The sequence below is a fragment of the Gleimia hominis genome (genome assembly GCF_032085515.1).
In the GTDB taxonomy this organism is placed as follows: domain Bacteria; phylum Actinomycetota; class Actinomycetes; order Actinomycetales; family Actinomycetaceae; genus Gleimia; species Gleimia hominis.
Genome location: NZ_JASXSX010000001.1, coordinates 368,623 through 483,965 on the forward strand (window position 1 = coordinate 368,623; position 115,343 = coordinate 483,965).

Genomic DNA, 115,343 nt, shown 5'->3' on the forward strand with positions numbered 1-115,343 from the left:
ATCAGGATCATTTGATGATGGCGCAGCAGTACCATTTTGGGGTTCGTATCACGTCTATGTTGACGCTGTGGTTAGCGGCGTGCGTGGGGGCGGCAGCAGCCCCGGTTTTTCAGGCGTTGGGGCCTAACAATTCGGTTGAGATCCTGTCGGGTTTCGTGGATGTGTTGATTGCTTTGCTGCCGGGTTTGGCGGGGGCCGCGGTGATTTTGTTTTCGCAACGCGTGTTTTATTCGCTTGAGGACGGGCGCCCGGTGTTCTTCACGGTGCTGGTGCCTACGCTGTGTGGGATTGCGTTGGCGTGGACGTTGAAGGCGTTTATCCACCCGACTTTCTGGCTGCTCGGGGCTTCGGTTGCGGATTCGCTGTCGCGGATTGCGCAGGGGGTGATTGCCGCGTTCTACGTGAAACGCAAGCTGCCGGACGCGGATCCGCTGCGGGTTATTAACGACGCGCTGCGCTACGGGTTTTTTGCTATTTCCGCCGCTTTGGTGGGGGCCGCGTTTTTGCACGTGGTGGGCCCGTTTGCGACGGGTTCGGCCCTGGTGTGTCTGCTGGGTGCCCTGTGGCGGGGCGTGCTTACCGGCGTGATTGTGACGGGTGTTTTCTTCGGTTTCTTGATTGCATTCGATAGGGCGAATTCGCAGCGGGCGCTGGAGGTGCTGTCGCGCCGGATTCCGCCACTGCGCCGGTTCGTGTAGTGATTTGCACCGCGTGTGTGTGGTTAAACGGTGCGTATGCGCCGGTGGGATACGCGTTGCGTTAAGCTGAGTGTGAATATTTGGTTGGTTTTTACCGTGTTTTTTGAGGGGGTTGCGCATGTCTGATGCTGAGCGTGAAGATCAGTCTACGCCGAAGCCGGACACCCCGGATGAGTCCACCGGTTCGTTCACCCAAGCTGTTACCGGGGCGCTGAAGCGGATTAACCAGTCGATGTCTACCCAAGCGTTGCAGAAGAAGTTGCGAGAGCGGTTGGGTAAGCAGGCGCGGCGTAATCTTGGGGAGCGCGCGTCTTTACCAGATTTTGAGGACCTGTTGGTTGACCCGCAGGTCGATCAGCATGAGCCTCGGCATTCGCGTGGTGACGTGCTAGATCAGGTGCGGGCGTCGGATAAGACCCCCACGTCGGATAAGACCCCCACGTCGGCAGAAGAACCGAAAGGTGCGCCCGCCCCTCAGGTGTCTAAAACGGCGGAACCGGGTGAAAGTGCAGCGGAACCGGAAGACACAACGAAGGCGTTTGTGGATGAGGTGGTTAACGCTCAGCCATTCGATGGTGAAGGGACATTGTCGCAGTTGCCGAAGTGGCGGGCCCTACCCGTGTCGGAGGAGTCTGAAACTGAACCTGAGGCACCGGTGGATGCGGACGCTGACTACGCAGAAGAAACGCAGCTGCGGACCACGGGGATTCCCCAGGTGACGCCCACAAGTGGAGCCAATGAGGAAGGTGAGGGGGAGTCGGCTGGCTCTATCGATGGGGAACCTGGCGCTGATACTGCGGATGCAGCGGAAAAAGAGGGGCAACCGTGGTTGCAGACCTTGAAGCGGGGTCGCGGGCGCGTCCTGTCTTTACCGTCTGGGACGCGGGCGTTGTCGCATTCTTTGCATAGCGTGCGCACCTCGTTCGATGAGTTCAACGAGGGGGCGAGCGTGGACCCGACGCGGCCAACGATTATCCTGTTTGCCTCCCTCACCGTGGTGGCTGCGCTGATTGCCACACTGACGTTGTTCAACACTTCTCTACCGAGTGTTCTTACAAAATCAGATTCACCTAAACCCGCGGCGGCAGCACCGCAGAAAGAGACGCAAGAACCTCAGGAGAAGAAGGAGCCTCAAGCGAATAAACCGCAAACTAGTGCGCCGCAAGTGGAGTCTATAGAAGTGGTTTCGTTCCAAAATGACGGTGGGGACCACCCGGAGCAGGCCGCACAAATGTTTGACGGGAACCCAGATACGGGGTGGCAAAGCCGGTACTTTATGAACCCGGACCTGCCCCCGGAGAATACTATCCGCCTGATCGTGCACCTGAAAGCAGATGCGGACGTGAAGGAAGTTTCGTTTGACGGGCCGATTGAAGGCGGGCAAGTGGACCTGCGGGTAGGCGATGGGTCCAAGCCGTTCGAAACGAAAGTGTTGACGTCCGCAGCGATGAAGGGGACGACCACCTTGAAGCCTTCTGAGGTGACGAAAGGGAAAGTGGTGACACTCGACTTCGTGTCCCTGCCCGTGGATGACGAGTCGCATTACCGCGTGAAAATAAACGAACTGCGCGTCAAATAGTCTGCGGAATGCTTTCTCGGAGTGCATGCCCTTCTAGGCGCACATCTGCGGTTTCGAAGTTCGGGCGGTTCACAGGGCGCCCGTTCCAGCTTGAGGGCGCGGATTTCGGGGGCGCGGCCCTGTGTTTCGCTGGGAGCACATCCGACTTGGGGCGCGGGAATAAAGTGGGTGCCTGTAGAGTTGTGTTAGTTGTTGGATGAGTACTGTAACGATAAGTGCTGTAACTCTTTGTGATTGACCAGTGGAGTTTTATGACTGAACAGAACGTACACGATTTGATCATCGTAGGTTCAGGCCCAGCCGGGTACACGGCCGCGGTCTACGCAGCGCGCGCAGGCTTAGCGCCGTTGGTGTTGGCGGGCGCGGTTACCGCCGGGGGTGCGCTGATGAACACCACGGATGTGGAGAACTTCCCCGGTTTCCCAGAGGGCATCTTGGGGCCGGAACTGATGGAGAACATGCGCGGCCAAGCGGAACGTTTTGGCGCGGACATCCGCATGGAAGATGCCACCGCCCTGCGCCTAGAGGGTGAGGTTAAAGAGGTGGAGACGGACGAGGATACGTACCGGGCTCGCGCCGTGATTATCGCCACCGGTTCCGCCTACCGCGAGCTTGGTTTGGAGGGTGAGAAAACGTTTGCGGGCCGCGGCGTCAGCTACTGCGCGACGTGCGATGGCTTCTTCTTCCGCGACAAACCGATTGTCGTGGTTGGCGGTGGGGATTCCGCAATGGAGGAAGCGACGTTCTTGTCCCGTTTTGGTTCATCAGTGCTGGTGGTGCACCGCCGCGACGAGTTGCGTGCCTCGAAGGTTATGGCAGATCGGGCGATGGCGGACCCGAAGATTGAGTTCGCGTGGAATTCCGTGGTTGTGGACATGAAGGGGACGCAGACCCTGGAGTCCGTAACCTTGGAGGACACGGTCACGGGTGAGCGCCGTGACGTTCCCGCTTCGGGCCTGTTTGTGGCGATTGGCCACGAGCCTCGCACGGACTTGGTGAAGGGGCAGTTACCGCTGGATGGCGGTTACATTAAGGTGGATGAACCATCTACCCGCACCCCGATTCCTGGCGTGTTTGCGTGTGGTGACGTTGTGGATTCCACGTATCGGCAGGCAGTTACTGCTGCGGGCACGGGTTGCCGGGCAGCGTTGGATGCGCAACACTATTTGGGTTAAGGAGTTTTTATGTCTGAGGTTCTTGATGTAACAGATGCGCAGTTCCAGGCGGAGGTTGTGGATTCCACTACCCCGGTTCTGGTTGATTTTTGGGCGCCGTGGTGTGGCCCGTGCCGGCAGATGGCACCGATTATCGATGAGGTAGCTGCGGATCTGGACGGTAAGTTGAAGGTCATGAAGTTGAACGTGGATGACAATCCGAATACCGCGATGAAGTTCGGGATTGTTTCTATCCCCACCATGATCCTGTTCAAAGATGGGGAGGCTGTGAAAACGATCGTTGGGGGTCGGCCGAAAGCACAGTTGAAATCCGAGATTGAGCCGCTACTGGGATAACAGCGGGCCCCCGAGCTGGGATAGCAGTTTATTCCGGGGCGGGGCAACAGGTTGAACCCGTTTTGAGGTACCAGCTTGTCCTGAGGTACCAGCTTGAGCCCTGCCTGGTGTAATCCACTGTTGGGGTAGCTTCCAGCCGGGTTAGGTTTCGGTTTTTGAAAGCGCGCATGCGTGGGTTTTGTCCACGGATGCGCGTTTTCTTTTCTCTTCTGTGTAACGGGTGGCACAATGGGGAGGGTTAGTGTGTTTACTTCTATGAATTGAGGACAACGTGACTGATCGCGATGCGCGGAGTGTGAATGAGGGTACGAGGCTTGACCCCTGGTTCGATGCTTACGCCGCCCGAGCGCACGGGTTGCGTTCGTCTGAGATCCGCGCGTTGTTCGCGGTCGTGTCGCGCCCCGAGGTTGTGTCTTTGGCGGGTGGCATGCCGAATATTAAGGATTTGCCGTTAGACCGTTTGGCGCAGTCGGCGGCGGAGTTGATTCGCCGTGATGGGACGCAGGCGATGCAGTACGGTTCTGGGCAGGGGTGGGAACCGTTGCGTGAACGCATTACGGAAGTGATGACGTACGACGGGATTACCGCGAATCCCGATGACGTGGTGGTGACTACGGGGTCGCAGCAGGCGTTAGATTTGGTCTCGGAACTGTTCCTTGAGCGCGGTGACGTGGTGTTGGCGGAAGCCCCGTCTTACGTGGGGGCGTTGGGCACGTTCCGGGCGTATGAGGGCGATATTGTCCACATTGAGATGGATGATGACGGTTTAGTCCCGGATGCGTTGGAGCAGACGATTAAGCAAGTGCGTGCCTCAGGGCGGAAAATTAAGTTCTTGTATACGATCCCGAATTTCCACAACCCGGCGGGAGTGACGATGTCGCAGGAGCGGCGCGCGCAGGTGGTGGAGATTTGCCGGCGGGAACGCGTGTTGATTGTGGAGGATAATCCGTATGGCCTGCTGGGGTTTGGGGCGGATCCACTGCCGGCATTGCAGTCTTTGAATCCTGAGGGCGTGGTGTATTTGGGTTCGTTTTCGAAGATGTTCGCCCCGGGTTTCCGCATTGGCTGGGCGTTGGCGCCGCATGCGGTGCGCGATAAGTTGGTGTTGGCGTCGGAGTCTGCGATTCTTTCTCCGTCGATGGTTGGGCAGATGGCGATTGAGGATTATTTGTCTAACTACGATTGGTATTCGCAGGTGAAGGTGTACCGCGGGATGTATGAGGAGCGGTGCCAGGCGATGATGAAGGCGTTGGAGGATTATTTGCCGTCGTGTTCGTGGACTAAGCCGGATGGTGGTTTTTACACGTGGGTGACGCTGCCCGATGGGTTGGATGCGAAGGCGATGTTGCCGCGTGCGGTGACTGGTCTGGTTGCGTACGTGTCGGGAACGGCGTTTTATGCGGATGGTCGGGGTGGTGACCATATGCGGCTTTCGTTTTGTTATCCGACTCCGCAGGAGATTCGTGAAGGGGTGCGCCGTCTGTCGCGGGTGATTTCGGCGGAGCAGGAGTTGGTTGAGATGTTTGGGACTAATGTGCGGGCACGCGTGTCGGATGATTCGGTGAGTGCGCCCGCACCGGATCAGCGTTGATGGTTTTACTGTTTAGGAGACGGGTGTGACGTTGCGGATTCTGATTGTTGCTGGTGGTTTAACACATGAGCGGGACGTGTCTTTGCGGTCTGGACGGCGGGTGGCGACGCTGCTGCGCCGGGAGGGTCACGCGGTTAAGGTGTGTGATTTAAACGCGCAGCTGTTTACCACGTTGTCGGAGTTTGACCCGGATCTGGTGTGGCCGCTGATTCACGGTTCGGTGGGTGAGGATGGGTCTTTGCAGGACTTGTTGTACTTGCTTGGGTACCCGTATGTGGGTTCCACTCCGGATGCGTGTGTGTTGGCGTCATCGAAGCCGTCGGCGAAGGCGTTGGTGTCGCAGTATGGGGTGTTGACGCCAGCTTCGGTTAGTTTGTCGCAGTCTTTGTTCCGCCAGGTGGGTGCGGAGGGGATTATCCGAGCGATTGATGATTCGTTCCGCTTCCCTGTGATGGTGAAGCCCGCAGATGGGGGTTCAGCACTGGGGATTTCGCTGGCCACTTCCGAAGACCAGTTGCGGGCCGCGTTGGTGGATGCGTTTTCGTATGGGGATGCGGTTATGGTGGAGGATTTTGTTGAGGGCCGTGAGGTCGCGGTTTCTGTGTTGGATGTGACGGATACTGCGCGCGCACTTCCCCCGGTGGAGATTGTTGCTGATGATGGACGTTATGATTACGACGCGCGTTACAACCCGGGGCGGTCACGGTTTTTTGTGCCCGCACGTTTGAGTGACGATGAAGCCGATTCGGTTAAGGACGTGGCTGTGCGGGTGCATGAGGCGCTCGGGATGCGCCACCTGTCGCGCATTGATTTGATTGTTGACCATGAGGGTGCGCCGTGGTTCATTGACGCGAACGTGGTGCCCGGAATGACGGATACGTCGCTTTTCCCTCAAGCTGCGCAGGCAGACAGTTCGTTCACGCAGATCCTGAACCAGTTGGCTTACACGGCGGTGGATGATACCGACGGTGCGGAAGAGGAAACTGACCCAGCCGCCCTGGAGAATCCGCAAGAATAGTTTTTCGCAGCAGTGGATTCGCGAACCTAGTTTTGGACGCGTGGTTTAGAAGGCGCGCACGGCAAAGTAATCGGGGGTGCACGCGCTTTCCTCACGTATTCTTTGACAACTCAGCTTGGTTTTAAAACTGCGGGTTTAGTTAGGGTGTAGTGGATTCTAGATACTGATTAGGGTGATCTAAACCCGGATCTATCCTCGATTCAACCTGGTTTAAACGTTTCGGTTCCTGACCCAGTGTGGAAATGTGAGCTGTGCCGCAAGAAAAACATTTCGGCGCTGAATCGTCCTCACTGCGAAGATGCGAAGATGCGTCGACGAGGAAAGGAATTTTTCATGGCTGTAAACCTGAAGAACCGTAACCTACTGTCGTTGGTACACCACACACCGCAAGAGATCATGTACTTGCTCGACCTGGCGCGGGACCTCAAACGCGCTAAGTACGCGGGTGTGGAACAGCAGCTGCTGAAGGGCATGAACATCGCCCTAATCTTCGAGAAGACTTCGACACGTACGCGTTGCTCCTTCGAGGTTGCTGCACACGACCAGGGTGCGCAGGTCACCTACCTGGATCCGACGGGTTCACAGATTGGCCACAAGGAATCCATGAAAGACACGGCTCGCGTACTGGGCCGCATGTACGACGGCATCGAGTACCGCGGATTCAAGCAGGAACTGGTTCAGGAACTCGCTGACTACGCGGGCGTACCGGTATGGAACGGTCTGACCGACGAGTTCCACCCCACGCAGATGCTCGCTGACGTCATGACGATGCGTGAGCACACCGACAAGCCGATCAACAAGATCTCGTTCGCATTCGTGGGCGATGGCCGCAACAACGTGTCGAACTCCCTGCTCCTCATTGGTGCAAAACTGGGGATGGACGTGCGGATCGTAGCGCCTAAGTCTTTGCAGCCCACCAAGGAACTGCAGGACATGTGCGGTAAGTTCGCAGAAGAGTCGGGCGCACGCATCACGGTAACCGAAGATGTGGAAGCCGGTGTTAAAGACGTGGACTTCCTGTACACCGACATTTGGGTATCCATGGGTGAGCCAATCGAGTCCTGGGGTGAGCGGATCGACATGCTCATGCCGTACCAGGTGAACAAAGAGATGCTGAAGAAGGTTGGGAACCCGAACGTGAAGTTCCTGCACTGCCTGCCTTCGTTCCACAACTCTGAAACCAAGGTTGGCGAGAAGATTGCGGAGCAGTACCCGGATCTGGCCAACGGCATTGAGGTAACGGAGGATGTGTTCGAGTCCAGCGCTAACATTGCGTTCGACGAGGCCGAGAACCGTATGCACACCATCAAAGCTGTAATGGTGGCGTCACTGCGGTAAGCATTCGAACCTGAAGGCTAAAACCGTTGCCGGCGCACTTAAACCGGTTGGGTTTTTGGCCTGCTAGGTAGCGTCTTTTAGACGCACAAGGAGGCTTGCCGCACACGATCCGGCAAGTCCCCTTCACACAAATTTTACAAATCTGATTCCACTTTGCGCGTTGCCCCGAGTGGTGGTGCACGCGGTGGGTAACGCCAGGGGTTCGGCGCTTAAGCTACGGGCTCTATGCCGACTTTTAGAAAGATATTGAGGTCTTTTAATGGGTAAAACAATTGTTATTGCTTTGGGGGGAAATGCTCTCGGGAAAACACCTGAGGAGCAACTGGAGCTAATCAAGCAGACCGCCACGTCTATTGTGGACATTGTTCAAGAGGGCGCGCACGTTATCGTCACTCACGGTAATGGTCCTCAGGTGGGCATGATTAAGGTGGCTACGGATGAGGCCGCTAAAGCGGGGGCTGGCACCCCGGTTATTCCGTTTGCGGAGTGCGGCGCAATGTCCCAGGGCTACATTGGATACCATTTGCAGCAGGCAATCGACGCGGAGATTACGCGTCGTAACCTTCCTGGCCAGGCCGTGTCTTTGGTGACGGAAACTGAGGTTGATGAGAACGACCCGGCGTTCGAAGCTCCGTCGAAACCAGTTGGCGCTTTCTTCACTGAGGACGAAGCGAAGAAGCTGATGGAAGAAACGGGAAACACCTACGTGGAGGATTCAGGCCGTGGGTGGCGCTGGGTAGTTGCTTCTCCGCTGCCGAAGGCGATCGTGCAGATGCCGACCATTAAGACTCTGGCAGAGACCGATACTGTGGTGGTTGCCTCCGGTGGTGGTGGCATTCCAGTTGTCGCTGAGGGCGATGGTTTCCGCGGTGTACCAGCGGTTATCGATAAGGACCGTTCCGCCGCTCTGCTGGCTTCGGAGCTGGGTGCGGACACCCTGCTGATTTTGACGGCTGTGGACAGCGTGTACGTGAACTTCAACCAGCCTGACCAGCGTGAGCTACGCAAGGAAAGTGTTGAGGCTATGGAGGGCTTCATGGCTGACGGCCAGTTCGCTAAAGGTTCCATGCTGCCAAAGGTAGAGGCTTGTGTTCAGTTCGCTAAGAACAACCCGGGGGCAGAAGCGATCATCACGTCTTTGGCGAAAGCTAAGGATGGTTTGAACCACCGCGCCGGCACGTCGATCGTCGGCTAGAAAGTTAGGTAACTGCGATGAGTGAACACAGTGCGACTGTCGGTGAGAACACTACAGTCGAAGATAAGCAAACTAAGCGCCGGGGTAAGAAGCATCATTGGCGTTTTAATGTTCCCACCGCGTTTACGATCCTGTTCATCTTGACGGTCGCAGCTGCGATCGCCACGTGGGTTGTGCCTGCCGGTGCGTACGCAAAACTAAGTTATAACACTGACACTTCTCAACTACAGGTGTTGGAACCTAAGGGTGATACTAAAGATCTTCCAGCGACGCAAGAAACTTTGGATGACCTGGGTGTAAAGATCGATATTAAACAGTTCACCTCGGGTGCGCTGGATAAACCGATCTCGGTTCCGAACTCGTATGAGCGGTTAGAATCTAACCCAGCTGGTATCACTGATATTCCGAACGCGATGGTGCGCGGCACAATTGAAGCGGTGGACATCATGGTGTTCATCTTTGTGCTGGGCGGACTCATCGGGGTGGTGAGAGCCACGGGAGCGTTCGAATCCGGCCTGATAGCGTTGACGCGTAAAACTAAGGGACACGAGTTCCTCTTGGTATTCTTCGTTTCGCTATTCATGGTCGTGGGTGGTTCCCTATGTGGTTTGGAAGAAGAGGCGGTTGCGTTCTACCCGATCTTGGTGCCCATATTCTTAGCGATGGGGTACGACTCGATCGTGTGCGTGGGCGCCATCTTCCTCGCCGGTTCGATGGGCACCACGTTCTCTACCATTAACCCGTTCTCAGTAGTTATCGCTTCGTCTGCTGCTGGCATTCCATTTACGGAAGGGATTATCTGGAGGGCAGCTGGCTGCGTCGTTGGTGGCGCGGTGGTAATCGCTTACCTTTGGCGGTACTGCAACCGGGTTAAGAAAGATCCGACTTCGAGCCTTACCTATGAGGATCACGAGAAGTTCCAGAAGCAGTGGTCGATGGGTGGCAGTGAAGCGAAGAACTTCAACTGGCAGAAGAAACTCAGCTTGTGCCTGTTCGTGGCTGCGTTCCCGATTATGGTTTGGGGCGTTATGGCTAAGGGATGGTGGTTCCCCACCATGGCCGCTTCGTTCCTAACGATCGCTGTGATCGTGATGTTCCTGTCCGTGTTTGGTGAAGACAAGCTAAGTGAGAAGCAGCTGAACGACGCGTTCATTGAAGGCGCTTCTTCACTGGTTGGGGTGTCGCTGATTATTGGTCTGGCCCGCGGTATCAACCTGTTGATGAACGAGGGTTTGATTTCTGACACGCTGCTGCACGGAGCAACCCAGTTGGTCTCTGGGATGAGTGGTCCGCTGTTCGCGATCATGATGCTGGTGATCTTCTTCCTGCTCGGCTTCGTGGTTCCGTCTTCATCTGGTTTGGCGGTGTTGTCCATGCCGATTATGGCGCCGTTGGCGGACGCGGTTGGGATCCCAAGGTGGATCATCGTGTGTGCTTACCAGTGGGGCCAGTACGCAATGCTGTTCTTGGCACCAACCGGTTTGGTGATGGCAACACTACAGATGTTAGATATGAAATATCAGCACTGGTTGAAGTTCGTTTGGCCAATGGTGGTATTTGTCTTTGGATTCGGTGGAGTCTGTTTGGTAGCTCAGGTTATGATCTACTCGTAACTCAACTAAACCTATATTGATTGCGGACGCATCTTGGTAATATACCAGTGCGTCCGCATTCATATAGCCGAAAGTTGAGAGATGTCATTTCCATTGTTTTACTACACTCTTGTAGTACTACTAACCTCGGGTTTGACATCAGCTATTTGCGTTTCAATATTCTTGCTTTCGCGGCGCAAAACATACCTATTCTCGGCCCTTTGTTTTTTCACTTACTTCTTTGACGTGGCATTGGTGCTGCGTTCTTCGTTCGTGATGGGTCATAAGCCCCGCACTATCTATTCGATTACAAGCCCGGTGGAATCTATGATTCTTGCGGCTATATTAACGGGCTGTATGTGGCTTGTTTGTTTGGCTTTTATTGAACTGGATTTGCGTTGGGCGGTGGTGCCCGTAGTTTCCGTGCTGGTTCTTTCGACCGCTGCTTTACTGTTAATTGAGGAGCAGAAGTACGCGGAGTTTTGTTTCTTCACTGTGCGTGGGTTAGCGCTAATTGCCCTATTGGTCTTTTTAGCGGTGAGGTACTTCCGAGAATCTGGGAGGGTGCAGCGCTTTAGGCTTAAACGCCACCGATTGTTGTACGTGTTAACAGCGTTGTTAGCGGTGGGTACGATTGTGTGGAATGTAGTGTTCATTTTAATTCTCCCCGGGCACAGTGGGGTGGCTAATGAGCGCCCATTTTTACCTGAGCGCAATTTTGTGGAGAATCTTTTGTACCTCACGTGGATGGTGTTCATTTTGGGTAGTGGCGCGCGGATTCTGCACGCTCACTTTGAGGAACCACCGGAGAAGTCGGTGGGGCCCGACGAAGTGTTCTTGCTGTCGGCCGTGAGAGTTTTTGGGGCCTCAAGCAATTTGACGGAACGCGAGGTGGAAGTGTTCACCCATATCCTCGCGGGCCGCACTAACCGGGAAATCGCAAACGAACTGTTTTTGTCTGAATCCACGGTTAAAGTGCACGTGCATAACATTTTGAAGAAGACTACTACGGCGGATCGTAAAGAGCTTACGCAAGCGTTTTGGCATACCGTTTAACCTCGCTTAACCTCGCTTAACCTCGCTAAGTAACTTCACTACGCCGCGAGCGTTGGTTTACTTGATTTGCGCGAAGCCACCCAGCGTAGTGCCACGCCGGCGATTAACCATACGATTACGATGCACCACGAGACTGGGTCCAGTACTGCGGGGGAACCGGGGATTACTTGTAGACCAACTAGAATTAGGCCTGCTAGCACAGCGGTTCCGATTCCAATCTTGCCTCCGGGTACTTTGTAGGGTCGGGGTAGGTCGGGTTCTGTGAACCGCATTTTGAGGCAGGCGGCGGCCGCTACGGTGCAGGCCACTACGAAGGCGAGGGCGTCCACTTTGGTGAGTGGGATCAGCAGGTTCCCACCTAGGAACGGTCCGACAACAGTGGCTACCGCCAGGATAATGTTGGGCACCACCGGGGTGCCGGTTTTAGGATGGATTTTTGCGAACGAGCGCGGTAAGTGTCCCTTTCGTCCCATCGCCAGCAGGATCCGCGCTGTCGCCCCGTAGAACGCGTTCATGGGGCCGATCGGGCCAATCGTGCCAATCACCAGCATGGGGATGTATAGGTACATGGAGATTTTCAGGATTGATGACAGGGCTGGGACGGGGTCGGCAACGGATTCTTGCCAGGGGAATATGGTTCCGAACGCGTAGATGCAGATCACGTAGAACAGGCCGGATGCGAGTAAGACTAGCCCGATGATTCGGCCGAATTTTTTCCAGTTCAAGTTTGGGCCCGCTTCTTCTGCACTTTGAGGGATCGTGTCGAAACCGGTGTAGAAGAATGGGGTGATTACGAGGACGGCCAGGAACGCGGTTAGGAACGTGCCGGCGGTGGTGGTTACACCCGCAACTGACCCGGAGTTTTGTGCGGACACGCGCGCAAATGTGGGCAGTAAGTTGGATGGGGATCCGATGAACAGTGAGGTAACCATGGCGAGCAGCATGCCAGCCAATAGGGCTTTGGCGAGGAAACTGCCGAGTTTCGCGGCGGCGCTGGCTCCGCGGAAGTTCAGGTAGATCACTAGCAGGCATACGGCTTCGGCAACCAAAGTGGGGATCAGGTAGATGGGTGAACCCGCGATTTCGTAGAGTTTGATGCTGGTGATCCACTCTAAGCCCGGTAGGTCCGCCCACATGCTCGACAGGAGCGCGCTGATTGCGATGGCTTCCCACGGGCACAAGATGGCGTTCCCCAGGGCGAGGAACCAGCCGGTCATGTGCCCTGCGGTTTTACCGAAGGTCCGTTCGGCGTATTCCACGATCCCACCGGAGATGGGGATGGCGGCGGTGAGTTCCCCAAAGACCGCGCCGATGGGTAGTAAGAACAGGGCGCCGGCGGCGAATGCCAGCATCGCGGAGATGGGGCCGCCACCCATAATCATCCAGTCCCCAACGAGCAGTACCCAGCCGGTACCAACGATCGCGCCAAACCCCATGGTGAAGTAATTCCACAGGCTGAGCGACTTCTTCATCCCTGTAGTTTGTGTCCCACTCATGATTCCCTCACTGTTGTTAAGTTGTTAGCCAACCCGCGTTGGCGGCAATTTAGCTAACCCGCCTCTCCTGCGAGTTGTTAGCCAACCCGCGTTTCTTGCGGGCCAACCTGCGTTTTTGCAAGCCAGCCCGCGTTGGCGGCGCGGTGCACTACCCGTAGATGAACTCACCTTCTTTCATGATCACGTCCATGTTCTCGCGCTTCAGGTCCCGAATATTCGTAGCTGGATCCCCGTTGATTACCAGCAGGTCTGCTGCTTTCCCACTTTCGAGGGAGCCGGTTACCTCATCAACTCCCAGCATTTTCGCGCCATTTGAAGATGCACAGCGGATTGCGTAAACGGGGGAGAACTTCGCTTTCTCCACGAATGCGTACACTTCACCAATCAGCGTCGTCCCGTACGGGGTGAGTGAGGAACAGAACGAGTCCGAACCAGTCACCAAGGTAATTCCTTTTGCGTCCGCTTTCCGCAAGTTGTCGTATACGCGCGCCAGTTCGCGCTCCTCCCGGGTGTCCCCCGGGTACTTGTCTTGTTCTGGGTTGTACTCCGGAGGATATGTCTTGAACCACTGTTCCAAGAACTGAATGGTTGGGCAGAAGTAGATTCCTTTTTCCGCCATAATGTCGAGGCATTCTTCGTTGAGGGTCTGCCCGTGGATAATCAGGTGTACCCCCGCTTTCGCGCTCGCGAGCGCCCCTTCGTATCCTTCTGCGTGCGACCACACGGGAATATGCACCATGCGGCATTCGTCAACTACCGCGTTGATTTCTTCTTGCGTGTAGTGCTGCAGCAGTTTGTCGTCGTGCCGCCAGATTCCCCCGCCGGTCGCCCAGATTTTAATCGCGTCCACGTTTTCGCGTAGTCGGTTTCTTACTGCGTGCCTGAGGTTCCAGGGTCCGTCTACGCGTTCGGCCCAGGGGTGGGATTCGTTGTTGTACGCGAGGGGGAGTTTGTGTGAGTCTCCGTGGCCGGAGGTTCTACAGAATCCCAGGCCCGTGCACACCATGCGTGGCCCGCGGATTATGCCGGCGTTGATGGTGTTGCGGATAGCTACGCCAGACCGGGAGATTTCCCCCACCGTGGTCAAACCACTTTCTACGGCATCGCGCGCTTGCTGCACGGCGATAACTGTTTTTTCGGTTGGGTCGTCCAGCACCCACTGGGTGTCGTCGTCACTTTCGTTACCTGTGAAGTGCACGTGGGAGTCAATCAGCCCGGGCATTATTGTTTTCCCACTGATGTTTCTTTCCACGTATCCTTGGGGTACTTTTTTGTAGGGGCCAGCGTATTCGATTTTCTGGCCTTTAATCAGTACGAGGCTGTCCTCCGTTGGATCTGCCCCGGTACCGTCAATGAGTTTTCCATGTGTGAACGCTACGTTCGTTTCAGCTTCCCGTTTCATGAAATTTACCTCGCTATGTTACCCAAGTGAACAGGTTTTGTTTCCAGGCACTTTCAGTATATAATCTGCATCACATTTTCTTTGTGCTAAAAGTCCTGTATGTTTATGCAGATCAAACCGAACTATTTCCCTATTTCAGTGAATATTGGAATGTCTACTTGAGGTTATTCGGCTTCAAATTCTCGTCTCATAGATTAGTTCTTTAATTAACTGGAAACCTATGGCAACGTTTGCGAGGCGCATTTCGCTGTTATACCGACAGTTATATAGCCGACCCTTATCTGAGCGACCGCTATATGAGCAACCGTTCTATTACCGCGGGTGTTGCTAGACTAAAATACTCACCAGGAGGCGTAATGACTGACACTGAACCGAGCGATAAAGGGCTTTTTGAACGCATAGCGTTGCTAGACCATCCCACGCCTGCGGATCAGCAGATCGCAGACTTTTTTGCCTCCGATTACCCAAACTTGGCATTCCGAGATTTAGCATCCATGTGTAAAGGCGCTGGGGTTTCCACGGCGAGTATCACCCGGTTTGTTCGAAAACTTGGTTACGAGAACTTCCGGGATTTCTCTAATGCACTGCGCACTGAGGTTGCCACGAGTTTCGACCGGCCTTTACAGCGCTCCTCCACGGCACAAATACCTCAGGAACCTGGATTTGAACTAGAACAACAATTCTCACTAGCTCTAGAAGACATTCAGCAAACACTAGCGTTGTATTCACGTGAGGATTTCATTGCCATAAGTAAACTTTTAGCTGACCAATCCCGACCGGTATATTTGGCGTCTTTCGCAACCGGGCGGACTCTCATCAGCTACTTCGCGTTAATGCTTAAATACCAGCGTCCCGATGTGCACCTAATTAGTGCGCCAGATATGACAGCGCATGACCTGGTTGATATTACGGACAATTCGTTGCTGCTAGCGACTTCGTTTGACCGGCATCCAAAACTCACCTACCGGATTCTACAGTTCACAAAGAAACGTGGTGGCACAACTATTTTGCTGAGTAATCGTCCCACCACGCCTTTGCGTCGCTACGCGGATCACTTTCTGCTGATTAATAGTTCGGCAAGTGCGCGATTCAAAAGTAGAGCCACCTTGCTGCTCACCCTCGAGTCCCTCCTATACGCGGTTGAAACACTGAACGGTGATACTTCCACCGAAAGAACACAGCTTCTAGAGTCCGTTAACGACGAGTTAGATCTTTTCATTCACCCAACTGATTTTGAAACCGCTTAGCTGCATCGCGTGAGATTTCACTTGACAGCCCCAAATATCCCCTCGGGTCCTCTAGTGCCTCAAAATCAACATCTTCTACTTCATTCGCGTACTTGCTGGCAAGCATAAACTCTTTCAGCGGCGTGCGGTTAACCCGGTATTCCTTAGCGAAATCCTGTAGTAAATCGTGCGCTGCTTCTTGGCCAATATGTTTCGCCAGCACCATCATGATTCCCTCCGTCATGAGCAGCGGCGATTCAAGCAACGTGTTGTTAACCAGCTGGGTTTCGTTAAAAGCTAGTTGATCTAGTAACCGCAAAAGTTTCGCGGCCGCGTGCTCCACAGCAATAAAAATCTGTGGTAGCGCGTCGCGTTCAACCTCCAAACTCCGGTGATCTCGTTCGAACGATGCCGGTGGTTGAGTCAAAACTGTGGCCGCCAACCCCGCTGCCAACCGCGCGCCCACAGAAATCTTCATTGTTGTGAACGGGTTCAGTTTTTGAGGCATCGTGGATGAGCCCGATGCATGAGCATCCATTTGCTCCCGCGCTTCCGCCAAGTCAGTGCGTTGCATGTCGAACAGGTCTTCGGCTATCTTCGCCAGGCTCTGCCCATAGATCGCTAAGGTACAGCAAAGCTCCGTGATTGCGTCACGCGAAGCATGCCACGGCACGGGTTCAAACGACAACCCAAGCTCTGCCGCGATTGACTGGGCCACAGACATTCCTTCTTTCCCCATGGACGCGTATGTGCCCGCAGCACCGGAGAATTGAATTAATGTTGCCCGCTCGTAACCATCCCGTAGGCGTTGCTTTGAACGTTCTATTTCTGCTAGCCAGCGTGCAAAACGGGTTCCGAGGGTGGTGGGTAAGGCATGTTGACCGTTTGTTCGTGCCACCATTAAAGTGTCAGCGTGTTCCTCCGCTAGCGTCGCCATTTTTTGCTTCAGTTCATCGAGCTGGTGGAACAACCAGTTGTAGCTTTGCTTGATCTGTAGTGCTCGCCCGGTGTCGAGAATATCTTGGCTGGTTGCACCGAAATGTACCCATCCGCGAACTTTGTTTGGCACTTGTGATCTGATTGCGTCTAACGCTGCTATGAGGGGGTTACCGACTTTGCCGGCACGCGCTTTTTCTACCAGGGCGTCGCTTATTTTCGCGTGCTCACTGATTAGTTGGGCAGCGTTTTTTGGGATCATCCCGTTGTCACCCTGAACTTTCGCGAGCGCCACTTCCACGTCCACGATTGCTTTTAGTACCGCTACTTCGTCCCAGATTTGGGCAAATTCTGAGGTTACATAGCCTTTTTTGCTTAAGGATGAGTTGAGTGCACCGAATCCCATTTTGACCTTTCTGTTTTGGGTTTGAGGGGAACAAGCGATTTTAGATGAGTGTCGTTGAATTTTAGATGAGTGTCATTGAGAGGACGGTCATCATTATGCTGCCGACTATCATCGGCACTGCGGTTCGTTTAACGATTTCAAGTGGTGACACCCCAAGACCACCTGCGACGGCGATTACCACTCCGGAAACCGGGGACATGGATCTGAATAGTCCGGAAGCGAACTGCATTGGGGTCACTAGTTGTGTGGCCGACGAGTTTAGCCCTGTGGCGATTTGTGGGGCGAGTTTAGCGAATGCGGAAAATGCACCCACTCCAGATCCGGTTAGGAAGGTTACTAGCCCAACGGTTAACGCGAAGATGACGATCATGAGTGTTATTCCATATCCCGTTTTTTCTGCGGAGCTGATGAGCAGGTCTATTAGGCCAGTTGTTTTGAGGCCTTCTGCGAAGAATTGTGCGGCAATAATTAGGGACACCACAGATCCAAACATTTTTCCCATGCCTTGGAAGAACTCCGTGGATCCGTTGACTATCTCTTTTCTGCCGCGGCCTCGGATTACTTCGATTACGCTTGCAAAGGCCCATACCAACACGAATGCGGACACCGTTGATAGTTCTATCGAGTCGTTGATAATCGGGCTGAAGATAACCAGGAGAATGATGGGTAGCACCACGAGTATTGAGTACCACTTCGGTGCTTGTAAACCCTCATCTTTTTCATCCATTTTATCTACTGTGGTGGCCTTTGAACGCTTATCGAAGTATTTTTGTGTGAATACGTGAGTAATGGCGATTGTGATAATTGTGGGTACCGCTACGATCAGCTGGTTTTGGACGAAGTAGACTGCTGGGGACATTTTGACGATGTCGGCTGCAAGAACAGTGGTGCCGGTTGCTGGCCCCATTGGTAAGGCACTGGATGTGGCGATCACGGCACCCGCCGCAGCAGGGTTAACGCCCGCGTTTTTCAGGATTGGTAGTAGCACTACGAGTAGTAAGATCGCCAGGCCAGCTGCCGATGGAATGACCATTATTAGTAGTTGCCCCAGAAAGTACGCGAGAATTAGGAGTAGGTACGGGCTTCGGATTCGCGACACTACACCCGAGGCGACTTCTACTAGTGCGCGGGCCGCACCGATTTTGTTCATGTATGCGGAGAAACCACCGGCTGCCATAATTATGAGTCCGACACCGGTCAGTTGGCTGCCGGCAATTTTTTCGAACAGACCCAGTATGTCGAACCAGCGCGATCCGGAGGTGGTGTCTTTTTCAAGTAGGGAAACAGATGGGTTTACTATTAGCGATACAGCTAGCAGAACAAACCCGGTGCCTAAAAGGACTATCACCGGTTTATATCCTTTTACCATGAGGAATCCTGCCAGGATTGTAAGAATGATCGCTAATACGGCAAGAAATGCTGACATTCTTTTCCTGTTCCTGCGTCTTGGTGTGCTAGCTACGTCACCAACACTTCGGCTACCAAACCGCACTGAGTGTAATTACACTAACACTGTAGCCTTATCGCTGCAATTGCACTAACAGTCGTTCTGAGGCACGTTTTCATTTGGTGTGTCCATTTAGCTATGTTAAGTTCTGCCTGTTTTCCCAGTCTTCCCAGTTTTGTCTGTTTTGCCCAGTTTTGTCTGTTTTGTCTGTTTTGTTTGTCTTCCCAGTTTTGCCAGTTTTGCCCCAGTGAGTCGTGAACGAACGTTTCAATGCCGCTCTTCAATTTTTAGCGAATGAGTTGGCAGGTCATAAGGGCAAATAAGTTAGTTGGTCCTAATAGCAAATTGGTTTTTATGCTTGCGGGTAGTTCTAGTTCATAAGTGCGCAACTGGCTGCGTTTGTAATCAGACATCCAGTGAAGCTTTCACTTCAGACACAAGGTAGCGTTCTAGTACACGCTGCCGCTTTTAGTGCTTTTGTACTAGGCTGAAAGCGGCTCTTGCGTAAGCGACTCATGTTAGGTAAGTCCTTTTTCACCACGATTGGGTTCTGCGCAGAATCCGTAACAGTACAGCATGGGTCTTGATCAGAATTGTTTCACGTGAAACAAATTGGTTCTTATTCTATTAACTCTCAGGCGTGCAGATGATCTCAGTGTCCCTCGAGAGACATTCCAAGATATGTACTACGCCAGGGTATTAGTAATCACACGGCAGATTCGCAATACCCGATCTATTTAAGGTAATCCATTACTGATCTGCTTCAACGATCAATAAAACGATACAAACGTATCCTCTTGAAGAATTACGAGCAGATAATCGCTCTTCTCTACAGTACTAAGGTGCACTGCGCTGCATCAACTGACATTTCTTATTACCACTATCGGATGCATCATGTGTTATTTCTGACAACCGCCCTGTGATGCATTTGCTATCCCGAAATCCATAGTCTCTCTGACTTACGTGGACGCTATTCCCAACTGAGCTTTTTCACAACCTCGACTATCAACTGGCGGTTAGAACAGTTTTGTTCCCCACGTAGAGTTTCTATACCAGATAAGAATCTTCGACTAGAGATTCCATTCTTTAACACGCAGTGTCCCTCTAGCAGACATTACTACTCTCTCGCTATTTCACCCGAACCAAATGCATTCTCCACAAGGCATCGCTTCCTTACGAGGCAAACACCCCAATTCAATCGCTTTGGGTAACCGCATTATCAAAGCCGCGATTACCCGCCAAATACAAAACTCTTCGCTTATGTTCATGTGTCCTACATAAGCACGCTACAGTAGGCTAGTTGCTATGAGGACTAACAATTTTCGTCATGACGATCGCAGCAATAAACAACGCATGGACTCAGGAGACTGGTACATCGCAGAAGACCCAGAACTCGCCGCACAATACAAAAAAGCTCTCCTCGCAATGCGCCATGCAGAAGATCGCTACCCTTATGATCCCGCCGGAGCCCAAGAAGAATACAGCTCCCTGCTTGGAAGTGTTGGCGAGGATGTGCACATTCGCCCACCCGCTCGCTTCGATTACGGATGCAACACATACATTGGCGAGGGCACATTTGTTAACTATGGTCTCGCATGCCTCGACGTCGCGAAAGTAACCATAGGCAAAAACTGTCAGATCGCAACCAACGTTCAATTGCTTACCGCACTGCACCCACTTGAAGTGGAACCAAGAAAAGCCCGTTGGGAAGCTGCAGATCCAATAACCATAGGTGATAATGTCTGGCTCGGTGGCGGCGTTATTGTTTGCCCTGGAGTTACTATCGGTGATAACTCCGTTATCGGAGCTGGATCAGTTGTTGTCAAAGATATACCCGAAAATGTTATTGCAGTAGGTAACCCCTGCAAAGTTCTTCGGAAACTACCTAAATATGAAGGCGGACCTATAGACACCGAAACTAACTCACTTAACACCGGTTTCTGATCCTTAATTTAAGAGCACTAAAGCTCGGGTTGCCATGACCCAATTGCTCGGGTCTCCAGCGCCACTTTCGAATCTCAAAACTGCATTTAGTTTTCGAGGGCCGCTACTTCGGACAGTAGAAATCGGCGTCTCCAGGCAAAGGGCGAATTGTTTCACGTGAAACAATTCGCCCTGAAACAATTCACTCTCTTGATACTTCATTCCCCTCAGTTTCGAGTGAATTCACATACACCACAGTCATCAAGGGGCACGAACGCTGCCCATGAGTAAGCGATTATCCAGGGTATCTGCTTGCGCACCCTGTTGATCACCCGCAAGCAAAGGAAAATCGTCCCGCCTAAGTCAGCGTCTACGCGACGTGTAGAAGATTGCTTGTATGACCCAAAATCTCCCAGTGTCTTCTAATCCCGCGCTTTTAGCTTTCCAATAAGTTCTGTTAAGCGCGCCAAGTCTTCTTCTCCAGCAAATTCGACAACAATGCGGCCCTTCTTTTTACCTTCTACAACACTCACCCTTGTGTCAAAGATGTCGGTAAGCCGATCTACAACTGCTGAAGCATTTGCAGATAAGGGCTTAGCCAATACTGGCGCTTTGCGTTTTGACCGAACTTTCGAACTAACTTCACCTAAGGCCACAATCTCCTCTGTGGTGCGAACTGATAGGCCTTCAGAAATAATCCGATCCGCAAGCCTCTCCATCACTTCTTTAGATTCCAAACCTAGCAAAGCCCGCGCGTGCCCAGCCGAGATAACGCCAGAAGCAAGTTTCAGTTGAACACTCGTCGGTAGCTTAAGCAGCCGCAAAGTGTTGGCAATCTGAGAGCGCGAACGTGCAATCTTTGCCGAAAGCTCCGCTTGGGTACAACCAAAATCATCTAAAAGCTGCCGGTATGCACTAGCTTCCTCCACCGGGTTCAATTGAGACCGGTGTAAGTTTTCCAGCAAGGCTTCGCGCAACATCTGCGTGTCATCCGTATCCCGAACAATAGCTGGAATACTTTCTAAACCAGCTAGTTTTGCGGCCCGCAAACGGCGCTCACCCATAATCAGTTCATACTGAGGTGAACTGTCAAGACCCGCATCTCTTCGTTGCGCCATTACATCTTCATATAGTGGATCTTCCAAATCCGCTATAGGACGTACAACAACTGGTTGTAAAACTCCCATTTGTGCAATCGACTCTGACAATTCGGCAAGTTCATCCTCATCGAATACCTGCCTAGGTTGCCACACGTTCGGAATTACGACATCAACATCCAACTGTGCAAAAGAAGCGCCCGGAACTGGAACGAGCTCGGAATCATCTGTAGTGGACTGCGACGATTGCCCATTGAATCCATTACCGGAAAGCTTCATTGTCGTAGTCGTTTCATTCGCTTTCACGGTGCTACCGTCTTTGCGCGCAGAGCTATCGCGCTTGGCCTTACCGTTGGCTTTAGTATCCCTTTTTTCCAGCTGTGCTTCCTTGTTTCCAGTTTTCACATTCGTGGACGCTTCGCTGGACACTTTCGGCTTTTGTGCTTGCTTGATCTTACTGTCGGCACCTTTATTCGGGGGTACTCCATCAGCATCCTTTAGCTTAGGAGTCTTCTTTGCGTTACTGGTGAAGCTTCGAGTAGTTTTTTTCTCGTTCGTCTTGCTCGCCTTCTTCTTCCTCCGATCTGAAGGCTTAAGCAGTTCCTGAGCCAAGGCAGAAGTACGCCGAATACCGTCTTGCCCATTGCCAGTACTGTCCGCTGCAGGGAAGAACACATCGCGGGGTTTGTCAGCGTGCGAAATTGTTTCACGTGAAACATTCTCTTCTCGCGTCGGAATCAACGACCCCAAACCTCGCCCTAGTGCACGTCTCGACTTCTCCGCCATCTTCACTTCCCTGCCATTCTATTTGCTAATTCCAACGCAACTTTCTTATACGCCAGAGCAGCTGCGCCTCGTGGATCATGGCCAAATATACTCATTCCGAAACTAGGTGCTTCAGATAATTTCACTGACCGCGGTACAACTGTTTTAAAAACCTGTTCAGGGAAGTACCTCCGGATCTCCTCAGCTACTTCCGAAGAAAGATTAGTGCGACGGTCAAACATCGTAATCAAAATCCCACCAATGTCGAGCTTCGGATGCAGATACTCCTTAATTCTCTCGATAGTCCCCAACAGCATTGAGAGACCCTCAAGCGCGTAATACTCTGCCTGAATCGGAACAAGCACTTGATCTGCGGCAACAAATGCGTTCAAAGTTAGCAGCCCCAAAGATGGTGGGCAATCCACAATAATCACGTCCACGTCCCGATGGACGGAAAGAAAGATTTCGAGCGCGCGGCGAAGGATGTACTCACGTTGGGCAGCGGAAGATAACTCCAGCTCAGCGCCCGAGAGATCGATCGTAGCGGGGCAAACCAGTAAGTTCTCTGACTCTTCACTTGGATATAGGCAGTCCGCAAGTTCTTTATCACCGCGCAGTACGTCGTATGTAGAAGGCACTTCGGGTTGATGATCAATACCAAGAGCTGTGGAAGCATTCCCCTGTGGATCAGAGTCAATAACAATGACCTTTAACCCACCCTGTGCTAAAGCAACCGCAAGATTTACTGCGGAGGTGGTTTTGCCTACGCCACCTTTTTGGTTCGCAACGGTAATCACCTGTGCGCGGGATGGGTGCGGAAAACTAATTCCCTCTAATTCCGCGCGTTCTTGAGCTAGGCGTGCTAATTCGTCCGCGAATGATTCCTTCGACTCTAAGGCCACCGGGTCTCCTTTCTTACCCACTAAGTCTAATCGGTGAACCCACATAAAAGACACTCAACCCGCAACCTGTGAATAGCGCTTTATCACCCCTGGTATTCACTTACGCATTCGCACTCTACGTCCGCTATTTAACACCATTTCCGTGTTTTTGAGGCAGCTGAGACACCTAGGTGCAACTCCCTCCCAACGGTTATCCCCATGAAGATACTCGCGTAGCACGCAGAAAATATAGAAAAAGTACTTCGCTCTACGCATCAGCTTGCAAAAGAACAGAGTGCCTATCAGCGAGTAGTAAACAGGCCTTTCGAAAAGGAATACCTATTTTTCATGACTATGAGAGATAGTAACGATCTGACGTAGTCATCCTGAATATCGGTAACCTCTTGCTTGTGCAAAGGGGCAAGATACTTTATCTGCCCCGCCGCTGTTTATTGGACCTTCTATTATTGTGCCCACCGCGTTTAGCTCGGCCTCGATTAGCAAAGTCACGTTTTGCTTTCGTTGCTACCAGTACTCGTGTGGATTCATCTTCCATAATCGATGGCACCTCATGTACCTCAACATGTTTCACGTGAAACTTTTGCAGCACTTTCTGCGAATTATTAATCTCCGCATCCACCTGCCGGCCCTTCAAGGCCACCAGTGAACCACCAGAAGCAACTAAAGGCAACGTCATGGGCACCAACTTGCGCAGCGCCGCCACCGCACGCGCCGTAACCACGTCTGCTACCCCAACACCATGCAGCTCTTCTGCACGTGCCCGGTGAATCGTCACATTATCCAAACCCAGTTCATAAACCACGTCTTCAAGCCACTCGACGCGTCTCTCCATAGGTTCCGTGAGGTGAACATCCAAATCAGGTCGCATTGTATCAAGGACTATACCTGGAAATCCTGCTCCAGATCCAATATCCATAACCTGCTTGCGCGCACCAATAAAATCAACAATCGCTGCAGAATTCACCAAGTGTCGCGACCACAGCCGTGGAAGCTCACGCGGGCCAATCAACCCACGCAGCTCCCCCTCTTCTTCGAGCATGGCGGCGAAATGCTCTATCGCACTAAACGCGGGTCCAAAAAACTTCTTCACGGCCTCATTGGGCTTCTCCAACGCATCATTTGGCTGCCCCAAAGTGTCATTGGGCTGCTCCGAAACATCATTTGACTGCCCCAAAGCGTAACTAGACTGCTCCAACGCATCATTAGGCCGCTCCAAAGTATCAAACTCAGCCAAGTCCACCCCGCGCGCAGGCACCGCATCTTCCGGGCCGCGCCCCGGCTGCGTAGGGGAACCCGCAGCGTCAGGCGTCTGATCTAAATCACGCAATTTGTCTAAATCACTCGATTTTGCCGGTTCTTGGCCCCGCTCCTGCGCATTACCGAAACCCAGGTCGTTTTCCACAGCTAACGATTAGTCCTCATCAGCAATCTGATTAGCGGTCTCGTTGGAATCCTGGTCGGAGCCGTCAGCCAAATCAGACTCCACCGCGGAACCATTGTTATCCTGATAGGGATCGGACCCAGAGTCATCCCGGTTATCCTCATCACCATCAGCTTGCGCAACCTCATAATCAGCGGGGTAAATCACCACGCACCGGTTAGGATTAACGCCCTCAGACTCCGAATGCAGCTGCGCCTCCGCTGCAACATCATGACAAATCTTGCGTTCAAACGGATTCATCGGATCCAACTTAACCGGCTCATCGTGCATCCGTACACGCGCAACCGCCTCCCCGGCGATCTCGCGCAGCTCCTGCCGCCGGTCCTCACGGAATCCCGCGATATCCAACATTAACCGTGACCGCTCACCAGTTTGTGTCTGCACCGCGAGCCGCGTCAACTCCTGCAACGCGTCTAGCACGCGCCCATCCGCACCCACCAGGCGTTCCAAATCCGAATCCGCTTCATCAGACACAATGTCCACAATCGCGCGATCGTTCTCAACATCCAGTTCGATATCCCCATCAAAATCAGCGATATCCAACAGTTCCTCTAGAAAATCCGCAGCAATATCCCCCTCTTTAACGAGGTCGGCCACGCGCTCTTTAGATTCCTCAGACATTACTTATCCTTCTTCTTTTTCTTACCGGCTTCCCGGCGTTGCTTCCGACGTTCCTGCCTACGCTGCTCCAACTCCTGCGCAGACAACTTAGTTTTCGCTTTCTTCCGCTTCTTCATCTGCGCTTCACGTTCAGCACGCCGCCTAGCCGCAGCTGCCTTCTGATCGCGCTCCCGCTTCGTCAAACGTTTCGGCTGTTCACCGCGCCTTTGCTTCGTCGCAGCGCGGGGTTTAAACCGCTTCGCCCACCGTTCATCGGGCAAACCATCCCACTCGTTAAACGCCAGTTCCCGATAGGCCGACAACTGCACCTCAGGCGTCACATCATCAGGGAATTTCGTAGGCACCTTCTGCTTACGTGCCTGCGATTTAATGCTCTTGAGGGTGCGCGCTAAAAGCTGCTCCCGTTCCTGTGAATCGTCATCCGAAAGTGAACGGTATTGCTCATCATATTTTTCAAACTCCGGGCGGGCCCACTCAACATACTCTTTCCGACGCCGCACCGTCAGCTGATTGTACGCATCCGAACCCGGCGTGGGCATCCGCGCGATAGTCCAGAACTGCTGCCCCATCGTCCACAAGTTCGTGGTGAACCAGTAAATCAGCACGCCCACCTGAAAGAAGAACCCAGAAACACCGATAACTGCCGGCATCATGTACATCATCATGCGTTGGCTACGCATCATTGGGTTATCCGAACTGGTTGCCGACGCCGGCATGTTCTTCATCGTCAACTGCCGCATAGTGATGAACTGCGTGAACACCATCAGCAGAATCATCACCACAATCACGACTTTCGACGAGAACAGGTTCGTCGTCGTAAAGCTCGCTGAAAGCGGAGCTCCAAACAGCGTGGAGTTTTCAATATCGGACGCCAACCGCGAGTTCAACGGCCCAATATTCGCACCCCCCGCGTACGTACCCGCCGCAATCTGTGAAGTGGATGCCAACACGCGGAACAGTGCAAAGAAAATCGGCATCTGCGCCAAAATCGGCAGGCACGAAGAGAACGGGCTCGTCCCATTCTCCCGGTAGAGCGCCATCATTTCCTCACTTTGACGTTGCCGACTCGCCTGGTCCGTTTTCCCCTTGTACTTCTCCTGCAGCTTCTTCAGCTCCGGCTGCACCAGCTGCATATTGCGTGAGGCACGAATCTGCCTAAAGAACAGAGGAATCAAAATAATGCGCACCAAAACAGTCAGGCCCACGATGGACAGAATCCATGCGATGCCCGGCCCATCATCCATCCCGAGGAACACCAACAGGTCGTGCAGGCGCACCATAATCCAAGCCACCACTACCTTGAACGGGTAGAGAAGTTTGTCAAACCACACGGTTTAAGCTCCTTTAATGATTCCTGATGGCGCACTCGCCACCGCTGTTGTTAGCCAGGCTACCTGGCCGTTCCTGTAAAACCTTAGAGGATTTCTCCCCTAGAACCTTAGAGGGTTTATCCCCAAAATCCTCATCAGACTCACTACTGCAGTCCCCATCCAACTCGCGGCTGGCATCATCACGGGATTCACACTCGAACTCGTCCAACGGGGGACGCACGTAAGGTTCCGGTTTCCACCTGCCCACTTTCGGCACATGATCAACCCCGCCCAACGACCACGGGTTACACCGCAGTAAACGCCACACAGCTAGAATCAAACCCTTTACCGGACCGTGCACCTCAAGCGCTTTAACTGCATACGCTGAACACGACGGATAATACCGGCAAGTAGGCGGCAAACCAGGGGAAATGAAGCGCTGATAGAACCGAATTGGAACCATCAGTACGCGCGCTAAAATGCTTCGCATAGTTCCCCTCGGTTCCGTTGCATCTGCTGCATTCTCTCGCGTTCAAACCGTTTTAACTTCGCTAGTGTGCGCGTCAAAGCACTGTCTAATGAAGTTTCAATCTCAGCGAAAGACCTTCCCCTGATTCCCGGTAGGGCACGCACCACAACCAGCGTCTGATCTGGGATAATCACTAATCTTTCGCGCATTAGGTGGCGCAGTTGCCGCTTCGTCCGATTCCGATCCACCGCCCGCGGATACACCCGCTTAGGTACGACGAAACCGACGAGGGTTCCTTGTATTTCCTCGCCGGTTACTGCGTGAACAACTAGTTCGCTATTACCGCTCCGCCGTCCACGGCGCGTCGCTAGCCGAAAAAGTTCCGGTTCCCGCAAACGATGTTCGGCCGGTAACACTTAAGCAGACAGCTTAGCGCGACCCTTGCGGCGGCGGTTTGAAAGAATCGCACGACCCGCGCGAGTGCGCATACGCAGACGGAAACCGTGTTTGCGTGAGCGGCGACGGTTGTTCGGCTGGAAAGTTCGCTTAGTCACGATATTCTCCTCGTTACTCGTTCTTGAAGGCCACAGCCTTCGAAGCTACCTCGGTGACACGAAAGAGATCGAGCTAACACCCTCGCAAACCCCTCGCGCCATGTTTCACGCCCAAAAGGGCGCACTTATGCAACTATCACAGCCTAGTAAAAGCCCATAGTTCCGTCAATGCAGCCACGTTTAGTCTCCCTCACACAAAGTTCTCCACACCTGTGGATAGAGGTGGGGATAACTACACTCGTGAAACTGTTGAAAACTATTTATCCACAGGCTGTGAAATTCGGACAATTCCCAGAAAGCGCAAGATAATCACATTCATGTAATCTCACTAGTGTCTATCCACAAGCTTGTCCCCATGTTGGGGATAACTTTTTGAATTCTGTGCAAAAGTGACACACTAGGGGATACGCTCAGATATTAGACAGTGTTAAACATCACGAGAAGGTGAGGAGCCCAATTGGAAGGTCCATCCCTGCAGCAAGCGTGGGACCAGACGATCTCACAGCTCGACGCTCAAGAAATTGGCCCCGCCGCATACGCATTCATCCAAATGACCCAATGTCTAGGGATTATTGAAGGCACCATCCTCGTTGCCGTGCCCAACGACTTCACTAAGACCTACCTCGAGTCACGCGTATACGAAACCCTCACCGAAAACCTCGCGCAAGTAATGGGCCAAAGCGTGCGCATCGCCTTCTCCGTAGACACCAGCCTCGAAAACCGCTACATCGAAGAACAAGCCGTAGCCACCGACGCGGAAACTGACAGCGAAACGAAGCAGTCACCTTCCACCAATGCGGAGACTGAACCTCAAGAAAAACCAAACGCCCCCACCCAACCCAGTGCGCCCACTAGTGCTAATGTGCCCACCGGGACCGATGTGGATACGCGGCTCAATCCCAAGTACACTTTCGACACGTTCGTAATCGGCTCATCCAACCGGTTCGCTAACGCCGCCGCTACCGCGGTTAGTGAAATGCCGGCAAAGGCCTACAACCCACTATTTATCTACGGTGGGTCGGGGCTGGGGAAAACGCACTTATTGCACGCTATAGGTAATTACTCACTGTCTCTGTACCCACATTTGCGGGTGCGGTACGTAAGCTCTGAAGAGTTTACGAACGATTTCATTAACTCAATCCGCGACGATCGAGCCGAAGATTTTCAACGCCGCTACCGCGAAATCGACATCCTCCTCGTCGACGACATCCAGTTCATTCAAGGGAAAGAACAGACAGTGGAAGAGTTCTTCCACACCTTCAACACCTTGCATAACGCGGATAAGCAGGTGGTGATTACCTCCGACGTCCCACCAAAACAACTGTCTGGATTCGAAGACCGGATGCGGTCACGTTTCGAAATGGGGCTACTCACTGACATTCAACCACCAGACCTGGAGACACGCATCGCGATTCTACGTAAGAAAGCGACTGCAGAGAACCTAGATGTTGACCCTGAGGTACTTGAGTACATTGCGTCGCGCATTGCCTCTAACATTCGCGAACTAGAAGGATCCCTGATTCGCGTAACCGCGTATGCAAACCTCACGGACCAGCGCATTAACCGAGAGCTCGCGGAACTGGTACTAAAAGATATTCTCTCGGACAGTGATGAAACCGAAATCACGGTTTCGCTGATCATGGGCGAGATAACCGGGTACTTCAACATCACTGTAGAACAACTGTGCTCCGCCGACCGGTCTCGCGAACTCGTGCAAGCCCGGCAAGTAGCCATGTATCTGTGCCGCGAACTCACTGACTTGTCCTTACCTAAAATCGGTCAAGCCTTCGGTGGACGCGATCACACCACGGTCATGTATGCCAATCGGAAGATTTCTAAAGAGATGACTATGAAGCGCGAAATTTACAACCACGTCACCGAACTAACCGGAAGAATTAAACAAAAAGCGCGCCAACACTAGTGTTATCCACAGACAGCCTGTGGAAAGCTGTGGATAAGTGGGGAAAAATTGGTTTTTCAGACCAAAATCTGTGGATAACTTTGAGGGACACATACAGATTTCCACAGTTCCATCCACTTATCCACAGGTTGTACCCAATTGTTATCCACCAATTAATCCGCAGCAAGACGCATGAATTACAACATTTGCACACAATTCACAGCCCCTATAACTACTACGAACTAAGTAATTACAAAAAATCTCATCTCCCCGCATGTGGAGAAACGCGAACTCGGCATGTCGCCTTGAAAACCAAATGAACAGTTCCCTCACAGATATGAACTTAGATCACAAATCGCGTAAAGTTGTACAGCAGAGTTCTTCTAATCCTCGGACTGAAAGGTAGGCACCATGGATTTCACCGTTCCCCGGGATATCCTTAAAGAAGCCGTTAAATGGACAGCACAGACAGTGCCTCAACGTCCATCTGTGCCCATTCTAGCTGGAATCCGTTTAACTGCTGAGGATGGAGTACTCGAACTCTCCTCATACGACTACGAAACCTCTACTCGCTCACAAATCCCAGCAGAAGTAGATGTGCCAGGTGACATCCTGGTTCCCGGTAAACTCCTAGCATCAATCACCCAGAGCCTGCCGAACGCACCAGTGCGCTGCAAACTCGAAGACACCCGGATGAAACTCGAATGCGGGGCAGCCCACTTCGTCCTCGCCACAATGTCCGTGGATGAATACCCAACCATGCCGGTAATGCCACAAACCCGCGGTAGTTTCGACTCTAAAGTGCTTTCAGAAGCCATTAGCCAAGTATCCATAGCGGCATCGCGCGACGACACGATTCCACTTCTCACCGGTGTGCGCATAGAGATCGACGATGACACCATCACGTTCCTAGGTACAGATCGGTACCGGCTGGCGATGAAAGAGTTTAAGTGGAACCCCTCAGAAGCGGGGATTTCCACGTCACTGCTGGTGAAAGCCTCAACGTTGTCAGAAGTAGCTAAATCTATGACTTCCGCTGGAAGCGTGGACTTTGCCTTTGACGTAGAACAAACCGGGCCGAACTCCCTGGTAGGCTTTACCGCCGGCGCGCGCCAATCCACCTCAACGCTAATGGACGGGGAATACCCACCTGTGCGGCGCCTCTTCCCAGAAGAAACCAATATTCACGCCGTAGTAAAACGCGACGTACTCCTAGAAGCGGTGAAACGCGTATCCTTGGTGGCCGAACAAAAAACCTCGGTCCGCCTACTATTCGATGGGGAAGAACTAACGTTGCGGGCAGGGCAAGATGACTCGTCACAAGCCTCCGAACAAGTACCCGTGGTGCTGCATGGGGAAGCACTCCAAACGGCATTCAACCCCAGTTTCTTACAAGCCGGACTATCTGCATTAGATACCGAGTACGTTCGGTTCTCTTTCACCGAACCCATGAAGCCAGCTGTGATTACGGGGCAAAACGATCAAGACGGGGAAGATGACCTCACGTACCGGTACCTACTGATGCCAATCCGGTTTGGAATTTAACTGCACCCAACCGCCTAGTTTGCAAGAATAATTCTCAGTGTTTGTTTCTCACATAGCACTCGACGATTTCCGCTCTTACCGCCACGCAGTACTGGAATTCCACCCAGGAACAACAGTACTGCTGGGCGCAAACGGGCAGGGAAAAACGAATCTGGTGGAAGCACTCGCATACCTGTCTAGCTTTTCTTCCCACCGCGTCGCAGCCGACACTGCACTGGTGCGCGCTCCCATGCCCGGCGAGAATCCAGTGCCCGGAGCTGTAGTTAGAGCGAAATCCCACAGCTTGGGGCGCGAGCGGGTAATTGAGCTAGAGATTATTCGCGGTAAAGCCAACCGCGCGCGAGTGAACCGCAACTCCGTTCGCCCCCGGGACCTGCTGGGTCTGGTTCGCACCGTCGTATTTGCACCTGAGGACATGGAACTGGTGACCGGTGACCCGGGAGCGCGCCGACGCTTCTTAGATGATCTGGCGGTGCAGCTTTGGCCCGCTTATTCCTCATACAAATCTGACTACGACAAGGTGGCGCGTCAACGTGGGGCGCTACTAAAGCAGCTTGGAAAACAAAAACGTCGGGGGCAACCAGTGGACCCGGCGACGTTAGAAGTGTGGAACAAACCTTTCATAGAATCCGCCAGCGCTGTTGTTAAGTATCGAACCCAACTGGTCGAGCTGCTAAAAGACCCGGCTCACAAGGCACACGAAACCGTATCTGAAGCTTCCAGAGAACTGTACTTATCGTATGAAAGCTCCTTGAGTGCGGTAGACGGAGTTGACGGAATAGAAGGATATGAGGATCGACTGGCGAGCGCTCTCGCGAATGTAGCGAAACGTGAGATTGCCCGTGGAGTTAATCTAGTTGGACCGCACCGCGACGATCTGCAGCTGCACCTTGATCACTTGCCGGTAAAAGGGTACGCGTCGCACGGTGAGTGCTGGTCGGTGGCGTTAGCGCTGCGCTTGGGCGCATTTGAAATCCTCAGTAAAGATCGGCGCACTGGTGAAGTAGACCCACCGGTACTCATCTTGGATGACGTGTTCTCTGAACTGGATGCGGCTCGTAGAAGTGCCTTGCTGGAGGTCATAGAACGTGCAGAGCAAACCATTGTTACCGCAGCCGTGGGTACCGATCTGCCCGAACAGATCCAAGCACACACAGTTAGCGTGGTCTGGGACAAAAACCAGGGAACACAGTTACAACCCGTAGACAGGGTTGACACAAGCTTGGCGGACAGCCCTGGTGCTCATGTAGATAGCGATGCTCATGTAGATAGCGATGCCCGTGTAGATAGCGCCGATGAGGGTAGTGGTGACCGCGATGAATGAACACCACCGGTCCAGTGAAAAAGCGCAGAAAGAAATGGAAGTATCTGACCTGGGCATTAGCAGCGCAACTCGGATGGAGCCAAAGAAGGAGCCAAAGACAGAACAGAAGACTGAGGAGGGGGCGGAACAAAAGCCGGAAAACCTTGCCGCAAGAGCATTACAAAAGCAACGGGAACTGGCGCGTAGCAAGGGGCAGTTTCCGCGCTCGGCATCTGCGCTGGCACGCAGCAAATCGAACTCCCAGTCTAAACAGCATGGCCCCAGCGCAGGTGCGGGTCCAAACGCGGAAAGCAGAGGGTGGGTAACGCGCCCAGGCATGGCATCTTCAAAACTAGGTACCGGCCGATCACGATTTGACGCCCAGCCACTAGCCAACGTACTGGGGAATATGAGCAACCACTTGGGCTGGACTCGGATGCTGTCGGTTGCCTCCATTGCTGCGCATTGGACGCGGATTGTTGGGCCTAAGAATTCGCAGCACTTAAAAGTGGAAAGTTTTGACGAATCCGTCCTCGTTGTCCGTGCCACCTCAACTGCGTGGGCGAACCAAATGCGGATTCTGCTTCCCACAGTACAAAGACGGATTGATGAGGAACTGGGCAGCGGCATTGTAAAACAGGTGATTATCCGCGGGCCAGCAAACCCTAAATGGGTGAAAAAAGGTGGTTGGCGCGTACCTGGCAGAGGGCCGCGAGACACTTACGGTTAGCGGATTTAACCGCCGTTTTGCGGGTGGATCTACATCACATTTTTGTCTGCCCTAAGAGTGCTTTGGAACGCGGGAAAGGCCCGCAAAAATGGTAAAATAATAGCGGAAAAATAATAGAAAAACAGCTGTAATATTCAGTTTCAACACCCTTGAGAATCGAATCGGCTGCACGGTTTCTAGCGCAGGTGAACCGGTGGGCAGCAGTGGATTTCGAAGGCTGTTTACAAACTAGTTAGCAGCCCAACTTGGGCTAAAAGGATTGTGAGGGAGGTCAGTTTGTCTGACCAGACAATACACGCCGCGCAGGAGCATACGTATGAGGCGGCTGATATCACGGTACTCGAAGGTTTAGAGGCCGTTCGTAAACGCCCAGGTATGTACATCGGGTCCACCGGTGAACGCGGCTTACACCACCTAGTTTACGAGGTTGTCGATAACTCTGTAGATGAGGCGTTAGCGGGCCACTGTGATCACATTGAAGTGACGATCCAAAATGATGGGGGCCTAAGGGTTCAAGACAATGGACGCGGTATTCCCGTTGACATGCACCCGACCGAGGGCCGGCCCACCGTTGAGGTCATCATGACTGTATTGCACGCCGGCGGCAAGTTCGGCGGTGGTGGGTACGCGGTTTCCGGTGGTTTGCACGGCGTTGGTATCTCCGTGGTAAACGCCCTTTCGAAGCGCGTGGATACGGAAGTGTGCCGGCAAGGATATGTCTGGCGGCAATCGTTCGGTAATGGCGGGCACGCGGTTACCGAACTGAAACGCGGTGAAGAAACAGATCAGACGGGCACCTCCCAGACGTTCTACCCGGACCCGGAGATTTTTGAAACCGTAGAGTTCTCTTTTGAAACCTTACGGCAGCGCTTCCAACAGATGGCTTTCTTAAACAAGGGCCTGCGCATTACCCTCACGGATGAACGCGAAGGTGTGGTTGACGACGGTGACGAAATAGCGGGCGAGGTGGGTGAAGATCAGCCGGAAACTCCAAAAGGCTTCCGTCAGGTCTCTTACTGCTACGAGAACGGCTTGCGCGACTACGTAGAAACCCTGAATGCGTCAAAAAAGTCGGATGTAATCAACGACGACATCATTGACATTGAGGTGGAAAACGACACCGACACGATGTCGCTGGAAGTGGCTATGCAGTGGACTACGGCCTACTCGGAATCGATCCACACGTACGCGAACACGATCAACACCACGGAAGGTGGTACCCACGAAGAAGGGTTCCGCACAGCGCTGACGACTGTGGTGAATAAGTATGCGCGCGAGAAGAACCTGATTAAAGAAAAGCGGGAGAACCTTTCGGGTGATGACATCCGGGAAGGACTCACAGCCGTCATCTCGATTAAGCTCACCGAACCTCAGTTTGAAGGGCAGACCAAGACGAAGCTGGGGAACACGGAAGCGCGCACGTTCGTGCAGCAGCAGGTGTACCAGCGGTTCGGAGACTGGCTGGAGCAACACCCAACTGATGCGAAAGCAATTATTTTGAAAGCGCTTTCCGCTCAGGATGCGCGTTTGGCAGCGCGGAAGGCGCGCGAGGCTACTCGGCGTAAAGGCGTGCTCGAGTCGGCGTCCATGCCGGGTAAGTTGCGGGACTGTTCGTCGCGCAACGCAGCTGAGTGTGAGATTTTTATTGTTGAGGGTGACTCCGCGGGTGGCTCCGCGGTGCAGGGCAGGGATCCGCGGATTCAAGCGATTTTGCCACTGCGAGGCAAGATCCTCAACGTGGAAAAAGCCCGGGTTGATCGCGCACTGGACTCGCAGGAAATTCAAGCTCTTATCGCTGCTCTAGGTACCGGTATTGGGGAAGAATTCGACCTGTCAAAACTGCGTTACGGCAAGATTATTTTGATGGCGGATGCGGATGTGGATGGGCAGCACATCACGACTCTGCTGCTTACCCTATTGTTCCGCTACATGCGGCCAATCGTTGAGGCGGGGCACGTGTTCTTAGCACAACCGCCGCTGTATCGGTTGAAGTGGACGAATGCTCCACACGAGTTCGTGTACTCCGATAGGGAACGCGACGAGCATCTGCGGGACGGTGCTGAAGCCGGTTGGCGGCTACCAAAAGAAGGTGGCGTACAGCGGTACAAGGGTCTTGGTGAAATGAATGATCAAGAATTGTGGGAGACCACGATGGACCCAGAAAAACGCACTGTTAAACTCGTGGAACTGTCTGAAGCGGCTTCGGCTGATGAGGTGTTCTCACTACTCATGGGCGATGACGTAGAAATGCGCCGCGCGTTCATTCAACGCAATGCGCAAGACGTTCGCTTCCTAGATATTTAGACAACAATGTCAATTGTGGTAGAGCTTGGAGAATGGATTAAGAGTGAGTGAAGGTAACGAAATAAACCCCGGTTCGGACGCTAACACCGAGATTGAAGGACCGGTAGCACACAAAGTTTCCGTAGTTGACATTGAGTCGGAAATGCAGCGTTCCTACCTCGACTACGCAATGTCTGTGATCGTGGGACGGGCCCTGCCGGAAGTGCGGGATGGGTTGAAACCCGTGCATCGGCGGATCCTGTACGCAATGTACGACGGCGGGTACCGGCCGAACGCCGGTTTCTACAAGTGCATGCGCGTAGTTGGAGATGTGCTCGCTCACTTCCACCCTCACGGTGACGCAGCTGTTTACGGTGCCCTCGCGCGCCTAGTGCAACCGTGGAACATGCGTTACCCACTGGTTGCTGGGCAAGGTAACTTTGGTTCCGCCGGGAACCTCGGGCCCGCTGCCCCGCGTTACACCGAATGTAAAATGGCACCTCTGGCAATGGAAATGGTGCGCGACATCGACGAAGATGTTGTGGACTTCCAAGATAACTACGACGGCCGCGCCCAGGAACCCACAGTTTTACCTTCGCGTTTTCCAAATCTGTTGGTGAACGGGTCTGAAGGCATCGCGGTTGGTATGGCCACGCGGATCCCGCCGCATAACCTTCGGGAAGTGGCAGAAGGGGTGTTCTGGTATCTCGACCACCCGGAGGCCACGCGGGAAGAACTGCTTGAGGCTTTACTGAAGATTATTAAGGGCCCGGATTTCCCAACGGGCGCTACGATCCTGGGGCGAACCGGGATAGAGAAAATGTACCGCACGGGCCGCGGGTCGATTGTGCAGCGGGCGGTAGTGAGCGTGGAAGAGATCCACAACCGGCAGTGTTTGGTCGTAACTGAACTCCCATTCCAGGTCAACCCAGACAACCTCGCGGCGCGCATTGCGCAGCACGTTAAAGAAGGGACGATTCAGGGGATTTCGGATATTCGTGATGAGTCTTCTGGGCGTTCTGGTCAGCGGCTCGTGATTGTGCTGAAGCGTGACGCGGTTGCGAAGGTGGTGCTCAATAACCTTTACAAGCGCACGCAGCTGCAGGATTCATTCCCCGCAAATATGCTCGCGCTTGTCGATGGAGTGCCGCGCACTTTGTCGCTGGATGGGTTTGTGCACTACTGGGTTAAGCACCAGATGGACGTGATTGTGCGGCGCACAAAGTTCCGCCTGGCGAAAGCTTTGGAGCGACTGCATATTTTGCAGGCCTACTTGAAGGCATTGGATGCGCTCGATGAGGTGATTGCCTTAATCCGCCGCTCCCCCACGGTTGAGGAAGCGCGTACCGGTTTGATGGGTCTGTTGGATATTGATGAGGTTCAGGCAGACGCAATTCTCGCTTTGCAACTGCGTCGGTTGGCAGCTCTGGAGCGGCAGAAGATTCTGGATGAGCACGCGGAACTGGTTAAACGGGTAGAGGATCTGCGTGAGATCATTGCGCAGCCAAACCGGCAGCGCCTGATTGTGCGCGAAGAACTAACGGGGATTGTGGATAAGTACGGGGATGAACGCCGCACCCACATTTTGCCGTTCAGTGGGGAAATGAATGATGAAGACCTGATTCCGGAAGAGGAAGTGGTGGTCACCATAACCCGTGATGGGTACGCGAAACGAACCCGCGTGGATAACTACCGGTCGCAGCACCGAGGTGGGCGCGGTGTGCGGGGCGCTAAGCTGCGGGAGAATGATTTGGTGGAACATTTCTTCGTCACTTCAACACACCGCTGGCTGCTGTTCTTCACTAATTTGGGGCGGGTGTACCGCATCAGGGGGTATGAGCTGCCGGAAGGTGGACGTGATTCGCGCGGTCAGCATGTTGCGAACCTGTTGGCGTTCCAACCCGGTGAGCAGATCTCTAACGTGCTCGCGATTCACGATTATGAGCAGGCAGATTACTTGTTGCTTTCCACTCGGTCTGGGTTGGTTAAGAAGACGCGGTTAGAGGAGTACAACTCGCCGCGCACTGGTGGTTTGATTGCGATTAATTTGCGTGAGGATGAGGACGGGAACCTGGATGAGTTGGTTGGGGCTGCCCTTGTGAACGCGACGGACGATGTGATCCTCGTGTCGCACGACGGCCAGTCTTTACGGTTCCACGCGGACGATGAGCAGGTGCGGCCAATGGGGCGTGCTACTTCTGGTGTGCGGGGCATGAAGTTCCGCGATGGCGATTATCTGCTGGCGATGCAGGTGGTGGAACCGGATTCGGATCTGCTGGTGGTTACCGAGGCTGGTTTCGCGAAGCGTTCTGCGATTGATACGTATCCGACGCGTGGTCGCGGTGGCTTAGGGGTGAAGGTTGCGAACCTGGTTGAAGACCGCGGTGGCCTGGTTGGTGCTTTGAAAGTCAGTGAGGACGATGAGGTACTGGTGATTATGGCTAGTGGTAATATCGTTCGTTCCGCAGTTTCGGAGGTGCCGAGAACGGGGCGTAACACGCAGGGAGTTACGTTTGCTCGTCCTGGGGATCATGATCGGATTATTGCGGTTGCCCGTAATTTGGATACGGATTTAGATGATGAGGACGCGCAGGAGCCCGTGGCTGTTGAAGATGAGTCTGAATCAGTGGAAACTGTTAACACGGAATCTCAATCGGAAGACGTTGTGGGCGCGGACCCACAAAATGAGGAGGCGTAATGAGCCAGAAGAACCAACCGCCCGTAGCTGAGGTGGAGAACGCGGCTCACACACCCAGAAAGATTCAACTGGCGGTTACGCGCATTGACCCGTGGACGGTTATGAAGGTCAGTTTTCTACTGTCCGTTGCGGTCGCAATCGCTGGTGTGGTGGCCACATTGATTGTGTGGTTGATGCTTGATGGTATGCACGTATTTTCTGAAATTGAGAAGTTCTTAGCGTCTTTGGGCGCGAAGTCGTTCATGGGCATGATGAATTACTTGAGGCTGCCGCAGGTGATGTCTATGGCGACCCTTATCGGGGTGGTTAATATTGTGGTGTTAACTGCCCTGTCCACGGTCTTATCACTTGTGTATAACCTTGTTACCGCGTTGGTGGGGGGCATTAAGATCACTTTGATGGACGAGTGATTAGCGTGGCTAGCAGCCGGTGGGGTTCAGTGTGTTCTGCCGCTTTACCACCTCAGGTGGGTGGGTGGTGCAACTCACTGCCATCGGTTTGATTCGCGTGTGGTAACTTGTGTAACCTTTATTCGTGCGATACGCCGCTAGGCGGGCCCGTAGCTCAGTTGGTTAGAGCGCTTCCCTGATAAGGAAGAGGTCGCTGGTTCGAGTCCAGCCGGGCCCACCAAGCTAAGTTCGCACAGGATATCATCGGGAAATAACCTCCCAATGGGGCTATGGCGCAATTGGTAGCGCACCTGCTTTGCAAGCAGGGGGTTAGGGGTTCGAGTCCCCTTAGCTCCACAAACTGCTGTCATGCTGTTTTCAGCTATAATCCAAATCTCTACATCTACTCAAACGGAAAGACTGGACCACTTCAGGCCCATCCGTATCAAACCCAAACACGTGGGACAAGGTATGCATACGTGGAAAACTTGAAGGGCGCTATTTCACGCGGTTACCTCCTTGGTTTCCAGTTAGGATTAGAAGGGGAGAAAGGAAAACTATGCTGAGTAAACTTACGGATTTTGCTGGTCGTTTGGCGGTGGCTCCGATTTTGATCGTAGGTGCTAAGAACGCGCTCGATAATGCGGAAGCATTAGCCCCCATGATTGAGGAGCAGATGGAACAGGTGGGTTTGAGTGATCTGCCGGTAGAAGCTTCCTCACTAGTTAAGTTCAATGCTTACGCACAGATGGTTGGTGCAGCGGCGCTAAGCCTGGGGATCTTTAAACGAACCGCCGCAGCAGGGCTCGCAACATCCCTAGCGTTAACCACTGCGGCAGGTCACCAGTTCTGGGCAGAAGAAACAGAGGAAGCAGCGAACGCGCAGAAACTCCACTTCTTCAAGAACCTAGCGATGATCGGCTACATGGTCGCAATAGCAGGTAGTGACAAGTAAAACAGTAGTTAAGTAAAACAATAGTTATGCGCACAAACGCCCACCCCCATCCGTAGCGGGTGGGCGTTTTCGTATCCCGTTTTTGTATCCAAAGAGACGCTAGGGCCTCAAGAAAATGAACTAAAGTCTGAACTAGAAGGCTTTTTTCCGTGCTATTAATTACTTGACTAATAATCACTTGGTTAACTGAATAATCTGTCGAACTTGTGACCTGGAAAGGAAGAAGATGTCAGACCTGATCGCCTTCGGCGTGCGCCCAGATGAGAAAACGTTCTTTGAACAATACGGGAAAGAACACGGGCACACGATCCGCCTTATTCCCCAAGCGTTAAATCGCGACAATGTAGGTGAACTTAAAGGTTATGAGGGGGTGTGTGCGCTCGAATCCATTTTTGATGAAGCCCTTTTGGCGGATATTCACGCGAATGGTACAAAATATATTGCTCTGCGTTCAGTTGGATACGATTCCGTCGATGAAAACGTGGCAAAACAATTGGGCATAAAGGTTTCTAACAGTTCATACTCACCCTCTTCGGTAGCGGAATTCGCGGTGATGCTGATCCTCATGACTATGCGTAAAGCCCGCCAGATAACTCGGCATTCAGATATCCAGGATTTTTCTTTGAACGGTTTAGATGGGCACCAACTATCGAACTCCACCGTCGGGATCATTGGAGCGGGGAACATTGGTGCCACCGTAGCTCGGTGCCTGTCCGGGTTTGGTTGTGAAATCCTCGCGTACGACCCATACCCAAACGAGTCCCTCAAAAACCTCGTGGAATATGTAGAACTAGACGAACTCTTGCGGCGCAGCGACGTAATCACACTTCACACCCTGTACACCGGTGAAAACTACCACATGCTGGGTGAACGCGAGTTCAACCTCATGAAAAACGGGGTGTGCCTAGTGAACTGTGCCCGTGGGGAACTGATCGACGGACATGCGCTAATAGACGCGCTAAAAAGTGGGAAAATAATGAGCGCCGCCCTGGATGTGGTTGAAGGTGACCAGCCGCTGTTCAATAGTAACTGGAATAATAAACCGATTCAGGATGAGATTATGCGCAGCTTGAGGTCCTTCCCGAATGTAACGATTACGCCGCACATCGCGTTTTACACGGCGAATGCGGTGAAAGAAATGGTGGATCACGCGCTCGATAACTTGATTGAGTTCATGAATACCACAGAAGCCACAAACCGAGTTATCTAAACCAGAAATCAGAATGTGGCGGGGAAACTCTGAGGGGTAGAAGAAGCTTTGGGGGCGGGTGAAACACCCGCCCCCATTACTACATTCAACTACAGTTACTGTAGCCAATCAGCTCTTCAGTGCGTTGAACGCTACTTATTGTTGAAAGAATCCTTAACAGAATCCTTCACGTCTTTAGCAGTGTCTTTAACGGACTCGCCAGCTTCCTTAGCTTTGTGCTTAGCTTCCGTGGCTGCACCCTTTACTTTCTGAGCGGTTTCGTCCGCCTTCTCACCGGCCTTTTCAGTGGCTTTATCCGCGTTAGAAGCGTCTTTCCCAGCCTCCTCTTTGTGAGCTGGTTCCGTAGTGGTCTGCGCATCCGCGTCTAGGTCCGCCCAGTACTCTTCTGCCCACGGATCCTCAATCGGCTGGCTGCGACGCCACAGCAAGTAACCCGCACCAGCAACCGCGGTGCCCAGCAGCGACCAACCCAGGCACTTCGCGAACCGGTGGTTCTTCTTAACCGGCTTCGACAACGACTTGCGGGTAGCATCCCCAGCGCGCTGCGCACGCTCCATCAAAGTTCCGTCCTTAGCAGCTGCCTTCCGAGCTTCCTTCGAAGCTTCCTCAATGCGCGGCAGGTAATCGTCCACCACCTTCTCGTGAACATTGTCCAAGTAGGGACGTGCCTTCTGCGCAGCTTCCTCTACCTTCGGAGCTGCCCACTCGTAACCCTGCTCAGCTAGATCTTGCGCCCGAGCGGCCCATTCCTCTGCATGACGCAGAGCAGCGTCCTTAATAGCTTCAGTGTCACGGTCAAATTTCTTGCCCATGTGCAATCCTCTCAATCGACGAGTACTAAGCCATCTCGATAACAAATGGCGACACTAACTCTATTGTGCCTTGAAAAAGCCGTGAATGCACGGGAATTCTGTTTCACTTAGCGCGATACCCTCACGGCAAAGCAGACATAGACAGTTAAATCTGGGAAACTGGACACTATGAAAGCAACGATTCATACGAACAAAGGTGACATTCGCCTCGAACTATTTCCTAACCACGCGCCAATAACCGTGCAGAACTTCGCGGAACTCGCGGAAGGAAAACGGGAATGGACTCACCCGGGAACCGGAGAGAAAACCACTGCCCCTCTCTACGACGGTGTCATCTTTCACCGCGTAATCCCCGGTTTCATGATCCAAGGTGGTGACCCCCTCGGGGTTGGCGTGGGCGGCCCTGGATACCAGTTCGACGACGAAATCCACCCTGAATTGAACTTCAACGAACCCTACGTGCTTGCCATGGCAAACGCGGGTAAACGCGGTGGACACGGCACCAACGGATCACAGTTCTTCATCACTGTCGCGCCCACACCGCATCTGCAGGGTCACCACACGATCTTCGGGAAAGTAGTGGACGAAGAATCCAAAGCAGTGGTGGATGAAATCGCGAACGTATCCACCGGGATGAACGACAAACCCGTCGAAGACGTCACCATTTCCACGATTGATATAACCGAGTAACCTCAGGCTGAAAAATTTGAGTTCCTCTAGCAATCTAAGTGGACTACGTGCAGCCACGGTCACGCGAACCATCCTCGTTGTGACCGTGGTTGTGTCCACATTTACCCTAATCACACGCCTCCCCATCTCCACAGGCGCGCTCGGGCAACTAGCTAACGAGACCGCCAACTACCTCGCCTACCTACCAATAATGGGATGGATGAGGCCCTGGACACTGCTTACCGTAGTGCTCGTGCACGGTGGGATAATCCACTTAGCGCTAAACATGTTTACGCTCTACGTGGTGGGTCCGTCGGTAGAACAAGCGTTGGGTGGCTGGAGGTTCACCGCCCTATATTTACTTTCCGCATTGGGCGGTTCAGTAACCGTGCTGCTGTGGGGGGTACTTGAAGCAATGGTGAGTTCCCGGTCTGCGGCATTACTAACGTGGAACGTGGGTGCTTCTGGAGCATTATTCGGACTTTTTGCCGCGGTATACATCCTGCAGCGTCACGCGGGAATGGACACCAGAGCCATTGTTGTGCTGCTCGCGGTTAACCTCATTTACGGGTTCATGGTGTCCAATGTTTCGTGGCAAGCACACCTGGGTGGCATGATCACGGGGGCTATCACCACGTGGCTACTGGTAAAAGTGGGGAACAAAAAACAGTACAACGGGCCGAGGCAGCTTCGTCGCGCGCACATCCTCACTCTCGTGGGAATCGCACTAGTGCTCGCATTAATAGCTGCAGGACTCTACTGGTATATTGGCCTGCCGCAACTAGCGTTAGGGTAGGTATTGGTAGTCGAGTTAACGCCACCTCAGGGTCATTAGGAACCCAACTAGTAATAGGCCAACTCCGCACGCGGTATTCCAACTACCAATCGCGGGAATCGGGTAACGGGCACCCGTCATGTAGGTGATAACCAGCCAAATCAAACCCAGAACGAGGACGGTGCAGAACGCGGGAGCCCACCAGCTGGGTGACATTGGGATCCCATCGGTCCAATGCTTAATCTCATTTTCATCGCCGCTATGCTTCTTCTTGCGCTTACCTGACTGTGCCACGAGTGTCCCTTCCGTAACCTTTAAGGTTAGCCCACTACAGTTGAACTGCCTCAAGATTCTTTAACGTGCATAGCGTATCAAGAAGTAAGGGCCTGTAAGTAAACCACGGACCATTATGAACATGAGGGGGTGAACGGTGGAACAGCCAGCGGCGAATAAGCATAGGCGCGGTGCGTCAAAAAAAGTAACAGCCATGCTCGCACGATTCCTCGTTCCCGCATGTGCCGGCCTGTTGTTCATGCTACCCCACGGTGATCCCCATGGAACCGCGCGGTACACCGGCACCGATGTGCATGCCCTCGTGATGAAAAAACAGCAGGTCGTAAACCAGATCAAAACTGAAAACCAGCAATTACGCGGTGAACTAACAAAGCAGCTGAACAATCAACTCACCAACCAAGGGCCGGCAAATACAGCGGAACCCAGTGTGCCCAGCGGAATAACCGGATCCGGAATAACCGTAACGCTAACGGACGCGGTAGTTCCCGATACGCTGCCGAAAGACACGAACGTGGACGACCTCGTAATACACCAACAAGACATTGAAGCGACCCTGAACGCACTCTGGACCGGAGGGGCAGAAGCTGTGAGCGTGCAGGGAAACAACGTGACCATGACGTCCACAATCCGGTGTGTTGGCAACGTGATTAACATCGACGGGCACCTGTACTCACCCCCATACGAGATCAGCGCAATCGGCAACAACGCGCAGCTGCGCACTGCACTTAACAACGACCCTCAAATACAAGTCATTCAAGCATATGTGGTGCGATACGGCCTGGGGTTTAGCGTCAAAGACAGCACTGAGATTACGATTAAGACGCCAGAAAAAATGGCGGAACTAAAGTATGCGAAAGCGATGGAGTAGGTATGCCCAGACACACAGCAGTTGCTGAAAAATCAGGACCAAGCATGTTGTCGCGTATCATCGGTGTGATCGGCGAGATTCTGATTACAATCGGCCTGATCCTCGGCCTGTACGTGTTCTGGCAGCTCTACTGGACATCGTGGCAAGTATCCGACAACAATCCAGCAGCAGTCGCACAGTTCGAAAAGAACCTCAAGCCCGCAAGTGAAAAACCAGGGGAAGAACGCTACGACGACCCACCCGAATTCGACCGGGTAAAACACGGTGAAGTCATGGGAGTTCTACACAACACTAAATGGAACATGCAGATCCCCGTCGTGGAAGGTACGGACCAAAGACTCCTTGACCTGTCTTACGCAGGCCACTACGACACCACTCAACAACCCGGGGAACTAGGTAACTTCGCGATGGCAGCGCACCGACGCACCTACGGTAACTCCTTCAGGCGCATCGACATCATGAAACCCGGTGACCGCATGGTGTTCGAAACCCCGAAAGCATGGCTCGTTTACGAAGTAACAGACCACGAGATAGTGGACCCCGACGCCGGTGAAGTGCTCAACCCAGTACCCCACCAGTGGGACGTGCAGCCAAAAGACCGGCTCATGACCCTCACCACGTGCCACCCGGAATTCGGTAACTCAGAACGCTACATTCTGTACTCAAAACTCCACCACTGGGTGCCACGCGACACGGGTAAACCAGCGGAACTACTCGGAAAGGCAGCGAAGTAAATGTACGGTTGGATTTTCAAACACCTGCCCGGCCCGAAATGGCTGAAGGTCATTGAATCGATAATACTGATCCTCGCGGTCGCGTACGCGCTCCTAGAGTGGGGTTTCCCGTGGGCACAAGAATACTTCCACCTAGGAGACGCCACCGTTTAACTAGTTCGGCCCTTTGTGCAACTAGTTAAACCAGTTGCTCCACTAGTTCTGCTGGTTCTCCCCATTATTATTTGGGTCTTCCGATGGTTCCTCGGATGGTTCCTCAGACGGCTGCTGCGTAACCGTAGGGGTTGGGGTGGGCGCTGCCTTCGCCACCGTAATCGTGATCGTGTCCCCAATCTTCACCGACCCCACCGGCTGCACATCCATCACCGTACCCGGCTGCGCATCCGACGTTTCCACCTGCGTAGACCGGGTAGACAGACGCAGTTTTTGAAGGATATCCGTCACTTCCTGTTCCGATTTACCCGTGAGGTCATCGGGCACGGTAACGTAACCGCTAGCAATGTTTAGGTTAACCACGTCGCCACGCTTCACGTTCCTACCTGCTTTAGGGTTGGTAGATACCACGCGGTCCTTATCCACAGATGGGTCGTCAACCGAGTTCACGTTCCCAATTCTCAACCCCAGTTTCTCTAACTGGTCGCGGGCCTCAGACTGCGTGAGCCCACCCAAATCCGGTACTTTCACAGCAGCCGGACCAGATGACAAGCGGACCGTTACAGTGCTGCCTTTCTTCACTTCACTGCCCGGTTTCGGATCGGCAGAAACCACGGAATCTTGCGGAATAGTCTCGTCCGCAACCGGGTCTCCAACCACCATCTTCAAACCCGCGTCCGTCAACTGGGCCCGCGCCTCATCTTGCGTAACCCCCACGATTCCAGTTGGGATTGTGACCATGTCTTCTTTCGGATCCGGCCGGTTTGAAATAAACAACCACGTCGCCACAAGACCAGCGATCACCAGCGCCGCCAACACCAGTGTTATCCACAAGCCTTTGCGGGACTTGTTTTCTTCTTCCTCTTGAGGTTCGCTGTCCTCTTCACGTCTTTGCACACGAGTCGGTGCCACAGCGGGCATCTGCGCCGCATTCATCATGCGCGTCTGCGTGGGTTCATTCTGCCAAACTGACGCCATGGGGGCGGTAACCGTACCGCCACGCAGCGCATGCTGCAAGTCCATGTTCATAACCTGCGCGCTCTCGTAGCGTTTAGCCTTATCTTTCGCCAGCGCTTTCAACACCACGCGGTCAATCGCTTCGGGCACATCCGACGTTATAGACGAAGGAGTGGGAGGTACCTCAGACACATGCTGATACGCCACCGCAACCGCGGAATCACCTTTAAACGGCGGCTGACCCGTCAGCAGTTCAAACAGCACACACCCCGTCGAGTACAAGTCGGAACGCTCATCCACGGTTTCTCCCCGCGCCTGCTCTGGCGACAAGTACTGGGCGGTACCCACCACCGCGTTGGTTTGCGTCATCGTGGCCTGCGAATCCGTGATCGCCCGGGCAATCCCAAAGTCCATCACCTTGATCTTGCCGGTGTTCGTCAACATGATATTCGCGGGTTTAATATCGCGGTGAACCAGCCCCATGGAATGCGAGTACTCTAGTGCGCTGAGCACCCCCGAAATGATCTCCACGGCCTCATCAATAGGAACAGGCGCCCCACCCGACAGGAGGTCGCGCACAGTGTGGCCCTCCACGTACTCCATAACAATGTAGGGGATGGATACTTGGTTGCCGTCCGGGGTCGTAATATTCTCTTCCCCCGTGTCGTATACCGCCACAATATTAGGGTGGTTCAAAGACGCCGCAGCCTGAGCTTCACGTCGGAACCGGGTTTGGAAAATTGAGTCGCGCGCCAAGTCGGTGCGCAGCATTTTGATCGCCACGATGCGTGACAGGCGCGTGTCGAATCCCAGGTGTACCTGGGCCATCCCACCGCGACCTATCATGGCCCTAATCTCGTAGCGGCCCGCTAACAGCTGGGGCTGATCGGAACCCATGGGATTACCTCCGTTGTCGTAGCGTTTAATTGAGAATCTAGTTTTTGTTCAAAGCTGGTGGTCACTAACGCTGCCTGCGTTTGAGGTGGGGAGGCGCTCGCGGTGGCGCTGCGGGCCCAGAACACGAATGCGAAAGTGATGGCAAATAGCGCTATCGCTAATCCGACCAGTTCCACAGTGTATGTGGGTGGGCTAGCTGCATGTCGCCATGAGGAAGAACGCGGCCATGAGGAATCGTGCGACGCGGGGGTGCTCGGCGTGGCCGTGTTCGATCGCGTAGTACCGGGCTTATATTCCGCGTTTGAGGGCGCTGCAGCGGTGGGTAATCCCGACGTGGTAGCGGGCGGGCTGGGTTTCGAGGGCGCGGCAACCGGTTGCGCGCTAGAACTATCCGCCGTAGCCGGTAGCGTCAGTGCTGTGGGAGCCGGGGAAATCCCAAGCTTGCGCGCCACCTGCGTCAACTGTTTCGCTAAAGTAGCGCCATCTTGCGGCCGATCTTGAGGTTTCTTGCGAAGCAGTGACATCACAATCTGCGCTAGCTCGTGCGGCACGTCCTCTGGCAGAGGCGGAACCGGGTCGTTCACGTGCGCAAACGCCACATCCACTTGGGTTTTACCCGAAAATGGGCGCCGACCCGCCAGTGCCTCATAAGCAATAACCCCCAACGCATACAGGTCGCCCACGTGATTCGCAACCTCACCCATCGCCTGTTCCGGCGGCAAATACTGGGCGGTACCCATAACCATGCCCGCCTCCGTCATCGTCGCCTGCGTGGACGTGGTAGAAATCCCGAAATCCGTCAGCTTCACCTGCCCATCAGGCGTAATCAACAAGTTCGAAGGCTTAATGTCGCGATGCACAATATCTTTATCTTTCGCAGCCTGCAGCGCGTACGCCGTCTGAATCAACACGGGCAGAAGCTGCGCGGGCGCAATCCGATTCCCACCTTTGAGGTAGTCATTAAACGGCCGGCCCGTCACCAGCTCCATGATGATCCACCCGATGCCGTCATCCTCACCGTGATCAAGCACCGCGGCAATATTGGGGTGGGTTACCTCCATGGCGTTACGCGCCTCAACCCGCAGACGCGCGAGGAACGTTTGGTTCCCCATCAGATCGGCTTTCAACACTTTCGCAGCCAGCATCCGGCCCGTCACCTGGTCGCGCGTGGACCACACTTCACCCATGCCACCCACCGCGATCTGGCGGATCAGCATGTACCTACCCCCCAGGGTCATACCTGCGTAAATACTAGCCATTGAGCCCCGCTTCCAACATCGCTCGGGCAATTGGCCCCGCATCTGAACCACCACCGGGGTGCGGGCTCGTTTCGTCACCTTCCACAGCTACGGCCACCACCATCGGGTTGTCCGACCCCGTGTTGTACGCAACCACCCACGCGGTAGTGCGATCGTTCCCCGTTTCTGCAGTACCGGTTTTCGCCGCTATTTTCGCAGCATCCGTGCGCATAGACTGCCCCGTGCCGTATGGTTTAGACACCACATCCAGCATCATTGCCTGCAGTTTCTTAGCTGTATCCGCACTGATCGGTTGGCCCAGTTCCTCCGGATCTGTGGTTTTCAGTTTTTCCAAATCCGAACTGAGTACTTGGTCAATTAAATACGGTTTCATGAGGGTACCTTGGTTAGCTACTGCGGCACCCACCATCGCCATCTGCATGGGGGTAACCTGCACATCCGACTGGCCAATACCCGCCAGGGGGACTTGTGCCTCATCCAAATTATCTGGAAAAACAGACTCGGTGACAGGCATGGGAATCTGCAGTGATTCGTCAAACCCGAACGCGCGCGCCTGCTTGCGCAACGCCTCCGCGCCAACCGTGACGGCGGACTGACCAAACGACGTGTTACATGAACGCGCGAACGCTTCCGCCATGGTTGGATGCCCATCTCCGCACTGCATTCCCGTAATATTAGGCAGCTTCGTGTTCGTCCCCGGCAGGGTGATCGCAGCGCCACCTTCAACCGTGGAATCGGGGTTAAACTTACCGCTTTCCAACATGGCGGCCGCAGTGATGATCTTGAACGCCGAACCGGGTGGGTAGCGGTCACCTGCAATCGCGCGGTTCACCAGCGGTTTATTCGGATCTTTACTCAGTTCTTTACTGCGTTTTAATACCTTATTGTTGTCGGAGCTAGACAGTTCCGTTGGATCGTATGAAGGTGAAGAATACAGCGTGAGGATCTTGCCCGTCTTCGCTTCCAACGCCACCGCGGCGCCCTTGCGACCCCCCAAGCCTTTCGCCGCGGCCTGCTGCATACGCGGGTTAAGAGTCAAGGAAATCCCGCCGCCCTGCCGGTCCGCACCGGTGAGTAGGTTCTGCACGCGCTGCGTCCACAAGGAAGGGGCGTTGCCCTCCAAAATCGTGTCCGCATACTGCTCTAACCCGGTTGCTGAACCCAAGTTCACGGAAAACCACCCGGTCACGGGCGCGTAAAGGGCCTTACCGGGGTAGGTGCGTTCAAAACGTTTAGTCTTGGGAATCGGAGTGGATTCCGCGACCGCCCGCCCGGCTACGACAATTGGACCGCGGTCACGTTCAGAAGCATGCAAAATAGTGCGGGAGTTACGTGAATCCGCGTTCAACCGGGGCGCGGCGATGAACTGAATATAAGTGGCAGCTAAAGCCAGCGCGGCGAGCATTGCGACAACCAGGATGTACAGGCGGCGGATCTGAGCGTTCACTCACTTCACCTCCTGCGTGTGCGTGGGCCGGCGGGACGCGTCGGAAATACGCAGCAGCAAGGCAATCAGAATCCACGACGCGATCATCGACGAACCCCCTTGCGCTAGGAACGGTGCCGTCAGACCCGTCAAGGGGATTATGCGCGTGATTCCACCCAGAACAACGAACAGTTGCAGGGCTAGAGAAAATGAGATGCCGGAAGCTAAGAGTTTACCGAAGCCGTCACGCACCCCGATTGCGGCGCGAAGCCCTCGTTGGATTAACACCAGGTACATGAGGAGGATGGCAAGCAGCCCGGTGAGCCCCAGTTCCTCAGCGAGGGAAGACAGAATGAAATCGGACTGGGCGAAGGGAACTAACTGCGGGTAGCCGCGCCCCCACCCGGTTCCAAGCAAACCCCCGGACGCCATACCGAACTGGCCTTGCACCACCTGGCCGGAACCACCGATCGCGTTGTATACCTGCGGGTCGAACGCGTGCAACCAAATGTTTATCCGCTGCCGAACGTGCGAAAACGTGTGCATCGCTGCCCACGCGGCGGGAATAAAAGAGATCGCGCCGATCACGAGCCACGACACCCGGTTGGTGGCCACGTACAGCATGGCTACGAACAGGCCGAAGAACAGCAAGGAAGTACCCAGGTCGCGCTGGAACACGAGGATCGCTAACGACGTTAGCCACACCACTATAATGGGGCCGAGATCGCGCCCGCGCGGCAGACGTAAACCCAGTATTTTGGGCCCCCCGATTGAGAGTTTGTCGCGGTTATCGACCAGGTAGCCAGCGAAAAACACGGCGAGGGTGATTTTCACGAACTCCGCGGGTTGGATGGAGGCGAACCCGAGGTTCAGCCAAATCCGCGACCCGAAGTGTTCCACTCCGAGACCTGGCACTAGGGGCGACAGGAGCAGCACCAAAGAGATGATCATCGCGGTGAACGTGTAGCGGCGCAGCAGCCGATGGTCTTTAACAAAAATAAGTACCAGGGCGGCGGCGAGCAGGCCGGCGGCCGTCATGAGGAGCTGTTTGATTCCCGTTTGCGGCTGGTCCAATAGTTTGTACGACATGTCGAGCCGGAAAATCATGGCCATTCCCACGCCAGATAGGGCCACCGCCATGGGGAGGATAACGGGGTCGGAGTAGGGCGCGAACTTACGTACCCCCAGGTCTGCGACAATCGCAATAATCACCAGTAGGCCCGCGTGCAGCCCCACGTTCGTGGGTAACGTGTCGGTGCGGTTAATGTAGGTCAGTACGTACCCGCCTAAACCAGCTGCTATCGCGCCGATTAACAAGAGGAGTTCAACGAATGGGCGTCGCCGCGCCGGGGTGATTGTCGCGGTTGCCATTTAGTGATCACCGTCCGCGGGTGCGTTGGCGGATGAGTCTTTCTTTTCGTTGTTCAAAGAGTGTATGTACGCGTCGATTTGTTCGCGTGAGGAGCGGCGCACCGGGTCTTGAAGCCTTGATTGTTCCACTGGTTTCAGGTCTTCAACTTTGATTGGGGTGACTTCTACGGGGTGGAATAGTTTCCACGGGCCGAGCGACTGGGGGATGCCGCGGTAGATCACTACGGAACCGTTGTTAGCTTTGGCGAAGAACTGGTTTTGGCTCCACACGTATCCGGCCCACCCACCGAGCGCGAGAAGGGCAACTAGCAGCAGAGTGAAAAATGGGGCGATCCACCGTTTCCGTTTTGGTACCGTGTCTTCCCCTTCGTCTTCCTCGTCTTCCTCTGGGGCTTGAGGGTTTAGGGTGGCGGCGCGGGCGGCTGCGGAGGAGCCTCCGCGGGTGGGTGCGGCCCGGTCCACTGCGATGGAACCTACAATTTGTGGTGCCTGCACGGGTTCTTGGCCGGCGGGCACGATGTCCGCGATAACGCACGTGATGTTGTCTGGACCACCGGCACGCAGCGCAAGGCGGATGAGTTTTTCACAGCACTGACCGGGGTCGTCTATTTCCGCGAGGGTTTGCGCAATAGTCTCGGCGGACACCACGCCAGAGAGGCCGTCAGAGCACAGGAGCCACCGGTCGCCCTCCACGGCTTCGCGCACGGATTCGTCTGCCGCCACGTCTCCGTCGGTGTCCCCCAGGATTCGCAGCACTACGGAACGTTGTGGATGGTTTTGTGCCTCCTGAGGGGTGATTTGCCCAGTTTGAATCAGGTACTGCACAAACGAATGGTCGGTAGTCACCTGCGTCAACTGGTCGTCGCGCAGTACGTACGCGCGCGAGTCCCCCACGTGCACCATCGCCATCTTGTTTCCCGATCGCAGCAGGGCAATACACGTGGTGCCTAATCCCTTGAGGTCCGAATCGTTCGAAGATCGTTCAATCAAGTCCTCGTGGGCATCGCGCAGGGCGGAGCGTAAGAGGTGAAGCATGTCTTCTGCACGGTGATCGTCGGAATCCAGTGGCGCTAGGTGCGCGATCGCTACGGCGGAGGCGATGTCCCCACCGGCTGGGCCACCCATCCCGTCAGCTAAAACTAGTAGGTGCGGGCCAGCGTAACCGGAGTCTTGATTGTTCTTGCGAACTAAACCAACGTCAGAACGGGCAGCGAAACGGAAATCAACGGGCATTAGTTCACCAACTCCAAGGTGGTTTGACCGATGCGGACATTGTCACCCAAGTTCAGGGCCCGGGGGCGGGCGAGTCGTTCATCATCCACAAATGTTCCGTTAGTAGAACCGAGGTCCTCGATCCACCATTGTCCCTGTTGTGAATGTAACCTGGCGTGTCTTGAAGACGCGTAATCATCGTCGATAACGAGGGTGGAAGTGGGGGAGCGGCCGATAATAATATCCGCACTCCCCAGCCTCATGGTGGTACCAGCCAGTGGCCCACCTGTGATGAGCAGTGACGTGGGTTGGGTGGGTTTCGAACGGGCTTCTTCGCGCCGACGCTTCTGGCCTTTAACCGACCGGCCTTTACCGCGCGGCGTAATCACCGTACCGAAAATGTCGCGCCGCAACACAGATACGGACCCTAAAACCAGTACCCACAGCAGCAGCAGGTATGCGAGGCGGAAAACGTTGAATGCCAGGTCGCTAGCCATTTACTGATCCTCCGCTGCGGAAGTCCAAAAGAGTATGCGGGTGCGGCCAATCACAATCTGATTTCCATCCACGAGGGTGGCGGCATCCACCTTGTGACCCTCCACGTATAGGCCGTTTGTGGAACCTAAATCGGTGGCGATCACTCCGCCGGGAGTTTGCCGCAGTTCTAAGTGTTCGCGTGAGACCCCGGAGTCATTCACCGTGATGTCCGCGCTGCGGCCCCGGCCGATAATGGTCACGGGTTCAGTTAAAATCCACCGTTCCCCCTCAATGTCAATAATTGGATTCTGGGTTGAAGCGGACTGGCTGGTTGCGGGCGCTACCGCCCCCCGACGGGTGGACGCGTCAATTTGTAACTGGCCTGTGAGCTCTTCGGAACCGGGTTCGAACGATACTTTAATGGGGCCGACCAGCGCGTAATCGTTATCTTGCGCGTACTGCATGGCGCCGTCTTGAATTTCTTGGGCGAGCACGTCCAGGCCCATGTCTTCGAGGTTCCGCATGTCGGAAGGGGAGATTTTAACCCGGTACTCGTTGGGCACCACCTGGTGATCTTGCGAGTACTCTTGGACGTGGTTTTCCATGGACTTGCGGACAGCAGAGGTAATGTCAACGGGTTTTAAGGCAGAGCGGAAAACGCGGGAGAAGATACCGTTAACGCCCTTCTCAACCGTGGATTCGAACCGGTCCAGCAGTCCCATTCACACCCCTTAATAATCGTATTCATTGTACGCAGTAGACCCGCGATTACATACACCCTACTTTACTACCGCGCAGGTGCCTAGAATAGTTGTGTGACTTCAGCGCAGAATAATTTGAAAGAAGGCTTTCAAACTGTCTTGAATCACGGACACTTAGAGCAAATGAATTATCTGCGGGTTTGTATGTTGAGCGAGTAATTCGTAGTGGTTCTAAGCCAAGTGACTTATTCGAAATTTTAAACTGAAGCAGATTCTGACGCACAAGTACTGGTGCTCGAGGGGGGACTCGAACCCCCATGCCTGTAAGGGCACACGGACCTGAACCGTGCGCGTCTACCAATTCCGCCACCCGAGCTTTAAGGCTTTGCAAGCCTATCGAAACGCAGGGGGCAAACGCAAATCACCCCCAGCGTGGTGTTCCCCACGCTCGCGGATGCAGGCACCTTCGTGGTTACTGGCGGCTCAGTTGTACCAACTGCCCTCATAAAAACGGTCCGGACGTGGTTACTGGCCGTTTCGTACTTTCTGGCAGTATTGGATGTATGAAAGCGATTATGACGGTTACGGGCGTGGACCACACGGGGATTGTGGCGGCTGTCGCCAGCGCGGTTGCTAAGCGGCAGGCGAATATTCTGAACGTTTCGCAAACTTTGATGGATGGTTACTTTACGATGATCATGCATTTGGAGTTCGATAATAATGAGGTTCCAATCACGCAGCTGCAAGCGGATATGAATGAGGTGGCGCAGCAACAGAAACTACAGATCCGCCTGCAGGCCGCGCAGTTGTTCGACGAAATGCACCGGTTGTAAAGATGGATACGGCACAGAATATCCTCGAAACTATCCAGATGATCGAGGAAGACAAACTGGATATCCGCACGGTCACGATGGGCATTAACCTGCTGGATTGTGCGGATGCGGACCCGCAGCGGGCGCGGGAGCGGATTTATAAGCGGATCACTACGCAGGCGAAAGACCTGGTGCGCATCGCCCGTGATGTGGAAGCGGAAATCGGGGTTCCGATTATTAACAAACGCATCTCGGTTACTCCAATTGCGCTGGTAGCGGCCGCGAGCGGGGTGGATGATTACGTTCCGTTTGCACAGACGCTTGATGCTGCGGCGCGGGCAGTGGGGGTGGATTTTATCGGTGGGTTTTCGGCACTGGTTGAAAAGGGTGCGTCCTATTCCGATGAGGTACTGATGGACTCGCTGCCAGACGCGTTAGCGCAAACGCAAGTGGTGTGCGGGTCGGTGAATGTGGGGTCTTCGCGTGCGGGGATCAACATGTCGGCGGTGGCTCGCATGGGTGAGGTGATGAAGCAGGCGGCAGTTAAGACGGCGGACCAGTCGGGTTTAGGTGCGGCAAAACTGGTGGTGTTCGCGAACGCGGTGGGTGATAACCCATTTATGGCGGGTGCGTTCCACGGGGTGGAGGAGCCTGATGCCGTGATTTCCGTTGGGGTTTCTGGCCCCGGGGTGGTGAAGCGTGCCCTCGAGAAAGTGCGTGGAGAATCCTTTGACGTGGTGGCCGCGGAAGTGAAAAAAGCGGCGTTTAAGATAACGCGCGTGGGCCAGTTGGTGGGCCGCATGGTTGCGCAGCGCTTGGGGGTGCGGTTTGGGATTGTTGACTTATCGCTCGCCCCCACTGCGGAAGTGGGGGATTCAGTTGCCCGAATCCTTGAGGAAATCGGGGTGCAGCGAGTGGGGGCACCCGGCACTACCGCCGCGTTGGCACTGTTGAACGACGCGGTTAAGAAGGGTGGTTTGATGGCGTGCTCGCACGTGGGGGGCTTGTCAGGCTCGTTCATTCCCGTGTCGGAAGATATTGGGATGATTGAGGCGGTTCAGGCGGGGTCTATTACTTTAGATAAGTTGGAGGCGATGACGTCGATCTGCTCGGTTGGGTTCGACATGATCGCACTGCCGGGTGACACTTCGGGGCAGACCCTCGCGGGCATGGTTGCGGATGAGGCCGCGATTGGAATCATGAACCACAAGACTACGGCGGCGCGGCTGATTGCGGTGCCGGGTGCGCAGGTGGGGGACGTGGTGGAGTTCGGTGGCTTGCTCGGCCGCGCCCCGGTTATCCCGGTGTCCAAGTTTTCTTCGCAAACCCTGGTGGAAAGAGGTGGGCGGCTTCCCGCGCCCGTGCACGGTTTGCGTAACTAACCATGGTTTGCGTAACTAAGCAAGGTTTCCGTAACTAACCACGGTTTGGGCAATTAACTGCGGTTGCGCAATCAACTGCGGGTAGTTGCAGTTAATTGTGGATGGTTGCCGCTGCGAGCTTGCGGGTCTAAACCCGGGTAGTTGCAGTGGGTCCGCGATGGCCCCGCGGGTTTGCTTTCGGTTAGAATTGCCGGTGAGGTGATGGTAAATGTCAACGCGGATCCCCATTTCAATACTTGATTTGTCACCAACGTCGCAGGGGCGTACCCGCAAGAACGCGCTGGATGATTCGTTGGAGCTGGTGCAGCTGGCGGAGCAGTGTGGGTACCGGCGTTACTGGATGGCGGAGCACCACGGTTCGCGCACGTTCATGTCGTCTGCGACGTCGTTGTTGTTGACGCGCGCGGCGGAGCACACGTCCACGATCCGGGTGGGTGCCGGGGGTGTGATGTTGCCGAATCACACGCCACTCATGGTTGCGGAGTATTACGGGACGCTTGCCACTATTTATGGTGATCGGATTGATTTGGGTTTGGGGCGCGCCCCGGGGACGGATCCGGTGACGGCGCGGGCGCTTCACCGGTCGTCTGCAGATTTGAATGATTTTGCAGATTCGGTTGCGCAGTTGCGTGCGTATTTGGGTCCGGTTCCTGATGATTCCGATGAGGGATTGTCTGGCGCGGAGGCCGCGGTGCTGGGTGTGCAGGCTAATCCGCGGGTGGTGCACCGGAAGGTGCGGGCGATTCCCGGTGAGGGCACGCAGGTTCCCTTGTGGATGTTGGGTTCGTCTTTGGGTGGGGCGCAGGTCGCGGCGGCGCTTGGTTTGCCGTATTCGTTTGCGTCGCATTTTGCGCCGAAGTTGTTGAAGCCGGCGGCGCAGACGTACCGGGCGTATTTTGACGCGCAGGCTGCGGGCACGCCCGATGCTGCTCCGTATTTGATGCCGGCGGTTAACGTGGTGGTGGCGCCTACGAAGCAGGAGGCGGACTATTTGATGACCACGCAGCTGCAGGCGCAGTCTGGGTTGATTCACGGGCGGTTAGATAAGTTGGCGCCCCCGCGTGAGGATTGGGTGGTGCAGGACCGTCCGATTCCAAAGGATGCGCCCGGCGGGGTGGATCCGACGTATATTACGGGTGCGCCCGAGCAGGTTGTGGATCAGTTGGAGGCGTTCGCGGCCGATGTGGAAGCGGATGAGTTGATGGTGGTGACGAACGTGTGGGATCCGACTTTGCGGCGGCGTTCCTACGAGTTACTTGCCCAAGCTTGGGTTTAAATCCAGTGACTTTGCCTGCGGTTTTGTGTCGTGAATCCACCTGGGGTTTTTATCCCGTTAGTTTACTTGGAGTTTTCGCATCGTGAGTTTGCCTGGGGTTTTGGTGCCGCGGGGTAGTTCTGACCGGCTCATGAGGGCGGTGGGTGCCGCGGTGGGTGCGGCGTGTGGTTCCGCGTTGGCAGGTCCGTGGTCGCTGCGCCAGCCACCGCGTGATGACGAACCCGTTCGCATGCGTTCGGGCCGCTGGGGTGAACCGGTTGAATTAGCGGTTTTAGTGCTGGAGGTTGCGCAAGACGAGGCGGGTTATTCTGCTCCGTCTACACCAGCTGCCCAAGTCACCCCCTCGGGCCTTTCCACTCCCGCGGGGCTGCACAAGCTGTCAACCCGCATGCTCGCTTGGTTTAAGGCAGGTGAGCGGGACTTGCCCTCGGGGGTGCAAACCCTCTTGTCGGCCGCGGTGGACGCGGGGGCCCTAGCAGCCGAGACCGGTGGGGTAGGCGAAACCGGGGGAATAACCGTAGAAACCGGGGGTTTGACGCAGCTGGCGAACAAGCGGTTCGAAGGGCAGCGGGTGCGGGAGCGGTTTGCTGACAACCTGATTTTGCATTCGGGGTTGTCCGCGTTGGCAGCCACGAACGTGGGGCAGGCTGCGGTTGCGGCGGAGTCGGTGGCTCGCCTTACGTCCGCGCATCCACACACGGTGGCGGCAGCGGGGTATTTGAGTGCCCTTATTTTTGAGGCAATCCACTCGGTGAAAGACCAGCCGGTGGCTCGGATCCGCCCGCATCTGGCGAGTTCACTGGTGTCGGAACTGGAACGTCCCTTGATTCAAGAGGCGATCGGTGGGGGCGTGCGCGGAGCCGGGTTGTCTGCGTTGGACGCGCTTGCGGGGATGCATGCGGCGCTCGCGGTTGCAGTCGAAGAATCTGAACGCAACCCACGGCTCAACCCCGTGCAAGTGGGGGTTGAAGCGGCGGTGCGTGCCGGTGGGGATAGTGCCACTGTGGCGGCATTAACCGGCGCGGTGCTTGGGGCCGTGTGGGGGCTTGCTGCGATTCCCGCTGAGTGGCTAGAACGAATTCACGGCTGGCCCGGGTTCAACTGGACGGGCTTGCGTGACCTCGCTGCGGGCGCGTTCCAAGCTCGCCTTGAAACCCCATCTTTGGGTCAGTAACCGCACGGAAGGGCGCTCAGGAGGGCTTGAACTGCGTTCGCGGACACTTGGGCGGCTTCGGACCCGTCAACGTGGAAATCGTCGCCGGCCTGGGGGCCGCACAGGTCCGATATTCCTCGTAAGGATAAGAATTCCACGCCTGTTTTTGCGCACACTTGGGCGGCGGCGGTGCTTTCCATGTCCGCTCCGATGGCGCGGGGGAATGTGGTGCGCATATTCTCCACGGTTTCTGTGGTTATAAACGCGTCGGAGGAAGCCACTTGCCCGAACGTTAACCCGGGTACCTCCAAACTATGGGCCGCTGCCAACAGGGTTTGCCCGGCCGGGTAAGTGGCGGGCATGCCGGGTACTTGCCCGGGTTCGTAGTCAAACATGGTTGCGTCCGCCCGCGAATACGTGTAGTCCGTACCCGCGCACACGTCCCGCACCCGCGTGCTTGCCGCCAACCCGCCGGTAGTGCCCGCACACAGGTAAAACTTCGGCTGGTAGCGGCTGCACATAACCGTGGCGGCATACGCGGCGTTCACCAACCCGATGCCCGTCGTCACCACCACAACTCGCTTGCCGGCGATGGTGCCGACCGCCACGTCTAACCCAGCCTGCGTGGTTTGCTTAAACCCCTCCTGGGCAGCAAGGACCTCAAGAAAAGGAGCCGCTTCCATAGGCATGGCAGTCGCAATCACTATTTGTGGGCGGGCCGCATCAGAATCAGCGGTTTTAAACGTAGCTTCAAAATCGTTGTTAAAAGTGGAGTCAGGATTCAGATTCGGGCTAGTCGTCATGCTCACATTGTTCCACAGTATTTGCTTGAGGTTACAGCCCCTCTTTTCGTTCATTACAACCGATGGTGCGGGACACGCGTTGCCGGCGGGTAAATCGGCGGCTAAACGCGTATCGTTTGGCATATAACTGTACGTGCGTGAGTGCTGAGTGAAGTGGGTGCGCTTCGCAAGAGGAACCTGAAGGGGAAAGTATGGTTTCAATCCAGAAAACACACGGGGCATCCCCAGCCGCGATGATGGCTGGTGAGATGGAGGCGAAAACCACGCCCAGGCCCCTTTCGGTGTTCGACATGTTCACCATCGGAATCGGCCCTTCGTCTTCACACACCGTGGGGCCCATGTTGGCGGCAGCCGCGTTTGCACGGAACCTCCAGAAAAAATGCGTCCACCCTACCCGCTTGAGGGTCGACCTGTTTGGGTCGCTGGGTGCTACGGGTCGTGGTCACTCCACAGACCGCGCGGTAATGATGGGGTTGGAAGGTTATGAACCGGCTACTGTGCCAGCCGAAGTGGTGGCTGGGATTGATGAGCGGGTGGCGAAGCAAGAACGCTTGCGTGTTAACGGACAGGACGTGCCGTTCACCAGGGAAAGCATTGTGTTCCGCCCCCTTACGACACTGCCGTACCACGCGAACGCCCTCACCCTCACGGCGGAATATGAAGGCGGTAGCGTGGTTAAAACCTACTATTCAATCGGTGGTGGGTTCGTGATGGTTGACGAATCAGACGACCCAACCCACCCGGATGTGGCCGCGCTGGTAACTGACGACGCGAAACAAACCCACGAGATTGCCGCGCCCTACCCGTTCGCAACCGCGCGTGAACTACTGGACCGGTGCGAACAAGCGGGCCTGTCGATCGCGCAGCTGGTGCGGGCAAACGAAGAGGCAGCGCACTCCCACGCGGAACTGAACAACTACCTGGACGCGGTTGAGGCGGCAATGGCGCAGTGCATAGAAGCGGGATGCACCACCCAGGGGGTGCTGCCGGGTGGGTTGAACGTGGCGCGCCGAGCTTCGAAACTGTTCGAAACCCTGCAAGACCGCACCAGTGACCAGCCCGCTGCCTGCGACGCACGCGCGTGGGTGGGGACGAACGCGGATCCGCTGCGGGCCATGGATTGGGTGAACTTGTATGCGCTCGCGGTGAATGAAGAGAACGCGGCCGGTCACCGAGTGGTTACCGCGCCAACAAATGGGGCGGCTGGCGTGATTCCCGCGGTTTTGGGATATTTGCTGCATTTTTGCCCTGAGGGACAGGCCGACCCGGTGCGGGGAAGGCGTGACTTCTTGCTGGCCGCCACCGCGATCGGCGGGTTGATTAAGACGAATGCGTCGATCGCGGGCGCGGAAGTGGGGTGTCAAGGCGAGGTTGGTTCGGCTTCCGCGATGGCTGCCGCTGGGCTTGCCGAGGCACTGGGCGGTACCCCGATGCAGGTGGAGAACGCGGCAGAGATCGCGATGGAGCATTCGCTGGGCATGACGTGCGACCCGGTTGGGGGCCTGGTGCAGATCCCATGTATTGAACGCAACGCTATTGCGGCGGTGAAAGCGATTAACGCGGCCCGCATGGCTCTGTGGGGGGACGGTCGGCACACGGTGCCGCTGGACGCGGCGATTGAAACGATGTGGCAAACCGGGCAGGACATGCATTCGCGGTACAAGGAAACCTCGGTCGGGGGGCTAGCGGTAAACGTGGTGGAATGCTAGTGCAGGCAGTGGGTGTCCACGGTTTTCCCTCAGGCTAATATCGCGCGAAGGCGTGTGAAAGCGCGTTAAAATGCGCGAAACTACGTGTGGGCGGAAAACTGTGAGAAACACGCTATTTAGTGGGTAGTGCGAAACTCAACCACTAAGTGTAGTGTTTACACCGTAGGATTTTTCACCAAGCGAGATTTAAGAACGCATTCCAAAAAGGGGTGCGGACCGACCGGAAGGGCCAGAATGATCACGGTTTACAGTAAACCCATGTGCGTACAGTGCGATGCTACGAAGCGGGCGTTGAACCGCCAAAAACTGGAGTACAAGACAGTCGACATCACGGTTGACCAGCAGGCGTACGAGTACGTGACTTCCCTGGGGTTTGCGCAGGCACCCGTGGTGGTGGCTGGCGACCAGCAGTGGGCGGGATACCGGCCGGACCTCATTAAGAAAATGGCGAAAGAACTCGCGGTAGCGAACTAAACCTGCCACGTGCGCTAGCCACGGCAGCCAGGTAAGGCGGGTCACTAAAATAGCGCAGAATACACAGAAGTCATTTAGTTTTATAGGTGAGGTCAACCCGAAAGTGGTGCATGTCGTTTATTTTTCTTCGGTAACGGAAAACACGAAACGTTTTGTGGATAAGCTCGGTTTTGAAGCGAAACGGATTCCGCTTAGGCCCCGCGACCCGTTCTTGTACGTGGATGAACCGTACGTGCTGGTCGTACCCACCTATGGGGGTGGCAACGTGGGGGGCGCTGTGCCGAAGCAGGTAATTAAGTTCTTGAATGTGAAAGAGAACCGAGATTTGTGCCGCGGCGTGATCACAGGTGGGAATTCAAATTTTGGTAAAGCGTACTGTCTGGCGGGGGACATTATTGCTAAGAAGTTGAACGTCCCGCACATGTATCGGTTTGAACTACTGGGCACACCACAGGACGTGGATGTGGTCCGCAAAGGATTGGAAGAGTTTTGGCAAACAATTTAACGGATACGGGTCTAGAGACGTCACTGCCTCCGGAGTTGGATTACCATTCGCTGAACGCTCAGCTGAACCTGTATGACAAGGACGGGAACATTCAGTTCGACGCGGACCGCAAGGCGGCACGTCAATACTTTTTGCAGCACGTTAACCAGAACACCGTGTTTTTCCACAATTTGAAGGAAAAGCTAGATTACTTGGTGGAAGAAGGCTACTACGAACCTGAGGTTCTGGAGCAGTACTCGTTCGACTTCGTGAAGTCCCTGTATAAGCGGGCGTATGGGAAAAAGTTCCGGTTCCCCACGTTCTTGGGGGCTTACAAGTATTACACGTCGTACACGTTGAAGACGTTTGATGGGAAGCGTTACCTGGAGCGTTACGAGGATCGGGTGACGATTGTGGCCCTGTATTTAGCGCGAGGTGATGAGGCCTTGGCGCAGCGTTTGGTGGATGAGATTATCGATGGGCGGTTCCAACCTGCGACACCAACGTTTTTGAATGCGGGTAAGAAGGCGCGCGGCGAGTTGGTGTCGTGTTTCTTACTGCGGATTGAAGACAATATGGAGTCGATTGCCCGGGCGATTAACTCGGCTTTGCAGTTGTCTAAACGCGGCGGCGGAGTGGCGTTGAACCTGTCTAACCTGCGTGAGTCGGGTGCGCCGATTAAGAAGATTGAGAACCAGTCTTCCGGGGTCATTCCGGTGATGAAGCTGCTGGAGGATTCGTTCAGTTACGCGAACCAGTTGGGTGCCCGCCAGGGTGCGGGTGCGGTGTATTTGAATGCGCACCACCCGGACATCATGGGTTTTTTGGATACTAAGCGGGAGAATGCGGACGAGAAGATTCGGATTAAATCGCTGTCGCTCGGCGTGGTGATTCCGGATATTACGTTTGAGTTGGCGCGTAATAAGGAGCCGATGTACCTGTTCAGCCCCTATGATGTGGAGCGGGTGTACGGGGTGCCGTTCACGGAGATTTCGGTTACGGAGAAGTACCGGGAGATGGTGGATGATAAGCGGATCCATAAGAAGAAGGTGGATGCGCGGAAGTTCTTCCAGACGATCGCGGAGATCCAGTTTGAGTCTGGTTACCCGTACATTGTGTTTGAGGATACGGTGAATCGGGCGAATCCGATTAAGGGTCGGATCACGATGTCTAACTTGTGTTCTGAGATTCTGCAGGTGTCGGAGGCTTCGGAGTTTAATGAGGATCTGACTTACTCGCATGTGGGTAAGGACATTTCGTGTAACTTGGGCTCGCTCAATATTGCGAAGACAATGGATTCACCGGATTTCGCGGGCACTGTTGAGACGGCGATCCGGGGTTTAACATCTGTTTCTGATTTGTCGAATATCGCATCGGTTCCGTCGATTGAGCGGGGGAACGCGATGTCGCACGCGATCGGGTTGGGGCAGATGAACCTGCATGGTTATTTGGCGCGTGAAGGCGTGTTTTACGGTAGTGAAGAGGCTTTGGACTTCACGAACATGTATTTTTACGCGGTGGCTTACCAGGCGTTGCGGGCGTCGAATAAGATTGCGCGTGAGCGTGGGGAGTCGTTTGTTGGGTTTGAGGATTCAAAGTACTATTCGGGTGAGTATTTTGAGAAGTACATTGAGGGCGTGTGGGAGCCGCAGACGGATAAGGTCCGGGAGCTTTTGGATGCGTCCACGATTTACATTCCGACGCAGGAGGATTGGCGTCAGTTAGCAGCTGATATTCGTGAGGGCGGGATGTATCACCAGAATCTGCAGGCGGTGCCCCCAACTGGGTCGATTAGTTACATTAATAATTCGACGTCGTCGATTCACCCGATTGTGTCGAAGATTGAGATCCGTAAGGAAGGTAAGATCGGGCGTGTTTACTACCCGGCGCCTTACATGACGAACGACAATTTGGAGTACTACCAGGATGCGTACGAGATTGGTCCGAAGAAGATCATTGATACGTACGCGGTGGCGACGCAGCATGTTGACCAGGGCTTGTCACTAACCCTGTTCTACCCGGACACGGTTTCCACTCGGGATTTGAACCGGAACTACATTTACGCGTGGCGCAAGGGAATTAAGACCATGTATTACATGCGTATCCGCCAGTTAGCGTTGCAGGGCACGCAGGTGGATGATTGCGTGTCGTGCATGCTGTAGTTTTTCTTCTTGAGGTGGTGGGAACCTCTAGGTACTCGGGGTCGCGCTGGTGAGGCGCGGCCCCGAGGCTAGTCTTGCGGACTTTCGCCAAGTCTGGTTTTCGCTCTTTTCAATGACTGTTCCAGGATTGGAAGATCATTACTAACGGTAGCTTTAACTATTGCGTGGTCAACACCGGTATAAGCGTGAACAATTCGATTTCGCATTCCCCGTATCGCTGCCCAATTATCTTGAGTAACTTCTTTTCTTAGAGAACTGTCCAATTTGCTTAGGGTATCGATTAGAACGGCAATACGTAATGCCACAGCATCGAAAACTATTGGATTGTCGAAGCCTGACTTAGTGTATTCATTAATCAAACTGATGTTTGTAATTGCTTCCTCAATTAGATCAAGGTTGCTTTTCTTCATATTGCAATAGATTCTTGTTCAACTTGTTTCGATACATCGGGGAGTAAAGATTGTCTATAGATCAGGTCGACGGGTACACCAACAAGGTTAGATAGTTTTTCCTGTACGACAGCTAAAGAGAAAAATCCTAAAGGCTTATCTGTTGACACTAAAATATCCAGATCAGATTGGTCTGAATCTTCTTCTCGAGCGGAAGATCCAAACACTGCAGGATCGTACATACCATTATTTTTAAGCACAGATATAAACTCCTCCCGTACTCGTTGAAGACGGAGGAGATTCTCGCCGCACTCATGGCTTGTCATATAACCAGCATACCTTCGGTTTCACAGCGACAGCTAGTACTTAACGTAACTCCAGAACTAATTGCTTGAGGATTTTTGTTTCAGCACAAAGCTCGGGGTCGCGCTGGTGAGGCGCGGCCCCGAGTTCTGTTAGGTGTGTGGACGGTTGGGTTAGATGGTTATGCCGAGGATCAGGGGTCCGAACGCTAGGGTCCATATGGTTATGAAGATGACTGCGATTATGTTCAGCCAGATACCGGCTTTAACCATTTGCCCAATAGTGATGTAGCCAGATCCGTAGGCGATCGCGTTGGGCGGAGTAGCTACGGGAAGCATGAACGCGGTGGTGGCAGCCAGGGCGACGGGGATGACGAGTAGTTGCACGTCGATACCCATGCCCACAGCAACGGCCCCGAGGATGGGTAGGAACGCGGCTGCGGTAGCGGTGTTTGACGTCATTTCTGTGAGTGCCAACACGAGTATTGTTACGCAGATTATGATCACTACGATCGGCAGGCCAGAGAGGCCTTTGGCGAGGTTACCGATCCACAGTGAAAGCCCAGAGATTCCAAATACTGCGGATAGGGATAGGCCGCCGCCGAACAGGAGGAGCACGTCCCACGGGATTTTCTTAGCGGTGTTCCAATCCAGAATCGCTACTCCCTCATTGGGTTTTGCGGGAGTAATGAACAAAACTAAGGCAAGTACCATCGCGATAGTGGCGTCACTAATGGGCCCATCTGGCCAGATGGTGGGGATGATTATCCACGCGAGTGCGGCACAAATGAATATGGCGCACACGGTTTTTTCTTGCGCCGTCATGGGCCCCATTTTTTCTAGCTCGCCGCGGATAAGTTGTTTCCCACCGGGGATTTCTTCGATCTCCGGTTTGTATAGGCGGATCAGTACTTGCCAGGCGACGATCAGGAAGATCCAGGCCATGGGGGCGGCGAACAGCATCCATTTACCGAAGTTCAGTGTCACGTGGTGCGTGTCCATCATGTAGCCGCGCAGCAGGGCGTTCGGTGGGGTGCCAATCAGGGTGGATAGGGATGCGATTGAGGAAGAGTAGGCGATTCCGAGCATTAGGGCGGTCCCGAAGTTCGAGACGATGGGTTTACCGCCGTCAGTTTTTACGTGTCCGACTGTGGTGAGTACGGAAATTCCGATTGGGAGCATCATGACGGCGGTGGCGGTGTTGGATACCCACATGGTGAGGAATCCGGATGCGATCATGAACCCTAGGATTAACCGTTTGGGTTTGGTGCCGACCAGGAGGACGATGTTTAGTGCGAGCCGCCGGTGGAAGTTCCATCGTTGCATCGCGAGGGCGAGAAAGAAACCACCCATGAATAGGAAGATGGTTGATGAGGCGTAGGGGGAGCCGGCTTCTTTAAAGGTTGCCACCCCGAGGATCGGGAAGATGGTAACTGGTACTAGTGCGGTTGCGGCGAGGGGGATTGCTTCTGTCATCCACCAAATCCCCATGAGCACTGCAACAGCGGCTGTCATTGCGATTATGGTGCCGCTGGTTTCTACGTCATTTTCCGCGAGCGTAGACACGAGTTCGGGGGAGAGGTGTTTGGGGAAGATGAGGTAGATGATTATCGCTGCGATTACACCCCCTACGAGGCCACCGAAGTGGCGGATCCATGGGCGACCAGGGGGCATTATCGTTTCGTCTTTATTTGATTGCGATCCAGCTGAGATCGGTGAGTCTTTAGGGATCTTAGGGCTACTCATCGGAAAACTCCTTTCATTGAGATGGGTATTGACAACACGAGTAACCGCTGAGGTACGCGAGGAGAGGGGCGTGCACCTGACGGGTAACTGCATGTGCCTCAGCGCACACGCTTATAGAAGAACTATAGGGGACTTTTGGCCCATACGGGTTTATTTCGCGCAATTTGGTCAAATATTTAAGAAATTGTGCATGAGGCAGTGTGCAGGCGTCTGCTTGGAGTAACCAGCTGTGAAAAACAACAAGAAACATGTTGTTTTCTGTTATGAATAGGGTTATGGTTGTACGTGTTCAGAGTTCACCATTCAACGAAGAATGCGAGGCAACATGTCTAGTCCAACCAACCGGATGCGCAGCGGCCCCCTGGTGGTGGCCATTGATTCGTCCACTACCTCAACGAAAGCAATTATTGTCGACGTGGGTGGCAACGTTTGGTACACGGCCCGGCGCAACATTCAGCTGCACACGCCCGCGATGGACCAGTACGAGCATAATGCGATTAGGTGGTGGGAAACCACGCACGCGGTTATTGGTGAGGTACTTGCTAAACTCTCTCGCCGTAACCGGCAGCGCGTGGCGGCGATCGGCATCACCCACCAGCGCGAATCGTTCGCCCCATTTGATGCGAACGGGCGGCCGCTCCGGCAGGGGATATTGTGGTTAGATGGCCGCGCTACCAACCAAATCCGCCAGTACGGTAACGCGCACATCCACGAGCTTTCCGGTAAACCCGCGGGTGTTACCCCCGCGATTTACAAGATGGCGTGGTTGAAGCAGAACGAACCTCAGGTGTTCGAAAAAGCTCACAAAGTGGTGGAGGTACACGGTTACATCACGTGGAACCTCACCGGGCAGTGGGTGACTTCGCAAGCAGCTGCAGATTCCCTCGGGCTATTTGACATTAAACGGCGCGACTGGGCACCGGAACTGCTCGAAATCGCAGGGGTGGATCGCGAGCAGATGGCGGATCTGGTGGAACCTTCACGCGAAATGGGGCGTCTAAAACCAGAACTCGCAAACGAATGGGGAATCGGTGAGATCCCGATAATCGCGGGTTTAGGCGACGGGCAAGCTGCGGGAATAGGGGCGGCAGCGGTTGAACCCGATGTGGGTTTCTTAAACCTTGGCACAGCGGTGAACGCGGGTGTGGAAAGCCCGGAATATAAGTACGATTCCGTGTTCCGCACGCACGTTTCGGGCATTCCAGGTAATTACGTGTTTGAGGTTCTGCAGTCTTCCGGGTCGTACTTGGCAGGCTGGTTCCGGCAGGCTCTTGGGGATCCGAAATTACTGGGCGAACCCGATCCGGCGCTCGACCGGGCGGCAGCAAACATACCCCCGGGCGCCGAAGGGCTAGTGACCCTACCGTATTGGAATGCGGTGCAATCCCCGTACTGGGATTCCGTGGCTCGCGGCGCCGTGGTGGGGTGGCGAGGCACCCACTCGCGGGCACACATGTACCGGTCGATACTGGAATCCATCGGGTTTGAAATGCGGTTGAACCTAGATGCGGTAGAAGCAGGAACTGGCGTGACCCTGCGGGGTCTGCGCGCTATGGGTGGGGGCACCCGGTCTGCATTGTGGCGCCAAATCATGGCGGATTGCACGGGTCTACCCGTGCGGGTGTGTGCAGAAGAAGAGATTTCCGCCCTCGGCGCTGCCGTGCTCGCCATGGCTGGCGTACACGCCTTCGGGGACGGCGATGTGGCTAACGCAGCTAAACAGATGGCGCGTTACGGCGATACCGTGGAACCGGACCTCAAGCTGCATGAACGCTACCAAGAAATCGCGAGCGTACAGCGGGAACTGTACCCGAAACTAAAAGACACGTTTGAACATTTACATCAACTGGCAGAGAAGTACCCATCGACGCGGCCGGAATCGCCAGCTGCGGAACTCTAAGGAGGAACTATGACGGTCATAACTGTACTCGGTGCTGGGGCTATGGGCTCCGCGTTGTGCACCCCGGTGGCGGACGCCGGGTGGGAAGTGCGTTTGTGGGGAACGTGGTTGGATGATCACCTTTTGGATGCGGTAGAACGCGGTGAACCCCACCCGCGCACTAAAGAACCGCTTGCGCAGGGCGTGCACCTGTACCGTTCCGACCAGTTGGAGGAGGCTCTGGCGGGTGCGAACGTGGTGGTGATGTCGGTGGCGTCGGTGGGGGTGCCGAAGGTGACGGAGCTGGCGCTCGCGGGGATTGCGAAAGCGGATGCGTTGTGGATGACGTCGAAAGGGTTCTGTGAGGCCCCGGATGGGACTGTTGAGCAGCTTCCGGTTGCGATTCGCAGGATTGCGCAAGAAAACGGTTACAACGAGCTTCCTCCGATTGTGGCGATCGCGGGGCCGGTGAAGGCGAATGAGTGTGCGGGCCGTAAACCTACCGCCACTATTTTCGGGTGTTTAGATGGTGCGGTGTCTAAGAAGTACGCGCAGGCAGCGGCGACCTCTAATTACGCGATTGAGCATACGGACGATGAGGTGGGGGTAGAGATTTGCGCGCCCATGAAGAATGTTTACGCGATCGCACTTGGGATTGCAGATGGGCTGGAGGAAGCCACGGGCGTGCCGCACCACAATTTGAAGGCGGCAACGTTTACGCAGGCGGTTAAGGAAATGTCGCTGCTGGGCCAGTCGCAGGGCGCGAAGCCGCAGACCGCGTTTGGTTTGCCTGGGGTGGGTGACTTGGAGGTCACGGGCCTGTCTGGGCGCAATAAGGTTTATGGCGTGAGGTTGGGTCGGGGTGAGAATCCAGCGCAGGCACTTGCGGAAATGGACCGTTTGGAACAGACCGTTGAGGGAGTGCCAGCGGCGGGGCTGGCGATCAAGTTTGTGCACCAGCATGCGGCGGATATAGCAGATGAGCTGCCGCTTTTGAATGCGGTGGTGAAAATCCTCAATGAGGAAACCACTGAGCCCGTTAAAGACGTGGTGGCGCAGGCGGTATTGCCCCGTGCGTAAGAATAAGAAGGACTCTCCCACTTCTGTAAGCCCTGGTCAGCTGGTATCTAGTGCTGCGGGTGCGTCGGATGCTGCGGATGCTCATGTGGGTGGGAAGGACCCGAAGTCTAGGCGCCGCGCGATTATGGATCACGTGGTGCAGGCGGGGGCGACTCATGTGGATGAGCTCGCTCGCCTGCTGGGCGTGTCCACGATGACGGTTTACCGGGATGTCGCGCAGTTGGAACGCAGCCAATTGGTGTCACTGAACCGGGGAGAAGTGGTGCCGGCAGAAACGTCTTTGACGGAAGCTGCAGCGCACGTGCGGGTGGCGATTAACCCGCAGGTGAAAGCGGTTTTAGCGGCACAGGCGCGGCAGTTCCTAAGCCCGGGTTGTTCCGTGGTTATGGACGATTCCTCATCGAATATTCCCCTGTTGAAATATTTACCAGACTACGCGCCTATAACCGTGGTAACGAACGCGGAATTCGTTGCTAGTAAGGTGCGGGCGATGCAGGGTGTGCGGCTGATTTTGACGGGTGGGGAGTATGAGGCGTGGGCGGAGTCGTATTTTGGCGACCTTGCGGAAGCGGCGGTGAACCAGTTACGCATCGACGTGTGCATTATGTCAGCTACCGCATTGTCGGCTCAGTGGGTGTATCACCCGAACCAGAATGTGGCGCGGGTGAAACGCGCTATGATTGCGGCGGCGCGCACGAAAGTGCTGGTGGTGGATTCGTCGAAGTTCGCTAAATCCGCTTTGTATAAGGTGGGGCCAACCACGGATTTCGACACGATTATTACTGACCAGCACACGCCTAGCAGCGTGGTGGAACAATTGCGCGAGGCCGGCGTTGAGGTGCGTGTCGTTAAAGTTTGAGGTGAGAAAAGGAGAACCTGAACGCTTAATGCCTGAAAACTCTAACCCTAAACCCCGGTTGTGGACTCCCGTGTTCACAATGTTGACCGTAGCTAACTTTGGGGTGGCCATGGGGTTCTTTATGACCATGGCGACCATGGCGTCGTTCGCGATTTCGCAGTTCGCGGCGTCTAATACGAGTGCGGGTCTTGTGAACTCGGTGTTCGTGTTGGGAGCGATGGCTTCGCGGATTGTGGGTGGGAAACTAACGCAAACCGTGGGGTTTAAACGCATTATTGTGTGGTCGGTGTCGTTGAATATGGTGGCGGCTGGCTTGTATTTTGTGGCTGTGTCACTGCCGGTTACGGTGCTGATCCGAATTGCGCACGGGTTTTTGTACGGCATGGTGCAGACCGCGCTGTCGGGCGCGGTGATGATGAAGGTGCCGGCATCTCGGCGGGCGGAAGGTTCGGGTTGGTTTACCACGGGTTTGTCTTTAGCTACGGGGCTTGCGCCGTTTTTGGGAATGCTGTTTTATAACTCTGAGCACGGGCAGACACTCGTGTTCATTTTTGTGTTCGCCATGGCGGTTTTAGCTTGGGTGATGTGCCAGTTAGCTGCCCGCCATCTGGATGTGAACGATGGGATTGTGGAAACGACTTCGCATGCTGTGGCACGCATTCTTGATGCTGATGAGGGGCTGGGGCGTAAACGGCCGCGGCGCGTGGCGCGTTCACACTGGTTGGATTTCAGCAGTTATTTTGATTTGCGGGCGGTGCCGATTGCGACAATCGTTGCGATGTGTGCGTTCGCGTTCGGCGCGGCACTGACGTTCATGGACACGTATTCACGCGAGATTGGGTTGGTGTCTGCGGGCCAATGGTATTTCTTGGTGTATGGCGCGGTGATTTTAGTTGCCCGCCCACTTGGAGGCATTATTCAAGATCGTAAGGGTGACGATATCGTCGTTATTCCCCTCATTATTTCTACGGCAGCGGGAATTTGTTTAACCGCACTGGCGCATTCACCACTGGTGTTGCTGGTGGGGGCGGCTCTGCTTGGCATGGGGTACGCCACGATCGTGTCTGCCGGGCAGGCAATATCTGTAGACCGCGTGGGGGTAGCGCGGTCTGGCTTGGCGGTGTCTTCGTATTTTCTGATTGTGGATATGGGTACGGGAGTGTCGCCGGCGATTTTGGGGGCTCTAGTGGATCCGCTGGGGTTTCGGGGCATGATGTTGGCTGCCGGTGCGGTGGCGTTGGTGGCTTTGGTTTTGTATCTACTTATCGTGTTTACACGCCCGTATCGTCACGGCGGAGGTCGGTTAGACATCCGGTAGGACCTCAGTGCGGATAAGTATATATAAACATGTAATTATCCTGGGTGTTTATTTGAGAAAGGTATTGCGCCAAACTTGTTACCTGTGAGACTATCCATTTAGTGAAATAAAACACTGTTCAGTAGAACTGGGTGGTTTAAAGCTCAATATTAGACCTTAGCGTTTAGTGCCACATAAATGAATTTTCGTACCCCCACTAACGAGTTGTTTGGATACTGATAGGAGGTTGATTATGCGTGACAGTGACAGACCCTGGCTTAGGAAAGACACGATTTACGTATCTAGATGTAATGGTACAGATAACTACTTGTGTTGAGAGAAGCTAGAAAGTGTGGGGTACGCGATATTATCCCGCGTGTCCCACAGCTCAGTATCGAAGGAAAAATAAATGACAGATTCACTCGTGGATATCAAAGACATGACTGTCAGGATCAAGGGTAGAACCATACTTGATGGTGTCAACCTGAAGGTTGAGCCAGGATCGTTTCACGGTATCATTGGCCCGAACGGAGCGGGCAAGACGACACTATTTACAACCATTCAAGGGTTTCGTGAACCATCCCGAGGCACGGTTCGTCTTATGGGGCAAAATCCCTATCCACGAGATGTCGGTCTTCTAGCTAAGATCGGGATTCAACCACAGCGTTCGTCATTTTTTCCTAAAACTACTCTCCAAGAACACCTAACCGTCGTCGCGCAGTTACAGGGAGCTCCACCAACTAGGGTGCCGCAGCTTATCGACGAACTCAATCTAGGGCACGTTAAGAAAACTAAAGTTGAGGCACTTTCAGGTGGTGAACGACAGCGTCTAGCTGTCGCAACAGCGATCATTCACCATCCAAAAATACTGTTTCTAGATGAACCAACCGCAGGCCTGGACCCTGAAACCCGAAACAATCTTGTTTCCCTGCTTCAAAGCACTAATTTGCGCGGTATGACTACGCTCTACACCACCCACTTCCTAGACGAGGCTGAAAGGTTATGTGACGTGGTTTCAATCTTGGACACGGGGAGGATTCTAACTACTGAAAGTCCGCGTAAGATGATTGAGAATGCAGCTCTTGGATCTACGGTTTTACTTCCCCACGCACTTCACCAGGCAGACGTACTTTCTGCGGCATTTGGGGAGAACCAAGTCAGGATTACTAAAGACGGAGTCACAATCCGCACTAGTGATACGTCAAAACTTTTTGTCCAACTGGAGCACCTAGGAATCGACACTAGTGGTGCCCACGTGTCAGACGGCAGGTTGGAAGATGTTTATTTAGCAATCACAGGAAAGGACTACGTAGCATGAGTTCTTACAAGGCACTATCGAAAACTATGCTGAAGTATGACCTGCGCGATTGGTCAACTCTTTTCTTTACGTTTGCTTTCCCAGCTGGTCTGCTTATCGCACTTGTACTAACCCTAAAAGACTCGATTCCAAGCCCGGACCCAGCGGGTGCTATAAGCGCAAACATAATTGCTTTTGGTGCCGCGTTCGTGGGGATTTATGCGGGTGCTACCCACCTGGCTCTTTGGCGCGAAAACGGTATGTTTAATGTGCTCAGAAATTTCCCACTATCGTCGAACACAGTACTTGCCGCTCAAGCATCAGCTGGCACTCTATTGCTCTTGGGGCAGATTCTGGCACTGTTTTTGATTGCGCTAGTGTTGGGAGTATCACCAGCTGCTACTTTTCTTATCGCAGTTATACCTACTGTGTTTGGATACCTTCTGTTCTTCTTCGTTGGCGTCGTGTTGGGTGTCATAGTCCCCTCAATGGCGGGTGTTTCCATGGCGGCAACGTTGATTATTATTCCTCTCGGCATAATCGGAGGTGCGATGATGCCGGTAGAAATGCTGCCGGATTGGGTGCAAACCATCGCTCCGTACACCCCGATTTACCATATGCGTGAAGCCATTTCGATGACACTGATTAACGTGGGAACTTGGAAAGCGTTCGGTATCGGAATGTTGTACCTGATTTGTGTGGGTGCTTTGTTTGGACTATTAGCCCAACGAATCATGAAATTCAGATAGATGAATTGTCTAAGAGGCAAATCATGTTTGTAGAACTCAAACAAAACCTTAGCCGGTCTCAAGCAATAGCTGAAGCTAGCGAAGCAGTCGTAGTTAACGGTGGAGAACAAGCCTTCAACTTGCTTCTTGAGTTTTTCTCTTTTGAAGGTGTTGTTACTGGTTGTTTTTCTGACTAACATAGCTTGGTGATCTCAATGGCAAAGAAACCTGATGAGAAGTTATTTATTATCGGTATTGTCTGTTTATTAAGCGCGTCTATTTCTGCCAATATTTCCTGGTTTGGGAAATGGTGGGTTGCTGTGCCCTTAATGGTTTGTGCAGTAGTCTGTGGCGTAACTTACTTAGCGCAGACTTTAAAATGGCGACGATCGAAAGCTGAGTAATATCTTTTTAGAGGCTCTTTCCGTTTGAAGGTGTGGGTGGGGTTGGTTAGGGTTTGTGGGGTTGGTGTCGTGTCGATGGGGTGAATAAGGCCGTGGTCTTTTGGGGTGGTCTTGGTTTTCTTTCGTTGTAGGTCGCGTGTAAGGCCATCGCTTTGAAGCTGGGGCTGTTTGCATACGGCCAGCAGTTGCGGGATACGAATGAGCTGATTAAAGCAGCTTCGACTTTTTTCGCATCCGAACCAGGCCGCCTACATACGGCTCTCGAGTACCACACACCTGAAGAAATCGAGGATGAATACTGGCAACGACACAAGTCATTAGAAAACAATAGAAAACAGAAACAATAGAAAACAAGGTAAACACCTAGCTAAAAGCCCAGATTACTTCAAATTGAATTCAATCGTTTAAGCGGTGGCGTTGTTGGCTTTGGTTTTGTATCTACTTATCGTGTTTACGCGTCCTTACCGTCACGGTGGAGGCCGGTTAGATATCCGGTAGGTCCTCATTGCAAATCTCATTGCGAAAGATTTTTGCTATGAGGCGCCATTTCTTTGCGATGAGGCCTGATTTTTTGCGATGAGGGCCCAATTTTTTGCGATGAGGGTGTGTCTCATTGTTAATGAGGGCTGGGGCATTTGTTCTTGCGGTATGACTACCTGGACGGCAGAGCTGTTGGAGATTACTCTTTCGAAATTGCGGCGACGAGGGGGAGATTCTGTCGAAATAGAAGTTAAACGCGCTAAGGAAAATGTGCCAGAGAACTTACCTCGTACGCTGTGCGCATTCGCAAACATGCCTGAGGGTGGCACTGTCATACTAGGGGTAGATGAACGGTCTGGTTTAAAAATAACTGGTGTAAAAAACGCGGCGAAAGTTGAGGCTGCGGTAGCGAGTCAAGCTAGAAATGCAGTGGTGCCCAAGTTAAAAATCAACGCCAGCACGGTTACGGTAAATGATCGCCAGGTAGTCATTGTTGAGGTCGTACCGTTGCGTATGGAAGATAAGCCGGCGAAGGTAGGTGGAGTAGCCTATCTAAGACAATCTGATGGGGATTACAGTCTTTCTGACAATGAGTTGCGACTGATTGAGGTTGCACGATTAAGATCCGACGAGCAGGTTCACTACGATGCCAAGATAGTGGAGGGCACGAGCAAGAGGGACTTGGATTCTCAACTATTAAAAGAGTATCTGCAGCGGGTAAGGCAGACGAATAGGCGGTTATCTCAACTTAAGGATGACGGTGAGTTAATGCGTCAGGTAAGGATGGTTGATGAGTCTGGTGAACTAACGCTTGCGAGTTTTTACGCATTGGGTTTCTACCCTCAAGGTTATTATCCTGCTTTGTCCGTTACTGTCGCAGAGCAGTTAGAACGTGGCCACGCAGGTAGGCGAACGAGGGATTTGGAGAGAATCACGGGGCCCGTATCTGTCTTGCTTACGGAGACCATGCGGTGGATAACGGAGCATTTGAGTGTAGTGCAGCGCTATGCGCCGTCTGGACACATGGTGGATGAATCCGAGCTTCCATTGCCAGCAATTCGCGAGGCTGTTGCAAACGCGTTGATTCATCGTGATTTAGGGCCAAATACGTTAGGAATTGGACAGGGGGTGGACGTGCGTTTGTTACCGGATTTCCTCATTATTACTAACCCGGGTGGCTTGCGAGGATTGACTGTGGCCCGGCTGAAGAGTAAAGACATCAGTAGGCATGAAGTTAACCAGCGCCTTTATTCGTTGTGCACGAGTCTGCGGACAGAAGATGATGAACGCATTATCGAGGGTGAGGGTGGTGGGATCCGGGAGATCTATAAGACGGTTAAAGATGCCGGTTTACCAGAGCCTGAATTAGTTGATTTTGGGGTCAGATTTGTCGTTAAGTTTTGGAGGGGGAAACTGGCGACGAATCGAACGGATACTGCAGCGACTTTTGCAAACCTTGGTGTTAATACGAAGACAGTGGGGGAGACTGTGATTGTCTCTGGAGATGAAGGGGCTAGTGTGAAAGAAATTGTTGACACAACAAAGCTGACTGCAGGGCAGGTTCGGTACGCACTAAAACTACTGGTTGAATCCGGGTTTGTGCAGATGTTAGGTGGCCGGGGGAGCCGGAGAACCTCGTACCACTGGATTGATAATTCGTAGTTCACTACGCAGATCGGGAGTGATCTAGATAGATCCTCATTGCGAATCTCATTGCAAAGAGTTTTTACAATGAGAATGTGTAGTTTGCAATTAGAGCAGGAAGTTTTGCGATCACTGACTAGTTGTTAACAATGAAGTGATTGCGACTTGTGTGCGCTAACTTCTCTTCTGTGACGCTTCGGCGTGCGGATTGAGTATTTAGGTTTTCCCGACAATTCAGGTAAATTAGGTGAGCCTTACCTATTTGACCTGAAGGTGGAAAATGACAAATATAATTAACCGCAGCGGTAGGAAGCGTTGGTGCACACTAGCCGCTGGGATTCCCATCATCGCACTGTGCGCAACTTTCACGGCTCCCGGTTCCCTGGGATGGGCCGCTACCAAACCCAGTTTCGCGCTTAACTCCACGGCTCCCAGTGTGGGCGGTAAGCCTGCGGAAGCGACAGACAACGATTCAAACGACCCGAAGTGGTCGGGTGATAAAACTGGGCGTTACGGCGATGTGGTGCGGAAAATAGACCGCGTGGCGTACGTGGATGGGGGTGCGTTCGCTTCCCCCAGCTGTGACGTTACAGGTGACGGTAAGCCGGACATGATTTTTGCAAACTCGAATACCCTGTCGGTAGTGGACCACATTCCTTACGGTGATCCGGGGGAGGAGGTTTCCAAAAATATTGCTGAGGAAACCGGTGTGCGTAAAGTTGTCTTGCCGCTGTCTGCCGGAAAGCAAAACACTCCGTTGGTCACATGCGTGTCGGGCTCAAAGTTGAATAAGGATGAGGTTGCGACGCCAGCGAATGGGCGCTCCGTGCCAGTTGCGGTTGCTGCGGGTCATGAATTGGCACTGGTAAAGCCGCAAGCTTTCGCACAAGCAGACGCACACGCAGAAAAGCAAACGGGTGAACAAGCAGAAATCCAGACAGGCGATAAAACTGATGACCGCGCTGATGGTGAAGGGACAGCTGAGGACTCGGCCGTTGTAAAGATTAAACTTCCCGGTGAAGTAACTGCACTTACGGCAACCACTTCGCCGCTGGGTAAACCATTGCTCGTGGTGGCAATGGGTTCTAAAATCAACGTTTATAGTGCGGATAAACTAGCTGACCTGGCGTCGGACGCGCATGCGCAGCAGCAAGAACTGAAACCGGAACAAACACAGCGGCAGCCTGAAAAGGAAACAGACGCGCAAGCGCACGAATCAGGTGCACAGCAAAAAGGTCCAGAAGTTGAGCCCGATAGTGAGTTTGTGGCACCCGCAGAAGTAAAGGCGCTCGCGGAAGTGTCGTCAGCAGTTGATGGGAAGCCGAACCTCGCGGCAGGTATTCCAAGTAAAGACACGGTGTTAGTGTTTGCTCCGAAACTGAAGCAACAAGGCGTCGACCTGAAACAAAACGCGCAGGTAATCACCGCGACGCCCGGCAGTGAGTTTGGGGCGGCGTTAACAGCAACCGGGGACCTCAACGAAGACGGGCGAACCGACTTGGCAGTGGGTGCACCGGGGGCGTGGAATAACGCGGGGGCGGTGGCCCTCGTGAATATGGAAGAACGGAACGCGCGAATCACTGTGGACCTTGCTAAAACGGAGGGTGACCTGGTGGTTTCTGGTGGGCAGCGGGCGGGAAGCGTGCTGCGGCAGAACGTGAAAGGTCGGTTCGGTATTTCTGTTGCGTGGGTAGATGGTTACGGGCAGCCGGGAGCGTTGCTGGTGGGCAGGCCGGTGAACGATGAGCATGCGGGGGCGCTTCTGATTTCGCAAAATGCGCTCACGAAAGACTGGGTGCGGGGCCAGGGGGTAGATCACATTCCTGGTGGGCAGTGGGCGTGGTTCGCAGCTACTGAAGATGCGAATGCGACCGATGGCACCCGCGTGGGGATTGTGCCGCGGAGGGGAAGTGATCACCTCACGGGGATTTACACGGCGGACGCACGGGGAAAAGTGGATGTGTGGACTGTGGATATGTCGCGGCAAGCGGAGAAACCGGGTGGTTCTGAGGCCTCGAAGCCGTCGGTGCCGCAGCCAGCTAATCCCACAGCGGAGCCGGCGATGAAACCGGTGAATGAGGATGGTAAACGCAGTTGGCTCGGAGAGTTCACGTCGGGTTTCGGCGGGGCGATTGCGCGTGGGGCGTGTGACGTTACCGGTGATGGGGTGGCGGATATTGTTGCGTCGACTGCGGTGCGTTCGGAGTGGAAGTTCGACCCCTACTACGCGGACACGGAAACTAAGGGGTGGGTGTTTAACGTAACCGGGCAGTTGCAGGTTATCCCGGGGCAAACACCGGGTGGCACCTTACCTCAGGAAGAAGTAATACAGATTAACGGGCCGGTGAAGACGCAGGATCCGGCGGTGGATGCGAATATTGGTTTGTCGGTGGCGTGTGCTGGCGATGTGAATGGTGACAAGGTAGATGACATTGTAGTTGGGTCGCACACGATGGGTCGCGTGTGGGTTTTGTACGGCGGTAAGGGCCTGCGTGGGGTGGATTTGAATGATCTGGACCCGGCGAAGGGGTTTGAGATTCACTTGCCGACGGATGGTTCGCCGGCGTTTAACATTACTCGCGTGGGTGACGTGGATGGTGACGGTAAGGCCGATGTTGGGTTTGTGGTGGCGAATTCGCGGTATGCGATGGGGCAGCATGAGAAGACGTCGGGCACCGCATTTGTCATTAAAGGTGGGGCGTATAAGAAACCGGTTGATATGACGGATTTGTATGCGCCTAATGACGCGGTTTTGTTGCGGATTGATATGCCAAATGGGCATACGATGAACTCGTTCACCCGGGTGGGGGATGTGAATGGTGATGGGGTGCGTGACTGGGTAGTTACGGATTTCAATGCCATGTCGCCTGAGGGGACTGTGCCCGGTAAAGCCTGGGTGGTTTACGGTGCGCCGCTTGGTGATGACACGAAATCGCAGGGTGGTTCTGCTTCTGGCGGGAACCCGGGTGCGGGCCAAGCTCGAAATCTAGACGCAAACCGGGCTCGGAGTCAGGGTGCTGCTTCTGCCGCGCATAACCATGTGATAAATGGTCGGTCGGTTGATTTGGCTGGTAGTTACGCGGGTTACGAGTTTGAGGTTAAGGCGGATGTTTCTGTGCGGCTTGGTGCGGGCACGTCGGTGGCGCACCTGGGTGACTTGGATGGTGATGGCACGGACGAGTTCGCGATCGGGTTCGATGGCGGGGAGATCATGAACACTGGCAGCGGTGGTTTCGCCATTGTTTATGGGGTGAAAGATTCCCATGAGGCGCTGGGCAAGCCGGGTGATTCCGGTGCGTCTGCTACGTCGGGCGCTTCTGGTATTTCTGGTGCATCTGGCGCGTCCTACGGTTCTGGTGCGTCTGGCGCGTCTGCGCCGAAACGCGTGTTTGCCCCGTCGGATCCGGCGGCGTTGGATAAGCACGTGCGGGTTGTTACGGGCGGCGCCGAAACTGGGTTGGGTTATAGCTTGGATGCCCGCCCGGGGGATCAGTTGCTTGCGGCCCAGTTAGCGGTGGGGGCTGCTAATGCTAAAGGGGGTGGCCGGGTTTACCGGGTGGATGCAGCGAAGGTTCCTGAGGGGATTTCGAAGCTGGAGGATCTGGGTGGCGCGGTGCAGACGCTCACGAGCCCGGCGGAGCACGCGCGTTTTGGGCGTGCAGTAGCGTTCTCTGAGGATGTGAAGGGCATGCCGATGCTGCTGGTGGGCGGTGATGGCGTGATTGATGAACCACCGTCGGAGTCTAATAACTGGGAAGAGACGCAGGGGTATGCGCACGCGGCGCATATTTTGGCGTTGCGCCTGGTGGAACCAAAAGAGCCGGACACGGGAGCTGGTGGGCAAACCACACCTGGTGGCCCGGGTAGTGGTGTGCAAACGAATCCGGGTTCTGGCGGGCAGACCGGTAACGGCGAGCATGCCGAACCTGGGCAGGGTAAACCCACGCCGTCTAAACCCGGCAACACCAAACCTGGCAATCCTAAACCCGGGAACACGCAACCAGGAGACACCAAACCTGGCAACACCAAGCCGGGCAACACCAAGCCGGGCAACACCAACCCGGGTTACAGCGGAAAAACCCCGAAAGATAAAACTGGCGGGCTTCCCGCTACGGGTGCGAGTGTTGGTTTAGTGTCGCTTGCAGCGTTGTTAGCGCTGGGCGGTGGCCTGCTCTTACGTAAGCGGAAGCGCCGGTAAAACACTAAGCTGCGCCGCTTCCACCACCCCGCTGCAAAGTCGGCGCTGGTGGAAGCGGCGGCACCCCTAATCTGCCGCAAATATGCCGCAGCCGACCAAAAGCATGCTCCTCGCAGACGCCAGAAAACTGCGGCACAATCCAACATACGAATAGTGACGAAAATTTCATGGGACGGAACTTTTATTTGGTATCACCGTTGCCGTAAACTGGAGGTCCGTGAGTAATATGATTTCGCGCTCCAGCGCACACGCGGACACCAAGTACATTTTCGTTACCGGCGGGGTTGTCTCTTCTTTAGGGAAGGGATTGTCGGCAGCCAGTTTGGGCCACCTCCTCATCGCAAGAGGCCTGAAGGTGACCATGCAAAAACTTGACCCCTACTTGAATGTCGACCCGGGGACGATGAATCCGTATGAGCATGGGGAAGTGTTCGTCACCGACGATGGGGCGGAAACAGACCTGGATTTAGGGCATTACGAACGGTTTTTAGACCGCTGCCTTACCCAGGAATCGAATGTGACTACGGGGCGGATCTACTCGGACGTGATTGCGCGCGAACGCCGCGGTGGTTATCTGGGTCGCACCATCCAGGTGATACCACATATTACGAATGAGATTAAGAAACATATTCTCGCGATGTCAGCGCCCGCCCAGGATGGAAGTACCCCGGACGTGGTGATTTGCGAAATCGGGGGAACAATCGGCGATATTGAATCGCAACCATTCCTGGAGGCCGTCCGGCAGATTCCCCGCGAGGTTGGCCGCGAGAACACGTTTTTTCTGCACGCCTCTCTGGTGCCGTATTTAGCGCCTAGCGGTGAGTTGAAGACCAAACCGACGCAGCATTCCGTGGCAACGCTGCGCAGTATCGGGATTATTCCGGATGCGTTGATTTTGCGCGCGGACCGGCAACTACCTCAGGCGTTGAAGAAAAAGGTGGCGCTGATGTGTGACGTGAGTGAAGAAGGGGTGGTTGCCTGCCCGGATGCCGCGTCTATTTACGATATTCCCAAAGTGTTGTACGACGAGCATTTGGATACGTTTGTTATCCGCCGTTTGAACTTGCCTTTCCGTGATGTTGACTGGGGTGGTTGGGATGATTTGCTTGAGGCGGTGCATCACCCGGTTGGGGATGTGAATGTTGGGATTGTGGGTAAGTACGTGGAGTTGCATGATGCGTACTTGTCGGTTGCAGAGGCGGTGCGGGCGGCGTGTTTTGCGCATCGGCGGCGAGCGCGGATCCGGTGGGTGCCAGCGGATTCTTGTGAGACCAGTAGGGGTGCGCGGGCGGCGCTCGCGGGTTTGGATGCGGTGATTGTGCCCGGTGGGTTTGGTGCCCGGGGGATTGAAGGTAAGTTGGGTGCAGTCCGGTTTGCGCGTGAGAATGGCCTGCCGTTTTTGGGGATTTGTTTAGGTTTGCAGTGCGTGGTGATTGAGGCAGCGCGTTCAGCTGGGATTGAGGGGGCGTCTTCAACAGAGTTTGGCGAGGATGCGGCTGAGCCGGTGATTGCGACTATGCAGCAGCAGGTGGCGGCTGTGAGTGGTGAGGCTGATTTGGGTGGGACGATGCGTCTGGGATCCTACCCGGCGGTGCTGGCTGAGGGTTCGGTGGTGGCCCGTGCGTATGGTTCTACGGAAGTGACGGAGCGGCATCGGCACCGGTTTGAGGTGAATAATGCGTATCGGGAGAGGATTGCTCGGGGCGCGGGGTTGCGGTTTAGTGGTACTTCGCCGGATGGGTCACTGGTGGAGTTCGTGGAGTATGCGGACCACCCGTTTTTTGTGGCAACCCAGGGGCATCCGGAGTTTAAATCGCGCCCAACCCGCCCCCACCTCCTGTTCGCAGGTTTGATTGAGGCGGCGTTGGGTCGCGCTGGGAACAGTCAAACGGCGTTGGGTCGTGCGCGAAGCAGTCAAACGCCGTTGGATAGGGCGGAGAACAATTAAACCTAGCTGAAGAACCTGGTGAACGAGTAGGGGCTACCGGTGGTTGAAAAATTTGGTCTATTTGTTGAAACACTTTGGGAGGCAACTATTCCTCCTCGAACCCAGAGCTGTCGAGTCGTAGTTGTTCTGCACTGTTTTCGAATACATTCATGAAGTGTTCGTCGAATCCTTCTGGAAGCGTGGCTTGTAGGTCAATGCTTATCTTGATTGACGCGCCCGTTTGGCGTAGTGGATCCAGGACTCTGCTGTTTAGGTTCGCGGCAAAACTACTGAATGAGTCATCACTCATTTCGATGGATGCGAAATAACGAGTTTTGGCGTGCTCCGCAGGTGCTGTGGAACCATTTCCAGTTGCTGCCGGCGAGGCCTTTGGTTGATCACCAGTTTCGACTGCCGGAGTATTGTTGCCGGATTCCCCTTCTTCGCTGGCAAACTTTTGCTGAACACGGCGAGCTTCGTTGGCCACATCCCAGTCCACAATGAGGGTTTCATCTGTGATTGCTATTGACGCAGATGCGGGTAGCGCATCGTCTGGTATAAGCAGGCCCTGCAGCATCCCATCATCTTCACCGCGACGGGCAGCGAGCGCGAATCGTTCGTCTGGTTGTATAACTGCGCTAATAGAATCAGCCAAAGCCCTTTCTAGAACCGCGCGATTAACTAGCCGGGCCATAAATATGTATTTGGTAATAAAGTCCCACATGGTCTTTACTGATAGCGCACCATCTACAAAGGCGGAACGTACAGGATTAATAAGGGTCATCTTCACCATGTTTGGATTCAGATCCGCAACAAGCATCCCGTCTTGCGAAAGCTTTGAACCAGTGCGCTCGGCTAACGATTGTCCTGATGTGTCCGTAACCTGTACTGTTGCTAACTCGTAGTTTGATTTCGGATCGTCTTGCGTCGGGTAAACACACCAGCAGTAGGTGTCTTGTATGCGCTGGTCGATTGACCTGTCTGCTTCCTTGATTGAGCGGCGGACTTGTTCCAGCTGCATTTGATCTAAGTTGAGCGAATCCTTCTCATTTAGCACCCGTTTCCACGCCATGAACGTGCAAACGGTTTCCGTAAGTGCCGCTAAGTTACCTGTGTCTGGAGCTAGGAACACCAGCATATTGCGGTTAAGCCGTTGTGCCGTCCCGCGGTAATCAATCGCTTTGCGTACCCATTCCCCAACGGTTGAGTTCTTAGCGTCGCTGCGGCGCATAGAGAACTTTGGATGCACAATAACCAAAGTGACTTCAGGAAGGTCAGCGATATCGGCAGAGGTTTCTGGCGCAGGGCACACTCTAGGAAATATTCCGCGTTTTTTATCAAAGGCTTCGTCGCGCAAACGGGATACGATTTCTTCTAAGATCAGTTCCGGATCTTCGTGTAACTGATCGCGGTAGTCGCGTGCAGTTTTTGCGATTGAGGGGTGCACACCGAAGCGGTACCCCGTATTCTCTTTAAAGAAGTACGTGGATCGGTCAGTCAGCTGTTCTAGTGCAAAGTTGAAGTTGCCGAGTGTATCAGCAGGCATGGCGGTGCCCAACCACACTTCTCTTGAACTAAGAGTCTTGTTCTTCTGACGTATGCGTGGGACGGACCCTAAAAAGACGGTGCGCGCAACGCGTTGAGCGAGGTGGCGTTGCCCTAATGCCGAATGGTCCGAGTCAATCATCGCAGCTGTGGACTGGGAGCCAGATACGTCTGCTTCAATAATTGGGCGCCAAGATTCTTGGACAAACTGGGAGATTTGCGACAGCAGAGCTTCGGACTCAAACGGGATATGCCCGGGCAGAATTAGTGGGCTTTGATCATTCGAGACCCACAGTTCATGAATGATTGTGGATACGAGTCGCAATACGCCGCGAGTACGCTGGAATGTTTCGAGAGTAGACCAGTCTTCATACAGACGATCCAGCAGTTCGGGGTGTAGCGGATACGAACCACGAATCCGGTTTTCGTATTCAGAAGTGGTGGTGTTTGACGGGAAACTCTGTGCCGAACCCCGGTACATATTGATGAATTTCTTAGCGATCACACCTATTTGCGCGTGCTGTTCGACTGTTGGTTCTTCGAACAGTCTCTTGCGGACAATCTCAAAAGACTCGTCGCGGGTGGAGGGTCGCCACTGGTCTGCTTGCCTTCCGATCACATGCTGTAGTTTCTCTAACGCTTCTTGACCGTTTTGGCCGCCAACTTCTAGGCTGCTACCTTCGTTTGTGTTTTCGGACGCTGGGATAGAAACTACGAGCATGCAGTTCTCGGTTCCAGCTACAGCTTCAGTTAGTGTTTGCGCAAACGTGAACTGGTTTGCGAACGTGCCGGCAGTTAGGTCATCGCGGCCGACCAACTGGCGTGCGTAAGCAACCCATTCGTCCACCAGTATCAGGCACGGTGAGTAGGCTTTTAATAGTTTCTGCAAGGCGTCGGCCGGTGGGGTAGAAGTGCGGTCATTTTCTGCAACGTATGCGTAACCGTCGGCACCACCTAATTGCCAGGCAATCTCGCCCCAAATGGTGTTTATTTTTGTCCCGTCAGGTTTCACGGATGGTTTTGCAGTGTTCAAAAAAGTTCCCACAATCGTGGCACGGTTTACACTGCCTGGTTCCCACGGTTCGCCCGGTCGTAGGTGGGATACTAAGTCTTGGATATCTGAAGAAAAGTCGAGTACCGACCGTTCTCCAAAGAGGTGATATAGAGCGAGGAGGGAGTGGGTTTTACCGCCCCCGAAGTTCGTCTGTAGGTTTACGATTGGCGAACCAGAGTTGTCGCCCGTTATCCGCTTAACAGCTCTGGTGAGTAAGTCTCGCAACCCTTCTGTTAGGTATGTTCGGTTGAAGAACTCTACGGGATCTCCGTAGGGGTTACCTGGAGTGCATGCTTCTTTTGTGATTGCGATGTCCGCTAGGTTGATTGCGAATTCTGAGGCTTGGTACTGACCTTTGGTTACTTCTTCCCGTGGTTTAATTATTTCCCGCCACGGTTGCATTCCGTCGGTGATATTTGGGCCAACGAGTTTGCGTTTAGCGATGGTTCGTTCACGCTCGTCACTTACGCGACCTTGCAGCCCCAGGCGCAGTTCTTTTGTGTCAGCTGCGGAATCGAAGGCGTCTACGGCTTCTAGCAGTAGTTCTATTGTGTTGAGGGCCCGGCTGGTGCGTTCGGAGTCGAAGGTTTCTAGGTGGGCCCACTCGTTACGTGTGTTGCGTAGTTCAGAGGCGTATGCCTGTTGGTGTCTGGCTATGCGGTGGTTGAATTCGCGGCCGAACTCCGTGATGGCGCGCAGCTGAACGGCTGGGTCGGCTTTGTTTATTTTACGCAAGGGGGTGTTGAATCGTTCCGAATCAAGTTTCGCCCACCTAGTATCCCAGTTTCGGGTGCCAAAGACGGCAGTCATCACGTCATCTACTGGGCCTTCGAGGCCTTCTGATAGTAGTTCGAAACCTTTTTGCAGACGGTCCCTGTTGTTCATAGCTGTTACACCTATTGTTCGTACATGCTTTAGTTCAAATCTAGCATGGTCTGTTCGTTCTCATTGGCAGATACAATCCGGTCGGCGCTAGTTCTTAGTTCGTCCCAACTGGATATTAAGCTGTTGAGTTTCTCCGCTGTCGGTGCGTCTGAGCGACGTTCCGCTTCCTTGAAAATCCTGTAGCTGAGTTGTTTTATTTGATCTGCGGGGAAGCGTTCTAGAACGCCTGCGAGTACGGGGGCGACCGCATCCATGCCACGCTCAGCAAGTATGCCGGCAAGGCGTACTGTAACTTCCCAAAGGCTGATGTTCGCATCGGTTCGCGGATCCCATGGGCCGGTAAGCTCTTCGGGTTTTAGCAGGCGAGCTTTACCTCCCGAGGCGTCGAATGCACCTCCGCGTTTCAACGCTTCGGGGCTGGTGTTGGTGGAGCGAGTGAGTTGGTCAGCAATACCGAAAAGCTCGGTGTTCCAACCGTATGCTTCGTACCAACGCACGGAGAAACGTGTTTCGCCATCGTAATCCAAATCCTTTTCCCCAAGCACTTCATCTACTGTGCGATTAATAATCTCCAAGGCTTGTTTAATAGACAGATCAGAGCCGTCTGTCTTACGGATACGGGCGTAACGCGAGTACACGCTGATGCCCGGGCCGATTGCTGCTTGCGAGAGATCCACCGGGTTGATGTTAGATTCCATCATGGTGCGTAGTTCTTCTTTGAGTTCGTCATTCAGGATCTTAATGAAACGACTCATCAGGATTGGTTCAGCGTCTTTAGGCCTGGGACGGCACGCCAGGACAATGGAGGAAGCAAGCGCATTCGTGCCGATTCCTAGCATTCGATTATTGAGTTCGCTACGCACGGGCCAGGTCGCAGTGATTTCCCATCCGGCGTTAATTAGGCCGTCTAGCAGTGCGTGCCACCCTGAGGAGATACCGGTTTTACTGTCTTGCTGTTTGTATGCGTAGTAGACGGTCATGGGGAAGTCTGAGTTTGCCCCTTTACGTATTTGTGCGAACACGTGGTTGAAGCCGTCAATGAAGAACTGTTCTGCGTTATCTTTACCACCGTGACGGTAGGGATTAGCAACGAGTTCTTGGAGTTTTGGGGTGAGTTCGGTGCGGGTAACGGACGGGAGAATATCGCGGAGCATGTACCGCAACCACACGTAGAAGTAGTCGGATAGGTCTGAGTAGGAAATGTTGTCGTAATACGGCGGATCGGTTGAGACAACGAGATTGCGATAGTCGCGAGTAGATGCGTCAGCTGAACAAGCGGTGCTGGGCGGTGTGGCAGGGACGGTTTGGACCGCTTTGGCCACCCAGTCAATTTGTCCTAAGTAATTTCCCGCCGAGGTCGAAAATGGGTTAGCCTCAGCGTAATCCCAGGTCATAGGAATGGCTTGCCGTGCAAATACATTTCGCACTGAATCCCTACTGGCATCCCAACTACAAATTGATGAACTCCGGTCGGTTTGTCTGCTGACCGCTAAGGATAGGTATACGCTGATTGCATCCGCGTACGCTTCCGCACCTGAACCACCGGAATCTAGAGGTTCCCCTTGTGGCATACCTGCGTTCAATGCATCCTTTAGAACTTGTTCACGTACCTGTGGAATAGTGTCCGCAAACTCCGTCAAAACAGTTAGCTGTCTATCCGTGAATAGGTCAGTAAAGAATGGCATCCCGTATTGTGGTGGCGAAAACCAGCGGCTATTGTCAGATATTGGTTTATCTAAGAACTCGTCAGGTCTTGTTGTGTCAGCTGCCTTTATATGTGTCTGATTAGGTGAACAGTAAACTCTACCGCGAGATCCTTCAGCCACGATAGCTATTAGAGCAGAACCTAGTCGTCCAGCTTTCCCCTCTTTGCGTACATCATCGTAAGTAAATGGTGTTCCATCTACTATCGAAGTTGCGCCTTTACCATGCTTTATCGTCCAGTCATCTTTCTTAGCTGGGCCGTCCGCGTTGTGCTGCACTTCGTAACGAATGGTGCCGTCACCGTTAACAATGGGTTTAACCCACGCTTCCCGACCCTTCTTCTTACTTAGCCACCAGGAACGGACCAACGGTACAGCTACCGGGTTAGCCGGATTTGGGTTCGTCACCGTACGCGCCCAGATCCACGCAATAACTGTGCGCTCAACACCCTCGTTATCCGTAACTGTTGGATACAGGTGCCCCACTTTCTCAAATACACGCTCGCGCAGCATACGTCCGTAATAACGAATATCCTCAGCAAGTGCCTCCGCCCTATTAACAGGTGAAATCCCCTCATCCGGATTCACTGCAGAACTGCCACTAAACCGCGACGGAATCTCAATAAGCGCCTTATTAATAATTACTGCTAGCGGATTTAAATCTGAAGCATGTGCCTCCAGCCCTAAGCGCTGTGCCTCCAGTGGAATCGAACCGCCACCCGCAAATGGATCCACCACTGCGGGCAGTGAGTCGCATGACGCTTCAATCGCCGCGCGGGCCTCACGATACAAGTTCGCATCATCACGATTCTCCCACTTCGCAAGCCGCACCATAATCTGATGCAACCGGGTACGCTCACGATCCTGATCTTCCACAGTTGGAAACCGATCCGGATGCGCAGATGGGTCATCAACTAACTGAGCAAACAAAACCGAACGCGCAGTAGCAAGAGGGCGACGGGCCCAATACAGGTGCAAAGTAGACGGTAAACCGTGGCGCAAAGACTTCTCACGCGCAGACTCCGCATTAATCGCAGTCAACGGAATTGACGTCTCAATCAGCTTCTTCTTCCGCACCGATTCAGCCACCTAAGCCACCCCTCAAAAAGAACAATACCCACACAACCGTAGGTCCCCTACAGACTACAAGACTTCCACAAACGGGTGGTACCCAGAAACTGTGTGGATATAGCTAATTGTAACTAATCGCGTCAACAAACCTGGTTAACACCCATGCTGAGCACCAAGCCTAAACCGGGCGACCGCCCCGATCCCAATAAGCCCGCCACTTTTCTGTAAACGAATGAGTAGACGGAGAAGTGTCGAACCCCGCGAACGCATCGCGTACGTAACGCAACCGATCAAACTGCGCACCATCCGGGCTAACCCGCACCAGTGCCAGCCGGTAATGCGTGCCCTGCGTTCGGCCAAAAGCGACCTCGTTAGCAGTAACCGAAAACGTGTCCGCCCCCGGCTCATCAATCCGCCCCTTAACTTCAATAAAGAAGCGGACACCAGAACTATCCACCGACTCAATGTCAAAGCCCTTATTATTATGCGGCATTTCCCTAGGCTTGCGACCCAAAAGTTGTTCCGCAGCCAACACCGCATCCACCGCGCGCCGATCTACCACCTGGGTATCCACAGCATGGCGCGGAGCCACCTTAGGCGCTGACCCAAGCATCTTCTCAGGAACCACTAACGCGCTCGCCCTAATTGCAGCCGGCTTAAGGTGCAACTTGACATCCGGTGACAGCTCCTTCTCACGTAAAAACAAGCGTTGCTGCAAGGACTTCGCCCGTTCAAACGCACCCTGCGCACTCATGCGGCCGCGAGGCCTACTGTCCCTCTCCGTATCAACCTTTCGGTTGTATTGGTCGAACCAATACTCACTCTCCGCTGTTAGCCGCGAGCGCACTAACCGCAATACATGCCGGTTTCGAGCCGTCATCTGCCGTTCCAAAGCCTGCTTCTTATCGCGCCCACCTTGCTCGTAAGCAAACGCCTGTACCTCACCAGAAAACGCTTCCTTTAACCACGGCTTAGCTAGCAGGTCCTTAACCGTACCCCACTCCTTCGGGGTGGCAGCCTCATAATCTAAATAAGGAGGTGTCTTTGAAAACGAAAGGTGCCCACTCGAGGTCATATACAGGTAATCGAAATGCCGTGAAACCGCTTCACCACGATCGTCGTCAATCTGCTGATCCACAGTCAACATCAAAATCGGTTCATCCGGTTGATTCTCAGTGCGATCAACAAAAACAGTCCCCTTATTCAAAAACTGCTCAAACCGTTCAACCGTTGCCTCAACCACCGCGTCTAAAAGCAACACTCCGGGTGCAACTAATAACGCATCAGGCACCAACCCAGGCACGTGCACTAGTTGCGGGTCGAACGTTATCCTCTCGTAAGCCACGGATAAGGACGCCTGCCTATCTAACTCCCGAGCCTTATCCCGCACTGCACCCGGAACTCGTACGACCTCATACCTACCTTTCTCCCGCTTACGAACCTGACCTCCTAAAGCCTTCAATGCGGATAAAAAGAACGCGGAAATATAACCCGGCTGCAACTTGCGTTCTCGTGCCCGCTCCATTTGCTCGCGAATCTCGTTCACATTCAACTTCGAATAGAACTCAGGGAAAGCGCTGCGTTCCTGCTGCAACTTCTCTAACCCATCTGCCACGCCAGCTGAAACTACTTTGTTTAAACGCTGCTGCACCTGCGGGTTATCACCGTAACGAATCGCATCCATCATCAGCTCATTCAAAGGTCTGTTGTTGAACGCATCGCGATCACCTAAAACGTTAAACAATCGACCCTGATAAGCAGACTCCATCGTCTCAATCTTTTGCAGTAAGGTGCCATAAACCGCGCCTTCACGCGTATCCCCCGCCACAAGGTTCCACAGGTGGCACGTGCGCTTTTGGCCGATGCGGTGAATCCGCCCAAACCTCTGCTCAATCTTGTTCGGATTCCACGGCAAGTCATAGTTAACCATCAGATCCGCACGCTGCAGATTCAACCCCTCACCAGCAGCATCAGTGGCCACCAACACGCGAACCGCAGGGTCGTTAATAAACCGTTCCTGCACCGCGAGTCGCTGCGCCCGATTCAAACCACCGTGAATAACCTCAACCGCTTCTGGCTGACCCAACTGAGCCCCAATTTGCTCCTGCAAATAATCCAACGTGTCTTTATGCTCGGTGAACACAATCAACTTATGCGGCAGCTGCGACGACCCGTAATCCAACACCTTATCTTGCAGAATCTGACGTAGCTGCGCCCATTTCTCGTCGGAGTTCAGCGCCCGGACTCTTTTTGCTTCCTCAACCAAATCGTCCAACACTCCGATTTCCGCTTGCAGCTCATCTAGGGTTTGTGCGCCAGTAGACGAATCAACAATCGCGTTAACCTCACGTTCAAACACGTCTTGACTGTCCACATCCATCTCGTCCCATTCGTCGTCTAGCGCGTCCATAGACGCCACCCACGAATCCTGAGGGCTTGGACTCTCTGCAGCTTGCCACACGGGCGTTAAAATATCGGGATTCTGACGCAAATGGTCGAGCAATTCGTTTAAACGACTACGACGCCTCTGCAGCGACCTTAAAATCGCAGCCGGGCTAGAGGCTAATCGGCGCTGCAACATCGTTAACGCGAACCCAATACTGTTTGCACGCTTACGATCCGTGCTCATAATTTGCGCAACCGAGTTCATGCCGTCACGCACATATTTTGTAACCGAATCATACAATCGGTGTTCATCTTCGGAAAGCGGATACATAACCGTTGTGGCCTGCCGTTCCGGGAACAATGGTTTGCCTTCAAACGTCAACAAGCGTTCCTTAACTACGCGGCGCATCAGGTCTTTCGTGTCCGCCGAACCGTGCACATTCTTTTTGAACTTCCCAGCGAACCTGTCCTTATCCAGTAAGGACATGAAAAGTTGGAAACTCTCTTCTTTCCCAGAGTGAGGGGTGGCGGTCATCAACAAGAAATTCTCAGAACACTCAGATAGGACCTCACCGAGTTTGAAACGGTTCGTCCTACTCACATCGCCGTCGACGTTTTTGAACGAGGCGCTCATCCGGTGTGCTTCGTCCACAACAGTGATATCCCACAGGACCTCACCTATTAGTTTCCGCCACTTCTCGTTGCGCGCCACTTGATCCATCCGCACAATCAATCGGTCATAATCCTCAAACGGGTTAGAACTCTTGGCTACGTGAGTGAGGGATGGGTCGAAAACCTTAAACTCTAAACCAAATTTCTCTTCTAACTCCGCGCACCACTGGGTTGCTAAACCACCAGGGCACACAATCAGCACGCGGTTTGCTGCCGAACGCATCAGCATTTCTTTAATGTACAAACCCGCCATTATTGTCTTACCTGCACCGGGATCATCCGCCAATAAGAACCGCAGGGGGTACTTCGGTAGCAAGTCCTCATACACTGCCCGTATCTGGTGTGGAAGCGGGTCAATATTTGAAGATTCAACAGCGGCAAGAGGGTTATATAAAGCCGCGTATTTAATCCGCAAAGCTTCAGCTGCCAACCTAAACTCCTCCGGTGGAGCGGTAAAATCCGGCGTAGCATTTTGACCACGTGGCATCAGGTTTTGCTCACTCATTTTTGCGCCCCGCTAACATGCACTACCCTAACTCTTTCCTACCAGTGCGGCTGTGTACACCTCAAGGATAATCAAAGAACGCGGCAAGATAGATTAGAGCCACTGGACAATCGGAAAGTCCAGTGGCTCTGACCTTGTTTTACAAGCGTCTCTGTATTATTGGGCCTCTACGTTAGTCAATCGCCGATGGTGTTGTTTTGTCCGCAGCGTTGCTTGAGGTGGAATCGGCTTTAGTATCCAGTGCAGCTGTCGGTTTACTTATCACTGCCGCACCGATCAGCAGCGCAATCCCGAATGCGCACACCCACAGCAGAGCGGTTGTGGACTCATTCATCACGGGGGCGTTCGCGAACAAGACAGCACGCACCCCCTCACCAGCAAAACGCGGGGGAATCCACGGGTAAATCCAATCGCGCCAAAACCCAGGTAAGAACGGGCGCGGCAACGTCAGCGTCGACATGCCGAGCACCATGCAAAGCACTGGAACCGCCAAACCGCGTTTACCAAACAAGCCCATACCACCCACGGTAAGGCACACGAAAGCGAACGACACCACCGCCAAGAACACTGCCAACTTAGTGAACGGCAAACTAATCCCCGTCACCCAATGCGCCAACCACACAGCGCCAAACGCCGCTATCAACGCGCCGACAGCACCGACGCACAGCTGTGCAAACGCCCTCAAGAACCTAGACGAGATCCGCCACGCCTTCAAACTAATCGTCCGCCAGGCCGCGAAACCCGTGGCGATCGACGCGATGAACGTCAGCAAAAACAACATCACCGGGGCGATCATTGCTTTGAAACCCCACTCGGTCGGAACCTCATTCACGTACTTAATGTCAAGCGAAAACGGGGGTGCACCGGCACCAGCCTGCTGCGCGAGCTTTTGCTTAATCGCCGTGAACGCACCCGTCAAACTCTGCGCAGCAAGCGGATTCCGACCCTGATTAATCGTCACCGTCACCGCCGGGATCTGCACCGCCTTCGGCTTCTGCGCAGCACCCATTTCGGCATTCCCAGCCGGGTTTTCGGCCGGGTCCACACCCGGCATCCCAGCCTGAGCCTTCGCTTCCGCCATGGCTTTCGCCTTCGCCGCCTCTGTTTGCGCCCTCAACACCTGGGTAGAAAGATCCTTCGGAATCCGCACCTCCGCGTAGTACCCGCTGTAATCCGCCAAGTAACTATTCTTCGGCTCGCGCAAACCAGTTTCGTGAAACTCCACCAGATCCTGGTCAGCATCCAACAGGGACTGTGCGATTTTCTCACCCACACCCACGCTCTGCCCATTTGGCGCCGCCACCTTCTGATCCGCATTCACCAGCGCCACCGGCAGATTATGAGGGTTCATACCCAACAACGGGCCCACAATCAACGCCGCAACCAGCAGCCCCAACACGGGCGCCACCAACGCCAACAACCAGCCAAACCCCGCCGGTTTACTAGCCCGCTGCCCAACTGGCTTCTTCTTGCCAAGAAAAGACCTGGTGCTCACGATCTTTCACCTTTCAATAATGCAACTGAATGTACAATTAAGTGTACTTAAACGCTACCTATCCTTAATACAATGATTCACAGATTTTTGTCGGAATAACTCACGGGCAGCCAACAAATGTGCGCAGATCCCAATGCAGATAAACAACACTGCAATAACAGTTCAACAACCATTTGATAGCCCGTTTCAATAACCATTTACTAGCCCGTTTCAACAACCATTTGATAGCCCGTTTCGAATATTAGTTCGAGGGAGTTTGAGGAAGGAAAGATGGCGAGGCCGCGGCAAACCAAAGACCACGTACCCGCAAACGAAAGGATCGTGGACGCGTACTGGCGTTGGGCGCAACAAGTGCCATTCTCGCAAATAACGGTGGCGCAACTACTGGTTCGTGCGCACTGCAACCGCACCACTTTCTACTACCACTTCAAAAACCTACTGGACGTACGACGCGAAGCCGAGCAGAAGTACATTCAGCAAAAATTCCAGCGGGTCCTCACCGCGTTCGCAGAAATCGAACAAGGTATCAGCATTGCTAAATCAATCCCCAAAGATCACCAAGACGTACTGCGTTACGTAGCGCTGCAACTGCCGTCGGACGAAAAAGGAGTGCTCCGACAACTCCTGGAACAAAACGTGCAAAGCGTTTTCCAGCGCCTCCTGATTGGCCTGCCCAACGCGGACAACAGAACCGCAAACCAAAACGGGGCCACAGGTAACCCGAACGCGGGCGAGCTGGGCCGCACGCATGGTGACACTGCAAGCAACCTCGATAACGTCAAAGATGGCACCGAAACCCCCAAAGGGAATGCGCAGCAGCAACAGATCATTGACGTGGTGCAAACCTTCATTGTCGCGGGGATGGCCGGTTTCTACAGCTCCCTTGGTGACCTGCAAATGGATGAGGTATTTGAACGCATCGAAATACTAGCCCCCATCATGGGGGCTAGTCTCGAAACCATCAAACAACTACTCACTGAGCGGCAGTAGAATCCGCCTCAGTGTCCGCTTCAGCATCGGCACCGGTTTCAACTTCAGAAACCGGCTTCACCCTCAGGGAACGGAACCGGTTGAGCGCAGCCGCAATATCCACCCTGCGAGGCCGCACAAAGAACGCGGGTTTATCCCCACCACCGAGGGCATCTAAACCGTGGTTATCAACCACTTCCTCAAGCGAATCCAACGCCTGCGCCAACGTGGTGCGCCCATCAAACCCAGTGGCCCGATTCGGATCCGTCAGCGACCGGATCGCCCACGCAATCGCATTCGTCTGCCCCGAATCCACAACCTGCTCCACGTCACCAAGCAAAATATCCTGCCGGTCAAGCGAAATCTGATCCAAACCACGCGAACGCGTCTTCGCCTTACCACCCTGCGGCTTACCCGGCTGCGGAACCCGCGCCGCCACCGGCTGCCACGCCGGCACATCATTACGCGCCCGCGGCATACTCGCCACCACCTGCTGCGCCTGCTCCGTCACGTCCTTACACTCGTAGTGATCCATCATCAACACGGTATCGGCCACATCCAGGTAGTCACCCGAACCACCCATCACCAAAATCGTGGACACACCCGCGTTTGACAAACCCTCAATCCGATCCACAAACGGTGTAATCGGCTCCTTATCCGCCGCCACCAGTTGGCGCATCCGTTCATCCCGAATCATGAGGTTCGTGGCGGACGTATCCTCATCAATCATCACAACGGGAGCGCCAACCTCCAACGCCTCCACAATAGACGCTGCCTGCGACGTGGAACCCGACGCGTTCTCGGTGGAAAACACCGTGGTATCCCCACCGCCAGGGAGGTCGTTAATAAACGCGGACACGTCAACCCCCGTCACCGCGCGCCCATCCGCAGCGCGGACCTTCACCGCATCCGGCAGTAAAGCCACCAGCTCCCGCCCGTCATCGGGCACGTGCGCGTACACACCGCGCTGCAACGCCCCGAGCAAAGTGGACTTACCATGGTAGCCACCACCAACAATCAGGGTCACCCCCGGGCGGATCGCCATGCCCTCAACCGGACCAGCGAAAGGCAAATCCACACTTACCCGCAACGACTGCGGCGCCGAGAAGGCCACCGCCTCAGACATCGGCAAATCCGAAATCCCAGACCGGCGCGCCAAAACGGAACCATCCGCGACGAAACCAATCCACCCATTCTCCACCAACAAACCCTGCAAATGCTGGTAATCCAAAAACGTTTGCACGTGCCGGCGCAACGCATCCATGTGCGGGGCAGAGTGGTCCGAAACGAAATCGAACGTATCAATAATCGCATTCGGAATCTCCACGTCCGCCAAATGCGCCATCGTGCGGCCCAAAATCGTGCGGCCCCGCGCGGGGAACTGGCACTGAAAACGCAACTCCACATCAGAGGCCGTCACCCGCGCGTAAGAACGCTCCAAAATCTCTTGCCCACAACGCGCAATCCGCAGATCATTCACGTCCCGCGTGTGATGCGCAAAATCGCGCGCAAGGAAATCTGCGACCGCCAAACACTTATCGGGCGTATCTAACAAATCATCTGGAATGCCCATCTGCTTCGGATCCGCAGTGGTCCGCAACTGGGACGGCGGCGCATACGGGTCAGACTGCACGCGGTCAATATGCACGTTGAAATCCCCGTAATCATAATCACCAATCACAGACTTATACGAACCATAATTGCGGCCATCAAGCCGGTTCAGATGATCCACCAAGTCCGCGTCCGTGCCCTGGCGGCGTTCAAACTCCCGGTTCTTCCCCCGATTATCCCGGTAATTGCGGCCGCGGTTACCCCAACGGTTCTGGCCACCGTGGTTCTGACCCCCACCGTAATTCTGGCCACCATAATTTTGGCCGCCGTGGTTCTGGCCACCATAATTCTGGCCGCCGTGGTTCTGGCCGCGCGAATGGAAATTCTTCGAACGATACTCACTCATACCCACCATTTTCGCACACATCCCAACGCAGCCAACTTCGCGATGCGCAGGCTGGTTCGAGGCGCTAGCTTGGGGCGCCAGTTGCCACTGCTACCGGTAAATTGCCGCTGCTACTGATAAGTTGCCACTGCTACCGGTAGATGTTTTTCGCGATCGCGGTTTGAATGCTGCGCACCATGCGTTCGTTCAACCACGACGCATCCGCGTTCCGGTACGGGTTCTTCCCCGCTGGTTTCCACTGAGGGTGGTCCAGCCCCAGCACGGTTTGCCACATGGGAACCATCTGCCGGTGGTACGTGTGCCCCTCACCGTCCGGCGCCATCCCCGCAACCGGCAGATCCACCAGCACCTGCACCCCAGTCACCAGGCGAATCCAATTCATGTGCGGCGCCTGCCTGTCCGCCGGCGGCTCCTTCAACCAATCCGGCTGACGCGTAAACAACTGCGGGGACCACCACACCACCGGGTCCGTAGTGTGCTGCACAAACAGGGAACGGGGGAACTCCCACTCCGGCAAATCCCGCCCATACACGTCCTTATACAAACTGTTCGTACTGGTCGCGAACCGAATGTGCTCCCCATTATTGACCACGGGCGCGGTCTCAGGGCTAGACAAATGACGCTGCTGCGTCAGCTTTCGCAACAGGCTAGACGCGTTCGGCGTGCCCGCCCACAGCGCTCCCGACGCTCCAGAAACTAATTGCTCCCCAGAATCAAACGCCGCTTGCGACCCGAGCGCCCCCAACGAGTTCCCCGTCAAATACACCGCCGGGCGTTTATCTGGTGGCATCTGATTCACCCGGTTCATCACCGCTTTATACAGCACTTTGCCGGCAATCTTCGGACTTTCAAACTCCCACAAAAAAGCGATCGCACTAGGCACAAACGAATACTGCATCGACACAATCGCGCAGTCCCCACCCGTCAAGTACTCCACGGGTTGCATTTGCCATTCATCCAACCAACCCGTTCCCGTGGACGTTGCCAACACCACCACCGGCCGGTTAAACGCCCCCGTACGGTCCATTTCTTTAACCGCCAGAGCCGCTCCAGCCTCCAAATCCGGCCCCGACCCCAAATGGTTCTTCCCAACCAAACCCGCGTAAACCCGGATTGGTTCCACCGCAGACCTGCCCGTAACCTCCTCAATATCACGCGCCCGCGGGCCCGCCGCCACAAATTCCTTCCCGTACAGACCGATGTCCTCCCACCGCGACCACGACCCGGGGGAACCAGACCGGGTTACTTCTTGAGGTTGTTTCAAATCTTGAGGTACTTGCCGGTCCGTGTTTGCAGCGTAACGGTAGAACGCCTCAACAGAAGTACGAAACACAACATCGTTTGCCACAAAAATAACCAGCAAAACCACGAGGATGGTGGCGCCAAGTTGCGCTAACCACTTCGGGATGGCGCGGGGCGCGTGGCTGACAGCCCAGTGGAAAACGCCGCGGATGACCCACCAAATCCCCGCCATGGTCACGCAAAAAAGTAGTGCCACCAGGTTCGCCCACAGGAACGACACGGGGGTGAGTGCGTCCATGTGCACGTGTTTCGCAGAGATTTCTTGGGCGCGGTAAAAACGAATCAGGGTGATGACCACCCACATTCCAGCCACGATAGCAACTAGGCGCGCCCCCCAGGTGAGCCAGCGTTCGTCGGCGGAAAAACGGATCCGAGCGGCAGACACGAGCCAGCTGCACACCCCACCTATCGCCGCGCCCAGCGCGTAACCGTAGGTAATGAGGATTCCACTGGCCACCCCTTGGAACCACCAGGTGCGGGGCAGTAAAGACGGGGAAATGGACACGACCCACATCACGGCCGCCAGCACCAACCCGGTGTTTGAAGATGGAATGAAGCGTGCAAGGCGTCCCAGCGCGAACTCCTGCAGTGTCTTCGCGTCGCCGTGCGCAGACACGCTTTGATCCATCGTTGCCACGCCCCTCATCATATTTCATCCCCCACCTTTCATCACAGGTACCCCCACCATCGCGGGCCTCTCAGTACGGTTGGCCTTTTTTCATGGCGGGTACCGCTCTCATGACGGACGCTTTTTCGCGACGGGTACCCCTGTCAGCACGGTTGGCCTTTTCGTGACGGACACCCTTTACATCGGGTTCCCTTTTCAGAGCGATCCCGGGAGGGAGCCGCATCCGCGAACTGGCCTGTGGATAGCCGGAGTGGTTGCACTGTGAGTGGTTACACTGGAAAGCATGACGATTGTTGCAGCTACAGACGGATCCTCGTTAGGTAACCCCGGGCCAACCGGCTGGGCGTGGGTGGTAGATAAAGACACGTGGAGGGCAGGTGGTTTCCCCTCAGGAACAAACAATATTGGGGAACTGCATGCGGTACTTGACCTGCTAGAACAAACCCAGCACGTGGATGAACCACTGCGGATCATGGCGGATTCACAGTACGTAATCAAAGCGCTCACCCAGTGGATTCACAACTGGAAACGCAACGGGTGGCGCACCGCCTCAAAAAAACCTGTGCAGAACGCGGAACTAATCCAGCGCATTGACGCGCACTTACAACATCGTTCCGTCACATTCGAATGGGTCAAAGGACACTCTGGGAACGCGTTAAACGAAATGGCGGACCAGCGCGCGGTCGCGTGCTCAAAAGCGTACCAAGAAGGTAAACCCCCGCAGACCGGACCGGGGTATAACCCCAGCGGATCCGCGCGGCCCCAAGCGCCCATGCAGCAGTCGGCCTCAGGCACCCAGTCACCACGCCAAGCTGCTCCAAAACAACCCAACTCTGCGCTTAACTCGCAGCGGGCACACGCCGGCATCGATCCGCGCTCTCAGCGGGCAGGTACGGGTTTCGATCGTTACGCAAATACAAATCGCGCACATATAAATAGGGGAGGGAGCATGGACGCAGGATTGTTCGACCTGCCCGGCGATAAACCGGCGGGCACCCCAAACCCCGTGCGCACGGGAGCTCCCACTGAGGGCTCTACCTCAAACCCCGCGCGCACCGAGACGCCTAGCGGGCCTCCCGCGTCTAAACCTGTTCGCCCTGAGACACCTACGGAACCTCCGGCCACTAAACCTGTGCGAACCAAGGTGCCTACGGAACCTCCCGCGAATAACCCCGTGCGCACCACAGCGACTCCTCGGGAAGCGGCGCAACCTGGCCCCGTGATTTATAAGCAGCGGGGGTACTGGGTGCGGGAGCATCGTTTCCGCGTCCCCCTTGACCACAAGCATCCCGATGGGCGTCAAATAAACTTATTTGCCCGCGAAATCAGTGCGGACCGCGAGCCGAATCCCAAGCAGCCAGCGATTATCTACATGCAAGGCGGGCCAGGTGGGCGCGCTCCCCGCCCAGGTAACCCCGCCACCGGGTGGATGGCGCACGCGCTGAAGAACCACCGGGTGATCCTCATGGACGAACGCGGCACCGGGCTTTCCACCCGCCTGGACCACCTGACGTTATCCGCATTCGACACGGTCGATGATCAAGTGGAATACGTGAAGCACTTCCGAGCCGACCAGATCGTGTGGGACGCAGAGTTCCTCCGCCACCAGATCAACGATGGGCACCCGTGGAAGTCCCTTGGGCAGTCGTATGGCGGGTTCATTAACACCACTTATTTATCGATTGCGCCTGAGGGATTGTCGGAGGTGTACTTCACCGGTGGCCTACCCGGCCTGGTGGATATTGACACGATCTACCAGTTGACCTACCAGCGCACCGCGGCGCGCAACCGCGTGTACTTTGACCGTTACCCGCGGGACGCGCAAACCCTCAAGAATGTGCTAAAACACCTGCGGGACACGGAAGAAACCCTACCTACCGGAGAGCGCCTGACGGGCCGGCGGTTACGCATGCTGGGCATGAACCTGGGTGGTGACGCCGGGTTCGACCAGTTGCATTACTTTTTTGAGGACCCGTTCGTCACGGTGCGGGGAACCAAGCGGCTCAACACGCAGTTCTTAGACATGGTGTGGCGCAACGTGTCCATGGGGGACAACCCGATGTACGGCCTGCTGCACGAAACGATTTACGCGGGAACCACCCCTAAACTAGCTGGTCAGGCAACAAACTGGGGGGCGTGGCGCCTAGTGAAAGACGGGAACCTCCCCGGATTTGAACCCGAACCGGACCTGCAGAGCAGCGACCCGATCTACCTCACGGGGGAGCACATTTACCCCTGGTTGTTCGACGAAGACCCCGCGCTCGTACCAATGCGAAACCTGGCGCACCGGCTTGCCTCCTTCACGGATTGGCCCACTCTTTATGATCCTGAGGTTCTACAAAGCAACGACCGGCCGTGCGCCGGAGCCGTGTACTTAGAGGACATGTTTGTGCCCGTGGAGTTGTCGCGCGAAACCGCTCGCTGCGCGAACGTGCGCACGTGGGTGACGAACGAATATCAGCACGACGGCATCCGAGCCGGCAGCGGAGTACTGAAACACCTCATGGAACTAGCGCACCGGTAACCACAGCGAGGTGAGTGTGGAGTTTTCCACCGCTTAGCCAAACGGGTTGTATGTGGCAAAGGGAGGCGGGATAATAGGGGGTTATGGGACAGAAGTTGCTGAAGCGAATGCAGGTGGCGTGCACAGCACTAGTCCTACCCTTTTTCGCCGTCACCCCGGCAGTACCCGCATTTGCCGCGCCCACAGCTCAGCCCACTACGGAAGTGACTGAAAACGGGACGGCACTGGTGCGGTACGATGATGACCCAACAGAAATGTCCGTGGCTTCGGCGTCGCGCCAGTTCGGTAAGCACGCGGACTCCGTCTACCTGGTTAACCCCTACGACGTGGACTCTGTGCTGCCCATCGCGGCCGCAAGTCACAGTGAACAACCCGGCCCCGTCCTATACGTGAACGCAGATGGCACGCTACCAGAAAGCGTGCGCGACGAAGTGGGGCGCCTATCACCAACCCGCGTGGTAGCCGTGGGTGGGCAAGCACTCGTGTCCGTGGGCGCGTTAGAAACCGCAGCGGGAGCAGCGCAAGAATCCCTCAAAACGTCCGGGTCAAAAGCAGCGGTGCAAACCGAGCAGTGGGCCGCGCCAACCCCGCAGGAACTTTCCGTTAAGATCGCGCAAGCACTGTTCCCCTCAGGCGCTAAAACCGCCTACCTAGTGGACGCCACCGGTACGGACGCGTCGGTGTATGCGAGCCTGGCTGCCTCAATGGGGGACGGGCCCGTGCTGCTAGTAGACCCCGCTAACCCAGACGCGGTAATGGGAACGCTGGACACACTGAAACCGCGCATCACCGTGGCTGTAGGTGGGTTAGATTCGAAAACCTGGACCAAAGTTTCTGGCAAACACCCGGGCAACCAACTGCTGGGCGGATCCATCGACGCGGTCGCATTAAACGCTGCGTCCGCCCGCACGGTTCCCCGCTCCAGTGCAGTAGTGGCGGCGTCCGCGGACGACCCCGCTTCAATGCTCATCGCAGCCCAGAACGCGCGCGGACCATTCCTCCCGCTGGCTACTGGAACCACGGTTTCAAACGCCAGCAAACTAGTTTCAACTGCGAACACCCTCAGCGGCGCCAGTGCCGGCCGGTTCATTGCCTACGGTAAAACCGGCAGTGGAGACCGCGTGTTCGCGGCACCCGAATCAAAAACGCTAGCCGGGGGCCTTACATCAATAGACGTTAAGAACCGGGGAACGGGCGCGCTGCTGACCGTGTCCCCACCAGCTGGGTTAAAGTCCACTAAAGGTAAAGACTTCACATACGTTCTGCAGGTCGAAGATGGGCTGCCGGTAGACAGCGCGCAGTTCGCCACCGAAGTGGCGCAGACTCTTAACGACCCGCGTGGATGGGGACGGAACTTCAAACAGGTGCGGCAAAAAGGGGACACCACACTCGTTTTAGCGTCACCGAAAAAAGTAGACGAACTCTGCGCCCCCCTAGACACTGCGGGCGAAACATCGTGCCACAACGGTAACGTAACCGTCATCAACATTGACCGCTGGGTCGGTGGTGCGCAAGAGTTCCTCCGCGCTGGCGGCACCGTGCAGCAGTACCGCCAGTACGTGCTTAACCACGAAATGGGCCACGCCATCGGCTACGGACACCAGCAGTGTCTAACCGCCGGCGCCCTCGCCCCCGTCATGATGCAACAGACCCTCCACATGCAAGCCTGCCGCCCCAACCCGTGGCCCAAACCGTAGACAAACCCGCCGGCACGCGCAGCACAATGCTGCAAACCGTAGGTAACCACGCCGGCACGCGAAGTACAACGCTGCAAACCGTAGGTAACCACGCCGCTCAGACCGCGGTTACGGAATCACCGCGATTTTCACGCCTTTACGCGCGCGCACGGCCTCATAAGCATCATGAATATCTGCAAGCGGATACTGGTGCGTGACGATTTCGTCAACGGCAATCACGCCCGATTCCAGTAGGGCAACAGCTCGCGCAACGTCGCGTCGACGCGCATTCGAACCACCCGTCACCTGCAGCTCCTTGTAGTGAATCAAATTCGGTTCCATCACCGACGTGGAGCCCTTAGGGAAACCCGCGAAATAGTTAACCCGCCCACCGGGGTGCGCCAACTCCAACGCATCGTTCGCTAAATCCACCGCCCCAATACAGACCACCACCACGTCCGCACCCATACCAGCCGTGCGGGCCTGAACCTCATGCGGTAAATCATCTGGATGCACCCCAACACCACCAAGACGCTCCACGGTGGCGCGGCGCTCAGAACCGCGGTTAGACACAATCACCTGCGCCGCCCCCTGCAGTAGGGCCAACTGCAAATGCAGCAACCCGATTGGCCCGGCCCCCAAAATCACGACGGTGTCACCCGCGTGAACCCGATACTGATCTAAACCATTCAAGCAGCACGAAATCGGTTCCGACAAACACAGAGCCTTCGGGGTTAGCCGCTTGGTTGTGGGGAACAGGTTGCCGCGCGCAACCGCCCGGGCCGGTACCCGCAGGTACTCTTCTAACCCACCATCCAACGCGTACCCAAACAGCGTCAGGTTAGAACACAGCTGCTCGCGGTCGTGCAAACAATTCGTGCAGTAACCGCACGAAACCACAATCGAAATAGTGGCCTGGTCCCCTACCTTCAAGTCGGGGTAGTACTGCTCAACGCCCTCCCCGATTTCGCAAACACTGCCCGCAACCTCATGGCCCGGCACAACGCCAGCCCGCACTCCCGAGGTTTTCGCCCCCGTGAACAGGCGGTAATCCGTGCCGCACAGCGTGTTCGCCTCAACTTTCAAAACCACTTCACCGGGCCCAGCGGTTGGCTGATCTTTATTAACCAACTGTAAATCGTGGGGAGCGTTCAAAACTGCGGCGCGCATAGTACCTCTTTCGAATCAAGTTGCTTAATATAGTGTACGTCACAGAAAACGTGTTGGCTTACGACGAAGGTGCGGTAATGACAGTCCTAATGAACGATCCCGAAGAATTTCCAAAAGAATCACTTGAGGGGTTCGCAGACGCATTCCATAAATGGGTTAAACCCGTCTACGGGGGCGTGGTGCGGTCAACGAAAGTGGATGAGGGGAAAGTAGCGGTAGTGGTTGGTGGTGGGTCTGGTCATTACCCCGCGTTCGCCGGCTGGGTTGGCCCCGGTTTCGCAGACGGCGCGGTGGCGGGCAACATTTTCTCTTCCCCCTCTGGCGCGCAGGCGTACGCGGTGGCGAAAGCCGCAGACCGGGGAGCGGGCGTACTAATCGGGTTCGGTAACTACGCGGGCGACGTACTGCACTTCGGGCAAGCGATAGAACGTTTACGCGGGGAGGGGGTGGACGCCCGGGCGCTCGCGGTCACGGACGATATCGCTTCCGCACCAACGGACGAGCATTTGAAAAGGCGGGGGATCGCCGGGGACCTCCCGGTGTTTAAAGTGACGTGCGCGGCCGCGGAAGATGGGTTGAATATTGACCAGGTGCAGGCCGTGTTCAACAAGGTGAATGACCGCACCCGCTCGTTTGGGGTGGCGTTCTCTGGCTGCACGCTACCGGGCGCGGGGGAACCCTTGTTTAGTTTGGACCCGGGCGTGATGGGCGTTGGGTTGGGAATCCATGGGGAACCGGGGATTCATGACGCGCCCCTGGGGTCGTCGGACGAGGTTGCGAAACTTCTAGTTGATGGCTTGTTAGCAGACCGGCCTGAGGGGGCGGGGAGCCGGGTGGTCGCGATTGTCAACGGTTTGGGCGATACGAAGTACGAGGAATTGTTCGTGCTCTACCGCGAAATTGCCCGGCGCCTGCGGGGCGCGGACCTGGAGATTGTGGACGCGGAGGTCGGGGAGTTCGTCACGTCGTTGGACATGGCGGGCTGCTCGTTAACACTGGTGTGGGCCGATGAGCAGATTGAACGCTACTGGGCAGCGGCGTGTGACACGCCGGCGTACCGCAAGGGGAACTTACAACCCGTGGAGGCCGACACCACGGTGCTTGCCACACAGCCTGAAGCCGTGCAGGTGACCCGCGAAGGTTCGGCCTCGTCACAAGAAACCGCTGGCCGCGTGGTTTACGTGTTAGAGCAGGTAGCGGCCCTCATGCGAGAAAAAGAGGACGAACTTGGGCACATTGACGCGGTGGCGGGTGATGGTGACCACGGAATCGGGATGGCGCGCGGGTCGAAAGCCGCCGCTGTGGAAGCTAAACGCCTAGCGGAGCAGCGCGGTGGGGTGGCTACGGTGCTGGCGGGTGCGGGTGACGCGTGGTCGGCAGCAGCCGGAGGTACGTCAGGAGCCCTGTGGGGCGCTTTAATCACGGCGTTCGGAGCTACGTTGGGCGACGAGGATGCGCCGGATTCAGATGCTTACACGCGTGCGGCCGCGGCGGCGCTCGAGGCCGTGCAGCGCCTGGGCGGCGCGCAAGTGGGGGATAAGACGATGGTGGATGCGTTGGCCCCCGCGGTGGAAGAGCTGCAATCTGGGCACACTTGGACGCAAGCCGCGCAGGCAGCCCGTTCAGGGGCGGAGCAAACAAAGGATATTGTTGCGAAACTTGGGCGCGCCCGTCCGCTGGGTGAGAAGTCGCTTGGCACCCCCGATGCTGGGGCGGTTTCGCTGACCATGATTCTTGAGGTACTAGCCCAGCACCTCGCGTAAAAAAGCGCGGGCAGACGCTGCCCCCTCCGAACCCGCCCGCGGGCGAACCCTGCTCTTTCTCGTACCCGCCCGCGGGCGAAGCTCGCCTTTTCCCTAACCTGCCCTCTTGTGAACCAGGGGTTAAGAATGTGGGCGTACCAATCTAAACTGTGGGTAGGGGCAGTTGGATGGAAGGTGAAGCCATGAAGCAAGTAACGACGTGTTGTAAAAAAACACATGACTTTTTTGAACGCTACCCGGCGGAGTCGAATGCGGCAGTCGCGGGTTTGTCAACGTTCGCGTGGTACGCACTGCCGGACGTAACTGGTTCGTCTGTGACCCGGTTTTTTGTTAAGTCGGGTATTGTAGCGGCAGCTGGGTACTATGCTGCACATTTGCCTGAGGGTGCGCGGCGGTGGCAGGAATCTAAAGAAGACGCTAAGCATTTGTTCGAAGACACCGCGTTGGCGCAGTTACCACTGGCAGCGCAGATCGCGCTTTGCGCCGGGGTGATTGGTGCGGGAATCTACGTGAACTCTTTGACGGAACGGTGGCTGCTGCACCGCGGGGAACGCAAAGCACGCCAGGGCAAAAAACTGCCGCACGTGAAGCAGGCAGTGGTGTTGGCTGCGCTCGCGGGGGCCGTAACGTACGCTAGCGCGAAGACCCGGCAAACCTTGGGCACGCGCGGTTAGGTGCGGTTTACCGCTAGGGCACGCGGCCCAGCTTACGACCCGGCCCGCGGCCCAGCCTACTACCCGGACTGCGGCCCGGCTTACTACCCGGTCCGCGGCCCAGCGGGCGTAAAACGCTCGTTGGCTCGCTTGGGTTCTTACGTGATGGTTTGGGTTCTTGCGCGGTCGTTCGGGTGTGGGAAGATGGTTTGGTTGATGTTGAAGGAGGAAGCGTGACGGAACCGGTTTTTGAGGCGATTAACTGGAATGCGATTGAGGACGACAAAGACCTTGAGGTGTGGGATCGGCTGACGGGTAATTTCTGGTTGCCAGAGAAGATTCCGTTGTCGAATGATATTCCCTCGTGGAAGACGTTAACTGATGATGAGAAAACAATGACGAACCGCGTTTTCACGGGCCTCACGCTGCTGGATACGCTGCAGGGTACAGTGGGTGCGATTTCGCTTATCCCAGATTCCCGTACGCCGCATGAGGAGGCGGTGTACACGAATATTGCGTTCATGGAGTCTGTGCATGCGAAGTCTTATTCGTCGATTTTCTCTACCCTGCTTTCCACCGAGGAGATTAACGAGTCTTTCCGCTGGTCGCGAGAGAATAAGCAGTTGCAGCAGAAGGCGGAGATCATCTTGTCTTACTACGAGGGGGATGATCCGCTGAAGAAGAAGGTGGCTTCGACAATGTTGGAGTCGTTCTTGTTCTACTCTGGTTTTTACGCCCCGATGTACTGGTCTGCGCATGCGAAGCTTACGAATACTGCGGACCTGATTCGCCTGATTATTCGCGATGAGGCTGTGCACGGCTACTACATTGGCTACAAGTATCAGATGGGGTTGCGGGATGCTTCGCAGAAGCGTCGCGATGAGCTGAAGGATTACACGTTCACCCTGTTGGATGACCTGTATGACAACGAGGAGGAGTACACGGAAGACCTGTACGATCCACTTGGTTTGAGTGAGGACGTGAAGAAGTTCTTGCGTTACAACGCGAACAAGGCGTTGATGAATTTGGGTTATGAGGCGTTGTTCCCCGCGGATTCTGTGGACGTGAACCCCGCGATTTTGGCGGCCCTGTCGCCGAACGCGGATGAGAACCACGATTTCTTCTCGGGCTCCGGTTCCTCCTACGTGATCGGGGAGATTGAGGACACGGAAGACGAGGACTGGGACTTCTAACACTCCGATACCGCTGAGAGCCTGGGTCTGCGCTAGACCCGGGTTTTCCCATGTGCACGCGCGTCAACCACTGTGTCCCACGCGGTTTCCCATGCACACGCGCGTCAACGACCGCTACCCACCTGTTTTCCCATTCGCAGGCGTGGCAACGCCCCCCCTACCCGGGTTTTCGGTGAGTCTTCTTACCCTGGGTTCTGTCGCTACTGCGCGTCGGGTAGGCTTGGGGCCATGGTTTACAAGGTTTTGATGGTGTGTACGGGTAATATTTGCCGGTCTGTTATGGCGCAGGTGGTGTTGCGCGACCGCTTGGAGGCCCGTGGCGTATCTGCACAGGTGGATTCGGCAGGTATTTCCGATGAGGAACATGGCGGGCCGATTGATAGGCGGGCTGCCCGAACGTTGCGGGACGCCGATTACGATGTGCCAGATCACCATGCGCACCAGGTGCAACCCCAGGAGGTAGAGGAGTACGACCTGATCCTCGCGATGACTACAGGCCACTACAAGCAGGTGGAGCGGCTCGCGCAGATGGTTGACGTGAAGGTTACAAAGGACGGTCCAGTGGGTGATCCTTCGGTGGTGGACTTGCGCATGTTCCGCTCCTTTGACCCAGCGGTGGGCGAGCACGCACCGTCTTACGAGTTGGATGTGCCGGACCCGTGGTATGGCACGCAGGAGGATTTCGAAACCACGTTAGACACGATTGAAAGCGCTGTTGACGCAATAGCGGACCATGTCGAAGCCGCCTCGAAGTAAACGCCCAGCGCGCACGCGGCGAACGGAACCAGCGCGTTCAAACCGCAGAAGCCGCGCGTCTGGAACCAATCGCGGTCGAAACACGCGCAGCAATCCACATGCCGGCCCTGCGGTGGGGCGGGGGCCGGATTCGGTGTATTTACCGTTCATTATTGTGGCTGCGATTGTGGTGCTGGCGGTGTTCGCGGTCGTTCAGATCGCAACGCCGCGCGCCCCTAAGCCACAGGCGGAGCCAGAACCTACCCTACCGCCGGTGAGTGCGGAAGGTTTTGATGCGGGCAATATTATTTCCGATGAGGTATTTTTCAACCCTCAAGCTATGACGGAAAAGCAAGTGGCGGATTTTATTGCCAAGTGGAATAAAGGGTGCCGCACCGGCGCAGAAGGTACCGCGTGTTTAGCGAAGTACGTGGAGGATTCTCCATCTTGGGGTGCGAACGAGTACTGTGTAAAACCGTTTGCGGGCAAGAAGCATGATTCTGCGGCTGCGATTATTTATAAGGCCGCGCAGGCGTGTGACGTGAACCCGCAGGCATTACTGGTGACGTTGCAGAAGGAGCAGGGGTTGATCACGGCGTCGGGCACGGATTTGACGCCGGCGCGGTATCAGATCGCGATGGGGTACGGGTGTCCGGACCACACGAACTGTAACCCAGAGGATTATGGGTTTGCCCGGCAAGTATACGGGGCGGCCCGGCAGTTTAAGATGTACCGGGCGCACCCGCAGAAATACAATGTGAAAGCGGGGCAGAATAACCAGATTGCGTACGACGTGGACCCGGATTGTGGGTTCGGGGTCGTGTACGTGCAGAACCAGGCGACCGCTGGGTTGTATAACTACACGCCTTACCAGCCGTCCCCACAAGCATTATCTGGCCGGGGTGGTAAGTGCACCACGTGGGGGAACTTGAACTTCTACGCGTTCTACAAAGCGTGGTTCAACCCGCAGTAGCTAAGCGTGGTTCAACCCGCAGTAATCCTGCGCCGCACCCGCCCCCAACTGGGCGGTTAGATCTGAAGCTGGCCTGTTACGCCTGGTCTGGTTTGATGACCGGCAGGGTAGACCAGGGGAAGTTAATCCACTTGTCCGTCTTGGCCCACACGTAGTCGGGTTTAATGATGGAGCGGGATTTCTCGTAGATAACGCAGCTGCGTGCATCCACGGTGATGGTGGATTTTCCGTCTAACGATAAGCCGTCTTGGTTGATGAGGTCCATGACCATCTTCAGGGTTTTCCCGGAGTCCGCGACGTCGTCCACAACGAGCACGTTCTTGTCGTTCAGTTCGGACACGTCCATCAGAGGGGGTAGTAGAACGGGTTCGGGGAGGGTTTCTGCGATGTCGGTGTAGAACTCTACGTTCATGGTGCCGATCGCTTTTAGCCCCATGGCGTAAGAAAGTGCGCCGGCGGGAAGGAGTCCGCCGCGGGCCACGGCGACGATCAGGTCGGGCATCCATCCGCTGTTAACGATTTGTGCTGCGAGTTCGCGCGCGGCCCCTCCGAAACCGTCCCAGGTGAGGATTTCGCGGTCTGGTTGTTTATCTGAGGTGGCGCCGTCATCAAAAGCCATAAAACACTCCCATATAGACTGATTCTTCGATTCTAAACCACTCGTGAACTTAAACACGAACTAGGCGTGATTTTGGCTTATTCATGGGATTCGGCGTGGAAATCAAATACCATGGGGTGTGCACATCGGTCGTCCCCTTAATATGCGGATCCTTAAAGTGTGGAGGTTTAATGGTGCGAACCGCGGCTTCTAAACGTTGGCTATGGATTGTGGTGGCCGCGCTGGTGGCTTTACTGGCGTTGGCTGCGGGTGGAATCTGGTATGGGTCCCACTATGCAAACCGCGCGCTCCCACGCACCCACGTGGGGAGTGTGGACGTGGCGGGCATGAACCGGGCACAACTGAAGTCGCTGCTGCAGCAAAAAAATGAGCAGTCACAAGTGTCAGTGCAGACACCGGACGGGAAGTTCGTGGCTAACCTCAACAAGATTGGTACGCCAATCAACGTGGATGACACGATTAAGAAGGTGCTTGAACCGAACCGGTCGGTGGGTGCGCGGTTTAAAGCGTTGTTCTCGGCCCGCACTGTGGATCCGGTGGTGTCGCCCAATTTGGATGCGACCCAAGATTTTGTGTTATCCATTTTGCCTGAGGGGATTGAGCAAGCTAAGAATGCGCAGGTGGTGCGCGCAGACGATGGGAAGGGTTTCTCGGTTAAACCCGGCCAGGTTGGCCGCACGTTAGACACGAAGGCGTTGGTTGCGGCAGGTAAGAAAGCAGCGTTGTCACTGCAGTCTGGGTCGGTGAAAGCGGCTTACGAGGATCGCGAGCCGGACATCACGGATGCGGACGCGCAGCAGCTGGCGGATAAAGCGATGGAGTTGTCGCAAACGAATGTGCAGATTAAGTACGAGGACGAGTCCATTGTTCCCAGTATTTCGCGGCGCACCGAGTGGGTGGACCTCAAGCCAAGTGGGGAGAAGGCGCTGAAGCTGAACGCGGAAGCGGTTAGTAAGTGGGTGCAGAAGGCGGCGGACGATTACGTTAACCAGGAACCTCAAAATGGGCAACGGAGGGTTAATAAGGACGGCAAGGTAATTCAGACGGTGTCGCAGCCGCAAGAGGGCCGTTCGGTTAACAATGTGGATAAGGTCGCGGCGGATATGATGCAGGCGATCGAGGCTGGTAAGGATTACGAGGGGGCGTTCACCGCGAAAACCACGGAGGCGAAGTGGGATGAGAAAGTGGTGGCGCCGGCAGCGGAGTCTTTGTACTACAAGGCATCTGATGGGGAGAAGTGGATAGATATTAACCTGTCTAACTTCACTGTCACGGCGTTTAATGGGGGGACGCCGGAGATCGGGCCGATCCCAATGGTGCCGGGCGCGCCGGGTTGGGAAACGGTTACGGGCATTCACCGGATCTACTTGAAGTATCCGACACAGACGATGCGGGGAACTGACTTCGACGGGTCGGAGTATGAGACGCCGGGGGTACCGTCGGTAATGTACTTCTCGGGCAACTACGCTCTTCATGGCGCGCCGTGGCGCGGCTCGTTCGGATACGCAGGGTCCGCTGGTTCGCACGGATGCGTGAACCTACCGGTGGGGTCGGCCGCGCAACTGTACGAGTGGGCTCCGATGGGTACCGTCGTGGCCTCTCACTACTAAGCACCCGGTTTGCCACCGGGCGCCATCGCGGCCTGCCATTACTAAGCGAACTGTTTTGAACGAGCTGTTTCCCAACGGGCGCCATCGCGGCCTGCCACCACCAAGCAAGCTGTTTTGAACGAGCTGTTTCCCAACGGGCACGAAGGCCCCCACGGGTTTAGTCCGCGTTGTTTGTTGCGTGTACGCGGATGTTTAGTGCCCTCGTGTGCCCGGGCTGTAGTTGCAGAGCGTCAGCGAGTTCTGGGCGGTTGAACGCGTTGGGGATAAACTGGCACGGTTCCATTGCCACACTTTGGTAGGGGCCGCGTTTAAGCCCCGCCCCGGTGTAGAGGTGGTAGTTCCCCTCACCCACGCCGGTAGGTAGGTCCGCCTGCACGGTCACCGTCCGCCGCCCAGTGGTTAGCTGCGCGGAACACATCCCGTCACTATCTGGTATCAGCCCGGTTACCGCCTGGTCCCACTCAGCCGAAAGCGTGCCTTGTGCAGCGCGGCCTTCTGTTCCGACGCCGCTTTCTTGCCTTGCGGCGCAGTCTTTTTCGGCGCTGCTATCTTCCTCAGCCGAGTGGTCTGGCCCAGCGCCGGCGTTTTGAGGGGAGCGGTGCCGCTTTGCATCAGTCTGAAAACGTCCCCTCAAGCCGGGTGCTTCAAGTGCCGTGTACGCGGCTGCGGCATCTAGGGGGATGAGTTTCGCGTCGGTGCTAACCAGGTACTTGCCGGGCACGTCGATGCGTGGGGCGGATTGTGGGTCTTGCCCAATCGTCTCCTCCAGCAGGAAGTACGGGTGCCACCCGAGCGCTACCGGTACTGCTTGCTCGCCTACGTTTGTGGCCGCGATTTTTACGTGCAGTTTGTTCGCGGTTTCTAACGTGTAGGTCACCGTGATGTCGAGCGCACCCGGGTACGCGTTTGAAGGTTCTAGGTGATATGTGAACACTACGCTCCGGCCGGATTCGTCTGCGCGCGCAATGAAAGGCGCTTCGAACACGAGGCCGTGCAGCCCCGTTTCCCCATCGGGAATTGTGGGCGCGGGCGCGGGGTACGTGGTGCCACTCGAGTCTGCCCACTTCCCGTTTTCAAGGCGGTTCGACCAGGGGGCGAGCACCGCACACCGAAATCCGTCCAGCGTGGACTGTTCCACGTCACTCACGTACCCGTCCACAATCTGTTCGCCATCCACCACCCAGTTGCGTAGCGTCGCGCCCCGCGCATTAATAGTTGCGTACGAATCGCCGAGTTTAATCGTGTGCGTTTGCGCAAAAGTACCTTGTGTTTCGGACATCGACATTGCATGACCCCTTATAGGTGGCTTCTTAACACTAGCTTTACTAGTTTACCGATTCCGCACGGCCTTATTCTTCACGGACTTGCTTTCCAAAACCTTATTTTTAAAGCCCTATTCCTCAAGGCCCTATTTTTCAGGATTTTATTCTTGAGGCACTAGCTGCCCCCCATGCTTAATGCTGCAGTAAGTGGTGCAACCGCTTTTGTGACACTTTCCGCGACGTACCAAGCTCTTGCGCGAAGAACTGAACCGCTAACTCCTGCACTAACCACAAGCCATCAGATAACTGCGCACGCCGAGTAACCTCGTTCGCCGGAGTGCGTTCCAGTGCCTCAAGAAAATCCGCATGCAAAACCGCAAGGGAACGCGCGTGCGCGTCATCGCGGGCTAAAGCTGTGGGGGAAGACGAAGCCTTATCTAAACGCTTACTCTGCGCCTGCACGAACCGCGCCACGTGCGGCAGCCAGGCAAATGGTGTGTCCTGCAGCATCCGATCGTTCACCAACGCGTCCACACGAGCTTTCACATCCGTAACTAAACGCAACTCAGACGGCGAAGAATGCTTCCGTAACTGCTGGGTGACCGTATTGTACTGCGCCAGAGCATCCACAACGTACCCTAGAACCTGGTAAACGCGGTCCTCTAAGTTCTCACGCACAAACTCCAGCAACGCCTGAAAACGCGGTTTCGTCCGCACCTTATAAGGCGGTTGCGGAGCCTCATCAATCAAACTGAGCGTGGCGGCCCGCTGCGCCTGCGCAATCAGCTCCTCAGTACTCGAATATGGACTCGACGCCAGCACGAGCGCCTGCTTGCCTGACCAACGCGTAGACACCCGGGTGGTGGAGAGCGCCACCTGCGCCAACACCAAATGCGCCAACCCCTGCCGGTGCTGCGCATCCGCCTGCACCCGCGTGGGCGCCAACCGTAACCCAGCTGCCGGCTCCTGCGCTGAACCTTGCGGAACCAAACACGGGTAAGCCCGCACAATCATGCCGTTAGCGCCCCGAGCTTCCACATCCAACGGAATCACGCCACCTTCTGCAGTCGCGTTCGGATGGTCACTAGTCTGGTCGCTCAAATGTCCGTTTGCCTGGCTGTCCGGCAGGGATGGCCAGTGCTTCAAACCGTTTTGCTCGCGAATCAAACCACCCGCATTACCCGCTCCGCCTACCTGCGTTGCGCCGCGTGGAGTCTGATTAGACCGGGTTTGAGACGCGGTGCCGTCATGCTGTTCAGCACGCCCAGACGGGTGTACTGCGCGCAGATCCTCCACGTTGCCCTCATGCTGCGAGTTGCTCCTGCGTTGCTTACCGCGGGGGGTCTGCTGGTTCTTATGCTGCTTGCCAGGCCGGTTACCACCGTGTTTAAACGCCTGCTGGTCAGCAGTTTTGAATGCCTCCTGCAAGGCGTCACGCATAGCCGAACGCACCGCCTGCTGCGACTGGCTCGCCAACTGTTTTTGCAGCCACGTCAGATCTTCCGCAGAGCGAATCTCCCTACCTTTCGCATCCACAACCTCAAACCGCATCACCACGTGGGGCGGTAACACCAACTGATCCCACAAATCCGCTGGGACCTCCACGTTTTTAACTGCCTTAACTGCCTGCTGGAACGCGGTGAAAAACGGGGGTAAACGCAACCCAGACTCCGTTCCTGGCAGTGCTGGTTCCACCTCGGTAGAAACCACCCGGGTGTCAGAACCAGAAGCCTCAGCAGAAGTCGCGGGGGTAGCAGCGGCAGACACCGCAGAGCTGGAAGTGTTGGAATCCGCGGCGTTGGACGTAACACGGGATTGCGCGTCGGATGCAGATTTGGAACCTGTATTCGAACCGGTTTCGGAACGACTCGTTGCAGCGCTACCACCTTGGCTTTGCTGCCGCATTTTCGCGATCGACTTTTTCGACGCAGCACCCGACTTTGACGCCCACGCAGCTAAACGCCCCAAAGAGGCTTCCAAAGAACGCGGGTCCGGCCCATTTGAACCCCCGCGCGTGGACCCCTTCGGTTCCCGCCGCTGCGCTTGAGGTTTGTTCGCGCCAGGAGAATCAGAGGAAGCAGCCTCACCCGATGCGCTGTTAGCAGCTGCTGAGCCACCCAAACTGTTCTCGGCTGCTGAACCGTCCGACCTGTTAGCCGCGGCCGAATCACTAGAACCGTTTGCACCACGCGAATGCGGATCCCCCGCAGTGGTTCGCGTGCCCTCAAGCCCCCAAATATTACTCCGAATCCAAACCGCTAACTCGCCCGCCACATCGGGCGCTGGAACCAACTGCGTGCGCAAATTTTTCGGTAACGCTCGAATCGTGGCCGTCAGCAACTCTGTGAGCATACCCGGCACCAACCAGTCGAACCCCACGTCATGTACCCGCGCCAGAACAGTGACCGGCACCCGCACCGTCACCCCATCGCGCGGCGAACCCGGATTGAACTCGTACCGCAACGGCAACGATAAATCCCCCTGCACCCAATGCGACGGGTACCCGGATGGATCCGAAGACTCCTCCCCAAGTAAAGCAGCGCGCGAAAACTCCAACAACCGCTTATCGGCCTGCCCACGCCACCAGTGGTCAAAATCCGCTGCGCAATACACGTCCTCTGGAACCCGCTCATCAAAAAACGCGTACAACGCAGCCTCATCAACAGAACTAGACGCACGCAACTTCTGCGCATCCGCCTCCAACTGCTCTAACACCCGCTTATTATGCGCAATAAACCGGTGCCGACCACGCCACTGCCCCGCAACCAGCGCGTGCGAAATAAACATCTGTCGCGCCAACTCCTTTGGCGAACCAGACACCGACCCAACCGGGCCCAACGCAGACCCAGATCCAAGCGCAGTCCTAGAACCCAAGGTGGTGGCAGACTGCGGAATATCAAACGACGCGTGCGGCGGCACATTCGCCAACAACACGGGCCGGTCCGCAATCAACGTGAGCCCATACAACATCACTTTCTCACGCACCATCGCCGCACCATTACGCGTCGACCAGTACGGCTCCCCATAAACGTGCTTAACCAGACGCTGCGCGTGCTTCTCCACCCACTCCGGTTGAATCCGCGCCACCGTGCGGGCAAACACGCGGGACGTCTCCACCAGTTCCGCAGCCATCACCCACTCGTAATGCTTCCGCGCCAACCCGGAACCCGGCCAAATCACAAACCGGCCCCCACGCGTCCCCTGATACTCCGATCGCGCCTGATCCCACATCCCAATATTGGTGAGCAAACCCACCAGTACTGCACGGTGAATATCATCCGCATTCTTCGCAGACGTCTTTGCCGTCAACGCCATCGC

87 protein-coding genes, 3 tRNA genes and 2 pseudogenes (2 of these 92 only partly in view) are annotated in these 115,343 nt (G+C 55.0%); 56 read left to right on the forward strand and 36 right to left on the reverse strand.

From position 1 onward, the window contains the following. From murJ to QS713_RS01660, 10 genes are all read left to right on the forward strand, one after another. Window positions 1-698: the final stretch of a murein biosynthesis integral membrane protein MurJ gene (murJ, locus tag QS713_RS01615; protein WP_313271914.1), read on the forward strand. The gene continues 982 nt to the left of window position 1, outside the view; only the last 698 of its 1,680 coding nucleotides appear in the window; its start codon lies beyond the left edge, outside the window; it ends in the stop codon at window positions 696-698. Window positions 699-816: 118 nt separating this feature from the next. Beyond that, window positions 817-2,277: an ICP22 family protein gene (locus tag QS713_RS01620; RefSeq protein ID WP_313271916.1), complete on the forward strand. Its 1,461-nt coding sequence runs from the start codon at window positions 817-819 to the stop codon at window positions 2,275-2,277. A gap of 251 nt (window positions 2,278-2,528) precedes the next feature. Then, window positions 2,529-3,452, forward strand: coding sequence for a thioredoxin-disulfide reductase (trxB, locus tag QS713_RS01625; protein WP_313271918.1), 924 nt, complete (start codon window positions 2,529-2,531; stop codon window positions 3,450-3,452). Between the two features lie 9 nt (window positions 3,453-3,461). Further along, complete coding sequence (gene trxA / locus QS713_RS01630; protein WP_313271920.1) at window positions 3,462-3,788, forward strand: thioredoxin; 327 nt, start codon at window positions 3,462-3,464, stop codon at window positions 3,786-3,788. 271 nt (window positions 3,789-4,059) lie between these two features. Then, window positions 4,060-5,379: an aminotransferase-like domain-containing protein gene (locus tag QS713_RS01635; protein WP_313271921.1), complete on the forward strand. Its 1,320-nt coding sequence runs from the start codon at window positions 4,060-4,062 to the stop codon at window positions 5,377-5,379. A gap of 25 nt (window positions 5,380-5,404) precedes the next feature. After that, a complete protein-coding gene (locus tag QS713_RS01640) occupies window positions 5,405-6,397 on the forward strand; it encodes a D-alanine--D-alanine ligase family protein (RefSeq protein WP_313271923.1) in 993 nt (330 codons plus the stop codon). 333 nt (window positions 6,398-6,730) lie between these two features. Next, window positions 6,731-7,735 carry an ornithine carbamoyltransferase gene (locus QS713_RS01645; protein ID WP_313271924.1) on the forward strand — a complete coding sequence of 335 codons (1,005 nt, stop codon included), beginning with the start codon at window positions 6,731-6,733 and terminating at the stop codon, window positions 7,733-7,735. A 259-nt stretch (window positions 7,736-7,994) separates the two neighbouring features. Then, the gene (arcC, locus tag QS713_RS01650) at window positions 7,995-8,930 is read left to right on the forward strand and encodes a carbamate kinase (RefSeq protein WP_102216985.1); all 936 of its coding nucleotides are present in this window, start codon (window positions 7,995-7,997) and stop codon (window positions 8,928-8,930) included. A 17-nt stretch (window positions 8,931-8,947) separates the two neighbouring features. Then, window positions 8,948-10,543, forward strand: a complete 1,596-nt coding sequence (locus QS713_RS01655) for a YfcC family protein (protein ID WP_313271927.1) — start codon at window positions 8,948-8,950, stop codon at window positions 10,541-10,543. A gap of 336 nt (window positions 10,544-10,879) precedes the next feature. Beyond that, window positions 10,880-11,578: a helix-turn-helix transcriptional regulator gene (locus QS713_RS01660; RefSeq protein ID WP_313271928.1), complete on the forward strand. Its 699-nt coding sequence runs from the start codon at window positions 10,880-10,882 to the stop codon at window positions 11,576-11,578. A gap of 38 nt (window positions 11,579-11,616) precedes the next feature. Here QS713_RS01660 and QS713_RS01665 read toward each other — a convergent pair whose 3' ends face one another. Then, complete coding sequence (locus tag QS713_RS01665; RefSeq protein WP_313271930.1) at window positions 11,617-13,074, reverse strand: APC family permease; 1,458 nt, start codon at window positions 13,072-13,074, stop codon at window positions 11,617-11,619. A 148-nt stretch (window positions 13,075-13,222) separates the two neighbouring features. After that, window positions 13,223-14,476, reverse strand: a complete 1,254-nt coding sequence (locus tag QS713_RS01670; protein ID WP_313271932.1) for a metal-dependent hydrolase family protein — start codon at window positions 14,474-14,476, stop codon at window positions 13,223-13,225. A 356-nt stretch (window positions 14,477-14,832) separates the two neighbouring features. Between QS713_RS01670 and QS713_RS01675 the strand changes: the two genes are divergently transcribed. Beyond that, on the forward strand, window positions 14,833-15,723 hold the full coding sequence (locus QS713_RS01675; RefSeq protein WP_313271935.1) for a MurR/RpiR family transcriptional regulator: 891 nt from the start codon (window positions 14,833-14,835) through the stop codon (window positions 15,721-15,723). Here QS713_RS01675 and QS713_RS01680 read toward each other — a convergent pair. Both QS713_RS01680 and dcuC read right to left on the reverse strand, forming a co-directional pair. Then, a complete protein-coding gene (locus tag QS713_RS01680) occupies window positions 15,692-17,044 on the reverse strand; it encodes a lyase family protein (protein ID WP_313271937.1) in 1,353 nt (450 codons plus the stop codon). The two genes, QS713_RS01675 and QS713_RS01680, sit on opposite strands and share 32 nt — an antisense overlap. A gap of 61 nt (window positions 17,045-17,105) precedes the next feature. Beyond that, a complete protein-coding gene (gene dcuC / locus QS713_RS01685) occupies window positions 17,106-18,470 on the reverse strand; it encodes a C4-dicarboxylate transporter DcuC (RefSeq protein ID WP_313271939.1) in 1,365 nt (454 codons plus the stop codon). A 1,326-nt stretch (window positions 18,471-19,796) separates the two neighbouring features. Here dcuC and QS713_RS01690 point away from each other — a divergent pair. Further along, on the forward strand, window positions 19,797-20,435 hold the full coding sequence (locus QS713_RS01690) for a sugar O-acetyltransferase (RefSeq protein WP_313271942.1): 639 nt from the start codon (window positions 19,797-19,799) through the stop codon (window positions 20,433-20,435). Between the two features lie 401 nt (window positions 20,436-20,836). On the opposite strand, the gene QS713_RS01695 is transcribed toward QS713_RS01690, so the two are convergent. From QS713_RS01695 to rpmH, 8 genes and pseudogenes are all read right to left on the reverse strand, one after another. Beyond that, entirely contained in the window at window positions 20,837-22,297 is a 1,461-nt protein-coding gene (locus QS713_RS01695; RefSeq protein ID WP_313271943.1) for a ParB/RepB/Spo0J family partition protein, read from the reverse strand. A gap of 2 nt (window positions 22,298-22,299) precedes the next feature. After that, window positions 22,300-23,178 (reverse strand): ParA family protein, encoded by an 879-nt coding sequence (locus tag QS713_RS01700; protein ID WP_313271945.1) that lies wholly within the window; start codon window positions 23,176-23,178, stop codon window positions 22,300-22,302. A 490-nt stretch (window positions 23,179-23,668) separates the two neighbouring features. Beyond that, a pseudogene (gene rsmG, locus QS713_RS01705) lies at window positions 23,669-24,310 on the reverse strand (16S rRNA (guanine(527)-N(7))-methyltransferase RsmG); the annotation flags it as partial. Between the two features lie 411 nt (window positions 24,311-24,721). Next, window positions 24,722-25,240 (reverse strand): annotated as a pseudogene (locus QS713_RS01710) (Jag family protein); the annotation flags it as partial. Next, entirely contained in the window at window positions 25,240-26,571 is a 1,332-nt protein-coding gene (yidC, locus tag QS713_RS01715; RefSeq protein ID WP_313271947.1) for a membrane protein insertase YidC, read from the reverse strand. The gene yidC and the pseudogene QS713_RS01710, both read right to left, overlap by 1 nt. Before the next feature lie 13 nt (window positions 26,572-26,584). Further along, window positions 26,585-27,040, reverse strand: a complete 456-nt coding sequence (yidD, locus tag QS713_RS01720; RefSeq protein WP_313271948.1) for a membrane protein insertion efficiency factor YidD — start codon at window positions 27,038-27,040, stop codon at window positions 26,585-26,587. Further along, complete coding sequence (gene rnpA / locus QS713_RS01725) at window positions 27,025-27,435, reverse strand: ribonuclease P protein component (protein ID WP_313271950.1); 411 nt, start codon at window positions 27,433-27,435, stop codon at window positions 27,025-27,027. The genes yidD and rnpA overlap by 16 nt, the downstream gene beginning before the upstream one ends. Further along, the gene (rpmH, locus tag QS713_RS01730) at window positions 27,436-27,573 is read right to left on the reverse strand and encodes a 50S ribosomal protein L34 (RefSeq protein WP_102217000.1); all 138 of its coding nucleotides are present in this window, start codon (window positions 27,571-27,573) and stop codon (window positions 27,436-27,438) included. Between the two features lie 457 nt (window positions 27,574-28,030). On the opposite strand from rpmH, the gene dnaA reads away from it, so the two are divergent. The 11 genes from dnaA to QS713_RS01785 all read left to right on the forward strand — a co-directional run bounded on the left by dnaA (window position 28,031) and on the right by QS713_RS01785 (window position 40,586). Beyond that, window positions 28,031-29,494 carry a chromosomal replication initiator protein DnaA gene (dnaA, locus tag QS713_RS01735; RefSeq protein ID WP_313271953.1) on the forward strand — a complete coding sequence of 488 codons (1,464 nt, stop codon included), beginning with the start codon at window positions 28,031-28,033 and terminating at the stop codon, window positions 29,492-29,494. Between the two features lie 390 nt (window positions 29,495-29,884). After that, the gene (gene dnaN, locus QS713_RS01740; RefSeq protein ID WP_313271954.1) at window positions 29,885-31,018 is read left to right on the forward strand and encodes a DNA polymerase III subunit beta; all 1,134 of its coding nucleotides are present in this window, start codon (window positions 29,885-29,887) and stop codon (window positions 31,016-31,018) included. 37 nt (window positions 31,019-31,055) lie between these two features. Then, complete coding sequence (gene recF / locus QS713_RS01745) at window positions 31,056-32,342, forward strand: DNA replication/repair protein RecF (protein WP_313271956.1); 1,287 nt, start codon at window positions 31,056-31,058, stop codon at window positions 32,340-32,342. Then, window positions 32,335-33,051 (forward strand): DciA family protein, encoded by a 717-nt coding sequence (locus QS713_RS01750; RefSeq protein ID WP_313273700.1) that lies wholly within the window; start codon window positions 32,335-32,337, stop codon window positions 33,049-33,051. The genes recF and QS713_RS01750 overlap by 8 nt, the downstream gene beginning before the upstream one ends. A 276-nt stretch (window positions 33,052-33,327) precedes the next feature. Continuing rightward, the gene (gene gyrB / locus QS713_RS01755) at window positions 33,328-35,355 is read left to right on the forward strand and encodes a DNA topoisomerase (ATP-hydrolyzing) subunit B (RefSeq protein WP_313271958.1); all 2,028 of its coding nucleotides are present in this window, start codon (window positions 33,328-33,330) and stop codon (window positions 35,353-35,355) included. Between the two features lie 91 nt (window positions 35,356-35,446). Continuing rightward, window positions 35,447-38,032, forward strand: coding sequence for a DNA gyrase subunit A (gyrA, locus tag QS713_RS01760; RefSeq protein ID WP_313273702.1), 2,586 nt, complete (start codon window positions 35,447-35,449; stop codon window positions 38,030-38,032). After that, the gene (locus QS713_RS01765; RefSeq protein ID WP_313271959.1) at window positions 38,032-38,442 is read left to right on the forward strand and encodes a DUF3566 domain-containing protein; all 411 of its coding nucleotides are present in this window, start codon (window positions 38,032-38,034) and stop codon (window positions 38,440-38,442) included. Before gyrA ends, QS713_RS01765 begins: the two co-directional genes overlap by 1 nt. Before the next feature lie 143 nt (window positions 38,443-38,585). Continuing rightward, window positions 38,586-38,662: transfer RNA gene (locus QS713_RS01770), tRNA-Ile, on the forward strand. Window positions 38,663-38,705: 43 nt separating this feature from the next. Beyond that, window positions 38,706-38,778 (forward strand) — tRNA-Ala (locus tag QS713_RS01775). Between the two features lie 202 nt (window positions 38,779-38,980). Further along, window positions 38,981-39,376 carry a DoxX family membrane protein gene (locus tag QS713_RS01780; RefSeq protein WP_313271961.1) on the forward strand — a complete coding sequence of 132 codons (396 nt, stop codon included), beginning with the start codon at window positions 38,981-38,983 and terminating at the stop codon, window positions 39,374-39,376. A 226-nt stretch (window positions 39,377-39,602) separates the two neighbouring features. Beyond that, window positions 39,603-40,586: an NAD(P)-dependent oxidoreductase gene (locus QS713_RS01785; RefSeq protein WP_313271963.1), complete on the forward strand. Its 984-nt coding sequence runs from the start codon at window positions 39,603-39,605 to the stop codon at window positions 40,584-40,586. Window positions 40,587-40,717: 131 nt separating this feature from the next. On the opposite strand, the gene QS713_RS01790 is transcribed toward QS713_RS01785, so the two are convergent. After that, window positions 40,718-41,398, reverse strand: coding sequence for a hypothetical protein (locus tag QS713_RS01790; RefSeq protein WP_313271965.1), 681 nt, complete (start codon window positions 41,396-41,398; stop codon window positions 40,718-40,720). Between the two features lie 168 nt (window positions 41,399-41,566). On the opposite strand from QS713_RS01790, the gene QS713_RS01795 reads away from it, so the two are divergent. Together QS713_RS01795 and QS713_RS01800 are read left to right on the forward strand one after the other, a co-directional pair. After that, a complete protein-coding gene (locus QS713_RS01795) occupies window positions 41,567-42,088 on the forward strand; it encodes a peptidylprolyl isomerase (RefSeq protein WP_102217010.1) in 522 nt (173 codons plus the stop codon). 79 nt (window positions 42,089-42,167) lie between these two features. After that, window positions 42,168-42,863, forward strand: a complete 696-nt coding sequence (locus tag QS713_RS01800; protein ID WP_512699824.1) for a rhomboid family intramembrane serine protease — start codon at window positions 42,168-42,170, stop codon at window positions 42,861-42,863. A gap of 15 nt (window positions 42,864-42,878) precedes the next feature. Here QS713_RS01800 and QS713_RS01805 read toward each other — a convergent pair whose 3' ends face one another. Continuing rightward, window positions 42,879-43,136 (reverse strand): cell division protein CrgA, encoded by a 258-nt coding sequence (locus QS713_RS01805; protein WP_313271970.1) that lies wholly within the window; start codon window positions 43,134-43,136, stop codon window positions 42,879-42,881. A gap of 136 nt (window positions 43,137-43,272) precedes the next feature. Here QS713_RS01805 and QS713_RS01810 point away from each other — a divergent pair, with 136 nt between their 5' ends. The 3 genes from QS713_RS01810 to QS713_RS01820 are packed head-to-tail and all read left to right on the forward strand — an operon-like array spanning window position 43,273 to window position 44,891. Further along, a complete protein-coding gene (locus QS713_RS01810) occupies window positions 43,273-44,004 on the forward strand; it encodes a DUF881 domain-containing protein (protein WP_313271972.1) in 732 nt (243 codons plus the stop codon). A gap of 44 nt (window positions 44,005-44,048) precedes the next feature. Then, window positions 44,049-44,738 (forward strand): class E sortase, encoded by a 690-nt coding sequence (locus QS713_RS01815; RefSeq protein WP_313271974.1) that lies wholly within the window; start codon window positions 44,049-44,051, stop codon window positions 44,736-44,738. Then, a complete protein-coding gene (locus tag QS713_RS01820) occupies window positions 44,739-44,891 on the forward strand; it encodes a hypothetical protein (RefSeq protein ID WP_199171115.1) in 153 nt (50 codons plus the stop codon). Window positions 44,892-44,933: 42 nt separating this feature from the next. Here QS713_RS01820 and pknB read toward each other — a convergent pair whose 3' ends face one another. From pknB to QS713_RS01860, 8 genes are all read right to left on the reverse strand, one after another. Then, complete coding sequence (gene pknB / locus QS713_RS01825) at window positions 44,934-46,745, reverse strand: Stk1 family PASTA domain-containing Ser/Thr kinase (protein ID WP_313271976.1); 1,812 nt, start codon at window positions 46,743-46,745, stop codon at window positions 44,934-44,936. Continuing rightward, window positions 46,718-48,004 carry a serine/threonine-protein kinase gene (locus QS713_RS01830; protein WP_313271978.1) on the reverse strand — a complete coding sequence of 429 codons (1,287 nt, stop codon included), beginning with the start codon at window positions 48,002-48,004 and terminating at the stop codon, window positions 46,718-46,720. Before QS713_RS01830 ends, pknB begins: the two co-directional genes overlap by 28 nt. Then, window positions 47,997-49,451 carry a peptidoglycan D,D-transpeptidase FtsI family protein gene (locus tag QS713_RS01835; protein ID WP_313271980.1) on the reverse strand — a complete coding sequence of 485 codons (1,455 nt, stop codon included), beginning with the start codon at window positions 49,449-49,451 and terminating at the stop codon, window positions 47,997-47,999. The genes QS713_RS01830 and QS713_RS01835 overlap by 8 nt, the downstream gene beginning before the upstream one ends. Then, complete coding sequence (locus QS713_RS01840; RefSeq protein WP_102217018.1) at window positions 49,452-50,801, reverse strand: FtsW/RodA/SpoVE family cell cycle protein; 1,350 nt, start codon at window positions 50,799-50,801, stop codon at window positions 49,452-49,454. It lies immediately after the preceding gene. After that, window positions 50,802-52,034, reverse strand: a complete 1,233-nt coding sequence (locus QS713_RS01845) for a PP2C family protein-serine/threonine phosphatase (RefSeq protein ID WP_313271983.1) — start codon at window positions 52,032-52,034, stop codon at window positions 50,802-50,804. It abuts the gene before it with no gap. Beyond that, the gene (locus QS713_RS01850) at window positions 52,034-52,510 is read right to left on the reverse strand and encodes an FHA domain-containing protein FhaB/FipA (protein ID WP_313271985.1); all 477 of its coding nucleotides are present in this window, start codon (window positions 52,508-52,510) and stop codon (window positions 52,034-52,036) included. Before QS713_RS01850 ends, QS713_RS01845 begins: the two co-directional genes overlap by 1 nt. Further along, complete coding sequence (locus tag QS713_RS01855; RefSeq protein WP_313271987.1) at window positions 52,511-53,212, reverse strand: FHA domain-containing protein; 702 nt, start codon at window positions 53,210-53,212, stop codon at window positions 52,511-52,513. A 268-nt stretch (window positions 53,213-53,480) separates the two neighbouring features. Next, a tRNA-Leu gene (locus QS713_RS01860) sits at window positions 53,481-53,567 on the reverse strand. A gap of 187 nt (window positions 53,568-53,754) precedes the next feature. Between QS713_RS01860 and QS713_RS01865 the strand changes: the two genes are divergently transcribed. The 4 genes from QS713_RS01865 to QS713_RS01880 all read left to right on the forward strand — a co-directional run bounded on the left by QS713_RS01865 (window position 53,755) and on the right by QS713_RS01880 (window position 57,835). Then, complete coding sequence (locus QS713_RS01865; protein WP_102217082.1) at window positions 53,755-54,024, forward strand: ACT domain-containing protein; 270 nt, start codon at window positions 53,755-53,757, stop codon at window positions 54,022-54,024. A 2-nt stretch (window positions 54,025-54,026) separates the two neighbouring features. Beyond that, window positions 54,027-55,385: a PFL family protein gene (locus QS713_RS01870; RefSeq protein WP_313271990.1), complete on the forward strand. Its 1,359-nt coding sequence runs from the start codon at window positions 54,027-54,029 to the stop codon at window positions 55,383-55,385. A gap of 208 nt (window positions 55,386-55,593) precedes the next feature. Then, a complete protein-coding gene (locus QS713_RS01875; RefSeq protein ID WP_313271992.1) occupies window positions 55,594-56,661 on the forward strand; it encodes an LLM class flavin-dependent oxidoreductase in 1,068 nt (355 codons plus the stop codon). Between the two features lie 82 nt (window positions 56,662-56,743). Continuing rightward, window positions 56,744-57,835, forward strand: a complete 1,092-nt coding sequence (locus QS713_RS01880; RefSeq protein WP_313271994.1) for an ADP-ribosylglycohydrolase family protein — start codon at window positions 56,744-56,746, stop codon at window positions 57,833-57,835. Here QS713_RS01880 and mtnN read toward each other — a convergent pair. After that, a complete protein-coding gene (mtnN, locus tag QS713_RS01885; protein WP_313271996.1) occupies window positions 57,829-58,671 on the reverse strand; it encodes a 5'-methylthioadenosine/S-adenosylhomocysteine nucleosidase in 843 nt (280 codons plus the stop codon). The two genes, QS713_RS01880 and mtnN, sit on opposite strands and share 7 nt — an antisense overlap. Window positions 58,672-58,808: 137 nt before the next feature. Here mtnN and QS713_RS01890 point away from each other — a divergent pair, with 137 nt between their 5' ends. The 4 genes from QS713_RS01890 to nrdE all read left to right on the forward strand — a co-directional run bounded on the left by QS713_RS01890 (window position 58,809) and on the right by nrdE (window position 63,446). After that, complete coding sequence (locus QS713_RS01890; protein WP_313271998.1) at window positions 58,809-60,326, forward strand: L-serine ammonia-lyase; 1,518 nt, start codon at window positions 58,809-58,811, stop codon at window positions 60,324-60,326. A gap of 234 nt (window positions 60,327-60,560) precedes the next feature. Next, on the forward strand, window positions 60,561-60,800 hold the full coding sequence (nrdH, locus tag QS713_RS01895) for a glutaredoxin-like protein NrdH (RefSeq protein WP_102217027.1): 240 nt from the start codon (window positions 60,561-60,563) through the stop codon (window positions 60,798-60,800). A gap of 103 nt (window positions 60,801-60,903) precedes the next feature. After that, the gene (gene nrdI, locus QS713_RS01900; protein WP_313272001.1) at window positions 60,904-61,305 is read left to right on the forward strand and encodes a class Ib ribonucleoside-diphosphate reductase assembly flavoprotein NrdI; all 402 of its coding nucleotides are present in this window, start codon (window positions 60,904-60,906) and stop codon (window positions 61,303-61,305) included. After that, window positions 61,290-63,446, forward strand: a complete 2,157-nt coding sequence (gene nrdE / locus QS713_RS01905) for a class 1b ribonucleoside-diphosphate reductase subunit alpha (RefSeq protein ID WP_102217029.1) — start codon at window positions 61,290-61,292, stop codon at window positions 63,444-63,446. The genes nrdI and nrdE overlap by 16 nt, the downstream gene beginning before the upstream one ends. 68 nt (window positions 63,447-63,514) lie before the next feature. Here nrdE and QS713_RS01910 read toward each other — a convergent pair whose 3' ends face one another. The 3 genes from QS713_RS01910 to QS713_RS01920 form a co-directional block, all read right to left on the reverse strand. After that, on the reverse strand, window positions 63,515-63,856 hold the full coding sequence (locus tag QS713_RS01910; RefSeq protein ID WP_313272004.1) for a HepT-like ribonuclease domain-containing protein: 342 nt from the start codon (window positions 63,854-63,856) through the stop codon (window positions 63,515-63,517). Then, a complete protein-coding gene (locus tag QS713_RS01915) occupies window positions 63,853-64,095 on the reverse strand; it encodes a nucleotidyltransferase family protein (protein WP_313272006.1) in 243 nt (80 codons plus the stop codon). The genes QS713_RS01910 and QS713_RS01915 overlap by 4 nt, the downstream gene beginning before the upstream one ends. A 216-nt stretch (window positions 64,096-64,311) precedes the next feature. Continuing rightward, the gene (locus QS713_RS01920) at window positions 64,312-65,883 is read right to left on the reverse strand and encodes an SLC13 family permease (protein ID WP_313272008.1); all 1,572 of its coding nucleotides are present in this window, start codon (window positions 65,881-65,883) and stop codon (window positions 64,312-64,314) included. Window positions 65,884-66,208: 325 nt separating this feature from the next. Between QS713_RS01920 and QS713_RS01925 the strand changes: the two genes are divergently transcribed. From QS713_RS01925 to pyrG, 10 genes are all read left to right on the forward strand, one after another. Further along, window positions 66,209-67,783: a xylulokinase gene (locus tag QS713_RS01925; RefSeq protein ID WP_313272010.1), complete on the forward strand. Its 1,575-nt coding sequence runs from the start codon at window positions 66,209-66,211 to the stop codon at window positions 67,781-67,783. A 9-nt stretch (window positions 67,784-67,792) separates the two neighbouring features. Continuing rightward, on the forward strand, window positions 67,793-68,842 hold the full coding sequence (locus tag QS713_RS01930) for an NAD(P)H-dependent glycerol-3-phosphate dehydrogenase (RefSeq protein WP_313272011.1): 1,050 nt from the start codon (window positions 67,793-67,795) through the stop codon (window positions 68,840-68,842). After that, the gene (locus tag QS713_RS01935) at window positions 68,835-69,701 is read left to right on the forward strand and encodes a DeoR/GlpR family DNA-binding transcription regulator (RefSeq protein WP_313272013.1); all 867 of its coding nucleotides are present in this window, start codon (window positions 68,835-68,837) and stop codon (window positions 69,699-69,701) included. Before QS713_RS01930 ends, QS713_RS01935 begins: the two co-directional genes overlap by 8 nt. Before the next feature lie 28 nt (window positions 69,702-69,729). Then, complete coding sequence (locus QS713_RS01940) at window positions 69,730-71,019, forward strand: MFS transporter (RefSeq protein ID WP_313272014.1); 1,290 nt, start codon at window positions 69,730-69,732, stop codon at window positions 71,017-71,019. A gap of 388 nt (window positions 71,020-71,407) precedes the next feature. Next, window positions 71,408-72,316 (forward strand): ABC transporter ATP-binding protein, encoded by a 909-nt coding sequence (locus tag QS713_RS01945; protein ID WP_313272016.1) that lies wholly within the window; start codon window positions 71,408-71,410, stop codon window positions 72,314-72,316. After that, window positions 72,313-73,044, forward strand: coding sequence for an ABC transporter permease (locus QS713_RS01950; protein WP_313272017.1), 732 nt, complete (start codon window positions 72,313-72,315; stop codon window positions 73,042-73,044). Before QS713_RS01945 ends, QS713_RS01950 begins: the two co-directional genes overlap by 4 nt. Window positions 73,045-73,067: 23 nt before the next feature. Continuing rightward, complete coding sequence (locus tag QS713_RS01955; protein WP_313272019.1) at window positions 73,068-73,220, forward strand: hypothetical protein; 153 nt, start codon at window positions 73,068-73,070, stop codon at window positions 73,218-73,220. 855 nt (window positions 73,221-74,075) lie between these two features. Next, a complete protein-coding gene (locus tag QS713_RS01960) occupies window positions 74,076-75,569 on the forward strand; it encodes an ATP-binding protein (RefSeq protein WP_313272021.1) in 1,494 nt (497 codons plus the stop codon). Between the two features lie 262 nt (window positions 75,570-75,831). Further along, window positions 75,832-79,749, forward strand: coding sequence for an LPXTG cell wall anchor domain-containing protein (locus QS713_RS01965; protein ID WP_313272023.1), 3,918 nt, complete (start codon window positions 75,832-75,834; stop codon window positions 79,747-79,749). Window positions 79,750-79,975: 226 nt separating this feature from the next. Then, on the forward strand, window positions 79,976-81,697 hold the full coding sequence (pyrG, locus tag QS713_RS01970) for a CTP synthase (protein WP_313273705.1): 1,722 nt from the start codon (window positions 79,976-79,978) through the stop codon (window positions 81,695-81,697). An 85-nt stretch (window positions 81,698-81,782) separates the two neighbouring features. Here the strand turns inward: pyrG and QS713_RS01975 are convergent, their stop codons facing one another. From QS713_RS01975 to QS713_RS01990, 4 genes are all read right to left on the reverse strand, one after another. Further along, window positions 81,783-85,160, reverse strand: coding sequence for a DUF499 family protein (locus tag QS713_RS01975; protein ID WP_313272025.1), 3,378 nt, complete (start codon window positions 85,158-85,160; stop codon window positions 81,783-81,785). Window positions 85,161-85,189: 29 nt separating this feature from the next. Further along, the gene (locus QS713_RS01980; protein WP_313272027.1) at window positions 85,190-87,952 is read right to left on the reverse strand and encodes a DUF1156 domain-containing protein; all 2,763 of its coding nucleotides are present in this window, start codon (window positions 87,950-87,952) and stop codon (window positions 85,190-85,192) included. Window positions 87,953-88,112: 160 nt separating this feature from the next. Further along, window positions 88,113-91,496 carry a helicase-related protein gene (locus tag QS713_RS01985; RefSeq protein WP_313272029.1) on the reverse strand — a complete coding sequence of 1,128 codons (3,384 nt, stop codon included), beginning with the start codon at window positions 91,494-91,496 and terminating at the stop codon, window positions 88,113-88,115. A 172-nt stretch (window positions 91,497-91,668) separates the two neighbouring features. Beyond that, a complete protein-coding gene (locus QS713_RS01990) occupies window positions 91,669-92,991 on the reverse strand; it encodes a hypothetical protein (protein ID WP_313272031.1) in 1,323 nt (440 codons plus the stop codon). A gap of 270 nt (window positions 92,992-93,261) precedes the next feature. Between QS713_RS01990 and QS713_RS01995 the strand changes: the two genes are divergently transcribed. Continuing rightward, window positions 93,262-93,981 (forward strand): TetR/AcrR family transcriptional regulator, encoded by a 720-nt coding sequence (locus QS713_RS01995; protein ID WP_313272034.1) that lies wholly within the window; start codon window positions 93,262-93,264, stop codon window positions 93,979-93,981. On the opposite strand, the gene QS713_RS02000 is transcribed toward QS713_RS01995, so the two are convergent. Beyond that, complete coding sequence (locus QS713_RS02000; protein WP_313272036.1) at window positions 93,965-95,917, reverse strand: ABC-ATPase domain-containing protein; 1,953 nt, start codon at window positions 95,915-95,917, stop codon at window positions 93,965-93,967. The two genes, QS713_RS01995 and QS713_RS02000, sit on opposite strands and share 17 nt — an antisense overlap. A gap of 130 nt (window positions 95,918-96,047) precedes the next feature. After that, window positions 96,048-97,847 carry an alpha/beta-hydrolase family protein gene (locus QS713_RS02005; RefSeq protein WP_313273707.1) on the reverse strand — a complete coding sequence of 600 codons (1,800 nt, stop codon included), beginning with the start codon at window positions 97,845-97,847 and terminating at the stop codon, window positions 96,048-96,050. A 283-nt stretch (window positions 97,848-98,130) separates the two neighbouring features. On the opposite strand from QS713_RS02005, the gene QS713_RS02010 reads away from it, so the two are divergent. Both QS713_RS02010 and QS713_RS02015 read left to right on the forward strand, forming a co-directional pair. After that, window positions 98,131-100,371, forward strand: coding sequence for an alpha/beta fold hydrolase (locus tag QS713_RS02010; protein WP_313272038.1), 2,241 nt, complete (start codon window positions 98,131-98,133; stop codon window positions 100,369-100,371). 83 nt (window positions 100,372-100,454) lie between these two features. After that, window positions 100,455-102,068 carry a DUF3152 domain-containing protein gene (locus tag QS713_RS02015; protein ID WP_313272039.1) on the forward strand — a complete coding sequence of 538 codons (1,614 nt, stop codon included), beginning with the start codon at window positions 100,455-100,457 and terminating at the stop codon, window positions 102,066-102,068. Between the two features lie 108 nt (window positions 102,069-102,176). Here QS713_RS02015 and QS713_RS02020 read toward each other — a convergent pair whose 3' ends face one another. Further along, window positions 102,177-103,217 (reverse strand): alcohol dehydrogenase catalytic domain-containing protein, encoded by a 1,041-nt coding sequence (locus QS713_RS02020; protein WP_313272041.1) that lies wholly within the window; start codon window positions 103,215-103,217, stop codon window positions 102,177-102,179. Between the two features lie 32 nt (window positions 103,218-103,249). Here QS713_RS02020 and QS713_RS02025 point away from each other — a divergent pair, with 32 nt between their 5' ends. The 6 genes from QS713_RS02025 to QS713_RS02050 all read left to right on the forward strand — a co-directional run bounded on the left by QS713_RS02025 (window position 103,250) and on the right by QS713_RS02050 (window position 108,534). Beyond that, complete coding sequence (locus tag QS713_RS02025; protein ID WP_313272044.1) at window positions 103,250-104,980, forward strand: dihydroxyacetone kinase family protein; 1,731 nt, start codon at window positions 103,250-103,252, stop codon at window positions 104,978-104,980. A gap of 182 nt (window positions 104,981-105,162) precedes the next feature. After that, window positions 105,163-105,654, forward strand: a complete 492-nt coding sequence (locus QS713_RS02030) for a hypothetical protein (RefSeq protein ID WP_313272046.1) — start codon at window positions 105,163-105,165, stop codon at window positions 105,652-105,654. Next, entirely contained in the window at window positions 105,655-105,870 is a 216-nt protein-coding gene (locus QS713_RS02035) for a hypothetical protein (RefSeq protein WP_313272048.1), read from the forward strand. Then, window positions 105,867-106,826 carry a class 1b ribonucleoside-diphosphate reductase subunit beta gene (gene nrdF, locus QS713_RS02040; protein ID WP_102216498.1) on the forward strand — a complete coding sequence of 320 codons (960 nt, stop codon included), beginning with the start codon at window positions 105,867-105,869 and terminating at the stop codon, window positions 106,824-106,826. The genes QS713_RS02035 and nrdF overlap by 4 nt, the downstream gene beginning before the upstream one ends. Before the next feature lie 228 nt (window positions 106,827-107,054). After that, complete coding sequence (locus tag QS713_RS02045) at window positions 107,055-107,582, forward strand: low molecular weight protein-tyrosine-phosphatase (RefSeq protein WP_313272050.1); 528 nt, start codon at window positions 107,055-107,057, stop codon at window positions 107,580-107,582. Between the two features lie 133 nt (window positions 107,583-107,715). Then, entirely contained in the window at window positions 107,716-108,534 is an 819-nt protein-coding gene (locus tag QS713_RS02050; RefSeq protein WP_313272052.1) for a hemagglutinin, read from the forward strand. 76 nt (window positions 108,535-108,610) lie between these two features. Here QS713_RS02050 and QS713_RS02055 read toward each other — a convergent pair whose 3' ends face one another. Continuing rightward, complete coding sequence (locus QS713_RS02055) at window positions 108,611-109,153, reverse strand: phosphoribosyltransferase (RefSeq protein WP_102216495.1); 543 nt, start codon at window positions 109,151-109,153, stop codon at window positions 108,611-108,613. 170 nt (window positions 109,154-109,323) lie between these two features. Here QS713_RS02055 and QS713_RS02060 point away from each other — a divergent pair, with 170 nt between their 5' ends. Next, entirely contained in the window at window positions 109,324-110,763 is a 1,440-nt protein-coding gene (locus QS713_RS02060) for a L,D-transpeptidase family protein (protein WP_313272054.1), read from the forward strand. 157 nt (window positions 110,764-110,920) lie between these two features. Here the strand turns inward: QS713_RS02060 and QS713_RS02065 are convergent, their stop codons facing one another. Then, window positions 110,921-112,048, reverse strand: a complete 1,128-nt coding sequence (locus QS713_RS02065; protein ID WP_313272056.1) for an aldose 1-epimerase — start codon at window positions 112,046-112,048, stop codon at window positions 110,921-110,923. Window positions 112,049-112,217: 169 nt separating this feature from the next. Further along, window positions 112,218-115,343 carry the 3' portion of a DUF3418 domain-containing protein gene (locus QS713_RS02070; RefSeq protein WP_376779541.1) on the reverse strand. It continues 2,016 nt past the right edge of the window, so 3,126 of the gene's 5,142 nt are visible here — the last part of the coding sequence; the start codon falls outside the window, past its right edge; the stop codon is at window positions 112,218-112,220.

Coding starts and splice junctions, on each gene's coding strand:
- QS713_RS02005 (WP_313273707.1), bottom strand. CDS start 97,847: ATGGATCAAAGCGTGTCTGCGCACGGCGACGCGAAGACACTGCAGGAG.
- QS713_RS01785 (WP_313271963.1), top strand. CDS start 39,603: ATGTCAGACCTGATCGCCTTCGGCGTGCGCCCAGATGAGAAAACGTTC.
- QS713_RS01670 (WP_313271932.1), bottom strand. CDS start 14,476: ATGAAACGGGAAGCTGAAACGAACGTAGCGTTCACACATGGAAAACTC.
- QS713_RS01795 (WP_102217010.1), top strand. CDS start 41,567: ATGAAAGCAACGATTCATACGAACAAAGGTGACATTCGCCTCGAACTA.
- dcuC (WP_313271939.1), bottom strand. CDS start 18,470: ATGTCAGCATTTCTTGCCGTATTAGCGATCATTCTTACAATCCTGGCA.
- QS713_RS01660 (WP_313271928.1), top strand. CDS start 10,880: ATGTGGCTTGTTTGTTTGGCTTTTATTGAACTGGATTTGCGTTGGGCG.
- QS713_RS01765 (WP_313271959.1), top strand. CDS start 38,032: ATGAGCCAGAAGAACCAACCGCCCGTAGCTGAGGTGGAGAACGCGGCT.
- QS713_RS01995 (WP_313272034.1), top strand. CDS start 93,262: ATGGCGAGGCCGCGGCAAACCAAAGACCACGTACCCGCAAACGAAAGG.
- QS713_RS02030 (WP_313272046.1), top strand. CDS start 105,163: ATGAAGCAAGTAACGACGTGTTGTAAAAAAACACATGACTTTTTTGAA.
- QS713_RS01690 (WP_313271942.1), top strand. CDS start 19,797: ATGAGGACTAACAATTTTCGTCATGACGATCGCAGCAATAAACAACGC.
- QS713_RS01780 (WP_313271961.1), top strand. CDS start 38,981: ATGCTGAGTAAACTTACGGATTTTGCTGGTCGTTTGGCGGTGGCTCCG.
- mtnN (WP_313271996.1), bottom strand. CDS start 58,671: ATGAACGAAAAGAGGGGCTGTAACCTCAAGCAAATACTGTGGAACAAT.
- QS713_RS01850 (WP_313271985.1), bottom strand. CDS start 52,510: ATGGCTAGCGACCTGGCATTCAACGTTTTCCGCCTCGCATACCTGCTG.
- QS713_RS01955 (WP_313272019.1), top strand. CDS start 73,068: ATGTTTGTAGAACTCAAACAAAACCTTAGCCGGTCTCAAGCAATAGCT.
- QS713_RS01945 (WP_313272016.1), top strand. CDS start 71,408: ATGACAGATTCACTCGTGGATATCAAAGACATGACTGTCAGGATCAAG.
- QS713_RS01820 (WP_199171115.1), top strand. CDS start 44,739: ATGTACGGTTGGATTTTCAAACACCTGCCCGGCCCGAAATGGCTGAAG.
- trxA (WP_313271920.1), top strand. CDS start 3,462: ATGTCTGAGGTTCTTGATGTAACAGATGCGCAGTTCCAGGCGGAGGTT.
- QS713_RS01865 (WP_102217082.1), top strand. CDS start 53,755: ATGAAAGCGATTATGACGGTTACGGGCGTGGACCACACGGGGATTGTG.
- QS713_RS01790 (WP_313271965.1), bottom strand. CDS start 41,398: ATGGGCAAGAAATTTGACCGTGACACTGAAGCTATTAAGGACGCTGCT.
- QS713_RS01620 (WP_313271916.1), top strand. CDS start 817: ATGTCTGATGCTGAGCGTGAAGATCAGTCTACGCCGAAGCCGGACACC.
- QS713_RS01875 (WP_313271992.1), top strand. CDS start 55,594: ATGTCAACGCGGATCCCCATTTCAATACTTGATTTGTCACCAACGTCG.
- QS713_RS02045 (WP_313272050.1), top strand. CDS start 107,055: ATGGTTTACAAGGTTTTGATGGTGTGTACGGGTAATATTTGCCGGTCT.
- QS713_RS02060 (WP_313272054.1), top strand. CDS start 109,324: ATGGTGCGAACCGCGGCTTCTAAACGTTGGCTATGGATTGTGGTGGCC.
- QS713_RS01950 (WP_313272017.1), top strand. CDS start 72,313: ATGAGTTCTTACAAGGCACTATCGAAAACTATGCTGAAGTATGACCTG.
- QS713_RS01965 (WP_313272023.1), top strand. CDS start 75,832: ATGACAAATATAATTAACCGCAGCGGTAGGAAGCGTTGGTGCACACTA.
- QS713_RS02020 (WP_313272041.1), bottom strand. CDS start 103,217: ATGCGCGCCGCAGTTTTGAACGCTCCCCACGATTTACAGTTGGTTAAT.
- QS713_RS01845 (WP_313271983.1), bottom strand. CDS start 52,034: ATGCCCGTTGATTTCCGTTTCGCTGCCCGTTCTGACGTTGGTTTAGTT.
- QS713_RS02010 (WP_313272038.1), top strand. CDS start 98,131: ATGACGATTGTTGCAGCTACAGACGGATCCTCGTTAGGTAACCCCGGG.
- QS713_RS01910 (WP_313272004.1), bottom strand. CDS start 63,856: ATGAAGAAAAGCAACCTTGATCTAATTGAGGAAGCAATTACAAACATC.
- QS713_RS01925 (WP_313272010.1), top strand. CDS start 66,209: ATGTCTAGTCCAACCAACCGGATGCGCAGCGGCCCCCTGGTGGTGGCC.
- pyrG (WP_313273705.1), top strand. CDS start 79,976: ATGATTTCGCGCTCCAGCGCACACGCGGACACCAAGTACATTTTCGTT.
- QS713_RS01930 (WP_313272011.1), top strand. CDS start 67,793: ATGACGGTCATAACTGTACTCGGTGCTGGGGCTATGGGCTCCGCGTTG.
- QS713_RS02055 (WP_102216495.1), bottom strand. CDS start 109,153: ATGGCTTTTGATGACGGCGCCACCTCAGATAAACAACCAGACCGCGAA.
- QS713_RS01830 (WP_313271978.1), bottom strand. CDS start 48,004: ATGGCTAGTATTTACGCAGGTATGACCCTGGGGGGTAGGTACATGCTG.
- QS713_RS01870 (WP_313271990.1), top strand. CDS start 54,027: ATGGATACGGCACAGAATATCCTCGAAACTATCCAGATGATCGAGGAA.
- QS713_RS01855 (WP_313271987.1), bottom strand. CDS start 53,212: ATGGGACTGCTGGACCGGTTCGAATCCACGGTTGAGAAGGGCGTTAAC.
- QS713_RS01890 (WP_313271998.1), top strand. CDS start 58,809: ATGGTTTCAATCCAGAAAACACACGGGGCATCCCCAGCCGCGATGATG.
- QS713_RS01920 (WP_313272008.1), bottom strand. CDS start 65,883: ATGAGTAGCCCTAAGATCCCTAAAGACTCACCGATCTCAGCTGGATCG.
- trxB (WP_313271918.1), top strand. CDS start 2,529: ATGACTGAACAGAACGTACACGATTTGATCATCGTAGGTTCAGGCCCA.
- dnaN (WP_313271954.1), top strand. CDS start 29,885: ATGGATTTCACCGTTCCCCGGGATATCCTTAAAGAAGCCGTTAAATGG.
- QS713_RS02015 (WP_313272039.1), top strand. CDS start 100,455: ATGGGACAGAAGTTGCTGAAGCGAATGCAGGTGGCGTGCACAGCACTA.
- QS713_RS02000 (WP_313272036.1), bottom strand. CDS start 95,917: ATGAGTGAGTATCGTTCGAAGAATTTCCATTCGCGCGGCCAGAACCAC.
- QS713_RS01665 (WP_313271930.1), bottom strand. CDS start 13,074: ATGAGTGGGACACAAACTACAGGGATGAAGAAGTCGCTCAGCCTGTGG.
- QS713_RS01940 (WP_313272014.1), top strand. CDS start 69,730: ATGCCTGAAAACTCTAACCCTAAACCCCGGTTGTGGACTCCCGTGTTC.
- QS713_RS01675 (WP_313271935.1), top strand. CDS start 14,833: ATGACTGACACTGAACCGAGCGATAAAGGGCTTTTTGAACGCATAGCG.
- QS713_RS01815 (WP_313271974.1), top strand. CDS start 44,049: ATGTTGTCGCGTATCATCGGTGTGATCGGCGAGATTCTGATTACAATC.
- pknB (WP_313271976.1), bottom strand. CDS start 46,745: ATGGGTTCCGATCAGCCCCAGCTGTTAGCGGGCCGCTACGAGATTAGG.
- QS713_RS01750 (WP_313273700.1), top strand. CDS start 32,335: ATGAATGAACACCACCGGTCCAGTGAAAAAGCGCAGAAAGAAATGGAA.
- nrdH (WP_102217027.1), top strand. CDS start 60,561: ATGATCACGGTTTACAGTAAACCCATGTGCGTACAGTGCGATGCTACG.
- QS713_RS01960 (WP_313272021.1), top strand. CDS start 74,076: ATGACTACCTGGACGGCAGAGCTGTTGGAGATTACTCTTTCGAAATTG.
- QS713_RS01975 (WP_313272025.1), bottom strand. CDS start 85,160: ATGAACAACAGGGACCGTCTGCAAAAAGGTTTCGAACTACTATCAGAA.
- arcC (WP_102216985.1), top strand. CDS start 7,995: ATGGGTAAAACAATTGTTATTGCTTTGGGGGGAAATGCTCTCGGGAAA.
- QS713_RS01840 (WP_102217018.1), bottom strand. CDS start 50,801: ATGGCAACCGCGACAATCACCCCGGCGCGGCGACGCCCATTCGTTGAA.
- yidD (WP_313271948.1), bottom strand. CDS start 27,040: ATGCGAAGCATTTTAGCGCGCGTACTGATGGTTCCAATTCGGTTCTAT.
- QS713_RS01655 (WP_313271927.1), top strand. CDS start 8,948: ATGAGTGAACACAGTGCGACTGTCGGTGAGAACACTACAGTCGAAGAT.
- QS713_RS01695 (WP_313271943.1), bottom strand. CDS start 22,297: ATGGCGGAGAAGTCGAGACGTGCACTAGGGCGAGGTTTGGGGTCGTTG.
- QS713_RS01645 (WP_313271924.1), top strand. CDS start 6,731: ATGGCTGTAAACCTGAAGAACCGTAACCTACTGTCGTTGGTACACCAC.
- QS713_RS01680 (WP_313271937.1), bottom strand. CDS start 17,044: ATGGGATTCGGTGCACTCAACTCATCCTTAAGCAAAAAAGGCTATGTA.
- QS713_RS02065 (WP_313272056.1), bottom strand. CDS start 112,048: ATGTCGATGTCCGAAACACAAGGTACTTTTGCGCAAACGCACACGATT.
- QS713_RS01985 (WP_313272029.1), bottom strand. CDS start 91,496: ATGAGTGAGCAAAACCTGATGCCACGTGGTCAAAATGCTACGCCGGAT.